This is a genomic window from Ligilactobacillus pabuli, from assembly GCF_022836475.1.
Taxonomy (GTDB): Bacteria; Bacillota; Bacilli; order Lactobacillales; family Lactobacillaceae; genus Ligilactobacillus; species Ligilactobacillus pabuli.
Map to the genome: position 1 here is coordinate 1 of NZ_BQXH01000004.1, position 115,343 is coordinate 115,343.

Annotated in this window: 108 protein-coding genes and 1 other annotated feature (1 of these 109 running past the window's edge); of the genes, 9 read left to right on the forward strand and 99 right to left on the reverse strand. The window is 41.7% G+C overall.

All coding sequences use genetic code 11. The features are described from left to right. Positions 1-113 precede the first annotated feature (113 nt). The 37 genes from LPAF129_RS02785 to LPAF129_RS02965 all read right to left on the reverse strand — a co-directional run bounded on the left by LPAF129_RS02785 (position 114) and on the right by LPAF129_RS02965 (position 41,202). On the reverse strand, positions 114-965 hold the full coding sequence (locus LPAF129_RS02785) for an alpha/beta hydrolase (RefSeq protein WP_244054639.1): 852 nt from the start codon (positions 963-965) through the stop codon (positions 114-116). A gap of 110 nt (positions 966-1,075) precedes the next feature. Beyond that, positions 1,076-1,627, reverse strand: coding sequence for a GNAT family N-acetyltransferase (locus tag LPAF129_RS02790; protein WP_244054640.1), 552 nt, complete (start codon positions 1,625-1,627; stop codon positions 1,076-1,078). A 66-nt stretch (positions 1,628-1,693) separates the two neighbouring features. Next, positions 1,694-2,203: a nucleoside 2-deoxyribosyltransferase gene (locus LPAF129_RS02795; protein ID WP_244054641.1), complete on the reverse strand. Its 510-nt coding sequence runs from the start codon at positions 2,201-2,203 to the stop codon at positions 1,694-1,696. 178 nt (positions 2,204-2,381) lie between these two features. Then, positions 2,382-3,503, reverse strand: coding sequence for a molecular chaperone DnaJ (gene dnaJ / locus LPAF129_RS02800; protein WP_244054642.1), 1,122 nt, complete (start codon positions 3,501-3,503; stop codon positions 2,382-2,384). Between the two features lie 110 nt (positions 3,504-3,613). Further along, entirely contained in the window at positions 3,614-5,470 is a 1,857-nt protein-coding gene (gene dnaK, locus LPAF129_RS02805; RefSeq protein ID WP_244054643.1) for a molecular chaperone DnaK, read from the reverse strand. Between the two features lie 51 nt (positions 5,471-5,521). Continuing rightward, positions 5,522-6,130, reverse strand: a complete 609-nt coding sequence (gene grpE, locus LPAF129_RS02810; protein WP_244054765.1) for a nucleotide exchange factor GrpE — start codon at positions 6,128-6,130, stop codon at positions 5,522-5,524. Then, complete coding sequence (gene hrcA, locus LPAF129_RS02815) at positions 6,123-7,154, reverse strand: heat-inducible transcriptional repressor HrcA (RefSeq protein WP_244054644.1); 1,032 nt, start codon at positions 7,152-7,154, stop codon at positions 6,123-6,125. Before hrcA ends, grpE begins: the two co-directional genes overlap by 8 nt. 126 nt (positions 7,155-7,280) lie before the next feature. Beyond that, the gene (gene ribF / locus LPAF129_RS02820) at positions 7,281-8,222 is read right to left on the reverse strand and encodes a riboflavin biosynthesis protein RibF (RefSeq protein WP_244054645.1); all 942 of its coding nucleotides are present in this window, start codon (positions 8,220-8,222) and stop codon (positions 7,281-7,283) included. A 14-nt stretch (positions 8,223-8,236) separates the two neighbouring features. Beyond that, complete coding sequence (gene truB / locus LPAF129_RS02825; RefSeq protein ID WP_244054646.1) at positions 8,237-9,157, reverse strand: tRNA pseudouridine(55) synthase TruB; 921 nt, start codon at positions 9,155-9,157, stop codon at positions 8,237-8,239. A 175-nt stretch (positions 9,158-9,332) separates the two neighbouring features. After that, a complete protein-coding gene (rbfA, locus tag LPAF129_RS02830; protein WP_244054647.1) occupies positions 9,333-9,689 on the reverse strand; it encodes a 30S ribosome-binding factor RbfA in 357 nt (118 codons plus the stop codon). Between the two features lie 39 nt (positions 9,690-9,728). Then, a complete protein-coding gene (gene infB / locus LPAF129_RS02835) occupies positions 9,729-12,125 on the reverse strand; it encodes a translation initiation factor IF-2 (protein ID WP_244054648.1) in 2,397 nt (798 codons plus the stop codon). Between the two features lie 76 nt (positions 12,126-12,201). Further along, a complete protein-coding gene (locus tag LPAF129_RS02840) occupies positions 12,202-12,507 on the reverse strand; it encodes a YlxQ-related RNA-binding protein (RefSeq protein ID WP_244054649.1) in 306 nt (101 codons plus the stop codon). After that, the gene (gene rnpM, locus LPAF129_RS02845; protein WP_244054650.1) at positions 12,497-12,793 is read right to left on the reverse strand and encodes an RNase P modulator RnpM; all 297 of its coding nucleotides are present in this window, start codon (positions 12,791-12,793) and stop codon (positions 12,497-12,499) included. The genes LPAF129_RS02840 and rnpM overlap by 11 nt, the downstream gene beginning before the upstream one ends. 17 nt (positions 12,794-12,810) lie before the next feature. Next, complete coding sequence (gene nusA / locus LPAF129_RS02850; protein ID WP_244054651.1) at positions 12,811-14,004, reverse strand: transcription termination factor NusA; 1,194 nt, start codon at positions 14,002-14,004, stop codon at positions 12,811-12,813. Positions 14,005-14,034: 30 nt separating this feature from the next. Then, on the reverse strand, positions 14,035-14,514 hold the full coding sequence (gene rimP, locus LPAF129_RS02855) for a ribosome maturation factor RimP (RefSeq protein WP_244054652.1): 480 nt from the start codon (positions 14,512-14,514) through the stop codon (positions 14,035-14,037). Between the two features lie 185 nt (positions 14,515-14,699). Then, positions 14,700-19,031: a PolC-type DNA polymerase III gene (locus LPAF129_RS02860; protein WP_373875030.1), complete on the reverse strand. Its 4,332-nt coding sequence runs from the start codon at positions 19,029-19,031 to the stop codon at positions 14,700-14,702. 124 nt (positions 19,032-19,155) lie between these two features. After that, positions 19,156-20,862 carry a proline--tRNA ligase gene (locus LPAF129_RS02865; RefSeq protein WP_244054654.1) on the reverse strand — a complete coding sequence of 569 codons (1,707 nt, stop codon included), beginning with the start codon at positions 20,860-20,862 and terminating at the stop codon, positions 19,156-19,158. Positions 20,863-20,898: 36 nt separating this feature from the next. Continuing rightward, complete coding sequence (rseP, locus tag LPAF129_RS02870; protein ID WP_244054655.1) at positions 20,899-22,170, reverse strand: RIP metalloprotease RseP; 1,272 nt, start codon at positions 22,168-22,170, stop codon at positions 20,899-20,901. Between the two features lie 35 nt (positions 22,171-22,205). Then, a complete protein-coding gene (locus LPAF129_RS02875) occupies positions 22,206-22,997 on the reverse strand; it encodes a phosphatidate cytidylyltransferase (protein WP_244054656.1) in 792 nt (263 codons plus the stop codon). After that, positions 22,994-23,803, reverse strand: coding sequence for an undecaprenyl pyrophosphate synthase (gene uppS / locus LPAF129_RS02880; RefSeq protein ID WP_373875028.1), 810 nt, complete (start codon positions 23,801-23,803; stop codon positions 22,994-22,996). Before uppS ends, LPAF129_RS02875 begins: the two co-directional genes overlap by 4 nt. A gap of 127 nt (positions 23,804-23,930) precedes the next feature. After that, positions 23,931-24,494 carry a ribosome recycling factor gene (gene frr, locus LPAF129_RS02885; RefSeq protein WP_244054657.1) on the reverse strand — a complete coding sequence of 188 codons (564 nt, stop codon included), beginning with the start codon at positions 24,492-24,494 and terminating at the stop codon, positions 23,931-23,933. Positions 24,495-24,497: 3 nt separating this feature from the next. Next, positions 24,498-25,217, reverse strand: a complete 720-nt coding sequence (pyrH, locus tag LPAF129_RS02890) for a UMP kinase (RefSeq protein WP_244054658.1) — start codon at positions 25,215-25,217, stop codon at positions 24,498-24,500. Positions 25,218-25,392: 175 nt separating this feature from the next. Continuing rightward, positions 25,393-25,749, reverse strand: a complete 357-nt coding sequence (rplS, locus tag LPAF129_RS02895) for a 50S ribosomal protein L19 (protein WP_244054659.1) — start codon at positions 25,747-25,749, stop codon at positions 25,393-25,395. Between the two features lie 119 nt (positions 25,750-25,868). Beyond that, on the reverse strand, positions 25,869-26,603 hold the full coding sequence (gene trmD, locus LPAF129_RS02900; RefSeq protein ID WP_244054660.1) for a tRNA (guanosine(37)-N1)-methyltransferase TrmD: 735 nt from the start codon (positions 26,601-26,603) through the stop codon (positions 25,869-25,871). Further along, positions 26,600-27,115 (reverse strand): ribosome maturation factor RimM, encoded by a 516-nt coding sequence (rimM, locus tag LPAF129_RS02905; RefSeq protein ID WP_244054661.1) that lies wholly within the window; start codon positions 27,113-27,115, stop codon positions 26,600-26,602. Before rimM ends, trmD begins: the two co-directional genes overlap by 4 nt. Positions 27,116-27,187: 72 nt before the next feature. Then, a complete protein-coding gene (locus LPAF129_RS02910; RefSeq protein ID WP_244054662.1) occupies positions 27,188-27,439 on the reverse strand; it encodes a KH domain-containing protein in 252 nt (83 codons plus the stop codon). Positions 27,440-27,449: 10 nt separating this feature from the next. Further along, the gene (gene rpsP / locus LPAF129_RS02915) at positions 27,450-27,725 is read right to left on the reverse strand and encodes a 30S ribosomal protein S16 (RefSeq protein WP_244054663.1); all 276 of its coding nucleotides are present in this window, start codon (positions 27,723-27,725) and stop codon (positions 27,450-27,452) included. Between the two features lie 132 nt (positions 27,726-27,857). Beyond that, positions 27,858-29,291 carry a signal recognition particle protein gene (gene ffh / locus LPAF129_RS02920; protein WP_244054664.1) on the reverse strand — a complete coding sequence of 478 codons (1,434 nt, stop codon included), beginning with the start codon at positions 29,289-29,291 and terminating at the stop codon, positions 27,858-27,860. A 21-nt stretch (positions 29,292-29,312) separates the two neighbouring features. After that, positions 29,313-29,651: a putative DNA-binding protein gene (locus tag LPAF129_RS02925; RefSeq protein WP_244054665.1), complete on the reverse strand. Its 339-nt coding sequence runs from the start codon at positions 29,649-29,651 to the stop codon at positions 29,313-29,315. A 9-nt stretch (positions 29,652-29,660) separates the two neighbouring features. Further along, on the reverse strand, positions 29,661-31,010 hold the full coding sequence (gene ftsY / locus LPAF129_RS02930; protein ID WP_244054666.1) for a signal recognition particle-docking protein FtsY: 1,350 nt from the start codon (positions 31,008-31,010) through the stop codon (positions 29,661-29,663). A 36-nt stretch (positions 31,011-31,046) separates the two neighbouring features. Continuing rightward, a complete protein-coding gene (smc, locus tag LPAF129_RS02935) occupies positions 31,047-34,592 on the reverse strand; it encodes a chromosome segregation protein SMC (protein WP_244054667.1) in 3,546 nt (1,181 codons plus the stop codon). 18 nt (positions 34,593-34,610) lie between these two features. Beyond that, on the reverse strand, positions 34,611-35,303 hold the full coding sequence (rnc, locus tag LPAF129_RS02940) for a ribonuclease III (protein WP_244054668.1): 693 nt from the start codon (positions 35,301-35,303) through the stop codon (positions 34,611-34,613). Positions 35,304-35,481: 178 nt separating this feature from the next. Continuing rightward, on the reverse strand, positions 35,482-35,727 hold the full coding sequence (gene acpP, locus LPAF129_RS02945) for an acyl carrier protein (RefSeq protein WP_244054669.1): 246 nt from the start codon (positions 35,725-35,727) through the stop codon (positions 35,482-35,484). A 106-nt stretch (positions 35,728-35,833) separates the two neighbouring features. Beyond that, the gene (gene plsX / locus LPAF129_RS02950; RefSeq protein ID WP_244054767.1) at positions 35,834-36,886 is read right to left on the reverse strand and encodes a phosphate acyltransferase PlsX; all 1,053 of its coding nucleotides are present in this window, start codon (positions 36,884-36,886) and stop codon (positions 35,834-35,836) included. Between the two features lie 78 nt (positions 36,887-36,964). Then, on the reverse strand, positions 36,965-39,007 hold the full coding sequence (gene recG, locus LPAF129_RS02955) for an ATP-dependent DNA helicase RecG (protein WP_244054670.1): 2,043 nt from the start codon (positions 39,005-39,007) through the stop codon (positions 36,965-36,967). An 89-nt stretch (positions 39,008-39,096) separates the two neighbouring features. Then, positions 39,097-40,815, reverse strand: a complete 1,719-nt coding sequence (gene fakA, locus LPAF129_RS02960; RefSeq protein ID WP_244054671.1) for a DAK2 domain-containing protein — start codon at positions 40,813-40,815, stop codon at positions 39,097-39,099. 24 nt (positions 40,816-40,839) lie between these two features. Then, positions 40,840-41,202, reverse strand: a complete 363-nt coding sequence (locus tag LPAF129_RS02965) for an Asp23/Gls24 family envelope stress response protein (RefSeq protein WP_244054672.1) — start codon at positions 41,200-41,202, stop codon at positions 40,840-40,842. Positions 41,203-41,479: 277 nt separating this feature from the next. On the opposite strand from LPAF129_RS02965, the gene rpmB reads away from it, so the two are divergent. Continuing rightward, positions 41,480-41,665 (forward strand): 50S ribosomal protein L28, encoded by a 186-nt coding sequence (gene rpmB / locus LPAF129_RS02970; protein WP_244054673.1) that lies wholly within the window; start codon positions 41,480-41,482, stop codon positions 41,663-41,665. 108 nt (positions 41,666-41,773) lie between these two features. On the opposite strand, the gene LPAF129_RS02975 is transcribed toward rpmB, so the two are convergent. The 11 genes from LPAF129_RS02975 to gmk all read right to left on the reverse strand — a co-directional run bounded on the left by LPAF129_RS02975 (position 41,774) and on the right by gmk (position 53,776). Further along, the gene (locus tag LPAF129_RS02975) at positions 41,774-42,430 is read right to left on the reverse strand and encodes a thiamine diphosphokinase (RefSeq protein ID WP_244054674.1); all 657 of its coding nucleotides are present in this window, start codon (positions 42,428-42,430) and stop codon (positions 41,774-41,776) included. Continuing rightward, positions 42,427-43,086 (reverse strand): ribulose-phosphate 3-epimerase, encoded by a 660-nt coding sequence (rpe, locus tag LPAF129_RS02980; RefSeq protein WP_244054675.1) that lies wholly within the window; start codon positions 43,084-43,086, stop codon positions 42,427-42,429. The genes LPAF129_RS02975 and rpe overlap by 4 nt, the downstream gene beginning before the upstream one ends. Before the next feature lie 71 nt (positions 43,087-43,157). Further along, complete coding sequence (gene rsgA / locus LPAF129_RS02985) at positions 43,158-44,042, reverse strand: ribosome small subunit-dependent GTPase A (protein ID WP_244054676.1); 885 nt, start codon at positions 44,040-44,042, stop codon at positions 43,158-43,160. Positions 44,043-44,099: 57 nt separating this feature from the next. After that, positions 44,100-46,097 (reverse strand): Stk1 family PASTA domain-containing Ser/Thr kinase, encoded by a 1,998-nt coding sequence (gene pknB, locus LPAF129_RS02990; RefSeq protein WP_244054677.1) that lies wholly within the window; start codon positions 46,095-46,097, stop codon positions 44,100-44,102. Beyond that, complete coding sequence (locus LPAF129_RS02995) at positions 46,097-46,840, reverse strand: Stp1/IreP family PP2C-type Ser/Thr phosphatase (protein ID WP_244054678.1); 744 nt, start codon at positions 46,838-46,840, stop codon at positions 46,097-46,099. The genes pknB and LPAF129_RS02995 overlap by 1 nt, the downstream gene beginning before the upstream one ends. Positions 46,841-46,851: 11 nt before the next feature. Next, the gene (gene rsmB, locus LPAF129_RS03000) at positions 46,852-48,198 is read right to left on the reverse strand and encodes a 16S rRNA (cytosine(967)-C(5))-methyltransferase RsmB (protein ID WP_244054679.1); all 1,347 of its coding nucleotides are present in this window, start codon (positions 48,196-48,198) and stop codon (positions 46,852-46,854) included. Continuing rightward, complete coding sequence (gene fmt / locus LPAF129_RS03005) at positions 48,188-49,147, reverse strand: methionyl-tRNA formyltransferase (RefSeq protein WP_244054680.1); 960 nt, start codon at positions 49,145-49,147, stop codon at positions 48,188-48,190. Before fmt ends, rsmB begins: the two co-directional genes overlap by 11 nt. A 37-nt stretch (positions 49,148-49,184) precedes the next feature. Beyond that, on the reverse strand, positions 49,185-51,599 hold the full coding sequence (priA, locus tag LPAF129_RS03010; protein ID WP_244054768.1) for a primosomal protein N': 2,415 nt from the start codon (positions 51,597-51,599) through the stop codon (positions 49,185-49,187). A 21-nt stretch (positions 51,600-51,620) separates the two neighbouring features. Beyond that, the gene (gene coaBC / locus LPAF129_RS03015) at positions 51,621-52,811 is read right to left on the reverse strand and encodes a bifunctional phosphopantothenoylcysteine decarboxylase/phosphopantothenate--cysteine ligase CoaBC (RefSeq protein ID WP_244054681.1); all 1,191 of its coding nucleotides are present in this window, start codon (positions 52,809-52,811) and stop codon (positions 51,621-51,623) included. Positions 52,812-52,952: 141 nt separating this feature from the next. Continuing rightward, the gene (rpoZ, locus tag LPAF129_RS03020; protein ID WP_244054682.1) at positions 52,953-53,159 is read right to left on the reverse strand and encodes a DNA-directed RNA polymerase subunit omega; all 207 of its coding nucleotides are present in this window, start codon (positions 53,157-53,159) and stop codon (positions 52,953-52,955) included. Then, a complete protein-coding gene (gene gmk, locus LPAF129_RS03025; RefSeq protein ID WP_244054683.1) occupies positions 53,156-53,776 on the reverse strand; it encodes a guanylate kinase in 621 nt (206 codons plus the stop codon). The genes rpoZ and gmk overlap by 4 nt, the downstream gene beginning before the upstream one ends. 297 nt (positions 53,777-54,073) lie before the next feature. On the opposite strand from gmk, the gene LPAF129_RS03030 reads away from it, so the two are divergent. Then, entirely contained in the window at positions 54,074-54,484 is a 411-nt protein-coding gene (locus LPAF129_RS03030; RefSeq protein WP_244054684.1) for a hypothetical protein, read from the forward strand. A gap of 93 nt (positions 54,485-54,577) precedes the next feature. Here the strand turns inward: LPAF129_RS03030 and glnA are convergent, their stop codons facing one another. The 9 genes from glnA to rpmG form a co-directional block, all read right to left on the reverse strand. Continuing rightward, positions 54,578-55,921 carry a type I glutamate--ammonia ligase gene (gene glnA, locus LPAF129_RS03035; protein WP_244054685.1) on the reverse strand — a complete coding sequence of 448 codons (1,344 nt, stop codon included), beginning with the start codon at positions 55,919-55,921 and terminating at the stop codon, positions 54,578-54,580. A gap of 24 nt (positions 55,922-55,945) precedes the next feature. Continuing rightward, positions 55,946-56,338, reverse strand: a complete 393-nt coding sequence (locus tag LPAF129_RS03040; protein ID WP_244054686.1) for a MerR family transcriptional regulator — start codon at positions 56,336-56,338, stop codon at positions 55,946-55,948. A gap of 171 nt (positions 56,339-56,509) precedes the next feature. Beyond that, entirely contained in the window at positions 56,510-57,436 is a 927-nt protein-coding gene (gene miaA / locus LPAF129_RS03045) for a tRNA (adenosine(37)-N6)-dimethylallyltransferase MiaA (RefSeq protein WP_244054687.1), read from the reverse strand. A gap of 84 nt (positions 57,437-57,520) precedes the next feature. Continuing rightward, the gene (locus tag LPAF129_RS03050) at positions 57,521-57,940 is read right to left on the reverse strand and encodes a rhodanese-like domain-containing protein (protein WP_244054688.1); all 420 of its coding nucleotides are present in this window, start codon (positions 57,938-57,940) and stop codon (positions 57,521-57,523) included. 38 nt (positions 57,941-57,978) lie between these two features. Then, the gene (locus LPAF129_RS03055; RefSeq protein ID WP_244054689.1) at positions 57,979-58,938 is read right to left on the reverse strand and encodes an ROK family glucokinase; all 960 of its coding nucleotides are present in this window, start codon (positions 58,936-58,938) and stop codon (positions 57,979-57,981) included. Positions 58,939-58,954: 16 nt separating this feature from the next. Beyond that, positions 58,955-59,173, reverse strand: coding sequence for a YqgQ family protein (locus tag LPAF129_RS03060; RefSeq protein WP_244054690.1), 219 nt, complete (start codon positions 59,171-59,173; stop codon positions 58,955-58,957). Positions 59,174-59,205: 32 nt separating this feature from the next. Beyond that, positions 59,206-59,850 (reverse strand): rhomboid family intramembrane serine protease, encoded by a 645-nt coding sequence (locus tag LPAF129_RS03065; protein ID WP_244054691.1) that lies wholly within the window; start codon positions 59,848-59,850, stop codon positions 59,206-59,208. Further along, positions 59,843-60,430, reverse strand: coding sequence for a 5-formyltetrahydrofolate cyclo-ligase (locus tag LPAF129_RS03070; protein ID WP_244054692.1), 588 nt, complete (start codon positions 60,428-60,430; stop codon positions 59,843-59,845). The genes LPAF129_RS03065 and LPAF129_RS03070 overlap by 8 nt, the downstream gene beginning before the upstream one ends. A gap of 51 nt (positions 60,431-60,481) precedes the next feature. Continuing rightward, positions 60,482-60,631: a 50S ribosomal protein L33 gene (rpmG, locus tag LPAF129_RS03075; RefSeq protein ID WP_010496280.1), complete on the reverse strand. Its 150-nt coding sequence runs from the start codon at positions 60,629-60,631 to the stop codon at positions 60,482-60,484. Positions 60,632-60,987: 356 nt separating this feature from the next. Here rpmG and LPAF129_RS03080 point away from each other — a divergent pair, with 356 nt between their 5' ends. Both LPAF129_RS03080 and LPAF129_RS03085 read left to right on the forward strand, forming a co-directional pair. Further along, the gene (locus LPAF129_RS03080; RefSeq protein ID WP_244054693.1) at positions 60,988-61,233 is read left to right on the forward strand and encodes a hypothetical protein; all 246 of its coding nucleotides are present in this window, start codon (positions 60,988-60,990) and stop codon (positions 61,231-61,233) included. Between the two features lie 247 nt (positions 61,234-61,480). Further along, on the forward strand, positions 61,481-64,132 hold the full coding sequence (locus LPAF129_RS03085; RefSeq protein WP_244054694.1) for a YfhO family protein: 2,652 nt from the start codon (positions 61,481-61,483) through the stop codon (positions 64,130-64,132). Between the two features lie 62 nt (positions 64,133-64,194). On the opposite strand, the gene addA is transcribed toward LPAF129_RS03085, so the two are convergent. The 7 genes from addA to rnz form a co-directional block, all read right to left on the reverse strand. Beyond that, a complete protein-coding gene (gene addA / locus LPAF129_RS03090) occupies positions 64,195-68,316 on the reverse strand; it encodes a helicase-exonuclease AddAB subunit AddA (RefSeq protein WP_244054695.1) in 4,122 nt (1,373 codons plus the stop codon). Then, complete coding sequence (locus LPAF129_RS03095; RefSeq protein ID WP_244054696.1) at positions 68,313-72,059, reverse strand: PD-(D/E)XK nuclease family protein; 3,747 nt, start codon at positions 72,057-72,059, stop codon at positions 68,313-68,315. The genes addA and LPAF129_RS03095 overlap by 4 nt, the downstream gene beginning before the upstream one ends. An 86-nt stretch (positions 72,060-72,145) precedes the next feature. Next, complete coding sequence (locus tag LPAF129_RS03100; RefSeq protein WP_244054697.1) at positions 72,146-72,664, reverse strand: adenine phosphoribosyltransferase; 519 nt, start codon at positions 72,662-72,664, stop codon at positions 72,146-72,148. Between the two features lie 29 nt (positions 72,665-72,693). Further along, on the reverse strand, positions 72,694-75,099 hold the full coding sequence (gene recJ / locus LPAF129_RS03105) for a single-stranded-DNA-specific exonuclease RecJ (protein ID WP_244054698.1): 2,406 nt from the start codon (positions 75,097-75,099) through the stop codon (positions 72,694-72,696). A 4-nt stretch (positions 75,100-75,103) separates the two neighbouring features. Further along, the gene (locus LPAF129_RS03110; RefSeq protein ID WP_244054699.1) at positions 75,104-75,448 is read right to left on the reverse strand and encodes a LapA family protein; all 345 of its coding nucleotides are present in this window, start codon (positions 75,446-75,448) and stop codon (positions 75,104-75,106) included. A 15-nt stretch (positions 75,449-75,463) separates the two neighbouring features. Further along, positions 75,464-76,273 carry an SDR family NAD(P)-dependent oxidoreductase gene (locus tag LPAF129_RS03115; protein WP_244054700.1) on the reverse strand — a complete coding sequence of 270 codons (810 nt, stop codon included), beginning with the start codon at positions 76,271-76,273 and terminating at the stop codon, positions 75,464-75,466. A gap of 12 nt (positions 76,274-76,285) precedes the next feature. After that, the gene (gene rnz / locus LPAF129_RS03120; RefSeq protein ID WP_244054701.1) at positions 76,286-77,224 is read right to left on the reverse strand and encodes a ribonuclease Z; all 939 of its coding nucleotides are present in this window, start codon (positions 77,222-77,224) and stop codon (positions 76,286-76,288) included. Positions 77,225-77,598: 374 nt separating this feature from the next. Here rnz and LPAF129_RS03125 point away from each other — a divergent pair, with 374 nt between their 5' ends. After that, on the forward strand, positions 77,599-77,874 hold the full coding sequence (locus tag LPAF129_RS03125; protein WP_244054702.1) for a hypothetical protein: 276 nt from the start codon (positions 77,599-77,601) through the stop codon (positions 77,872-77,874). 62 nt (positions 77,875-77,936) lie between these two features. Here the strand turns inward: LPAF129_RS03125 and LPAF129_RS03130 are convergent, their stop codons facing one another. The 4 genes from LPAF129_RS03130 to LPAF129_RS03145 form a co-directional block, all read right to left on the reverse strand. Further along, positions 77,937-79,826: an acyltransferase family protein gene (locus LPAF129_RS03130; protein ID WP_244054703.1), complete on the reverse strand. Its 1,890-nt coding sequence runs from the start codon at positions 79,824-79,826 to the stop codon at positions 77,937-77,939. Between the two features lie 93 nt (positions 79,827-79,919). After that, positions 79,920-81,218 (reverse strand): GTPase ObgE, encoded by a 1,299-nt coding sequence (gene obgE / locus LPAF129_RS03135; RefSeq protein ID WP_244054704.1) that lies wholly within the window; start codon positions 81,216-81,218, stop codon positions 79,920-79,922. A gap of 127 nt (positions 81,219-81,345) precedes the next feature. Next, on the reverse strand, positions 81,346-83,115 hold the full coding sequence (uvrC, locus tag LPAF129_RS03140) for an excinuclease ABC subunit UvrC (RefSeq protein WP_244054705.1): 1,770 nt from the start codon (positions 83,113-83,115) through the stop codon (positions 81,346-81,348). A gap of 289 nt (positions 83,116-83,404) precedes the next feature. Continuing rightward, a complete protein-coding gene (locus LPAF129_RS03145) occupies positions 83,405-84,139 on the reverse strand; it encodes an amino acid ABC transporter ATP-binding protein (RefSeq protein ID WP_244054706.1) in 735 nt (244 codons plus the stop codon). A gap of 227 nt (positions 84,140-84,366) precedes the next feature. Between LPAF129_RS03145 and LPAF129_RS03150 the strand changes: the two genes are divergently transcribed. Further along, positions 84,367-84,555: an SPJ_0845 family protein gene (locus tag LPAF129_RS03150; protein WP_244054707.1), complete on the forward strand. Its 189-nt coding sequence runs from the start codon at positions 84,367-84,369 to the stop codon at positions 84,553-84,555. A gap of 31 nt (positions 84,556-84,586) precedes the next feature. On the opposite strand, the gene LPAF129_RS03155 is transcribed toward LPAF129_RS03150, so the two are convergent. The 30 genes from LPAF129_RS03155 to LPAF129_RS03300 all read right to left on the reverse strand — a co-directional run bounded on the left by LPAF129_RS03155 (position 84,587) and on the right by LPAF129_RS03300 (position 112,926). Further along, positions 84,587-84,886 carry a nucleoside triphosphate pyrophosphohydrolase family protein gene (locus LPAF129_RS03155; protein ID WP_244054708.1) on the reverse strand — a complete coding sequence of 100 codons (300 nt, stop codon included), beginning with the start codon at positions 84,884-84,886 and terminating at the stop codon, positions 84,587-84,589. Positions 84,887-84,944: 58 nt separating this feature from the next. Then, the gene (yihA, locus tag LPAF129_RS03160) at positions 84,945-85,532 is read right to left on the reverse strand and encodes a ribosome biogenesis GTP-binding protein YihA/YsxC (protein ID WP_244054709.1); all 588 of its coding nucleotides are present in this window, start codon (positions 85,530-85,532) and stop codon (positions 84,945-84,947) included. 252 nt (positions 85,533-85,784) lie between these two features. Further along, the gene (gene rpmF, locus LPAF129_RS03165; protein WP_244054710.1) at positions 85,785-85,961 is read right to left on the reverse strand and encodes a 50S ribosomal protein L32; all 177 of its coding nucleotides are present in this window, start codon (positions 85,959-85,961) and stop codon (positions 85,785-85,787) included. 77 nt (positions 85,962-86,038) lie between these two features. After that, positions 86,039-86,590: a DUF177 domain-containing protein gene (locus LPAF129_RS03170; RefSeq protein ID WP_244054711.1), complete on the reverse strand. Its 552-nt coding sequence runs from the start codon at positions 86,588-86,590 to the stop codon at positions 86,039-86,041. Positions 86,591-86,665: 75 nt separating this feature from the next. Continuing rightward, positions 86,666-87,835 carry a nucleotidyltransferase gene (locus LPAF129_RS03175; protein ID WP_244054712.1) on the reverse strand — a complete coding sequence of 390 codons (1,170 nt, stop codon included), beginning with the start codon at positions 87,833-87,835 and terminating at the stop codon, positions 86,666-86,668. Between the two features lie 18 nt (positions 87,836-87,853). Beyond that, a complete protein-coding gene (locus LPAF129_RS03180; protein WP_244054713.1) occupies positions 87,854-88,606 on the reverse strand; it encodes a class I SAM-dependent DNA methyltransferase in 753 nt (250 codons plus the stop codon). Continuing rightward, complete coding sequence (rsfS, locus tag LPAF129_RS03185) at positions 88,588-88,947, reverse strand: ribosome silencing factor (protein ID WP_244054714.1); 360 nt, start codon at positions 88,945-88,947, stop codon at positions 88,588-88,590. Before rsfS ends, LPAF129_RS03180 begins: the two co-directional genes overlap by 19 nt. Before the next feature lie 46 nt (positions 88,948-88,993). Beyond that, positions 88,994-89,590: a bis(5'-nucleosyl)-tetraphosphatase (symmetrical) YqeK gene (yqeK, locus tag LPAF129_RS03190; RefSeq protein WP_244054715.1), complete on the reverse strand. Its 597-nt coding sequence runs from the start codon at positions 89,588-89,590 to the stop codon at positions 88,994-88,996. Next, on the reverse strand, positions 89,583-90,233 hold the full coding sequence (locus LPAF129_RS03195; RefSeq protein WP_373875029.1) for a nicotinate-nucleotide adenylyltransferase: 651 nt from the start codon (positions 90,231-90,233) through the stop codon (positions 89,583-89,585). The genes yqeK and LPAF129_RS03195 overlap by 8 nt, the downstream gene beginning before the upstream one ends. Positions 90,234-90,235: 2 nt before the next feature. After that, entirely contained in the window at positions 90,236-90,547 is a 312-nt protein-coding gene (gene yhbY, locus LPAF129_RS03200; RefSeq protein ID WP_244054716.1) for a ribosome assembly RNA-binding protein YhbY, read from the reverse strand. A gap of 40 nt (positions 90,548-90,587) precedes the next feature. Further along, positions 90,588-91,712 carry a ribosome biogenesis GTPase YqeH gene (yqeH, locus tag LPAF129_RS03205; protein WP_244054717.1) on the reverse strand — a complete coding sequence of 375 codons (1,125 nt, stop codon included), beginning with the start codon at positions 91,710-91,712 and terminating at the stop codon, positions 90,588-90,590. Beyond that, positions 91,705-92,238 carry a YqeG family HAD IIIA-type phosphatase gene (locus LPAF129_RS03210; protein ID WP_244054718.1) on the reverse strand — a complete coding sequence of 178 codons (534 nt, stop codon included), beginning with the start codon at positions 92,236-92,238 and terminating at the stop codon, positions 91,705-91,707. Before LPAF129_RS03210 ends, yqeH begins: the two co-directional genes overlap by 8 nt. A 179-nt stretch (positions 92,239-92,417) precedes the next feature. After that, positions 92,418-92,777 (reverse strand): 50S ribosomal protein L20, encoded by a 360-nt coding sequence (gene rplT, locus LPAF129_RS03215; RefSeq protein WP_244054719.1) that lies wholly within the window; start codon positions 92,775-92,777, stop codon positions 92,418-92,420. 121 nt (positions 92,778-92,898) lie between these two features. Next, positions 92,899-93,099 (reverse strand): 50S ribosomal protein L35, encoded by a 201-nt coding sequence (gene rpmI / locus LPAF129_RS03220; protein WP_010496348.1) that lies wholly within the window; start codon positions 93,097-93,099, stop codon positions 92,899-92,901. A gap of 27 nt (positions 93,100-93,126) precedes the next feature. Continuing rightward, positions 93,127-93,627: a translation initiation factor IF-3 gene (gene infC, locus LPAF129_RS03225; RefSeq protein WP_244054770.1), complete on the reverse strand. Its 501-nt coding sequence runs from the start codon at positions 93,625-93,627 to the stop codon at positions 93,127-93,129. Positions 93,628-93,673: 46 nt separating this feature from the next. After that, positions 93,674-93,799, reverse strand: a sequence feature (ribosomal protein L20 leader region). A gap of 39 nt (positions 93,800-93,838) precedes the next feature. Beyond that, entirely contained in the window at positions 93,839-95,785 is a 1,947-nt protein-coding gene (thrS, locus tag LPAF129_RS03230) for a threonine--tRNA ligase (protein WP_244054720.1), read from the reverse strand. A 296-nt stretch (positions 95,786-96,081) separates the two neighbouring features. Continuing rightward, complete coding sequence (dnaI, locus tag LPAF129_RS03235; protein WP_244054721.1) at positions 96,082-97,011, reverse strand: primosomal protein DnaI; 930 nt, start codon at positions 97,009-97,011, stop codon at positions 96,082-96,084. A gap of 38 nt (positions 97,012-97,049) precedes the next feature. Continuing rightward, complete coding sequence (locus LPAF129_RS03240; RefSeq protein ID WP_244054722.1) at positions 97,050-98,468, reverse strand: DnaD domain protein; 1,419 nt, start codon at positions 98,466-98,468, stop codon at positions 97,050-97,052. 19 nt (positions 98,469-98,487) lie between these two features. Then, positions 98,488-98,988, reverse strand: a complete 501-nt coding sequence (gene nrdR / locus LPAF129_RS03245) for a transcriptional regulator NrdR (protein ID WP_244054723.1) — start codon at positions 98,986-98,988, stop codon at positions 98,488-98,490. A gap of 179 nt (positions 98,989-99,167) precedes the next feature. After that, a complete protein-coding gene (gene mutM, locus LPAF129_RS03250) occupies positions 99,168-100,004 on the reverse strand; it encodes a DNA-formamidopyrimidine glycosylase (RefSeq protein WP_244054724.1) in 837 nt (278 codons plus the stop codon). A 107-nt stretch (positions 100,005-100,111) separates the two neighbouring features. Beyond that, entirely contained in the window at positions 100,112-102,778 is a 2,667-nt protein-coding gene (gene polA / locus LPAF129_RS03255; RefSeq protein ID WP_244054725.1) for a DNA polymerase I, read from the reverse strand. Between the two features lie 160 nt (positions 102,779-102,938). Further along, positions 102,939-103,643, reverse strand: coding sequence for a Bax inhibitor-1/YccA family protein (locus tag LPAF129_RS03260; RefSeq protein WP_244054726.1), 705 nt, complete (start codon positions 103,641-103,643; stop codon positions 102,939-102,941). Between the two features lie 258 nt (positions 103,644-103,901). Next, positions 103,902-105,233, reverse strand: a complete 1,332-nt coding sequence (gene murC, locus LPAF129_RS03265) for a UDP-N-acetylmuramate--L-alanine ligase (RefSeq protein ID WP_244054727.1) — start codon at positions 105,231-105,233, stop codon at positions 103,902-103,904. Between the two features lie 84 nt (positions 105,234-105,317). Further along, positions 105,318-107,990 carry a DNA translocase FtsK gene (locus tag LPAF129_RS03270; RefSeq protein ID WP_244054728.1) on the reverse strand — a complete coding sequence of 891 codons (2,673 nt, stop codon included), beginning with the start codon at positions 107,988-107,990 and terminating at the stop codon, positions 105,318-105,320. Between the two features lie 78 nt (positions 107,991-108,068). Next, the gene (gene ytpR, locus LPAF129_RS03275; RefSeq protein WP_244054729.1) at positions 108,069-108,713 is read right to left on the reverse strand and encodes a YtpR family tRNA-binding protein; all 645 of its coding nucleotides are present in this window, start codon (positions 108,711-108,713) and stop codon (positions 108,069-108,071) included. 32 nt (positions 108,714-108,745) lie between these two features. Beyond that, positions 108,746-109,066: a thioredoxin family protein gene (locus tag LPAF129_RS03280; protein ID WP_244054730.1), complete on the reverse strand. Its 321-nt coding sequence runs from the start codon at positions 109,064-109,066 to the stop codon at positions 108,746-108,748. Between the two features lie 166 nt (positions 109,067-109,232). After that, on the reverse strand, positions 109,233-109,877 hold the full coding sequence (trmB, locus tag LPAF129_RS03285) for a tRNA (guanosine(46)-N7)-methyltransferase TrmB (RefSeq protein WP_244054731.1): 645 nt from the start codon (positions 109,875-109,877) through the stop codon (positions 109,233-109,235). 198 nt (positions 109,878-110,075) lie between these two features. Beyond that, positions 110,076-110,876: a phosphotransferase family protein gene (locus LPAF129_RS03290; protein WP_244054732.1), complete on the reverse strand. Its 801-nt coding sequence runs from the start codon at positions 110,874-110,876 to the stop codon at positions 110,076-110,078. A 93-nt stretch (positions 110,877-110,969) separates the two neighbouring features. Beyond that, positions 110,970-112,190 (reverse strand): ABC transporter permease, encoded by a 1,221-nt coding sequence (locus LPAF129_RS03295; RefSeq protein WP_244054733.1) that lies wholly within the window; start codon positions 112,188-112,190, stop codon positions 110,970-110,972. Between the two features lie 10 nt (positions 112,191-112,200). After that, positions 112,201-112,926 (reverse strand): ABC transporter ATP-binding protein, encoded by a 726-nt coding sequence (locus LPAF129_RS03300; protein ID WP_244054734.1) that lies wholly within the window; start codon positions 112,924-112,926, stop codon positions 112,201-112,203. A 211-nt stretch (positions 112,927-113,137) separates the two neighbouring features. Here LPAF129_RS03300 and LPAF129_RS03305 point away from each other — a divergent pair, with 211 nt between their 5' ends. The 3 genes from LPAF129_RS03305 (at position 113,138) to LPAF129_RS03315 (ending at position 114,896) form a co-directional block, all read left to right on the forward strand. Continuing rightward, positions 113,138-113,566: an HIT family protein gene (locus LPAF129_RS03305; RefSeq protein WP_244054735.1), complete on the forward strand. Its 429-nt coding sequence runs from the start codon at positions 113,138-113,140 to the stop codon at positions 113,564-113,566. Between the two features lie 4 nt (positions 113,567-113,570). Beyond that, positions 113,571-113,858 carry a hypothetical protein gene (locus LPAF129_RS03310; RefSeq protein WP_244054736.1) on the forward strand — a complete coding sequence of 96 codons (288 nt, stop codon included), beginning with the start codon at positions 113,571-113,573 and terminating at the stop codon, positions 113,856-113,858. A 135-nt stretch (positions 113,859-113,993) separates the two neighbouring features. Then, entirely contained in the window at positions 113,994-114,896 is a 903-nt protein-coding gene (locus LPAF129_RS03315) for a peptidylprolyl isomerase (protein WP_244054737.1), read from the forward strand. 198 nt (positions 114,897-115,094) lie between these two features. Here LPAF129_RS03315 and LPAF129_RS03320 read toward each other — a convergent pair whose 3' ends face one another. Further along, positions 115,095-115,343 carry the 3' portion of a 3'-5' exoribonuclease YhaM family protein gene (locus LPAF129_RS03320; protein ID WP_244054738.1) on the reverse strand. Its footprint extends 714 nt past the window's final position, so 249 of the gene's 963 nt are visible here — the last part of the coding sequence; the start codon falls outside the window, past its right edge — the gene reads right to left on this strand; the stop codon is at positions 115,095-115,097.

Sequence of the window (115,343 nt, forward strand, 5' to 3'; positions counted from 1 at the left end):
CCAGCCCCAACCACACAAAACCGGCACTTTAAACTAGCTACTAGAGTATAAAAAAGAACCCTACCTTTAAGATAGAGTTCCAAGGACCATCAACACTATTTGACAAAGTCCCATTATTTCAATTGTTTGTTAATAAAATCAGTAATCATTTGACTAACTTCTGGCTGCAAATAAGCTTCATCCATGTGGGCTGCTCCTTCTAATTCGATTAAATCAGCAGGATGTCCATTTTTAACCAACATTTCGTACAATTTTTCAGAATCAGCAAGTGGTACAACCTCATCTTTAGTCCCATGTAAAATCATGAAAGGCACTTGATTTTTTTCAACAAAACTCAAAGGATCAGCGGCTTGGTCCAATTCAGGTGCTTCTTCTGGTTCAGCACCTAACAAGTTTCGATAAACGAAGTCAAAATCGTCTGAAGCACTATTTTGCTTAGCCGATAATGGATCAACTACTCCATACCAGGGAACAGCTACCGCAACATCACTGTTTTGTTCTAAGTAGGCACCAGTTTCATACTGGGACATGCCATTAGTCAAAGCTGTCATACTTGCTAAATGTCCGCCAGCTGATTCTCCCATCACGATCACTTTGTCTGGGTCAATTTGATAGGTAGCTGCATGAGCTTTCAGGTAACGAATTGCTGCTTTTGCATCTTCTAGTTGCGCAGGCCAATTGGCTAGATTACTGTGACGATATTCAACACTAGCCACAACAAATCCTGCCCGAGCAAAATCAACTAGGTTTGGTAAATGAACGTTGTGGTCAACATCCATCCAGCCACCACCGGCAAACCAAACGATCACTGGCATCTTTTCAGCCTGTCCTTCAAAATGTCGAATGACCGTTAATTTAAGATCCCGAGTTGCATGTCCTAACCAGCCTGGAACCTGAGCATAAGTTACATTAGTGTCTTGCCATAAGCCGCTACGTTCCATATTAACCTGAATAGTCTTTTTCACTATGATCAACCTCTAATTAAATGTATTTGTTGTTGCAAAACAACAAATCTATTATAGCAAAAGTTTTACTAACTTTTAATTAGATTTTTTTAAAATCGGTTAATTTAATTTTAGTCAACCACGTGTGAGTTCACGACCTTGGCATATTCTGGTCCACAATAGTGATTGATCAACGACAAATATTCAGCACTAGTCAATGATTGACCCGTAGCTACCAAAAAGTCGTAATGAACATCATATTCAGCAATTTTAAAACCGGCCGACTGAAAACCATTTTTTTGATAGAAAGAAAAACGCTTTTTCCGTGCTTCGTAGTCTGCATATTTGTCAGAAACTTCTTCAATCAACAAGCACACCCGGTTATTGGCATACTTTTCTTTGACTAAGGCCAAAGTTGCACTTCCATAGCCTTCGCCTCGTAATTCTGGTGCGATCGCTAAAAAGCCAACATAAGTGAGGTCTTTTTCTGTCATACAATAAACTAAGCCGACCCACTTTTGGTCGTCATAAATACTCCAGAATTCATTACTAGCTTCATTAAAATGGCTGAACAATAATTCCTTAGGGTATAACTCATCAACTGGAAATGCTTGTTGGTATAAAGCATACACCTTTTCAAAATCAGCAGTAGTTGGGTCTGACAAACTTAATCTTAAATTCATAATAAACTTTCATCCTCCTAAATAAAAAACATAATGCCAATTGACATTATGCCTCAAACATTCACGCTAAAATACTTGCCCAGTATAAGTGCCTAAAGTCACATGACGGAAATCAAATTCAGCCAATTCAGAAATTTTAATGACTCGTGTTACACCGTGAGCCATCATTAAGTTCAATGGTTTTTCATCATCATCTGGAATAACCAAGACAACTGGCTTATTCATCGTGGCTAAAACACCACATTCATAAGCAATACCATCATCAATATAACTTGGATTAAAGAGCATGATCCCGAGATCAGAGCCTTTAATTCCGGCAATATCTGCCCGGAAAGTTTGAACTTGCCATTCAACATCCCCCATTACTTCTGGGTGTTCATTGACGTTCAAATCCTTGTATTGAAAATCTAACGGATAGTGGGAAAATTTCCGGCTGATCGTCGGATTTTTTTGAATCGCAGCTAAACCAGCTTGACGAAGCCGGTCTTGTTCCTCATTAAACCACGCGCACCCAATATAGGCTTTAACGGGTGCAACATCTGGGTCAGTTATGACGCTATTTTCTTGAATAGTCATTTCTAATCTCCTCACTAACTTAATTTTTAAGTGCTACCTTAATTTTAGGAAAAATACTGGCAAAAAGCAATCACCATTCTACTCACTTTAGAACTTTTCTTCTTTGTCTACTAGTAGACACTAAAACTACGCCCTCAAAACCCTAGATTGGACTGAGATGACGTAGTTTTATAATGAATTACTTTTTAAAGCGGTCGAAAAACGAACCGTCGCCGGTTGGTTTTTCACCTGAAGCTGCTGCAAAAGCATGCAACGCTTCTTTTTGTTTCTTATTCAACTTCGTTGGTGTCACAACCTTCACAGTAACACGTTCATCACCGTTTCCTTTACCATGCAAACGCGGTGCACCCTTCCCACGTAAGCGGAAGGTCGTATTAGTTTGTGTTCCGGCAGGGATCGTTAAGCTGACCTTACCGTGGACAGTTTTAACCTCAACTTCATCACCAAGTGAAGCTTGAACAAAAGAAATGTTCTGATCCAAATAAATATCGGCACCATCACGCTGATAGATCTTGCTTGGTTCAACAGTAAAGATAATATACAAATCACCGTAAGGTCCACCGTTCTTACCAGCTTCACCTTGGCCTTGCAGGCGCATCTGATTACCTTCTTCAACACCAGCAGGCACATTAACTTCAACGGCATGTTTTTGTCTCAAATGACCAACACCATGACAAGTCTCACACTTATCCGTGATTTCTTTACCAGTTCCATGACAAACATCACATTCTTGTTGAGTCATCACGCGGCCCAATGGTGTTTGACGTTGGACCGATACATATCCGCGGCCGCCACATTTGGAACATGTTTTTGGTGATGTACCAGGCTTGGCACCTGAACCATTACAAGTTGCACATTGTGCTTCACGCGTATAATCGATCGTCGTCTTTTTCCCAAAAATTGCTTCTTCGAAGGTCAAGTGCATCTCATATTGTAAATCACGACCCTGACGTGGAGCGTTGGGATTTTGTTGTGCACGATTGCCGCCAAAAAATGAACCAAAAATATCTTCAAAACCGCCAAAGTCTCCAAAACCGCCTTGACCGCCAAAGCCTTGGCCACCGCCAAAGCCGCCATCTTGGCCCATGGAACCATATTGGTCATATTGGGCTTTCTTTTGTTCGTCGCCTAAAATATCATAGGCTTCATTAACTTCTTTAAACTTTTCTTCTGCACCCTCATCATGGTTTAAATCAGGGTGATACTTCTTAGATAATTTCCGGTATGCTTTTTTGATTTCATCAGCAGAAGCATCCTTGGAAACTCCAAGAACTTCATATGGATCTCTTTGCTCAGCCATATTCGTCCTCCAAATTAATTCTTCTTACATTATCAAAGCTTATCACATCTAACGCTAAATAAAAAGCCAAAGTCCACAGCGGACTTCGACTTTTTAAAGGCAGTTGCTAATTAGTTCTTGTCGTCCGGATCGACTTCTTTGAAATCACCATTAACAGTTCCGTCGTCAGCAGCTCCGCCGTTATCATTTGCAGCACCATCAGCTCCACCTTGAGCTTGTTGAGCTTCTTGTGCTTGTTGATATAGTTTAACAGACATATCTTGAACTAACTTGGTTAAGTCGTCCTTCTTAGTCTTCATATCATCAATATTGTTGGCTTCTTGAGCCTTCTTCAAATCATCACGCGCATCTTTGATCTTTTGAATTTCGTCTTCGCCAACAACCTTGTTGTCTTTAACTTCATCCAAAGTCTTATCTGTTTGGAAGATCAGTTGATCGACTTCGTTCTTCAAATCAACTTCATCTTTACGCTTCTTATCGTTTTCTTCGTTTTCTTTAGCTTCGTTGACCATGCGATCAATTTCTTCATCTGACAAACCGGATGAACTCTTGATAGTGATCTTTTGTTCCTTGTTAGTACCCATATCCTTAGCAGAAACATTTACGATACCGTTTTTGTCAATATCAAATGTAACTTGGATCTGAGGGATACCACGTGGAGCAGCTGGAATGTCTGTCAATTGGAAACGACCTAAAGTCTTGTTGTCGGCAGCCATTGGACGTTCACCTTGTAAAACATGGATATCAACGGCTGGTTGGTTATCAGCAGCAGTTGAGAATGTTTGTGACTTAGATGTTGGGATCGTTGTATTCCGATCGATCAACTTCGTGAAGACACCGCCCATTGTTTCGATCCCCAATGAAAGTGGTGTAACATCAAGTAAAACAACATCTTTAACATCACCAGTGATCACACCGGCTTGGATAGCAGCACCCAAAGCAACGGCTTCGTCAGGGTTAACTGATTCATTTGGCTTATGGTTAGTTTCTTTTTGAACTAATTCCTTAACTGCAGGGATCCGTGTTGAACCACCAACCAAGATCACTTCGTCGATTTCGCTGTTAGACAAACCAGCATCTCTCAAAGCATTTTGAACTGGGATCCGTGTTCTTTCAACTAAATCACTAGTTAATTCGTTGAACTTAGCACGTGTCAAAGTTGTTTCCAAATGCAAAGGACCAGCAGCACCGGCAGTAATAAATGGCAATGAAATTTGAGCTGAAGAAATTCCTGAAAGGTCCTTCTTAGCTTTTTCAGCAGCGTCTTTCAAACGTTGCATAGCCATCTTGTCTTTAGATAGATCAATGCCATTAGCTTGCTTAAAGTCAGCAACTAACCAATCAATGATTTTGTTATCAAAGTCATCCCCACCAAGGTGTGTATCACCATTTGTAGAAAGAACTTGGAACACACCATCGCCTAATTCAAGGATCGAAACATCAAATGTCCCACCACCAAGGTCATAAACCATGATTTTTTCATCTTTGTCAGTGTTGTCCAAGCCATAAGCTAAAGCTGCAGCTGTTGGTTCGTTGACAATTCGTTCAACTTTCAAACCAGCGATCTTACCAGCATCTTTAGTTGCTTGACGTTGTGAATCATTAAAGTAAGCAGGGACAGTAATAACTGCTTGAGAAACAGTTTCGCCCAAGTATGATTCAGCATATTCTTTAATGTATTGTAAAATCATTGCTGAAATTTCTTGTGGTGTATAATCCTTGCCGTTAACTGAAACTTTGTAGTTTACTTCGCCCATGTGGCTCTTAATAGAAGCAATTGTATCAGGGTTTGTAATTGCCTGACGCTTAGCAACTTCACCGACCTGTGTTTCGCCATCTTTAAATGAAACAACAGATGGTGTAGTCCGGTTACCTTCAGGGTTTGTAATAATTTTTGCATCTTTACCTTCAAGGACAGCAACTGCAGAGTTGGTGGTCCCTAAATCAATACCAATAACTTTTGACATACAATTCTACCTCTCTTAAAATATTAATTTAATAAATTTTATTTAACAATTTTATTGTGCGACGACTACCATTGCTGGTCGCAAAACGCGATCTTTTAACATGTAGCCTTCTTGATAAACTTGAACAACTGTATCGGACTCTTGTCCTTTTTCCACTGGAACTGTTTTAACAGCTTGGTGGAATTTAGGATCAAATTTTTGGTTCAAGGCATCCATTTGAACGACATCATTGCTTGATAATGCATTTTGAATATCGTTGGCCACCATTTCAACGCCCTTTTTCAACTGTTTGGAGTTTTCATCATCAACTTCAATTTGTAAAGCACGTTGCAAATTATCTACTGCCGGCAAAATTGCCTTGGCAATCGATTGACCTTGATACTTTAACAAGCGTTCTTGCTCTTTTTTATACCGAGTCTGCATATTTGCAATTTCGGCTTGAGCTCGTAAATACTTATCTTCAGTTTCATCCAGCTTTTTTTCAAGTTCAGTTAATTGAGCTTGTTCTGCTTGTTCTGTTTGTTCTTCAGATTCAGTTGTCTCAACTGATTGTACATCTGCTTGTTCTGCCTTTTCAGCAGTGTCATTGATTTCTTCTGACTTTTGTTCCTCTGTTAAGTTTTTTTCGTCAGCCAAATCAACACCCCTTTTCCTAATCATTAAAGTCACGATAGTAATTACTTAACCGTTGCGATAATTCTAACCGCAAGGCATCAACTAAACCTAAGACCTTTGAATATTGCATATTGGTTGGACCTAAAATCGCAATTAAGCCCTCGCCAGCGTTACCATCCTGATACTTCGCAGAAATCAAGCTATAATCTGTTAATAGATTATCTGGCAACTCATCACCAATCATCACGGCAATATCATTGGTATTGGCTAATAATTGGCCTAAGCCTGGCCCATGATCAACCAAACTATAAATTGATTTGACCTGCTCAATATTATCGCTAGTCAGCTGGTTGAGTAAGTTTTTCTTACCATCAACAAAGACCTGTTGATGAACGGCTTTGCCCAAAACGTTATCAAAAACGTCCAGCATACTCAACGAACCACGTAAATAGCCCATTAGTTTCGGCGCAATGGCCTGCAATTTGGAACTAACTTCTTCAATTGGCAGACCAACAACTTCCTGGTTGATCAAACGAACAACGGCTTCCAGCTGATCACCGTGCATTCCAGCGGGCACATTGTAAATTTGACTTTCTACCGTACCATCATTCGTCACCATGATCAACATGACCTGAGAACTTCCTAATGGTACCAAACGGAAACCTTCGAGCTTTACTCCAGTCGAACCTGGCGTTAAAGAAATTGCTGTGTAATCAGTCATCTCTGATAACAGCCGTGCTGACATGGCGATAATCTCATCGACCTTGGAAAAGTTACTAGCCAAAGCGTGCCTGATCGCTTGCACTGCACCTTGGTCAGCTTTAGTAGGCTTAACCAGATTGTCAATGTAATAACGATAACCACTTAGTGATGGGACCCTACCAGAACTTGAATGTTCCTTCATAATGAAGCCAGCCCGCTCTAAGACTGCCATCTCGTTTCTGATCGTCGCTGTACTGACGTGAACAGGTAACTGTTCTTGCAATTTTTTTGAACCGATTGGTTGGCCAACATTGGCGTAGTCCTGAATAATTGTCTCCAAAATCAGCAATTGTCTTTGTGTTAGCACTACAATCACCTCTTTTTTAGCACTTAGCATGTTTGAGTGCTAAGTCAATTATTAATATACACGACATTTTATTAAACGTCAAGGAAAGTCAATGTTTTTTAGCAGAATTTCCGCTAAAACGAGCAATTAATCTTTTTGTAAGCAACGGCGTGAGTCAATTTCATCTTGCTTCATCTGTTCAACCAGCTCTTTTGCCCCACTAAATTTAACTGAGGGACGTAAGAATTTGACCCACAAAACACGCACTGTTTGATCATAAAAATCCTGATGAACGTCAAACAAGTTAATCTCAACTGTCAAATTACGATTAGGGCCAAAGGTTTCATTGTGACTAACAGATGCCATTCCACCATACCACTGGCCAGCAATTTCTACTTTAACCGCATAAACACCGATTGCAGGTAGTTTCTGTTGGTCATCACTTTGGACATTGATCGTTGGAAAGCCAATTTCACGTCCACGTGCTTCACCATGGACCACTACTCCAGAAATTTCAAACTGATAACCCAAAAGTTGGTTTACTTTTTCCATTTGTCCTTGATCTAGGGCGTGCTTAATTTGGGTAGAACCCACTTTTTCTGCACAGTCCTGCAGTTGCGAAACTTCATGCACCTCAAAGCGACCTGCGGCATAATCAACTAAAGTCTGCATATTAGCGATTTCTGCTTTGCCATAGGTAAAATCAAAACCGGCCACAGCAGCTACAGCGTTTAAGCCGACAATATACTTATCGACAAATTCTTGTGGCCCCATTGGTACTAAGTTTTCGTTAAATTCTACCACGTAAACTAGGTCAACATCATTTTCAGCAAAAAGTTCTAACTTCCGATCTAATAAAGTTAAATACCGCACTTCTTTTGGATCTAAACCTTGGTAGGCAATTTTTGGATAACGGTCAAAAGTCATGACTGCCAATGGTAGATGTTTTTCTTGAGCAACAGTTTTAGCTGTTTGAATTACTTTTTGATGTCCGCGGTGGACACCGTCAAAAAATCCCAACGCTAACACTACTGGTTCATCTGCAATCAAATTTTGATCGTATGGTTCAGCTAAATTAATTACTTGCATTTTCATTTTTCCTTTCAAACTAAATCAATCATTTGTTCAGGTTGGAATCTTTGTTTAGACTCCTTGTAATAGTAGACACACCGAGCACGATCTTCATAGAACAGGACCAATTTTTTCTCAGGCAGTTTTTCCAGATCAACCCCTAAACGAGCGGGAGCTAAAAAGCCGCCATTTTGCACAATTTTCCATTGTTCCTCGTTTAAATCATAGTGCGCATACTTGTGTAATGCATGACTAACTGGTTTCAAGGCCTGTTGCAATTCTGATTCATCCATCGCCGCTAAAGTCTTAAGATCCACCGCGTCATTCAAAGTAAAACCGCCGCTTTCTAACCGAGTTAACTCTGACATCACCGACGGAACCCCCAATTTTTTACCCAAGTCGACAGCTAAGGTCCGAACATAAGTCCCTTTTTGGCAACCAACTTCAAAATAAATCTTTTGTCTTCCAGTTTCAGGGTCAAAAACAGTCGGCTTAGTTTGTTTAAAGTAGTCAACCGTAATTTGACGTTCAGGTCGTTTAACTGGTTCATTGTGCCGAGCATAATCATATAACCGCCGGCCGTTAACCTTGATTGCAGAATACATTGGTGGGATCTGAATCATGGTCCCGGTTAATTCCTGCATTTTTTCATCAATTTGGCTAGCAGGAATTGCCGCTTGCAACTCAGTTTGTTCAACAATTTCTCCTTCCAAATCTTCAGTTTCGGTGGCAAACCCTAATGTGATCTCTCCTTGATAAACTTTACCAGATTCCATCATATAATTTACAACCTTAGTTGCTCTGCCAATACAAATTGGTAAGACACCATCCACGTTGGGATCTAAAGTCCCAGAATGGCCTACTTTACCTGTTTTAAAAATTTTACGACACTTAAAAACTGCATCGTTACTAGTCATACCTCGTTCTTTGTATAAAGGTAATATTCCGTCCATCAAGTTGTACTCACCTTATCTTTAAATTCATTTTTTAAGTCGCACACGACCGATTCCAATAACTTAAAAAAAGTCGCCACAAAACATTGTTTTGCAGCGACCTTCACTAAATTCAAATGATTTCAGCTACCCTTTTGCTTGACACATCAGGGCTGCTGTCATCAGATTCAGCTTATTATCGTTCTTCTTGGTTTAACTGACGCAGCAATTCATCAATATGTTCACCATATCTCTCTGACTTATCCTGAACAAACTCAATTTCAGGAGTTACGTAGATACTTAACCGGTGGCCAAGTTCTCCCCTGATCAAGCCAGTTGCTTTTTTCAGTCCCTGGGCAGTTTTTTTCTGTTCAGAAGCTAAGTCAGATAAAATACTGTAATAAATAGTTGCTTGCTGTAAATCACCAGTTACATCTACTCCGGTGATCGTCACACCAGAAACACGCGGGTCGCGGACACGCTTTTGCAAGATATCATTAACTTCTCGTTGAATTTCTTGCGCTAACCGGCCCACTCGTATTTGTTGTGCCATAATTATCCTCCTTCAGCAATTTTTCTGAAGTTGTTTGTCTTATTTAGCTGGTACTTCTTGCATAATGAATGCTTCGATCTGGTCGCCAACTTTAATATCGTTGTATTTTTCAACCATCAAACCACATTCAAAGCCAGATTTAACTTCTTTAACATCATCTTTAAAGCGTTTCAAACTAGCTAACTTGCCTTCGTAGATCACGATACCATCACGAATGACACGGACGCCGCTTTCACGCTGAATGAAACCATCTGTGACAAATCCACCACCAATAGTTCCCAGCTTGGAAACTTTGTAAGTTTCACGAATGTCAACTTGACCAATGATTTTTTCTTCGTATTCAGGTTCAAGCAGACCCTTCATAGCTGTTTCGATTTCGTCAATTGCCTTGTAAATGACGTTATGCAAACGAATATCAACCTTGTCTGATTCTGCCTGAGCACGAGCACGTGGTGTAGGACGAACGTTAAACCCAACGATGATCGCATTTGAAGCTTCGGCTAAGGTCACATCACTTTCATTGATCGCACCAACGGCTTGATGAATGATATCGACCCGGACGCCTTCAACATCGATTTTCTTAAAACTTTGTGCCAAAGCTTCAACTGAGCCTTGCACATCGGCCTTAATGATCACACTAACTTCTTTGAGTTCTCCTTCTTTCAAAGTATCAAACAAGTTATCCAGAGTCACATGATGGGTCTTTTGACGATCACGTAAAACAGCTTGTTCAGCCCGTTTTTCACCGGCTGCTCGAGCAGTCTTTTCATCATCAAAGCCAACGAAACGATCCCCTGAATCAGGCACATCGCTCAAACCAGTAATTTCAACTGGAGTTGCAGGTGTAGCTTTCTTAATTCGCTTGCCGCGAGCATCTGTCATTGTCCGCACACGACCAAAGGTATTCCCAACAACAATTGGGTCACCAGTATGCAATGTTCCTTGTTGAACTAGCAAGGAAGCAACTGGTCCTTTACCCTTATCCAAACGAGCTTCGATTACAGAACCTGCCCCATGTTGTTCTGGGTTAGCTTTTAATTCTAACATATCTGATTCAAGTAAGATCATGTCCAAAAGTTCGTCGATGTTCTTACCAAACTTAGCGGAAATTTCGACAAAGATCGTATCGCCGCCCCAGCTTTCAGGAATTAATTCATATTCTGCCAACTGTTCTAAGACATGGTTCGGGTTGGCACCTGGTTTATCGATTTTGTTAACGGCCACAATAATTGGAACTTCAGCGGCTTTCGCATGGTTGATAGCTTCAATCGTCTGAGGCATAACCCCATCATCAGCGGCAACGACTAAAACTGTAATATCAGTAATATCCGCACCACGAGCCCGCATGTTTGTGAAGGCCGCATGTCCTGGAGTATCCAGGAATGTGATGATCTTATCCTCATGATGCAATTGGTAAGCACCAATATGCTGAGTGATCCCACCGGCTTCGCCTTCAGTAATATGTGAATTACGGAGACGGTCCAATAAGGTTGTCTTACCATGGTCAACGTGTCCCATGATCGTTACAACTGGTGGTCTAGCTGCTAAATGTTCTTGATTATGTTGCTCTTCTTCAAACACCTTATCAATATCAGAAACATCCACTTCAATTTTTTCTTCAGCGTTGATCCCGTAATCTGCAGCCAAAATTTCAATCGTATCTTGATCCAAGGATTGGTTTTGGTTGACCATAACTCCCATCATAAAGAGTTTCTTGATGATTTCAGCTGGTTCGCGGTGAATCTTCTTGGCGATTTCAGCCACATTCATGCCCACGGTATAAACCAGTGTTTCTGGCAACGGCTTGTTCTTCCGTTGAGAAACTGGATTATGCTTAATTTGCACGTTCCGGTTGTTTCTACGACCGTTATTACGACGATTCTTCCGCTTAAAGTTACTGTTGCGGTTATTATTGTTGCCAAAACGATTGTTATTGTTAGAACGTGGACCATTATTATTAGAACGAGAACTATTGTTGTTATTTGAACGAGTTCCGTTATTAGAGCGTGAACCACGGTTGTCATTACTCTGATGGTTATTATTTTGTGGTCGACTATTATTATTTACTGGTCGGCTATTTCCATTACTGTTAGTCCTAGGTTTAGCAGAATTACGGTTCTGTGACCCTGAGACCGGCTTTTTACCTTGGTTATTATTAGTGCGAGTTTTAGCGTTATTTTGAGCACTCGCTGCTTTATTTTGACCATTTTGTGGTTTTTGACCATTTTGTGGTCGGTTATTTTGCTTATGATTTGCTTGAGAAGCAGCAGGCTTATTTTTAGACTGGTAAAAATTACGAATTTGGCGTTCTTCATTCTCACCTAAAACTGACATATGATTTCCAACATCAAAGCCCTTATCTTCAGCAACTTTAATAATATCCTTACTGTTTACTTTCAATTCTTTAGCTAGTTCATAAATTCTTGTTTTGCTCATCCCATCAACCTCCGATTAGATTCTGCGGAGTAACTGCTTGACTGAAACGAATCAAACAGTTCCCCGTTCGATCCGCCTAAGTCGACAGTAACTCAAGCATTTTGCGGCCGAAGCCCTTATCTGTCACGGCGATCACACTTCTTTTCTGCCCGATCGCACTGCTTAACTCAAGTTCTGTAAAATCCAGAGTTAAACTGACATCATAACTACGACATTTATCAGTAAATCTTTTACGAGTATTAGCTGCACTATCACTGGCAACAAAGACGATGACAGCTTTATGTGCTCGTACTTGTTTTAAAACTGTTTCAGTTCCCGTAACAACTTTTCTAGCTCTTTGAGCGAGCCCCAACAGATTTAAAATTTTTTGTTTATTTTCCATTGCCAAATAATTCCATTCGAGCAACTTGATGATCAACGTAGGCAATCAAATCTTCATAAAATGAAGGATCGATTTTAATACCAAACGATTTCTCAAATGTTTTGTTCTCACGTGCTTGCTTTGCAACAGCGACGTCTAGCCGGATATAAGCCCCACGGCCCTGCTTTTTACCAGTTGGGTCAATGCTGACTTCGTTTTCCTTGTTTTTAACGACACGAACTAGTTCCTTTTTAGGAAACATTTCTCCGGAGACAATATCTTTACGCATTGGGATCTTTTTTACCATGGTAGACCACCTCCTAATTAATTAGCAGCTTCTGGGTCAATATCTTCTGTAGCATTTTCAGTTGATGCCGCAGTTTCATCGGCTTGTTCATCTGTCATAAACTGTTCTTCATCAGTACTAAGTTGTTCTGGTGATTCTTCAGGATCAACTGTCGTTTCCGTTTCATTAGCCAAAGCTTGCATGTCAGATTCTGACTTGATATCGATCTTAAAGCCAGTCAATCTAGCCGCCAAACGAACATTTTGGCCGCGTTTACCAATTGCCAAAGATAATTGGTCATCTGGCACGATCACCGTGCAGACATGTTCGTTAGTCGGGTCAAAACGAACTTCGATCACGTCAGCAGGATTCAAGGCATTCGCAATAAAGTTGGCGGGATCTTCTTCCCATTGAACAATATCCATGTTTTCGCCCTTTAATTCATTCACAATCGTTTGGATCCGTTCACCACGAGGTCCAACACACGTCCCAACTGGGTCAACGTTTTCATTGTTTGAACGAACTGCAACTTTAGCCCGGTCACCAGCTTCACGTGCAATTGACACGATTTCAACTGTACCATCGTAAATTTCAGGAATTTCCTGTTCAAATAAGCGTTTTAACAAATCTGCATGGGAACGACTAACAAAAACTTGTGGTCCCTTAGAAGAGTTTTCAACTTTATAAATATAAACCTTAATGCGGTCATGTGACTTATATTCTTCGCCTTCGATTTGATCTTGACGAGAGAGTAAAGCTTCAACCTTACCTAAGTTTACGTAAATATAGCGGTTGTCCCGCCGTTCAACTTCACCAGTTACGATTTCATTTTCGTATTGAACATATTGATTATAAATAATGTTATGTTCTTCTTCACGAACACGTTGCATAATAACCTGCTTAGCAGTCTGTGCAGCGATCCGACCAAAATCTTTTGGTGTCACTTCGAAACGAATCGTATCGCCAACTTCATAGGCACGGTTCAATTCTAAAGCATCTTTTAAGCTAACTTCCAAGCGGGAGTCAAAGACTTCATGGACAACTTCCTTGACGGCATACACATGAATGTTACCCCGGGTTTGGTCAAATTCAACTTCAACGTTTTGAGCTTGACCATAATTCCTTTTATAAGCAGAAACTAAGGCACTTTCCAATGCATCAATGACAATTTCTTTTTTAACGCCCTTTTCTGTTTCCAGAGAATCTAAGGCTTCAAGTAATTCCTTACTCATGTTATTTTACTCCTTATTTAACAGTTTTATCTAAAATTCAATTGCTAAGCGCGCTTTAGCGATCTTAGCTCGAGGAATAACGACTTGTTTTTGACGAGTTTTATCTCGGTACTCCAACGTTAGTTCAGTCGCTGTTAAGTTCACGAGATGTCCTTCATATTCCTTACTGCCGGCAATTTTTTCATAAAGTTTAACGAAAATGTTTGCCTGGTTAGCTGCAGCTTTTTCAAAGTCACTTTCTTTTTTGAGTGGCCGTTCTGCACCAGGAGAAGAAACCTCCAGGTAATAAGCCTGTTGAATTGGATCTGGATCACATGCATCCAATTTTTCACTAAGCTCATCACTGACCAATGCACATTCATCTATTGTAATGCCGCCTTCTTTATCAATGAAGAGTCTTAAGTACCAACTCTGACCTTCCTTTACAAATTCCATATCAACTAATTCAAACTGATGATTTTCTAAGATAGGTGTTACTAGCTCCGTTACCGTTTCAACAACACTGCTCACGCCGTATCCTCCTTCTTAATAAACATTTACGTTAAATTGATTTGATCCTCTCCAATAAAAAGAGTGAGCATTTCTGCCCACTCTTTACGAGTTATCAAGTTACTGTTTTTATCTTAGCATGTTCAGTTAAAAAAAGCAAGCTGAGCACTATGCGGACAACATTTCACCGACTTTTTGTTCACTGATCAGAACAAATTCTCAAATAAACTCAATTGATTTTCATCAGGCAAATCATCCAAAACATGATTTTCTGTCATATATTCAATCAATGTATTTGAAACTTTACCACGTTTGGATAAATCCTCTTTAGATAAGAATTCTTGTTCCTCACGGGCAGCAACAATTTGTTTAGCAGCATTCAAACCTAAACCAGGAATAGCTGAAAATGGTGCTAATAAAGTATCACCATTGATCAACAGCCAGTCTGATGCATCTGAATGTTTGAGGTCGACCATTTTAAAGCGATAGCCTCGTTCCAACATTTCATTGGCTAACTCCAAGACTGTTAATAAGTTCTTTTCTTTAGTTGAAGCATCATTACCTTTGGCATTAATTTCTGCCATTGCGGCCTTAACCGATTCCTTGCCATGAACCATTGAAACCAGATCAAAGTCATCAGCTCGCACTGAGAAGTAAGCTGCGTAATAAACTAGTGGGAAATATACCTTAAAGTATGCGATCCGTAACGCCATCAACACGTACGCTGCCGCATGGGCTTTCGGGAACATATACTTAATTTTTAAACAAGCTCCGATATACCATTCAGGCACTTCTGAATCACGCATCTTGGCCTGCCATTCATCTGGGATCCCGCGGCCTTTCCGCACATGTTCCATGATTTTAAACGCCAAATCGGATTCAACCCCCATATGGATCAAGTCCATCATGATATCATCACGACAACCAATGACTTCCGGCATCGTAACTGTCTTATTTTTAATTAATTCTTCTGCATTTCCTAACCAAACGTCTGTCCCATGAGATAGACCAGAAATTTTTAACAATTCCGCAAAAGTCTTGGGATGAGTTTGGTCTAACATCCCCCGGACAAATCGGGTCCCAAATTCAGGAATCCCTAAAGTCCCTGTTTTTGATTGGATCTGTTCTTCAGTCACACCCAAAATGTCTGTGCCAGAAAAGAGCGCCATCACACCTGGATCATCTGTCGGAATGGTCTTTGGTTCAATGCCAGATAAATCTTGCAGCATTCTGATCATGGTTGGATCATCATGTCCCAAAATATCTAGCTTCAAAATATTATCATGAATCGAATGGAAATCAAAGTGAGTCGTTTTCCAGGCAGCACTAGTATCATCTGCCGGATACTGAATCGGAGTAAAGTCGTAAATATCCATATAGTCAGGGACAACCAAGATTCCGGCCGGATGTTGGCCAGTGGTTCGTTTCACCCCTGTTGCTCCCTTGGCTAAACGGTCAATTTCAGCTCCCCGAATCGTTTGTTCCGTGTCTCGTTCATAGGCCTTAACATAACCATAGGCAGTTTTATCTGCCACGGTCCCGATCGTCCCAGCCCGATACACATTTTTTTCGCCAAACAAAACTTTGGTGTAGTTATGGGCGATAGACTGATAGTCACCAGAAAAGTTCAAATCAATATCGGGAACCTTATTTCCTTTAAACCCAAGGAAAGTTTCAAATGGGATATCTTGACCATCCTTAACTAAGGTCGTCCCACATTCTGGACAGTCTTTATCAGGTAGATCAAAACCGGAACCATATTCACCTTGAGTAAAGAACTCATTCCACTGACAATTAGGACAGCGGTAATGCGGTGGTAAAGGATTAACTTCAGTGATCCCTGACATGGTTGCCACTAAACTAGAACCAACTGATCCACGTGAACCAACCAAGTAACCATCCTTGTTAGACTTATAAACAAGTTTTTGAGAAATCAAATAAATCACCGAAAATCCGTTACCAATAATTGATTTTAATTCTTTGTCCAGCCGTTCTTGCACCACAGCGGGTAACTCTTTTCCGTACAACTCGTGGGCTTTATTCATCGTCAGGTTCTGAATATCATCTTCGGCGCCAGGCATTTTAGGGGTATACAGCTTATCTTTCACTGGTGAGATTTCGTCACACATCTCAACAATTTTGGCCGGACCATCGACTACGACCTCTTTAGCTGTTTCTTCACCTAAAAACGAGAACTCTTCCAACATTTCGTTCGTCGTTCTAAAATGTGCATCAGGTAACTGACGCAAACGATTTAGCGGGTTGGCCCCGCCCTGTGAATGAACTAAAATTTTACGATAAATAGCGTCTTCTTTATTCAGATAGTGAACATCCCCCGTTGAAACGACTGGAATTTTTAACTCATGTCCTAACTGAATCATATTTTTAATAATTTCTTCCAGATTTTGATTGTCTTTGATCAGCTCTTGTTCCATTAAAGGTGCATATAATGGCTTCGGCTGGATCTCCAAATAATCATAGCCTCGGGCTTTTTGTTTTGCTGTTTCATAACCCTTTTGCATCATTGCGGTGAAAACTTCTCCGCTCGCACAGGCTGAACCAACTAGCAAGCCCTCATGGTACTGATTTAAAATTGAGCGTGGGATCCGTGGTACCCGATAAAAGTACTCAGTCATCCCGGCAGAAACTGCTTTAAATAAGTTTTTTAAACCATCCTGGGTTTGCGCTAAAATGACCGCGTGGAAAGGATGCTCATGCTTGTAAGCATCGTTTCCGCCGACGTGTTCATTCAACTGATCATGATATTCAACACCCCATTTTTCGACGGCATCTTTCAGCATAGCAAAATAAATAAAGCCAGTGGCTTCCGCATCATAAATGGCTCGATGGTGATGTTCCAAGTTGACATTCAGTTTTTTAGCCAACGTATTCAACTGGAATCTCTTCATTTCGGGATAAAGGACCCGTGCAAATGGAAGAGTATCGACCCACGGTTCAGAAATTAACGGTAAGTTGTGGCGCGCATAGCCCGTATTCATAAAGTCCACATCAAAAGTAGCGTTATGACCAACAATAATTGTACCCTGACAAAATTCTTGGAACATTTTGAAGACTTCTGCTTCAGACTTCGAGCCGCGAACCATGTCATCGGTAATACTGGTTAAGTTGATCGTGGTTTGTGACAAAGGATGTCCCGGATCAATAAACTGTTCAAAGGTGTCGATCACATTACCATCTTTCATCTTAACAGCCGCCAGTTCGATCACCTTATCATAACGCGCCGATAAACCAGTTGTTTCCGTATCAAATATCACGTATTCGGCATCTTTCAATAACCGGTGCTGCTCGTTATAAGCGATTGGAGTCCCATCATCAACAATGTTAGCCTCCACGCCATATAAAATTTTCACACCATTCTTTTCACCAGCGCTATGGGCTTCAGGAAAGGCCTGCAGTGTCCCGTGGTCGGTCACCGCAATTGCTTTTTGACCCCACTTAGCTGCTTGTTTAACATAATCAGAAATACTGTTAGTTGCATCCATCGCACTCATATTGGTATGCAAATGTAATTCTGCCCGTTTCTGGTCCTCAGGTGCCGTATCTTTCCTGCTAGGATGAGAAACTGAATTCAAGTCATACGCATTCACCACTAGTTCGTGCATATAATTATCTTCTTGGACACTCCCGCGGACCTTGACCCAACTGCCTTCTTCTAAGGCTGCAAACATTGCTTCATCAGTTTCATCTCGCGAAAACTTCTTAACAACAAATGAAGAACTGTAATCCGTGATCTTCAAGATCAGCAATTGTCTTTGTGAACGTAAGACCCGGACTTCTTTATCAAAAACATAACCCTGGATCACAACTGAACGTTCTTCTTCAGTAATATCTGCCATTTGTCGCGGCTCGATATCGCTAGAGATCTTCTTACCTAATTGAACTGGTCCATCAATTTGAGGTAATTCTTTCTTAGATTTCCGTGCTTCTTTTTGTTGGTTTTGCTTTTGGATCGCTTGAATGGCTTTTTGCGCTAATTCAGCATCACTTTTGGCTTTTTTCGCCTTATATTCCGCAATTTTCTCTTGTGAAGCCGATTCATCGATCAGTGTTGTAATGTTTTGAGCTGGAAAACCAACTTGACGATAAGTATCTTCGATTGGTCCTAAAGCTTGATTAACCAGAAAATTCTTAATAATTTCATTTTCTGCCAGTAACATGACCCGGTCATCTTGCAAATACGGCACTTTCCCTTGACACAGACTTTGTGTCAAATTCGATTTTAACCCACTATTAGCAACGACCCACTGCCAATAATCTCCTAATTTTTGATTAGTCACTTCTGGTGCAGTTGTTGTTATCGTGACCGATGTCTGTGCAATCCCTTGAAAAGCAGACTGCAGTTGCTGTTGAAATTGAACAAATACTGGAAATGGTAAGATATCTACCAAACCAATCGTGAAGTCCCAGCGTTTTGAAAGCTGGTGAACTTCAACTCGGCGAATTAAACCATTCTCAAAATAATGCGCGTCTGCGGGCTGAGGTTGAAAATTGATTTGTTGTAAAAGTTTCGTAAACATTTCTTTTTTATTTAATCCCAAGTTAAATCACCTCTCTGCCATAATAATGCTTTTATCATTTGAAATAAAGACAGCCGAAACATCAACTACGTTTCGGCTGGTCAATTCTACTTACTAATTATCGTTAGTCTTCTTTGAGTAAAATTCCTAGGGAGTTCAATAATTCTCCTGTTTGAACTTCAAGAGTTTCACCAGTCTTGCGTAACTTGATTTCAACAATGCCATCAGCAGCCTTCTTACCGACTGTGATCCGTACTGGTAAGCCAATCAAGTCAGCATCGGCAAATTTCACACCGGCACGTTCTTTACGGTCATCTAACAAGACTTTGTAGCCAGCTTCTTCTAACATGCTTGTCACTTCATCAGCCAATTCAGCTTGTTCAGCTTTCTTACTGTTAACTGGTACAACATGCACATCAAATGGTGCCAAAGAACGAGGCCAAATAATGCCGTTGTCATCACTATGCTGTTCAACAATAGCTGACAGTAAGCGGGAAACACCAATTCCATAACAACCCATTTTAACTGGAACTTGGCGGCCATTTTCATCTAAAACAGTCGCATTCATATCCTTAGAATAGCGTTCGCCCAGTTTGAAAATATGACCAATTTCGATCCCACGTTGGAATTTCAATACGCCTTCGCCATCAGGGGAAATATCGCCTTCTTGCACCAACCGCAAGTCAGCATATTCACCCACCGTAAAGTCACGGTCGATGTTAGCATTCAAATAATGGAAACCATCTTCATTAGCGCCAACACCAACGTTAGTCATGCCTTCAACATCAAGGTCAGCAATCACATTCAAACCATCTTTTAAACCGATTGGTCCAAGTGAACCAAAGTGTGCCCCAAAGAGCGTTGTTGCTTCATCTGGAGTAGCTGGTCGCAATTCCAATGCACTAAAATGATTCTTAAGCTTGGTTTCATTAACTTGATCATTGCCGCGCATTAAAACAACCACTGGTTCATCATCAAGCATGTATAGCATGGTCTTGACTTCAGAGTCAGCGTCAATTCCTAACAACTCTGCAACTGCATCGATAGTTTTTGCCCCAGGGGTAGAAACCTTTTGCAGCTCTTGTGGTGTTTCATGGGACTTTTTAGCCACACGCAAATTCTTGGCCATTTCCAAGTTAGCAGCGTAGTCGCTTGCATCAGAATATACAACGGTATCTTCACCGATGGGTGCCATCGCCATAAATTCCTTGGAATCTTTACCGCCCATTTGACCAGAGTCAGCTAAAATTCCCCGGAAAATCAACCCAGTTCTTTCAAAAATTCGGGTATAAGCTTGGTTCATGTCCTGGAATGTTTGGCTTAAACTTTCATCATCAGTATGGAAAGAATAAGCATCCTTCATCAGAAATTCGCGTCCCCGTAACAAACCAAACCGTGGTCTTCTTTCATCACGATATTTCATTTGAATTTGATAGAGAGTTAAAGGTAATTTTTTATATGACTTAACTGTATCACGAATAATCGAGGTAAATGTTTCTTCATGAGTTGGTCCTAAGATCAATTCACGTTCGTGCCGATCATTTAACTTATACAAATCTGGACCATAGGCCTCATAACGACCAGTTTCTTTCCATAACTCTGCTGGCAACACAGCGGGAACCAACATTTCCACGGCACCGATCTTTGCCATTTCTTCACGAATAATTTTTTCAATATTTTGAATCACCATGTTCGCTAATGGTAAATAAGCATACATCCCAGCAGTGATCTGCTTAATGTAGCCAGCCCGCAGCATTAACTGATGACTTTTCGCCTCAGCATCGCTCGGGACCTCTTTTAAAGTTGGAATCAACAATTGTGATTGTTTCATGTCCTGTGTTTCTCCTCTCAATTCTCAAACAAATTCTTAGAAAAAATATCGCTGAATATCATTCCAAGTAACTAATATCATTAATAACATCATAAAACCAAAGCCAATTAAAGTGATCAGTGTTTCCTTATTAGGATCTAATGGCTTGCCCCGCACTGCTTCAATCAAATTCAATAACAGTTTTCCACCATCTAACGCAGGAATTGGAATTAAGTTTACAATTCCCAAGTTGATCGATAAGAAGGCCAACAAATTGATCACGCTAATTACTCCATATTGTGTAGCCTGCTGAGTAAAGGAATACATCGCTACCGGTCCGCCTAAATCATTTAAGCTAAAGCCATGGAACATGTTAACTAACGCCCCCCACACTGCCGCCATGACAGTCCAGGTTTGGGTAAAGCCATAACTAATTTTAGCTTTTAATGAATGATCGACTTTTTGCGCAGCCTGAATTCCGATCACACCTACTTGACCTTGCTTAGCCTTTTGAACCTTAGGAGTCAGTCTCATTTTTTTGACTTGGCCATTACGCTTGATCGTTAACTCTGTTTTTCTTCCTGGTCGTTGACTAATGGCCTGGGAAAGTTCATCCCACGAAGGAGTTTTTTGCCCAGCCACTGCCACAATTTGATCACCTTTATGCAGACCTGCCTGTTGAGCGACAGAATCTTTTTGAACTGCTCCAACAGAATTGACTGTCGTCACCGAACCGCCTTGCAAGAATGCAATCAGCATAAACGCTACAATGGCCAATAAAAAGTTATTAATGGGACCCGCTAAGTTCGTCAGGATTCGCCGCAACAAGGTTGCTGACTGATACTGTACCTTCCGTGGGGCAATTTGAACTTCAGTTCCATCTGCTTCAATAATCATAGCGTCAGGTTTGACCTTAAAATGGCGCAATTGATCTTCATCGCCATTTTCATAACCGCTCAAGGTCAAATCATCGATCAGATCCCAGTCAGTCACTTCTACTGGTAACCCGTTTAGTAAGCTGACTTTGTGACTAGTATTGATCTTAGTCACGACTTGATCCTCATCTAAAATTAAATTAACTGGCATTCCTTTTTGTAAGGAATCCTCATCATCTTCTAAACCAGCCATCCGGACATAGCCGCCCAGAGGTAAAATTCTAATCGTATAAGTGGTACCATTTTTATGTGTTACAAATAGTTTTGGTCCCATTCCGATCGAAAATTCACGAACTAAGATCCCTGATTTTTTTGCAACAATAAAGTGCCCAAATTCATGGGAAGTTACAATGATACCAAAAACAATGATAAATGCGACGATCGTAATAAGCATCAGCTGCCATCCTTCCCATCTAAATTACTTGTGATCTACAATAAACCACAAAAATGCATTAACGGTAAAACAAACAAAATTGAGTCAAATCTGTCTAAAATTCCGCCATGTCCGGGCAAAATTTTACCAGAATCTTTTACGTCAAAGAAACGCTTGTAAGCCGACTCTGCTAAGTCACCAAATTGTCCTGCAATTGAAAGAACCAGTACTAATACTAACATTAATAAGAAGTTGTAAGTAAAGTGTGTTTGCAAGAAGAAGACGTACGTTCCAACGATGATCACTGCGGCAAGAGTGCCTCCAATCGAGCCTTCCCATGTCTTATTTGGGCTGATACTAGGCGCTAACTTGTGACGTCCTAATTTACGTCCGATCATATAAGCACCGCTATCGGTAACCCACACGATGAATAGCGCGAAAAAGACCATCCAAATACTAGACATTCTAGCAGTTATCATGTAATGGAAGCCCATTCCGATATAAATTGAGCCCATCGTTAATGCTCCAGCATCATTAAAAGAAAAACGATTTCTTGAAAAGACACTGTTTAACATCATCAATAAAATTAACGCATAAGCTAAATCAAATGGAACGACTCTAGCAGGTAAGAAGCTCAGCCAAGCATCTGGTACCAAAAAAACGGCTGTCAGTAAGTATGAAATAATGGCTTCAAATGAAACCAGCAGCTTCTTTTTCATCATTAAAAGTTCTGAAGTTCCAACCAACCCCATTGCAACTACTAAAATATTAAATGGCGTTTTACCCACAAGAATCAGCGGAATAAAAATTACCAAAGCCACTACGGCTGTTATTACTCGTTGTTTCATTTATTCTTGTTTTCTCCTTCTTTTACCTGAATGCCGCCAAAACGCCGGTCGCGTTGCTGGAAGGCTAAAATATCATCAACTAAGTTCTGTGGTTGATAATCTGGCCAATAGACATCTGTAAAGACCAATTCGCTGTATGCAATTTGCCACAATAAGAAGTTAGAAAGCCGTTGTTCACCACTAGTTCTGATCAATAAATCGGGGTCACCGTTCGGCTGTAAAGAATCGGTCATTAAATAACTGCTAAAAAGTTGTTCATCGATTTGAGCTGGATCAACCTTGCCAGTCGCCACATCCTGTGCGATTGTTTGAACAGCTCCAACAATTTCAGTGCGTGAACCATAATTTAAAGCAAAGTTTAACACCATGCCCTGACAATCTTTAGTTTGTTCGATTGCATTATTGACAGCTGTTTGTGTCTTTTGCGGTAATTTGCTAGTATCACCGATCACATTCACACGTACATCATGCTTGATCAATTCCGGCACAAAACGATTAAAAAATGTCACCGGGAGATCCATTAAATAATTTACCTCTCCAGCTGGTCGTTTCCAATTTTCAGTTGAAAAAGCATAAAGCGTTAAGACCTTAACTCCCAAATCACTGGCAGCTTTAGTGATCGTCTCAACGACTTCCATCCCCTGTTTATGGCCAGCAACTCGTGGCAAATGGCGTTTTTGCGCCCATCTTCCATTACCATCCATAATAATGGCGATATGTTTTGGCATCAGTTCTGGTTGTAACTGGTCTGAACCAAACTGATTTTTGGTATTGTTTTTTAATTTCTTACTAAACAAAGAGTACACCTCCTGAGTATCACCAAATATTGTATCAAAAAAAAGACAAAAAAAGCAAAAACTTCCGAGAAAATTAGACAAATACTAATTATTCCAAAAATTTCTGCCTCTCTTTTATTCAAAATTCTGTGAAAGACTAGCCTTCAAGAATTTCTTTTTCTTTTTCATCAGCCAATGTATCCACGTTTTTGATGGATTCATCAGTGACTTTTTGTGCTTGCTCTTCTAAATTGTGTAATTCATCTTCGTTAATGTCACCGTCTTTTTCAGACTTCTTTAACTGGTCCATCATGTCGCGACGAACGTTTCTGACAGCGATCTTACCTTCTTCAGCCTTAGCACGAACCTGCTTGGCTAATTCTTTCCGGCGTTCTTCTGTCAACTGTGGAATAACCAAGCGAATCGCTGTTCCATCGTTGGCTGGTGAAATTCCTAAGTCAGACATCAAAATCGCACGTTCAACTTCCTTTAAAGCTGTCTTATCATAAGGAGTGACCATTAAAACCCGTGCTTCTGGTACTGAGATCTGAGCCAACTGGTTTAATGGTGTTTCAACGCCATAATATTCAACGTTGATCCGGCTTAATAAACTAGCGTTAGCCCGGCCAGCACGAATATGACCTAATTCACGCTGTAAGGCATCTTCAGATTTAGACATTTTTTCTTGTGATGCTTTAATAATTGGGTTACTAATTTTCATAAGTTATTTTCCCTCCACTGTAGTTCCGATATTTTCGCCTAAAACGACTTTTTTAATGTTGCCATGTTCATTCATATTGAACACAACCAAAGGAATATCATTATCCATCGACAATGAAGAAGCAGTTGTATCCATCACATTTAAACCTTGGTTGATAATGTCTAAGTGTGTTAATGATGAATATTTCTTAGCACTTGGGTCAGATTTTGGATCTGCTGAGTAGATTCCGTCCACCCCGTTTTTAGCCATCAAAATTACGTCTGCGTTAATTTCAGATGCACGTAATGCTGCGGTAGTATCAGTTGAAAAGTATGGTGAGCCAGTTCCGCCAGCAAAGATTACCACCCGATGTTTTTCCAAGTGGCGCATTGCTTTGCGACGGATGTACGGTTCTGCGATCTGACGCATTTCAATTGAGGTTTGAACCCGTGTTGGGACGTCTAATTGCTCCAAGTTGTCTTGCAATGCCAGAGCATTCATAATTGTGCCCAGCATCCCAATATAATCAGCCTGCGCACGTTCCATGCCCATTTGTGCACCAGCTTCACCACGCCACATGTTTCCACCGCCAACAACAATGGCAATTTCAACTCCAAGATCATACACGTCTTTTAGTTCTTCTGCTACTTTACGAATTTCGGGAGGATTGATCCCACGGCCTTCCTTTCCGGCCAGTGCTTCACCGCTAAGTTTAATAATGACACGTTTATACTTAATTGACATGTTGCTCCTCCTAATTTTCTCCATCATTTATGAATTCACATTTAGTAATATTTTAGCATAATTCACCATTTCATTACAACATCATGTGTTAGCTTCACTCACACTCGTAGTACAAAACTTGGGTGTGAATTTGCCCACAAAAAAAGTCCTTGAACCAGCAAGGACTTTTAGATTACTATTTACGACGGCGTTCTGGAATACGAGCTGCCTTACCTTGCAATGCACGCAAGTAGTACAACTTAGCACGGCGAACACGACCGTAACGAATAACTTCAATTTTAGCGACACGTGGTGAATGAACTGGGAAAGTACGTTCTACACCAACACCACTACTGATCTTACGAACAGTGTATGTTGCTGAGATACCTTCGCCGCGGCGTTTGATAACAACACCTTCGAACATCTGAATACGTTCACGCTTACCTTCGACGATCCGTGCATGTACACGAACTGTATCTCCGGCGCGAAATTCTGGAATATCATCACGCAGTTGTGACTGTGTGAGTTTTTCAATTAATGGATTAACTGACATCTTTTTTCTTCCCTTCACCGATATTCATGTCCAGTTGCAGCGGAATATCGTTAATGTGGCTTAATAGCCAATCACTAGTGTAGCATACCGCTGTGCTGGTGTAAATATCTTTTTGTTGATTAATCTTTCTTTTGTTTAAACTGACGTAACCAAACTTGTTCTTCTTTCGATAAAGTCTTGTCAGCTAATAGATCTGGTCGTCGTTGGCAAGTCTTTAAAAATGCCTGTCGATGACGCCACTCTGCAATTTTTTGATGATTACCTGAAAGTAACACATCTGGGACAGTTAAGCCCTGAAAGTCTGCTGGTCTTGTATATTGTGGGTACTCTAACAACCCGCTGGAAAAAGAATCTCCTGGTGCAGAGGCACTATTACCTAAAACATCTGGCAACAATCTGACAGTAGCATCCATCATGACCATCGCACCTAATTCCCCACCAGTCAAAACAAAATCACCCACGGAAAATTCATCCGTGACTCGTTGCTTGATTCGTTCATCGTAGCCTTCATAATGACCGCAGATAAAAGTTAGTTGTGATTCCTGGGCGAGTTCTTCAGCAGCTTGTTGGTCAAACTTACGGCCAGCTGGATCAAGTAAGATGACCCGACCTAAATCACCGCGCTGTTCCTTAACATGGTCTAGTGCAGCGAAAATCGGTTGAGCCTGCAACAGCATCCCAGCCCCGCCACCATAGGGGTAATCATCAACATGATTTTGTCGGTCAGTGGTAAAATCACGAAAATTAGTGACTTTAATATCCAGCAGTTCTTTTTCAACAGCCTTGCCGATCATTGACGACGAAACTACCCCAGTAAACATTTCTGGAAATAAACTCAAAATATCAATTTTCATTGCTCATCTAGTCCTTCTAGCCAATCAACGATCACACGCTGCTTATCCAAATCAACTTTTTGAATTACATCTTTAATGGCTGGCAACAAGACTTCTTTACCATTTGGCCGACGAACGACCCAGACATCATTGGCACCCGTTTCCATCACTTCTGAAATTTTTCCCAGTAACTCGTCTTCTAACGAATAAACCTCTAACCCAATGATCTGCCGATAATAGTAATCACCATCTTCTAAGGGTGTCTGCTGCTGTTCTGTGACTTGCAGCTGGCTGCCCTTATACTGTTCAGCTTCATTGATATTAGTAATTTCTTCAAAAGTCAACAGGTCAAATTGTTTATGCTGACGGTGACTTTTAACCGTTAATTTAACCGGCTTTTGGCTACCTTGCTTAACATATAAAATTTCACCTGGTGCAAAACGTTCCGCTGCAAAATCAGTGGTCGCAAGCACCTTGACCTCACCACGGATCCCATGAGTATTTACAATTTCTCCCACGTTAAAATAAGTCATAAACACCCTCCTAAAAAATAAAGCCCCCGTTCTAAACATCTCTGTTCGAACAAGAGGCTCACTACTATTTGATTATGATTGGTCCACGATATTCAACCGCACTCTAGCGGAATCATTGAGGTGAACACTATAAACGATCGTTCGAATAGCTTGTGCAACCCGGCCATGTTTACCGATCACTCGACCAACATCTCCCGGTGCGACAGAAAGATTAAAGTTCAAAAAATGTGCATCCCGTTGAGTTGCAATTGAAACAACTTCTGGGTTTGCGACAAGAGGTTTAACAATCGAAATAATTAATTGCTTCACATCTGTTTCATTCATTTAACTTACCCTATTTCTTAGCTAACTTACTTTCGTGGAACTTCTTCATGATACCTTCCTTTGAAAGGATGTTACGTACTGTATCTGAAGGTTGTGCCCCGTTACCTAACCATTCCATGACGCGGTCTTCTTTCAAGACAACTTCTTCAGGTTTAGTCAAGGGATTATATGTGCCAACCGTTTCGATTTGGCGGCCATCACGTGGTGAACGTGAATCAGCAACAACGATACGGTAGAATGGGCGCTTCTTTGAACCCATCCGCTTCATACGAATTTTAACTGCCATGCTCTAACACCTCCTATATATTTTCTCAACGCTTATAAATATAACAGTTATTTCCTTGCCTGTAAAGGGAAATTTCTTGACAGACGAATTTTTTTTACAATAAACTATTAAATTCAGCGGTAAAAGCTGGAATTAGCGACGTTTCCGCAGCTTTTTCAACTTCTTCATTTTTTTCTTTTTATTCTGACGAGCCATCTTGTTCATTGACATTTTGGCCATCTTACCTTGCATCCCATTACCAAGCAAGCCTTCCATGCCAGAAAAGTTCCCGTTCGAAACTTTAGCCATCATATCACGCATTTGCTTAAACTGCTTGATCATTCGGTTAACTTCTGTGACTGGTCGACCAGAGCCAGCAGCGATCCGTCGACGACGGCTAGGCTTCAAAATATCCGGATCTTCCCGTTCTTGCGGTGTCATCGAATAAACGATGGCTTTGGTATGTTCCATATCTTTAGGATCAACCTTCACATTCTTGAGGGCTGGATTATTAGCCATCCCAGGGATCATCTTCATCAGATCTTCCATTGGCCCCATTTTTTGAACCTGTGCGAGTTGTTCCAAAAAGTCATTGAAATCAAAAGAATTGGCCTTCATCTTGTCTTGTAAGTCTTGAGCCTTTTCTTCGTCATAATCTTTTTGGGCTTTCTCGATCAGGGTCATCATGTCACCCATACCTAAGATCCGTGAAGCCATCCGGTCAGGATAAAAGACGTCTAAGTCGTTCATCTTTTCGCCTTGACCGACAAACTTAATTGGTTTACCAGTCACTGCACGAATCGATAAGGCGGCCCCGCCACGAGTATCGCCATCTAGCTTAGTTAACACGATCCCGGTAATGTCGAGTTGGGAATTAAAACCGTCAGCAACTTCAGTCGCATTTTGACCAGTCATTGAATCAACCGTCAGCAAGATCTCATCAGGTGTCGCTAATTTTTGAATGTCCGCTAATTCTTGCATCAGCTTTTCATCAATTTGTAAACGACCGGCCGTATCAATAAAGACATAGTCGTTTTTATTTTCAGCAGCTACCTTCAGACCTTCTTCAACGATCTTGACTGGTGAAACATCGGTCCCCATATCAAACACCGGCAGTCCGTTCTCGGTCCCAAGTGTTTTTAACTGGTCGATCGCAGCTGGACGATAAACATCGGCTGCAATCATTAATGGCCGTGCATGCTGTTCATTCTTTAATTTTAACGCTAACTTGCTGGCTGTCGTAGTTTTACCAGCCCCTTGCAAACCAACCATCATGATCACAGTTGGAATTTTTGGTGACTTGTTCAACGGAACAGCTTCTTGTCCCATCACTTTGACTAACTCTTCATTCACAATTTTAACGATCTGTTGCGCTGGTGTTAAACTCTCTAACACCTCAGCACCCACTGCTCGTTCCCGAATCGTTTTGACGAATTCTTTCACGACGCTAAAGTTAACGTCGGCTTCCAGCAAGGCTAAGCGGATCTCACGCATGACCTCTTTGACGTCTGATTCGCTAATTTTACCTTTGCGGCGTAACTTACCGATTGCATTTTGTAATCTTTCAGTTAATCCTTCAAATGCCATTTTATTTCCTCACTTCCATCACTAGTCTTCTGTTTCTTCAAGATCAGTAATTAATTTTACTAAGGTTTGATCATCTTGATAATGGTCCAAAGCATACGTCATCAAGGAATCTATTTTTTGATTTCTCTCTAAAAAATCACGGTATAAGTGGAGCTTATCTTCATAATTTTCTAAAGTTTGTTCAGTTCTCTTGATATTATCATAAACGGCTTGACGTGAAACCGCAAAATTTTCTGCAATTTCCCCCAATGAATAATCGTCCTGATAATAAAATCCAATATATTGCATTTGTTTACTGGTCAGTAAACCTTCATAAAAATCAAATAACGCATTGATGCGGTTCGTTTTTGCAAGTTCCATTTTCTTCACCTATTTTGCTGGCTGAGCGACTAAGTCTTTGAACAAACCATAGACAAATTTTTCAGCGTCAAATTCACGCAGATCATCCATTTGTTCACCTAAACCGACTAGTTTAACTGGTAAATGTAATTCATTTCTGATCGCCAGAACAATTCCACCACGAGCGGTCCCATCTAGCTTAGTCAACACGATCCCAGTCACTTCAGTCACATCTTTAAACTGTTTAGCTTGCGTTAAAGCATTTTGCCCGGTTGTTGCATCCAAGGCTAATAAGACCTCTTGTGGACTATCCGGCAGTTCTCTTTGGATCACACGCTTAATTTTAGCCAGCTCATTCATTAAGTTGACCTTATTTTGCAAACGGCCAGCTGTATCCACTAGTAAAATATCATAATCTTCAGCTTGTGCCTTTTTAACGGCGTCAAAAACTACGGCCGCAGGGTCACTTTGTGCTTGTTTTTTAACAATATCAACGTGGTCACGAACCGCCCATTCGTTGAGCTGCTCAATGGCTCCCGCTCTAAACGTATCACAAGCTGCCAGTAAAACTTTCTGACCTTCTTGTTCGTATTTATGAGCTAATTTACCAATGGTAGTCGTTTTACCAACACCGTTAACACCCACAAACAAGAAGACTGAGGGACCATTTTCCGCAAAATGCAGGGAGTTATCTTCATCTTGGCCTTCTACTTCATAAAGGTCTACTAATTTTTCAACAATAGCGTCTGAAACATCAGCCTTCGACTTAGCATTACGTAACTTAACTTCTTCTTGTAATTCATTACTAATGCGAACCGCTGTTTCAAAACCGACGTCAGATTCGATCAAGGTTTCTTCCAAATCTTCAAAGAAGTCTTCATCAACATGACGGAAGTTCGCCAATAAAGCATTGATTTTCGCTCCAAATCCTTGGCGTGATTTTTTCAAACCTTTATCATAACGCTCTTCTTCAGAAGTTTCTTCCTCAGTTTCTTCTTCGACTTCTTCTGCTGCCTCTGTTTCTTCTGTGTTCTCTATTTCTACGTCACTTTCCGTTTCAGCTTCGTCTGCTTGGACTTCTGTTTCTTGCTTGGCTTGTTGCTGCTCAGACTGCGCCTGAAAAATAGACTTAACTAGCTGTGCTTGCTCTCCTTGCTCAGTTTCAGTTGATTCCTCCACTTGACTGTCAGCAGCAGTTTCAGGTGCCTCAGCTTCAGCTGATTTTCCAGCCTCTTCTGGAGCAGCTTCATCAGTTTGCACTGGATCGTCAGTATCTTCAGCTACTTTCTCTTCTTTTTCAGCTTCTTGTTGCTGATTTTTTTCATCTTCTGTCTGATCAGGACCAGAAAAAGCACGTTTTAATTTATCAAAAAGTCCCATGTTATTTTTCCTCCTGGCTATTTATGATTTCGTTACTTACAATACATCCTCCAGTGAGACGGAAACCATCCGCGAAACACCAGAATCTTGCATCGTCACTCCATACAACACATCAGCTTGAAGCATTGTTCCTTTACGGTGAGTGATCAAGATAAATTGAGTCTTTTGATCAAGCCGCCGCAGGTACTGAGAGTAGCGAACGACATTTGCATCATCTAAAGCAGCTTCAGCTTCATCCAACACTGCAAATGGAACCGGACTAACTCGTAAAATGGCAAATAACAAAGCAATCGCTGTCAAGGTCCGTTCACCACCTGAAAGCAGGCTTAATTGTTGAGCCTTTTTACCCGGCGGCTGGGCCGTGATCTCAATTCCAGTTTCTAACAAATCACTAGGATCAGTCAAGGTCAGATAAGCATTCCCACCTTCAAAAATTTGCGGGAAGACTTGTGCAAACGAAGCCGATACTTGGTCAAACATCGTTTTAAAGCGAAGTTTGACCTCATTATCCATCTCTGCCATGCTTTTTTCAAGCTGGTCTTTAGCTGTTAATAGATCATCTTGCTGCTGAGCCAAGAAGTTATAGCGTTGGTTGATCCGCTCAAACTCATCAATAGCTCCAAGGTTAACGGCACCCAAATCATCTAAGCCCATCTTTAACAGCTTAATTTGATGCGCAACATGTTGTGGGTCTGTTTCAATTTTTTGCTGAGCTGCAGCTTCATAGGTTAATCCATATTGCTCAGAAAGGTCACTTAAATTACGGTCTAATAAGGTATTCATTCGACTTAATGCAACTTCTTTTTGTTGTTGCTCATTCCGAGCAACTTCTTGTAATTCTGTCAAACGTTGTAACTGACTGTTTTCTTGTCGCAGCTTTTCTTTTAAGGTTGTCTTAGTTTGCGTTAATTTAGTTTGTGCTTCATCAGTTGTTTTTATCTCTTGTTTGACAGCGGCTAATCGAACTTGTAAGTCCTGATCACTAGTATGATGTAACCGATTTTTCTCAGTTAACTCAGTTATAGTCGTTTGCTGCTTGTCAATTAGGCTGGTTAACTGTTCTTGTTGATTTTCAGTTTCCTTCAACTGGACTTGCAAAACATCCAGGCGTTCAGTTTCCAGCGCAGCCTGTTGTTGTAAAGCAGTAGTTTGTGTTTCAAATTTCTTTTGTGACACAGAAGCAGCAGTGGTTGCTTCCTGCTTTTCTGCCAACTTCTTTTGCAATTGCTGGCTCAGTTGGTCAGACTGCTTTAACTCAGCTTCAACTTCTTGAATTTGCTGAACTAAATGCTGGCTTGCCAAAATCTTTTGTTGGTCAGCTTGAGTCTGCTCTTCCACCACAGCTTGTTGATGTTTGATCACATAAGCAATTTCAGCCGCTTCTTGCCCAGCTTTTTCAGTTTTTTCCTTGCTTGCAAAGAGCGCAGCGTTTAATTGCTGGCCTGCTTCTTGCAATTCTTTTTTCTGCTGTGCCGCTTGCTGGCCAGACAATTCTACTGCAGCAAGCTGCTCTTTCATCTTTGCAATATCGGCTTGCAAGTGTTCGTGCTGTTGTTTTTGTTCCAACAACCCCAGATGTTTTTGCTTGCTAGTCCCACCAGACATCGAACCGCCAGTATTGATCACTTCACCTTTTAACGTGACGATCCGTGCGACGTGCTCGCCAACCTTAGCAGCTTGAACAGCAACATCCAAGTCAGACACAATGATCGTAGTTCCTAAGAGATAATTTAAAACTCTCTGATCATCTGCTTGCATTTGGACCAAGTCGCTCGCAAGGCCTAAAACTCCCGGCACTTGAGTCAGCTTTTGTACTAAATGTTTTGCCAAATGACGCGGTTTAACAGTTGTCCGTGGCAAAAAAGTCGCCCGTCCCAAACGTTGCCGATTCAAGTATTCGATCCCAGCTTTAGCTGCTTGTTCATTTACCGTGACAATGTTTTGCAACTGGCCGCCTAACACCGTTTCAACTGCCTGACTATATTTAGGAGAAAGTTCTAAAAGTTCAGCCACCGAACCCACGATTCCTTTAACCTGATCTTTAGCTTGTAAGATATTTTTAGCACCCTGATAGTAGCCGCCATAGTTTGCAGCCACGCGATTCAAGGTTTCCAACTGGGTTTCTGCTTTATGGATAATATCACTAGCTGAATACCACTGCTGCTTTTTTTCTTGATAAGCCTGTTCGCTAGCAGCTAACTGGTCAGCATTGCTTTTAACTTGCTCTTTTAACTGGGTCAACTTTTTTTGTTCTGCCGTTAACCGCGTTGTAATTGCGGTTTGTTGCTGTAATGACTGCTCTAAAGCCGCTTTTTGGGCCTGCAATTGTTCATCTTGCTTTTGATCAGTTTGTGCACTATTTTGCTGGCTTTGTTTAAGATACTCAATTTTACTAGAAAGTGCTGACCGTTGTTGCACTTGCAGTAAAATTTGTTGGCGGATCTCTTCGATTTCAGCTGCTAGTTGAGCTGGATCGCTATTTTGACTATTCGCTAATTTAGCTAGTTGTTGCTGCACCTGATCCAGCTGGTTTTGTTTAGCAGTAATTTGTTGTTTTAATTGTTTAAAATGAGCTGAACTTTCATGCAGATCATTTTCATTATCCGCGAGTTGTTGCTGCAAGTCCGCTAACTTCTCAGCTTGAAATGTCCGTTCTTGTTGTGACATTTCTTTTTTCCCTGACATGCGTTCTTGCTGGCGCGTTAATTCCAACATTTTTTGCACAACTTCATTAAATTGTACCTCAGCCTGCTCGCTTTCTTGGCTAAGTTTAGCGGTGACCCGTTTTTGCTGTTGTTTACCAGCATCATACTTTGCCACAACCCGATTAGCCTGCTGCAATTCTTGATTTTCATGCTCAATTTCTTTTTTCAGGCGTTGAATTTCTAAGACCAATTCGCTTAAACGATAATGGTCATATTGTTCTTTTTGCGCTAAATAATCTTTGGCTAAACTCGCCTGTTGTTCTAATGGTTCTCGTTGTTGGTTTAATTCCGTAATAATGTCTGCAACACGTGCCAGGTGAGCCGTTGTTTGGTCTAATTCAGATTGAGCTTGCCGCTTTTCTTTTTTATACTTAGAAATTCCCGCAGCTTCTTCGATCAACGACCGCCGCTCTTCTGGTTTACTGTTAAAAACAGCTTCGACTTTCCCCTGCGAAATAATTGAAAATGAGTTACGTGAGATACCCGTGTCTAAAAACAAGTCAGTGATGTCACGCAAACGAACATTTTTATTGTTAATTAAAAATTCACTTTCACCGCTGCGATAAAGTCGACGACAAATTACAACTGTTTCTGGCAAACCCGCTAAAGTTTGATCGCTATTATCAAATTCAATGCTAACTTCCGCTCGATTCAAAGCTGCTCTTGATTCAGAACCGCCAAAAATAACATCTGCCATCTTATCTCCACGAAGACTTTTAGCCGACTGCTCGCCCAAAACCCACCGTAAAGCATCAATAATATTACTTTTTCCACTACCATTTGGACCAACGATTCCCGTTAATCCATCGGTAAATTCAATTTTCGTTTTATCAGCGAAGGATTTGAAGCCAGTCAGCGTTAACGCCTTTAGTTTCAATAAAAACTCCTCCTTACATTATTTAACTAATTTTTTTAAAGCCTGTGCTGCTGCCGCTTGTTCGCCAGCTTTCTTCGAGTAACCAGTACCTTCACCTAACTTTTCACCATTAGCATAAACAGCCATGCGGTACAAGCGTTCATTATCTGGACCCTCTTGAGCTAGCAACTGGTAATCAATATCACATTCACCGTCTTTTTGTAAAAACTCCTGCAGTTCGGTCTTATGGTCAAAGAAATGATCGAACCAACCTAAATCTATCTTAGGAAAGACGACTTGAGAAATGAAATCAACCACGACATCTTTACCTTGGTCCAAATACAAGGCCCCAATAAAAGCTTCAAAAATATCACAGAGCAGTGACGGACGCTTCCGTGCATCAGCCTTTTCTTCGCCCTTACCTAAACGAATATATTCATCAAAGTGACATTCTTTAGCAAACTTACTAAAGCTATCTTCACAGACCATCGCTGCTCTAAGCCGTGACAACTTTCCTTCGGGCATTGTGCTAAAACGTTTAAATAAATATTCTGAAACACACAATTGCATCACTGCATCACCTAAAAATTCAATCCGTTCATAAAATTTCAAGTGTTCCTTTGGATGTTCATTGACATAAGAAGCATGAGTAAAGGCTTCATCCAATAATTCCTGTCTCTTAAAATCAATCCCAAAATCTGTTTTTAAATGTTGTGCTAATCCAATTATCACGTTATTTTCTCCTTTTTATACTTGGCTGACCAACATCAATGCTAGTCAATCTGTGTTGACCTTATCCGATTTAGGAGAAAGATCTCAGTTTTTAAAATCTTTCTCCTAAGTCTGATAAACCCATAACTTACAAAAAAAACTGGCACATCCGGCCAGTTCTTCAAAAGCATTATCTAACTTAACCTTTTTGGTTTGCAGCGATAAATGAAACTGCTTGGCCAACTGTCGTTAGTTTTTCAGCATCATCATCAGAAATTTCAGCCCCAAAAGTATCTTCCAATTCTAAGACAAACTCAACAATATCAATTGAGTCAGCATCTAGATCATTTTGAAAGTTTAATTCGTTAGTTACTTTGTCTGCAGAATAATTAAAGCGATCTTCAATAATTGCTGCAATTTTTGTGAAAACTTCTTGTTCTGTCATTTTATTTACCTCATTCATAAGTCAGTATTATAATTTTAGCTTTTTCCGCTTAAATTGTCCAGTCACTCAGCGTAATCAACCGCGAAAATTCAAGTTAACAGCCTCTTTATTCTGCCGTTTCGTTAGCAGCTTCTTTTTTTGCTGCTTCTTGTGCCTGTTGAGCGGCAAAATATTTAGTAAAGTTTGGTAACATTTCGCCATCGATCATGCTTTTAATCTGCTTGATCGTATAGTAGACTGTTTGTCCATCGCTGGCACCATGAGCCTTAACAACTGGTGCCTTAACTCCTAGTAAAACAGCACCGCCATATTGCGACTGATCCATCTTACTCTTAAGCTGGCTTAAACTGGACTTCAGTAACAATGCGCCTAATTTACCAGAAACTCCCGAACTCATAATAGTATCTTTTAATAAGTGCATGATTGATGAAGCTGTTCCTTCAATGGCTTTTAAAACAGCATTGCCAGTAAAGCCATCCGCGATCACAACGTCACACACACCGTTTAACAAATCACGTGATTCAACGTTGCCGACAAAGTTGATCGATTTGTCGGCTGCAATTAGCTGATGAGCTTCTAACGTCAACTTGCTGCCCTTATGAGGTTCGGTCCCATTATTTAATAGCCCGATCCGCGGTTCTTTAATGCCGCGAATGCTAGTGGCGTAATATTTGCCCAATAAAGCATACTGATACAATTGTTCAGCCTTGCCATCAGCATTAGCGCCAGAGTCTAACAAGTTAAATGAGCCGTTTTCTGCACTAATAACTGGCAAAGTTGAAACTAAGCCGGGACGGGAAATTCCTTTGATCCGGCCAACCAGCAATAAGCCGGCTGCTAGTAAAGCGCCAGTATTCCCACAAGAAAACAGTGCATCAGCTTCGCCATTTTTTACGGCAGTTGCAGCCATGACCATCGATGAATTTTTCTTCCGACGAATAGCCCGAACTGGTTCATCATTCATTTCAATTTGTTCATCGGCTTGGACCAAAGTGATCCTCTCTGTATTGTGCAATAATGGATCAACTTGTGCACGATCTCCGAATAAAATAAACTCGACGTCTAAAAATTCATCCCGTGCTTTTTCAACACCTTCAACTATTGTTTGTGGAGCGTTATCGCCACCCATTGCATCTACTGCAATTTTCACATCGATCATCCTCTCAACTTTTGTTAACACTTAAATTATTAGTTTATCATATCAAAAATTTGCTTTTTTTACCCGGATCTTAGCCGATTAATCTAAGGCCGGCTGAGCTAAAACAGTTCGGCGTAAGTAATTCAACACTCCGCGATTAGCCGGCTGCTGATCAAAATCTGGCGCTTGTAACAATGTCTGGGCCTCTTGTTGTGCAATCTGTAAAATATTTAAATTTTCAACCGGATCGCCAACCTTAAAATCAGGCATCCCTGACTGTTTTGCTCCCAGCACTTCACCCGGTCCACGTAATTCCAGATCCTTTTGCGCAATTTCAAAGCCATCATTGGTTTGAACCATCGTTTCCATCCGCGCCTTACCATAGTCATTTTTAGGGTCTGCCACTAGCAAGCAATAAGACTGACTAGCTCCTCGACCAACCCGGCCGCGTAACTGATGTAGTTGTGCCAATCCAAAGCGATCCGCATCTAAAATCAAAATCACTGTCGCATTTGGAATATCGATCCCAACTTCCACCACGGTCGTAGCCACCAACACAGCATATTTACGTGCTTTAAAGTCTTGCATCACTTGGTCTTTTTCTTGGCTCTTAAGCTGACCATGTAACAAGCCGACCTGAAAGTCCGGCGCAAAGTGCGCAGCCATTTGGCGGTAAACTTCCTGTGCATTTTGCAGCTCAACCATTTCAGATTCATCGATCAAAGCTGAAACTACGAAGGCTTGGGCTCCTTCTTTGACCTGTTGGTCTAAAAAACTCAGAGCCTCATGCAGTTGTGCCTTAGGAAACCAACGTGTCCGGATCGGTTTCCGGTTTTTAGGCAGTTCGTCGATCACCGAAACATCCATCTCACCGTAAGTCGTGATCGCCAGCGTGCGCGGGATCGGTGTCGCCGTCATGGCTAAGACATCCGGATCATTGCCCTTCAACCGTAAAGCCTTACGCTGATCTACGCCAAAACGGTGCTGTTCGTCAATGACAACTAAGCCCAGCTGCTTAAAATGCACATCAGCTTGAATCAAGGCATGCGTCCCAACCACGATTTGGATCTCACCGGCTGCCAAATGACGTAATAACTCACGCTTTTGCGTAACTTTGCTGACCGATGAGCTCGTCAATAAAGCGACATTAACTCCAAACGGTGCAAAAAGCTCCGCTAATTTATCCGCGTGCTGTTCAGCCAAAATTTCAGTGGGTGCCATTAAAGCACATTGAAAACCAGCAGTGACAGCGGCATACATGGCAATGGCAGCCACCACGGTTTTACCAGAGCCGACATCTCCTTGCAGCAGCCGATTCATATGCACTGGCTGATGAAGATCGTGACAAATTTCATTGACAACTTTCTTTTGTGCCGTAGTTAATTCAAATGCCAACGCTGAGATGAATTTTTTTAACGCCTGATTATCATACGCTATTTTGGTCCCGCTGGTCTGCTGATTTTTCTTCTTCATAAACTGTAAACTCAGCTGATACCGGAAAAATTCTTCAAAAATCGCTGACCGTCGGGCTAGATCAGCCGCTTGTTTGCTGGCCGGAAAATGCATATCATGCACCATTTGTTCCCGACTTTCTAAGCGATACTTAGTCCGGATCGTTTCAGGCACAATGTCTGTTAGCAGTTCATGGTACTCATCGTATGCCTGAGTTACTAACTGCTTAATGGTATTCGGTCGAATTTCTTTTGACGAACGGTAAACACCAGCAAAATCATCACTGTCATTGGCAGTAAATAATTTCATCCCAGTGATTTGTTGCCGTTTGACATCATATTTGCCGTACACGCCCACTTCTTGCCCAATTTCTAACCGTCCCGCCAAATATGGCTGGTTAAAAAAAGTTACCATCAGCACTTCTTGTTCAACCATCATGCGAAAGTTAAAGCGACTTTTTTTCCGGCCAAAGCGTGACAACACAGGTTGTGAAGCAACGATGCCTTTAATCGTTGCCTTTTCTTGATCTGCTAATTCGTCTAAACTTTTAACACTCAAATCATCGTAGCGAAAGGGATAAGCGGTCAGCAAGTCTTCAATGTTATTGATGTCTAGTTTATTTAAAGCTGTGAGCCTTTTGGGACCCGCACCTTTTAAAACTGAAACAGGATCTGTCAGACTACGTTCCATTACCTATCGCCCCCACCAATTTAAACATTGTTATCATCATTAAACACTAAAAGCTGACCAGTCACAAAATGTTCCTAGTCAGCTAATTTTTATTCCACCGAGATCAAGTACGGATAGAGTGGTTGATCACCCTGGTGAATTTCAACCTCTAACTCATCATCTTCGGCTAAGACTGCTTCTTTAACTTGCTGAGCTTCAGTCTCATTACCATCTTCACCGACGATCAGTGTCACAATTTCACTGTCGTCTGCTAGCATTTCCGTCACAGTGTTGACTGTTGCCTGATACAGATCTTGGTCTGTGACCTTGATCGCACCATCAACAATGCCCATATAATCATTTTTCTTGATTTCTTGACCGTCAATCGCCGTATCACGAATAGCTTGAGTTACTTCACCTGAAGCCACTGTATCCAAGTCCTCTGTCATCATCTCAACGTTGTCAGCTAATTCCGCATTCGGATCAAAAGCCAGCATGGCTGTCATCCCTTGTGAAATTGACCTAGTCTTAATTACTCCGACTTCAACATCACTGACTTCTGCTGCCTGTTGTGCAGCCATAAAAATATTTTTATTATTTGGTAAAACTAAGACTTTTGGACGATCTGTCTTCTTGATTGCAGCAATGATATCCTCTGTACTTGGATTCATTGTTTGTCCGCCATCTAAGATCTCAGTCACGCCTAAACTCTTAAACATTTTGGCCAAACCGGCACCAGAACTGATTGAAATAATGCCATAATCACCAGTATCAACACTTGGTAATTCTTCTGGTGCAGCAACTGGTTGCGATTGTGTTTGTTGTTCAGCTTCTTCGTCTTTTTCCAAAATTGTTTCATGCTGTAAGCGCATGTTATCAACTTTAACTTTGACAAGTGAACCAAATTTTTGTCCGTAAGCCAAAACGCTGCCTGGATTTTCAGTATGGACGTGCACTTTAACGACTTCATCATCTGCGATCACCAGTAAGGAATCACCAATTTCAGCCAAATGTTCCCGGAACGTATCATAGTCGAATTTTGAATCTACTAAGCGGCCCGCACCTAACCGAACCATGATTTCCGTACAGTAGCCATAATGAATATCTGCGGTATTCAATTTACTCTGAACACTCTTATGATGCTCAGCATTGACCATTTCATCCATTTCTTGGACTGATGGCTGGTGTTTTTGGTCTTCTTCAATTCTCTTGTTGCCGCTTAAAGCGTCAAAGAAAGCTTCATAAACAAAAGTTAGGCCTTGACCGCCAGAGTCGACCACGCCGACTTCTTTTAGGACTGGCAACAGTTCAGGTGTCTGAGCCAAAGCTGTTTTAGCAGCTTCGTAAGCATCAGACATCACTTCAACACAGTCATCGGAGTTTTTAACTCGTTCACGAGCAGCCTCAGCAGCCTTTCTAGCAACTGTTAAGATCGTACCTTCAGTTGGTTTCATCACTGCTTTATAGGCAGTTTCAACCCCATTAGAAATCCCGTCAGCTAAATCTTGAGCTGACAGTGTCTGTTTTTTAGCAGTACTCTTGGAAAAACCACGGAAAACTTGAGATAAAATCACACCCGAGTTTCCACGGGCACCCATCAGCAAACCTTTAGCCAATGCTGATGAAAGTTCACCGATCTCACTTGAAGTCGATTCTTCCACATATTTTGCACCACTAGCAAAAGACAAGCTCATATTGGTCCCTGTGTCCCCATCTGGAACAGGGAAAACATTTAGGGAATTGATAAACTCGGCATTATTGTTCAAACGATTTGAAGCAGCCGCGATCATCTTCCGAAATTCTTGATCTGTAATTGTTACAACTTTCAAATTCTTACTTCCTCCTTGGCAGCATCAATCTTCGATAACTTTCACGCCTTGAACAAAGACGTTCACAGATTTAGCCTGTAGTCCGAGCATCGAATGTAGATTATATTTAACTTTATCCTGAACATTACGGCAGACCTCAGAGATCTTAGTCCCGTAACCAGCAATAATATAAACGTCGATCGCGATCCCGTCATCTTCTTGACGAACCACTACCCCACGTGAATAATTATCTCTTTTTAGTATTTCGTTTAAATTGTCGCGGATTTGATTTTTGCTAGCCATACCGACGATTCCAAAAATCTCTGTCGCAGCGCCTCCAACAACAGTTGCAATCACATCATTACTAATGTCAATATTGCCTAATTGGTTCTGAATTTTTACAGCCATGAAAACAGCCTCCTTGATATTAATAGACAATCATTTTTTATTTTACCATATGATTTTCTGAAAACCAAACTAAGCTGGCGGCTAACCTGAAATTTCAGCTCAGCTCCACCACCTAGTTTATTAATTTTAAGTTTTATTGGCCAAAATTACAACTAATTTAGCTGCCAAGTGATTTTACTTTACAGAAAATTCTTGCAATTGGGCTGGTATTATGATAATTTAGTTTAGTGAGTAAAGCGACTTAGTTCGCTGCACAGAGATTAAGGAGGATCAACGAATGGCAAAAGATTATATTACTGGCCGTAAGACTACTTTTGGCAAGAAGCGTTCTCATGCTTTGAACCAATCAAACCGTAGCTGGAAACCAAACTTGCAAAAAGTACGTATCATGGTTGATGGTAAGCCTAAGCGTGTTTACGTTTCAGCTCGTGCATTGAAATCCGGCAAAGTTGAACGCGTCTAAGACTTTAAATAGGGCCCTGTAAAGGTGTCCTTTTTTTATACCTTGAAAAATAAAAAAGTGGTCATCTAAGACATTCAAAGTTTTAGATGATCACTTTTTTTATTTAACTTAATCATGTGTTTGAATGGCACACACAACCCCGCTTTGAAAAGAAAAACTGGTTGTTTCACCCACAAATTCATTACTCGACAATGAAACAGGCTCTGAAAAATCAACCCCATCGAGCCGGTATTTTGCGTCATATAAATGCAAGTCAGTCACTTTATTTAAACAAGCAAAAGCTAAGTACCTGGTATTAGGCAACTTTTTCAGCAAATGTTGACCTGGCAAATAAAAGCCGACTTGATTCCAACGGTCCACAATTTCGATTTTTTCACAAACCGGTTTAAATTCTGGCGTCAACACGAAAAAAATGTTGCTTAACAGTTGATCTAACCGCGCACCCGTTGCACCATAAATCACAACTTTATCAAAAGTTAATTCTTGGAAAATATACCGTAAAGCCAACACCGTGTCTGTGACATCCTCTTTTTTAGGGCGAACCACACTTTTAACAGCGTGATCTCTAACTAACTGAATTTCAGCCGCCGTTGAAGAGTCGAAGTCGCCGACCGCTAAAATTGGCTTGACTCCTTGTTTGACAAGCCTAACTGCCCCATAATCGGCACCGACCCAGACTTCATCAGCCGTTGGGTGCTGCATTTTGTCTGTTAATCCAACTGGCCAATCTGCTTCTGGTCCCCCCACCAACAAATTTACGATCATAATTGTTTTTCACTAGCCTTTCGCAAGGCAGCGATACTTTGGGCAGGATCATCTGCACCAAAAATATAGGAACCAGCCACGATTACATTTGCACCGGCTTCAAGCGCTTGCTTTACTGTTTGGTCATTGAGTCCGCCATCAACTTCGATGTCGAAATGCCACTGGTTTTTCTTTCTAGCAGCTGCTAACTGCGCAACTTTAGGCATCGTTTCAGGTAAGAAACTTTGTCCGCCAAAACCTGGATCGACAGTCATCACTAAGACTTGATCGACCATTGGCAATACTTCGCTAATTGCGCTCACAGGTGTCCCAGGATTTAGCACGACCTCGGCTTTCATTCCAGCAGCCTTGATCAAAGATAAAACAGAATGCAAGTGGGCCGTTGCTTCAACGTGGACACCCATCATATCAGCTCCGGCTTTAGCAAAGTCGGCCACATATTTCTCTGGCTGCTCCACCATCATATGGCAATCAAAAACCAGTTTAGAATGTGGACGTAAGGCCTGAACAACATTTGCGCCAAAGGTTAAATTTGACACAAAATGACCGTCCATAATATCAATATGCAGGTACTCTGCCCCGGCTTGTTCAACTTTTTTAACTTCACTTGCCAAATTGGCAAAATCAGCGCTTAGGATCGATGGTGCAATTTTCATATGATCACCTCAATAAAAGATTTAACTTGACGATAATAGTTTAACCAACACCGTCAGTTATTGCTAACAAATTAATTGTATTTTGGTTTTCTTTTGGCCAAATCACTTTGGAATTGAACATAATTTTCATAACGACTGGCCAGAATTTCTCCTGCCTCGTATGCTTGCTTAACTGCACACTTGGGTTCCTTCAAATGCAGGCAACCGCGATATTTACAACCGTCCTGCAGTTCTACAAAATCAGGATACAATAGCGGCAGCTCCTCTTTTTTAACGTCTAAGACATCAAATGAAGAAAATCCAGGGGTATCAGCAATCAGGTTACCAGCAATTTTACGCAAAGTTACTTTTCTGGTAGTATGTTTCCCCCGACTTAGAGCCTTAGAAACTTCCGCCGTCTCCAATTGGAGTTCTGGCGCGATCGTGTTCAAGAAAGTGGACTTTCCCGCACCGGTTTGTCCCATCACTACGATCACAGAATTTTCAACCTGTCCTAAAAATTGGCTTTCTATTTCTGCAGACGATTCTCCCTCAAAAATAAAGCAGGGATAAAAGCGTTGGTAGTAGGCAACTAACCGCTCTAGCTCCTCTTTTTCAGGTGCTGTCAGTAAGTCTGCCTTAGAAAAATACAACATTGGCTGGATCTCATTTTGAGCCAATGCCGCTAACTGACGATCCAACAAATTCGTGGAAAGATCTGGTTGCCGACAAGCGGTGACCACAATTGCTCGGTCAATGTTAGCCATAGGCGGTCTGATCAAGCTATTTTTGCGCGCTAAAATTTTTAATAAATAACCTTCCTGTTGATTATCCGCCTTAAATTCAACCCAATCACCCACCAGCGGGGTCTCTTTTTTATTTCTAAAATTCCCCCGTGCTCGAGTCCGGTAGACCTCTTGATGCGCTAAAACATCAAAGTATCCACTCAGTGATTGAATGATTCGTCCTTTATCCAAACTTTCTCCTGCCTTTCTGACCTTGAATAACTCCGCTGTACGCTGTCCGTGCAGCTGTTAGTCTGCGGTGACGTCATCTTTTTGCATGATAACTTGTCCATCGCGGACCACCTTATAAGCGCCTTTCTTACCATCCTCTAGTTCAAAAGGCAGTCGCATTGTTTGATCTGCTGAAATTTCTAAACTTTGATAAACTTTATCAATTTGATGATTCTTATCACCGATATAAATTTCAATTTTATTGGTCTTTTTGCCATCATTTTGTTGGTATGGCACTTTGACAGTTAAATCAAACTGCTCACTTTCGCTGCTTTCAGATGATGAAGATGAAGACGACTCATCTTTATCATCTTCGCTGCTTTCCTTTTGGGCCCCATCGGATAACACAACATTGATCGTGTCGCCTTGATTCAGCACTGTTCCTTCTGGCGGATCTTGACGCATCACTAACCCTTCATCAAAGTCATCAGAAAACTCATGCGAAACATTTAAGACTAACCCTTTTTCATCCGCGTAATCTTGCACACTTTTCAAAGTATAGTTAGAAAAATCACGCATTTTGAAACTCTGTGTCCCTTTGGAAACCTGAAAAGTTACCGAAGTTTCATTTAAAACAATTTTTTTCTTGGCCGAAATACTCTGTGACTTAATTTCACCTTGCGGAATTTTATCAGAAAAAACTTTTTCTTGCTGAACAGTCACACCTTTTTTGATCAATTCTTTTTTAACTTCTTGATATTGACGTCCAGTATAATCACCAAATTTTTCTTTATGCGGTCCTTTAGAAACGACCACATCAATGCGCAAGCCTTCCTTCACATTCGTTTTAACTTTCGGCTTAGAACTAATAATTTGTCCATAATAATAAGTGTCGTTATATTCTTGACTGATCTTGCCTAATTTCAAATGAGCGTCTGTTAACCGTTCTCGTGCTTCGGAAGTTGTCATTCCTTGAAGCTGCGGCACGGTAGTATCCTGCGGGATCATCGCATACACAATGCCTGTTCCTATAAGTAGCACTGCCAAAAAGCTCAGGAGCAAGATCACCTTTTTCTTTCTCGACCATTTGCGTTTTTTCTTCGCAGTTTTTGGTGCAGGCGACTGCGGCTTCGCACTGTTTGCTGCTTTAACTGCGTCGGCCTGTGGTGTCGCAGCGACCGGGGTCTCCTTGGCCAGGATCTTCGTTTCATCCTCATTCTTAAATGATGGGACCCACGGTTTTTCCTCCGCTCGCCGGTACGACAAAGCTGTTTCTAAGTCCGTTGCCATTTCTTGCACCGAAGCATACCGGTCCCTGAGATCCTTAGCCGTCGCATGTAGTACCACATTTTCTAATGCTTGCGGTATTTCTGGGTGTTCTGCCCGGACTGAAGGCATTGCCTCTTGATAATGCTTCATAATGATTGCAACAGCATTTTCACCCCGGTACGGGACATGTCCAGTTAACATTTCAAATAAAATGATCCCGAGGGAATAAATATCCGTTTGCTTACTGACAATACTTCCCCGCGCCTGTTCTGGCGAAATATAATGAACGGAACCCATTACCGTATTAGTTTTAGTCATCGTTGAATGTGAAACGGCCAAAGCGATCCCAAAGTCGGTAATTTTAACGTTACCATCTTGATCGATCAAAATGTTTTGCGGTTTCAAATCGCGGTGAATAATGCCATGAGCATGCGCATCACCAACCGCAGTTAAAATCTGCTGCATAATTTCAAGGATCCGGGGCAAGCTAAACGGAAATTCCTGTTTGATATAATCTTTCAGGTCCATCCCCTTCACGTATTCCATGACCAAGTACTGTAACCCCTGTTCCTCACCAATATCATAAATCATGACGATATGCGGATCGGTCAGTTCAGTTAACGACATTGCCTCTCCTTGGAAGCGTCGCACAGCACGAGCATCGTCTTGCATGTCTAACCGCAATAGTTTAACTGCAACTGCGCGCTTTAAAATCAGGTCATAAGCTACATAAACGTTAGCCATCCCACCTTCACCTAAGGTATCGATGATCTTATAGCGCCCATTTAAAACATAACCTGACTCCATTAACTGACCCCCTCACCATCAAAAGAAAGCAAGAGTGCCGTAATATTATCACTCCCGCCGGCCTCGTTGGCAGCTGCGATCAGTGCCTGACATTTTTCTGCCAGCCCCAACTGTTTTTGCCCTAAAATTTGCGCAATACCATCGTCGGTCACCATATTAGTTAAACCGTCAGTACATAATAACAGCTCTCCAGGAACAATTTCAGTTAGAGTCTGATCCAATTTTGCTTCGGATGAAACTCCCAAAGTTCGGGTAATAATATTTTTTTGCGGGTGATTTCGTGCTTCTTCCTTGCTGATCTGACCGTTTTTAACCATTTCATTGACCAGCGAATGGTCCTCAGTTAATTGCAGCAGTTTTCCGTCACTGAACAAATAGCACCGACTATCACCAATATTGGCGATCAAAAAGCGCTTTTCAAAGACGATCACACAGACTAAAGTGGTCCCCATTCCCATTAATTCATTATTTTGGTTGGCCGACTCCAAGATCTGCTCATTTTCAGCTGAAGCCTGTTTTTGTAACCAGGTATAAGCCTCATTAGGCATCTTAAATTCTGTTTGTTCAAATTCATACCCAATGTTTGAGACTGCCATTTCAGAAGCAACCTCTCCGCCCTGGTGTCCGCCCAAACCATCGGCAACAATGGCCAAGGCAACTCCAGCCTGGTTTTTAAAGAAGCCGACAAAATCCTCGTTTTTACTTCTTGCTCTGCCAACGTCACTTAAATAAGAATATTTCACTTCTTAACACCTCATTTTTGCTTAACAAGCGTTGCAATGAAAAAGCCGTCTGAACCAAAATCATCAGGATAGATCGTCAAAGATTTAGTTTCCCGGTCATCTTTGATCCCAAACTTAGTCGTGGTTTTAACCTGAACAAAATCTGGTTCATCCGCTAAGAATTGGTCGATCACTGCTTGATTTTCGGTGTTTAAGATCGTGCATGTACTGTAAGTTAAACGACCGCCTGCTTTAACTAATGGTGCAGTTGCTTTCAAAATCGCTAACTGGATCTTAGCCAAATTTTCTGTGTCGCCTAAACTCTTTTCGTACTTGATCTCGGGTTTCCGCCGCAACAAGCCTAAACCAGAACAAGGTGCGTCCACTAGCACTTGATCAAATGACTCGTCAGCATACAATGTACTGCTCTTTCTAGCATCTAGTGCTTGTAAAGTAATTTTGTCACCCACACGCATGCGGTCAGCATTGGCCTGGATCAAGCGTAATTTATTCTGATGGATATCCAGTGCCTCAACATGACCACTGCCTGTCAAATATTCAGCAATTTGGGTCGTTTTTCCACCCGGAGCCGCACAAGCATCCAAGACTTGGTCATCTGGTTTTAACTCCATTGATTCGACACTCAAAATTGCACTTTCATCTTGAATTGTGATCTTACCGCTTTGATAAACTGGTGAGTGCGGAATAAAACTGCCGCTAACTCGCAAAGCATTGGGTGAGACCCGACTATCTTGGACATCAAAGTCTAATTCCTGCAGCAAGCTAATTACTTGGTGTGTATCACTGCGTAACTGATTAACTCGAACACTTTGGGCCGGGGTCTGTAACCCAGCCTCTAATAATGAACTTGCCTTGTCCATGCCTAATTCAGCGATCAAAGCTTCAACTAACCAGCGTGGTGTACTACTGTAAATACTTAAATGTTCAACAGGATCTTTGATGTCAGACACAGCTGGTAAGCCCTGACGACCGATTGCATGCAAGATTCCCGTCACAAACCGCCGCGTACCTTCATGTCCCATTTGTTTAGCAATTTCAATTGCTTCGTTAAAAATGGCATGTTCTGGAATCCGGTCCAAATATTGCATCTGATAAACTGAGATCCGTAATAATTGCCGAACCCATAAGTCTACTTTTTGTGGGTCCTTGATAAATGGTGCCAAGAAATAATCGAGGGTCAACTTATTTTGAATCGTCCCATAAACCAAATTAGTGTATAAATTAACGTCCTTTGCTGACAATTGATTGGCAGCCAAGGTTTGGTCAACAATTTTATTTGAGTATGAGTTTTCCTTTTCGATCCGATTTAAGTCGCGGACCGCTACATAACGTGCACTATTTTTAAGATTATTTGTCATTAGAGATCAAAACCTGCCCTTTTTCTAAGCCTTGGTTGTTTCCATTTATAAAGTTAGTAATTGTTGACCGCTTTTTACCTGCGGGTTGTAATTCATTGATTTGATAGACTGTTCCATTCGCAGCTGCAACCTTCAGTTGGTGTTTCGTTAAATCAACGATCGTCCCGGCAGCTTGAGTTGTTTTTTCATCCAAAGGATCAATGTTCCACAGCTTCGTCCGCTGTCCTGCAAAATTAGCAAAGAAAGCCCCTGGTTCTGGTCTGAGTGCACGGATCTTCCAATCGAGCTCTTGAGCAGTCATGCTCAGCAAGAGTTCTTCTTCTTCTGGCTTAATGGTTGGCGAAAAAACAACCTGGCTTTCGTCTTGTTCCTCTGCCTCTAATTGACCCGCAATTAAAGCTGGTAATTTTTCTAACAGCAAGTCGCGGCCAAGATAGCTCAGCTTTTCAAACAAGCTTCCTGTATCATCACTAGCAGTAATTGGCAGTTCAACTTGACCTAACATCGCGCCAGCATCCATTTTCTTCACCATATAAATCAGAGTGACACCCGTCTTAGCATCACCATTCATAACTGAATATTGCACAGGTGCTCCACCACGATATTTGGGTAATAATGAACCATGCACATTGACCGCAGCAATTTGGGCACTAGCTAATAACTTAGTTGGTAAAAATTGCCCGTAAGCAGCAGTCACTAATAGGTCTGGAGCCATTTCGATCACTTGCTGCATTTCTGGACTTCCACTGAGCTTTTCCGGCTGTAAAACTGGAATGTCGTGTGCTAGTGCCGTTTGTTTAACTGGTGAAGCCGTTAACCGTCTCTTTCTTCCCACTGGGCGGTCTGGCTGAGTCACAACAGCTTTAATTTGATATTCTTTTGCAGCTAATAGTCCTTCTAAAACAGGTACTGCAAATTGTGGGGTCCCCATAAAAACGATTGAAGTCATTCACTCACATCCTTAATTTTAATCACGTCTTCTGATTTTAAACAAAATCAACCGGATCACGGTCAATTTTAACTTTCAAATTACGCGCAGCATCTTTTTGGCTGCTTAATAATAACTCTTCTAAAAATTGCTCTAATTTAGGTTCTTTTTTATATTTGATCACTAATTGGTAATAAAACTGATTGTTGATCCGCATAATCGGTTTAGGTGTTGGTCCTAAAATCACTGCCTGTGGGGATAAAACCTTTTGCAGCTGGCCATTAATGCCAAAGATTTTTTTAGCCACAGCCGCTTCACTGCCGCCGCTCACGACAATTTGTGTCGTAAAGAAATACGGCGGATATCCCCCACGATGACGCATGTTCATTTCGATCCCGAAAAATTTCTCATAATTTTGATTTTTCGCTAACTGGATCGCATAATGTTCTGGATTAAAGGTCTGAATCAACACCTCACCTGTTTTTTCGGCACGGCCGGCTCGACCACTGACCTGGGTCAACAATTGGAACGTTCGTTCAGCAGACCGAAAGTTAGGTAAGCTTAACGAAGTATCCGCATTCAAGACACCAACGAGGGTCACGTCTGGAAAATCTAATCCCTTAGCGATCATCTGTGTCCCTAATAAAATATTGGCTTCTTTACTGCCGAACTGTTGCAAAATTTTAGCATGTGCACCTTTTCTTCTAGTCGTATCAACGTCCATCCGCAAAATTTTGGCGGTTGGCAATAACTCTTGAAGTTCTTTTTCCACCTTTTCGGTCCCAGTTCCATAGTAACGGATCTTTTTGCTTTGACAACTAGGACAGGTCCGTGGAATTGCTTCCTCATGGCCACAATAATGACACTTCATTGAACGAGAATCCATGTGCAATGTTAATGAAATATCACAGTTCGGACATTTCAGCACGAAACCACATTCACGACACATCAGAAATGACGAATAACCTCGCCGGTTTAACATTAATACAACCTGTTCGTTTTGAGCTAACCGTTGTTCGATCGCACTCAGCAAAGGTGCCGAAATATCCAACGCCGGGGCAGTTTTTAGAGCTTGACGCATATCGACCAAATTCACTTCTGGTAGTGGCTGACCATTAATTCTTTCATCCAGCCGCAGCCATTCATAGACACCTTTTTGTGCCCGGGCCCGTGACTCCAATGATGGCGTAGCACTACCCAAAACCACCGGACAATTGTGCCATTCTCCGCGTTTGATTGCAACGTCTCGTGCATTATATTCTGGCATATCTTCTTGTTTATAGGAAGTTTCATGTTCTTCATCCATAATAATGATGCCAATGTCTTCTAAAGGTGCAAAAACTGCGGAACGAGCTCCAACCACCACTTGGGCTTCATGTCGTTCGATCCTGCGCCATTCATCGTATTTTTCTCCTTCAGATAAGCCGCTATGCAAAACTGCAACCCTCGAACCAAAACGTCCCTTGACCCGCCGCACCATTTGCGGGGTGAGCGAAATTTCTGGGACAAGCATTAAAGCAGTTTGGCCCTTTTCTAAAGCAGTAGCAATCGTCTGTAAGTAAACTTCAGTTTTTCCGCTGCCTGTGACACCCTGTAACAAAAAGACACTTTTTTGATGGTCTGTGATTGCTTGGTTGATCCGCTCAACAGCAGTTAATTGCGCTGGTTTTAATTGTTTCGGCTGCGATTGTTCGATCACTGCTTCCCGGTATGGGTCGCGATATTTTTCGACCTTAGTTTTAACGAGCCAGCCCTTCTTTTCTGCACTAGTAAACTGAGCCGCAGATAAGTCGCTGTCTTGCATGGCCTTTTTTAAAGTGACCTGTTCTAAACCTAAGGTCGTTAAATAATCCAGCATCTGAAAAGATTTAGCAGCATTAGCTCTGAGTGTTTCTCGCGCACTAGCCAGCTGGTCAGAACTCAAGCACCCTTGAATTGCGGTCACTTTTTTTGCTTTGGCCCGATCACGAACTTGATAGAGAACTTCTGCTTGATTAGCACGCTTTAATTTAGATAGTTCCTTAAAGGCGCTAGCAGTCAAAGTTTTGGTATCAAACGGAATCTCGTTTTTGTCACCAAATAACTTTTGAACGGCCGGAGAAATCTCCGTGGATGTCAATTTAATTGTTTTACTATAACTGGCCCGCATGGCTGCTGGCAACATGACTTGTAAACACGAAATTTTAAAAGAAAACGTCCACTGCGCTAACCAATTCGCTAACTGCAATAACTCAGTGTTTAAAACTGGTGTGAGATCCAAAACTTCCTCAATATCTTTTAAGGCAAAAGAAACGTCCGGCTCTTTTTCACTAATATTAATGGCAAAGCCTAGGACTTTCCGATTACCAAATGGCACGATCACGCGCATTCCGGGAAATACTTGGTTGATCAACTCGGTCGGTATCGAATACGTATACGGTTGATTAGTCTGCATCGCAGGCACATCCACAATTACCTCGGCAAATTGTTTAATCACATCTTTCCCCTCTTTACATTACGCTAATTTAAGTAACTCATCTAAAATTTCCTGGGCAATTTGAGCCTTGCTGGTTTTTTCAATTAGTTTTGGTTCTTCTTGCGGTCTTAACAACCGGACTTCATTATCTGCTGCATTAAAGCCAATATCACTCCGAGAAACATCATTTAAGACTAACATGTCCAAATTCTTTTCTGCGAGTTTTTTCGCTCCGTTGGCTAGCAAATTTTGCGTTTCAGCGGCAAAACCGACTAACCGTTGGTGGGTTTTCTTCTGGCCAAGTGCAGCCAAAATGTCTGGGTTAGCGACTAGTTCTAATTCAACCACATCTCGCCCATGCTTCTTAATTTTTTGATCAGCTACTTCCTTAACATGGTAATCAGCCACCGCAGCTGCCATGATCACAAAATCGTTCGCGTCAAAATTTTCTTCCAGCTGTTCCTGCAATTCTCTGGCAGAACGAATTGGGATCATTTTCAAATTAGTTGGTTGTGCTAGTGCAGTTGGTCCACTGATCAACGTCACTTCAGCTCCACGGTCAGCAGCAGCTTGCGCAACCGCATACCCCATTTTCCCACTGGAACGGTTACTTAAGAATCTAACCGGATCAATTGCTTCCACCGTTGGCCCTGCAGAAACTAAAATCTTCTTACCGGCTAAATCTTGCTGGTGAGTTAATTTGGCAGTGACCCACGCATAAATTTCTGCAGGCTCAGGCATCCGCCCTTGGCCACTGTAACCTTCAGCTAAAAAGCCGGTCACTGGTGGTAAAATTTCACTACCATCAGCTCGCAAACAGGCTACATTCCGCTTCGTAGCAGCTTGCTGCCACATTTTTTCATTCATGGCTGGAACCACGTATTTCGGAGCAGCAGTTGCTAATAAGGCAGTCGAAACAAAATCGTCTGCAATCCCGTTAGCCATTTTACCAATCATATTAGCTGTGGCTGGAACAACTACTGCAGCATCAGTCCAGTCCGCCAACGCAATATGCGGGACAAAGTCAGCTGGAGTCTTGCTATTAAAGTCGGTATACACTTCATGCTGACTCAGCACTGCAAAAGTTTGCGGAGTAACAAACTCTTGGGCACTGGCAGTCATCGCGACTTTAACTTCGTAACCTCCCTTAATAAAAGAGCGCACTAATTGTGCTGCTTTATAAACTGCAATGCCGCCGGTAATATACATAGCGATGTGTTTTTTACTCACAATATTCTTTCCCTTCACTGACTGATATTTCACCTTTCATTGTACCAATTTTAGCGGTATTAAAAAAGTGTTCATCACATCTTTAGACTAGCAAACCCAGCTTAAGTCTAAAAAGCAATGAACACCAACCGTACATTTTAATTATTCTGCACTTTTATCTGCAATCTTTAAGTCGCCTGCTTCAACTTCTTCAAGCGCACGGCCAACATTTTTGTCGGAAGTATATTCGCTCAATAAAGGCATTGCACCTTCGTCAAGTTCGTGAGCGCGCTTAGCAGCTAACATTACTAAAGAATAACGTGAATCAACTTGTTCTAATAATTTATCTACTGAAGGATATAAAATCATTTTAATGCATCTCCTAATTGTTTTTTATAATCTGGCAAGAAACGCTTAACACGCCAGCGTTCAGCACGAATAATGGTCTTAATTTTTTCTGCCGCAACGGGGACTTCATCATTCACAACTGCATAATCATAGTTTTGCATCATTTCAATTTCACCAACTGCTTGATGCATCCGCTTATTAATTGTTTCTAAATCGTCGGTCCCGCGATGAATGATCCTTTGTCTTAATTCCATCAAATCAGGAGGAGTTAAGAAAATAAAGAGACCATCAGGCACCTTTTCCCGAACCTGCATGGCACCTTTAACTTCAATCTCTAAAAAGACATCTTTCCCATCATCGAGCATCTCATTTACATATTTTAAAGGTGTACCATAATAATTGTCAACATATTGTGCATATTCTAGCATTCCGTCATTTGCAATTTCTTGTTCAAATTCATCTTTCGAGACGAAATAATAATCCTGCCCATTGACCTCTCCTGGTCGCATTTTTCTGGTAGTCATCGAAATTGAGTAATCGAAATTATTTCCCGGTTGCGAAAAAATCTCTTTTCTAACAGTTCCCTTACCTACACCAGATGGACCCGAAAGTACGATCAACATTCCTCTTTTAGCCATGCACTAAAACTCCTCAATTAAAAATTATTTAACTACTATCATGCGCTTTTTTGCCCTACTTTTCAAGGTTGACTTGCAATAAACTAACTTTTAATCAAATTAAAAATATTTTTTGGCTAACAAAGTCGTGATTTACTGCAGTTCTTAGCTGCTTTTACCAAAAGTTTCTGCACAAATTAAAAAATTGAACTTGCGTTCGGGAACGATTGTTCTATAATAGAACTTGTAGCTAAACAAACAAATGTTCAAGCTATTGAACATCATCGTTATTTTTTCTTAATTCGAGGAGGCAGCCTAATGAGCCGTATTTTTTCTACTAATTTCTTGACGACAATTACTTTTTACTTCCGTTACTTTATGCAACTTTGGAACGATTTTTTCGATCCGCGTCAGGTTTTAGAACAACCAACTATTACGCAGATGCCAGCTTTTCAAATTGAAGCCTTTACTAACCAAGTTGTGGATCAACGTTTACTAGTAACTGTCCAAATTCAAGTTGGCCAAAATATCGAAACGCTCACTGGACAGCTCTTTTCTGCCCAACGGCAAAAGAACGCCTATTTCATGACAATTCCACAAAACAAAAAATTAACCCGCATTATTTTTAAAAAACAAATTATTGCCATTGCTTTGAATAATTCGAATGGCACCTTAACGCGAGTTTCGCCCGCAGTTAAAACACCACTAACTCTCAGGAAAACATCCTAACAAAAAAAACAACGTTCACTCGCTAGGAGGACGTTGTTTTTTTGTAAGCTGAGGTGAAAAACTGAACCTAACCCCTGCTTATTTATTCTTAATTTAATACTGTTCTAAATATTGTTTTCTTTCCCATTGTGAAACATCTTGTCGGTAAGCATCCCATTCGATCCGTTTCCCTTCCAAGAAGCTAGCTGCCAAATGTTCACCCATTGATGCTAAAATCACATCATCTTCCTTTAAAGCTTTTAAAGCATTATGCAAGGTTGATGGTAAATCAACGATTTCATTTTGCAGCCGTTCTTCTTCTGACATCACATAGATGTTGCGGTCAACTGGCTTAGGAGCTTCAATTTTATTTCTTAGTCCATCTAAGCCGGCTTCTAAGATTGCAGCGATTGCTAAGTATGGATTAGCGGTTGGATCAACACTCCGTAATTCTAATCGAGTTGAAACGCCACGAGCAATCGGCACCCGAACGAGTGGTGAGCGGTTATGGCCAGACCAAGCAACATAAACTGGTGCTTCATAGCCAGGAACTAATCGCTTATAAGAGTTAACAATTGGATTCGTAATTGCAGTAAAGTTCCGAGCATGTTTGAGCAAACCGCCTAAGAAGAACATTGCATTTTCCGAAAGTCCAGATTCAGTTTTTTCATCATAAAAGACATTCTCGTTGTTAGCAAATAATGACATATTGACATGCATCCCGGAACCGTTAATGCTTGATAATGGTTTTGGCATGAATGTGGCATGTAAACCATGCTTACGCGCCACCGTCCTAACGACCAGTTTGAACAACTGGATGTTATCAGCGGCATGCAAAGCATCCGCATATTTAAAGTCAACTTCATGCTGACCAGGAGCAACTTCATGGTGAGAAGCTTCTACGTCAAAACCAAGACGTTCTAATTCTAAGACGATTTCACGTCGGCAGTTTTCACCCAAATCAACAGGTGCTAAGTCAAAATAACTACCTTGGTCATTCAGTTTCAAACTTGGTTCACCGGTGGTTGGATCAAGTTTGAATAAAAAGAATTCAGGTTCAGTCCCGATATTAAAGTCGGTAAAGCCCAATTCCTTCATTTCATCTAACACACGGATCAAATTATTACGTGGGTCGCCCATAAATGGTGTCCGGTCTGCATTATAAACTTCACAAACTACCCCAGCGATTTTTCCATGTTCACTTCCCCAAGGGAAAATTGTCCAAGTTGACAAATCTGGATAAAGCCACATATCACTTTCTTCGATTCGAACAAAGCCGTCGATGGAAGAACCATCGAACATTAACTTATTATCCAACAGTTTTTCTAACTGGCTCACTGGTACTTCCACGTTCTTAATAGTGCCGTATAAGTCAGTAAACATTAGCCGTAAAAATTGTACATTTTCATCTTTAACGATTCTTCGAACATCATCTTTGCTATAAGCTGGTTTTGTCATTTACTTGCTCCTTTACTGATTAACTCACAATTCTTGATTACGGACAGACAATCTGGTCGTGCCATCAGACAACCCCCCAACAGCTTTAAACTCTTCCCGCAAAATCCGACGAACATCAGCATCGGTTAATGGCTGTTGCTGACGCTTGTTTTTTGCGGACTCTTCTTTTTGCTGTTGCTGTTCATAGAGCTGCCGAATTCCGGCCATGTTGATTCCTTCACCTAAATAGTCCTTAATTTCCAGCAACTGATCAATATCGTTTAACGAATACATCCGTCGGTTGCCTTCATTCCGTTCTGGAATCACTAATCCTTGTTGCTCATAGTATCTGATTTGTCGTGCAGATAAATCAGTCAGTTTCATGACCGTTCCGATCGGTAAAACTGAAAGTGAGCGTCGTAACTCTTTTTCTTTCATCACGATCCCCCTCAAAACTACGTACTAATATTAGCAAGTAGTCCAAAACTTGTCAATAGCTAATGTTACATTTTCTAACATCATTCAAAAAATGTTGTTAGAGTAATGCTTTTAACCCATTAAAACTACATTTTTTGGACTAATAAAAAAGTATACCAACTTTAAAATTACCTACTTAACCAACCAGGAAGCAATCAATTGTTTGATTTGTTCTTGTTGATCAGGGTCACTAACGATGTCAAACCAATTGACCTCCATCCGGTTTCTAAACCACGTTAACTGTCGTTTGGCATAATGACGTGAATTAATTTTAATTCGTTCCACGCAATCAGCTAACGGTGCAGTTCCTGCAAAATAAGGATACAACTCTTTATAGCCAATTCCTTTTCCGGCAGCTAGTTTTGTCCCACCTGCTTGATATAGTTGACGTGCTTCATCCACCAAGCCAGCTTTAACCATCAGATCAACTCGTTGGTTGATTCGTTGATAAAGGACTTGACGTTCTGTATTTAAACCAATGATCAGCGGATCATAATCTCCTGAAGCAGAATCAGCTTGTGCAGAAAATAATTGACCGCTGACCTGGCAAACCTCCAACGCACGAACTACTCGCCGTACATTGTTCACCGGAATTTTTTGCGCTGCTTGCGGATCAAGTTGAGCCAAACGATCCCACAATGCTTGTTTACCCTCTTTAGCCGCAAATGCTTCTAAATCAGCTCTAACTTGCTCATCAGTAAATTGAGCCGTCGCACCTAATCCAAAATTATCCAACAGTGCTTGGACATACAGTCCAGTTCCACCGACGATTAAAGGTAATTTCTGTTGTGCACCAATTTCAGCCAACTTAGTTTGACTCATTGAAACAAAATCCGCCACTGTAAATTGTTGATCTGGACGTAAAATATCAATTAAGTAGTGCGGAATTCCATCCATTTCAGTGGGTGTGACTTTGGCCGTACCAATATCTAGGCCCTGATAGACTTGCATGGAATCGCCGGAAATCACCTCACCATTAAATTCATGTGCTAACTTGATCGATAGCGCAGTTTTACCCACCGCTGTTGGTCCAACGATCACTAAAACCTTTTGTGCCATCTGTTCCACTCCTTTTACCATTAATCTCTACAAAAAAAGAAATGAGTTTCAAACGACCGAACTCATTTCTTTCGTTAAATTTGCTTAGGCTTTTTTGGTGCCTTTAGTCTTGCCATCCCATTTGTCCAAGCCAGACTTTAAGATATAGATATCTGTATACCCATTTTTGTGCAGCTTAGAAGCCATCCGAGGTGCGACTGTTTTAGTATCATCATACAAATAAATCGGCATGTCCTTACGTAAACTGTCCTTATACAATTTGAACTGTGAAAAAGGCATGTTGCGGGCACCTAAAATATGTTTCTTTTTAAAATCATTGGCTTCACGTACGTCAATGATCTGTGCCTTATGCATTCCTTCTTTAAAATCATCGTTCTTTAAAATAGTGGCATATTTTTTACCCATAAAGTATGTGTAAAATTGTCCACCAAATAACCAGACCAAAATTAAGACCAATACAACATCGATCCAAAACATTACTCCTAAATCTCCTAAAACAAACACAGTCAATTCTCCTCTCACTCAGTTACCAACATAATTTTTTATTTAAATTGTAAAGCTAGTGATGCAGCTCCATATAGGCCAGCATCATTCCCCAATTCAGCCAACTTCAAGTGGGTTGAAGTTCTGACAGTTGGGAACGCAAATTTGTTAAAGTTCTCTTCAACTTTGCTTAATAAGATCTCACCCGCAGCAGAAACACCGCCGCCAATGACGATAAACTCTGGGTTAGTGATCGCAGCTAAATTAGCACAAGCATAACCTAGGTAGTAGCAAACTTCGTCAACGACCTTCAATGCCAAGACATCATCTTTTTTAGCCAGGTCAAAGACATCTTTGGAACTAATTTCTTCGCCGTTATCCAAAGCTGTTTTCAACTGGGATTCACCAGCAAATTCTTCTGCCAAATCACGTGCGATCCGTACTACTCCAGTCGCTGAAGTATAAGTTTCTAGACAGCCATGACCGCCACAGGTACAAAGATAGCCATTTGGCTGCACATTAATATGGCCGATTTCCCCCGCAGCACCTTGACCATGCAACAATTCACCATTGGAAATGACACCACCGCCAACTCCTGTCCCGAGGGTCACAAAGACCACTTCGTCTGAGTTGTTACCAGCGCCCTTCCACCGTTCACCTAGAGCGGCGACATTGGCATCATTGTCTACGGCAAATTTGATTCCTGTCCCAGCTTGAATTTCGTCCTTAATATTTTGAACGGTCTTCCAATTTAAGTTGTATGCCCCAACTACTGTTCCGGCTTCAAGATCAACAGTCCCGGGAGTTCCCATCCCGATCCCGATAAACTGACTTTGATCCATCTTGTATAATGCAAGATGGTGATTGATCGACGCAATAATATCTGGAACGATATGCGAACCTTCATCCATGATATTAGTTTCTACGCTCCATTTTTGCTGAATTTCACCACTAGAAGTTAAGATCCCAAACTTAATAGTTGTGCCACCCAAATCGATTCCAATCAACTTTTTTTCCATCAGCTTGTTCCTCCTGCTACTTATTATTTTTTTCTTGCTCGCGGCGCTCTTCAATTCGATGTTCGCGATCTAAAACTAATTTAGCTTTGGCAAAACTAGCCTGATCGATCACGCCTGATTCATGTAAATGGTCAATTTCTAATGCCATTAGTTCAATATCCCACAAGCGTTTGCCCACATAAACAAAAACACCAAATTTTTTTAGCAACTGCTGCACATCATAGAGAGTCTTCAAAAGAATCACCTTCCTTATTATAGCCGAAATTATCAGTGTTGAAAACCAACTACGGTCAGTAATCCAAAGATAATTAATAATGCACAGCCTGCCAGTACTTTTTTATTGACTGGCACTCTGCCAATATTAGGAACACCAATGACGTACGCTGCCAAGAAACCAGCCAATAAACCGCCAATGTGTCCAGCTATATCAATTCCTCTCAGCCCTAGTCCCAGGTTCAAAATTACTAATAACAAGAATTGTTTCGCAGTTGCTCTAATATACGGATTATCCCGAAAAGACTCACCTAACATTAAAAAAGCACCAAATAAACCAAAAATCGATGTAGAGGCGCCTGCCGAAATTCCCGGACTAAAAGCAAAACTAGCGATATTACCACCTAGTCCGCTTAATAGATATAAAGTCACGAAGCGCCATTTGCCAAATAAAGTTTCGATCTGCAGACCAATAAAGTATAAAGTCACCATATTTAAGACCAAATGTTCCAAGCCAATATGGATAAACATCGGATTAAATAAGCGCCACCACTGGCCTTGTGCAATCAAAAAATTAACTTTGGCCCCAAAAGCAAGTAAAACGCCAGTATTTTGGCTGCCTCCCGCAACCGTCATTAACAAATAGACACTAATATTAATGATCAACAAGATATAGGTTGCCGTAGGTCGCTTACGCATCTGACTCACCGCCTTCAACCGAGATCCAACCCGTAGTTGTCACGATATTTGGAATTTGTTGATCTGTTTTTTCCGTTTCCCAGGAAAGCTCAGAATAAAATCGCGCTGGTTCAGCGCAACTCAAGACTGCTCCAGTATATTGGTTTAAGAAACGGTCATAAAAGCCACCGCCAAAACCCAGCCGAGCCCCACTAGCACTAAAAGCCAAACCAGGTACAATTAATAGATCAATCTGGTCCGCTGAAATGCTCGGTGCCGCTTCAGTCGGCTCAAATACGCCAAACTTGGAACGTTTCACTGGCGTAGCCGGATCAAACATCCGAAAATCCAGTTGGCGTCCTGGTAAAGAGCGTGGAATTACAACTGTCTTCTTGCAAGCAAGTGCGGCGGCAATTAATGGCTTAGTGTCAAACTCAACTGCTTCGCTAAAAGTTAGTCCAATTGTATGTGCCTGCCGATATAAAGCTGAGTCCAAAACTTGCTGAGTAATAGCTAACTCTGCGGCAGTTTTGGTCCAGTGCTGTGTTGAAGCAGATATTTTTTTTAGCTGTTTTTGGCGCATTTCTTGCTTAGAAAGCATCAAAAAACCCCTTTTTTGTATGAAAAAAAACAACAGGAACTATTCCTGTTGTTATTTTGTTTCGCGATGTAATGTAACTTTGTGATCACGTGGGCAATATTTCTTAAGCTCTAAGCGATCTGGATTATTACGTTTGTTTTTGCTTGACAAGTATGTCCGTTCATGACATTCTGTGCATTCTAAAGTAATGTGTACACGCATTTTGTTTGACCCTCCAAACTAACTGATCGTATTCAAAAGACAGTTGCCTGCCTTTAACGTTAATATAATACCATTTTTTATTTATGATTGCCAGTATTTTTTTATTTTTTGTTAAGTACTTTTCCTTGACAGCTAAGTTACTAGCTAAAAATGCTGACCTACCTGAGAAAAAGCCAGTATTTCACGATAGTTATTGCACAATAAACTGAACTTAAGGTTTTCTTAATAATCTTTTGATTGACCATCATTTTAGTCATCGAGCTTTATCCATGCTAATTTATCTAACTTAAAGTTTGTGAAACCCTTTACATTTTAAATCAATGTTGTAGAATATAGTCATAATTTTAAGAAAGAAAGTGACTGTATTGAGTAAGTTAAATTATCAAGCAGATTTTGGAGATTTTGATGTCTATGTCGATGAAGATCGGGCCTATGCCTTAAAGAAGTATCATCCCGAAGTTGCCGCAGTTAGTGAAGAATATACCTTGACTGGGCAAGACATGAAGACTCTCTTATTTGAATGTCAAAAAATTAATGATACAACTGATTCTGCTGAAAAAGAAGACCATCGCTCCTTTATCGAACGTGAAATTCTAGTTTAGCAATTTGTAACCGGTTGCGCAATCGGTTACTAAAACTACCCTTAAAATCCCAAAATTTTATCGTTATCCTGAGTCTGCCATCCTGATGGCAGACTCTTTTATGTCCCGGAAGTTCGTTTGCCTAAGATTACCTTTAAGCCTAATACTAGCTAATGAAATTCAAAATCAACTATGGTATTCTGGATTAGTTACCGTTGATCTGCTTGACCGACTTTAAACGGATTATTTTAGATTAGAAGGTTTTTTAATGAAGATTAAACTAAAAACATACTTAAAACAGCACGCTGCCCTCTCCCTCAGCTTCTGGCTGCCAGTTTTGCTGATGCTTGGCTATTTTGTTTACCGCAAAATGTATCCTTTTGGGGGCGAAACTTTATTAACCGTTGATCTAGGTCAACAGTATGTTGATTTTTTTGCTTTCTTGCGCCAAACCCTACTCCATGACCCGACCAACTTCTTTTATACCTTTAATAAAGCAATTGGCGGTGAAATGCTAGGGGAATTTTCTTACTATCTTTTAAGTCCCTTTAACTTAATCTTTCTTTTCTTCCCTGGCAAATCGATCACTGCTGGAGTTATGTTAGTCACCTTATTAAAGTACGGCCTAGCTGGTTATACTTTTGCTCGCCTGTTACACCAACAGCGTATACTGTCTGACAAAGTTTTACCGCTCTTTGCGACCAGCTATTCTTTAATGGGCTGGATGATCGCCAATCAGCTCAATTTACTTTGGTTAGATGCAGTGGTTTTTTTACCTTTGATCATTAATGGCTTATTAAACCTACTCAAAAAGAAACACGGCTTAGCCTATTCTTTTTGGCTCGCATTGATCATGATCTCTAACTATTATATGGGTTACATGATCGCTATCTTTTTAATCCTGTTCTTTATTTGGCATGAAACTGACCAGTTTGCCTCATTTAAACAGTTTGGTAAAAACGTCTGGTTATTCATCAGCCGGTCGTTGCTGGCTGCCGGGTTAGCTTGCCTCGTTTTGTTACCAACACTAACCAGCTTACAAACTAGCAAAGGCGAATACACTACAACCATGATCCACGCTAAAATTGAATATCCGCCTTTACAAATGGTTACAAAATTACTGTTAGGGGCGTTCAATTTTAAACAAATGCCGTCTGGTTTGCCCAATATTTTTGTTGGTTCACTAGCTTTATGCGGCTTTTTACTGTACTTCTTTAACGGTCAAATCAAACGCCGGAGTCGAATCAGTGCCGGCATAGTCACTGCTTTCTTGCTCCTATCATTGTGCTTTGAACCCTTAGACTTATTCTGGCATGGGATGCAATTTCCAGTCTGGTATCCCTACCGGTTTTCCTTTGTTGTTTGTTTCTGGTTGATTTACCTAGCCGCCCTAAACTACCGGCACGGTTTTAGTACAACTGCTCTCAAAGTTGTCCTCCTAACCGCCGTTGAAGGTGGAATTATTTATTATTCCTGGAAGCACATGCAGAAATTGACCTTTATTTCCAAGGAAACGTTGACTTGCTCAGTCCTTTTCACGGCTGCAACTTTGGTCTTATTGTTGATCGATCCTGGGACTAACAAAACCAGTCAAAAACAAAAATTAGCCTTGTTGTTCCTGCTTGTACCTGCAGAGATGTTAACCAACGCAGCTTTATCATTAAATAATATTTCTTATTTAAGTCAAAAAGAATATAGTCACCCAACAGCGGCACTAGCACAAGACAGCCAGGCTGTCCATCAGATCGACCCTGGCTTTTATCGGACTGGTCAAACTTATTCACGGACTAAAAATGACGGCTTGGCGCACAATTTAAACACCGGTTCCTACTTTAGTTCTGCACTAGAAAAAACAATTCCCGATTTTTATGGGCAAATTGGTAATCCTGATGGTGATAATTACGTCACCTATTCCAACGGGACTTTGATCACCGACTCTTTACTAGGTATGAAGTATTTTATGTCTCCTAAAGATAGTAGTGAGATCTTACAGCCTAAATTACAAAACCAGGCCTTAACACCGTTAACGATCAAACCAGAATTGACAAGTGACCCGTTGAGGAAAGATTTACCCTTAACGCGCATTTACCAAAACCCTTGGGCAACCACAGTCGGTTACAGTGCTAACTCGCTTTTAAAAAATAGTAAATTTGGCTTTAATGATCCGGTCGGCTACCAAACAACCTGGTTAAACGATGCGACTGGCACCTGGTCGACAACTAAATATTTTCATGCGCAAAATTTTAATGAAGTGGTCTTTCAAAATACCAATCGAACCGTGAACCTAACTGGGGCGATGTTAAAAAAGAAGAAGTCCAAAGCGATGGCACAAGTGATTTTCAAATTCACACCAAAAACGAACGACCCCTACTACCTGACTTTTGGTCCAGGCATGGAAGAAGCTAAGGTAGAAACGTTCACTGGCAGTCATCCTCTATATCACTATGGGACCTTTAGACATACCGTGATTTTAAATGTCGCCGACCATTCTAAAGATAACGAGGTCACCTTGACCGCCAGATTTAAGAAGAATTCCCTCTTTTTAGATAATTTCGTTTTGTATCGCTTAGACCGGAAATTAGCGACTCAAAAGCTGCACCAGTTGCAGCAACATTCCTGGCAAGTCAAAAAAGTTAATAATCGTCATCTAACAGGTAAGATCAATGTCAATGGACCAAACCAGATCTTTGCCACGACCATTCCATATTCCAAAGGATGGAAAGTTAAAATCGACGGAGAAACAGTTCCAACCTTCAAACTGCAAAACACTTTTGTGGGTGCCGATATTACCAATGGGACTCACACCGTGACCATGAAGTTTACTCCGCCCGGTTTCTATGTGGGACTTATTATCTCCATCTTTTCACTTACTACGCTTGTACTGTTAGAGGCTAAATTCCGGCAGCACCGCCATCATTAATCAATAAAAGCTTCAGACATCAAATCAGACGTCTGGAGCTTTTATTTTGCGGGTCTCAGCTGTTAGAGAGCAACAACCTGACTAGTATCGACTAAGTAAATATACTTCTCAATTTCCGTCCCTGGTCCTAAGATGCTTTCCAGTGCCAAAGCATAGAGATTTAACTGTCCCCGGTACTTTTCTGCTACCTGGGCGGCACCCCCGGCGGGAACATGGTCAGTTTTATAATCAAATAAGACTGTCGTTTGCTCGTCAGTTGTAAAATATCCATCGATGATCCCGTGAATCAGGACTGGATATTCTGTTTGGCTCGTCGTTGATCCAAATAGTTTACCTGCTGGATATAGCATAGCGACTGGTGCTTCCCGGTGTAACTGGTGTCGATTGTGGAGAATTTTTTGTCCAAGTTCTGACTCATACAGCCCCACGACCCCAGCGACATTGATTTTGTCTGCCAATGACTGACTCAATAGCTCTTGGGCGCACAAATCATCGATCACACTTTGAACAACAGCTAAGGTCACTGGCGCATCTAACGGCAATTTTTGGAAGACCAGATGCGTCGCAGTCCCAATTTGTGCGGGAGTCACATTCTCTTCTTCCAACATAAACAACGGACGCTCAAAACCATGCTGCAAGTAGGTTGCCTGCTGCACTTCTTTCTTAGCTCGTTGAGCCTGGTCTAACTGATCAATGTCCATTTGCCCCATTAAATCATTATCAGGGTCTTCAAACAAACGCTTGATATCCGTCACAGACTGATAGGCCGTTGTCAGTGTTAACTGCGTATTTGGATACTTAAATTCCAACAACTGCGCATATTTCGGAGGTAATTGACCGCCTTGTGCTTGCCGTTCCAACCACTCTGCCGCCTTTTTAGTTTCTTGTTCTTGGGTCGGCTTAATTTCATATTCGACTCGTGCCTGGTCCCAAAACTCAATTTTAAACTGAGCTGCGCTATTTTTAATAGCAGCCGGTGCACTTGCTTGAAGTGTCTCGATCGTTTCCACTAAATCTGACGCATCATTATCTTCATCATCAGCTAAAAATTCTAGTCCTTCTTGAGTGAATGGACTATTCTTTTCATCCAAACAATAGCGATGAATATTGGCCGCAGTAAATTCCTGAGACCGAAGCAAGGATGCTCCGACCCAATCTAAATAGTTAGCGCCCGTTTTTTTCCGCTGAGCATCACTCAAGGTCGTCCGGTCCGCATCTACTAACTTGACCCAATTTTCCAGTGCTGTCGCGGCGTCTTTACTTTCACCCACTAAATAAATCTTTTGTTCCGCCCGAGTCAAAGCAACATATAATTTCCGCATTTCTTCGGCAATGGCCTTTTGCTGGGCTTTTTCTTTGATCGCCGTTTTGACCGGAGTTGGCGTCTTCACTTGGATCTGCCGTCCATCTTCCGTCACTGTCTGGACATAATCGATCCCCATCCCTAGCTGGGCATCTAAGACGTATGCATTAGACAAAGAACGTAGATTAAATCGTTTATGCGTATTGATCAAGAAAACAACCGGATATTCTAAGCCTTTACTCTTATGGATCGTCATAAAGGACACGGCATTATTGCCATCTTGCACGTTCATTTCAGCCAAATCATGGTCTTCTTCCTGCATTTTTTTGATGAAACGGACAAACTGAAAAATTCCCTTATAGCTCATTTGTTCATAGTCGGCTGCCCGTTCATACAGAGCGTGTAAGTTTGCTTGCCGTTGTTTCCCACCAGGCATTCCACCAGCATAATCGAGAAAACCGGTTCGTGAATAAATCGACCAAATTAAAGTTGGTAAATCATTCCGCCGACCACGGACCCGGAAACTCGTTAAATCATTCAAGAAATGTTCCACTTTTTCAAATAAGCTTTGTTCATCGGCAGTAACTTCTTGGTCTTTTTCCTTCTTCTGGTTAATTTGGTAATGATAATCAGTCAAAGTTGCGTAAAAGTCACCGTGTTTGAGGTTGATTCGCAATTGTGCCAGTTGATTTTCATCAAACTGATACAACGGTGAGCGTAAAACAGCCACCAATGGAATATCTTGGTGCGGGTTATCGATCACTTGCAATAAGCCCATCATGATTTGAATTTCGATCGTCTTAAAGTAATTATTCGTATTATCGACATTGACCGGGATCTCGAGGTTTTTAAACTCCTCTGCAATCAATAAACTATCCCCATGAGTCGAGGCTAAAATTGCAATATCTTTGTAGTCTAAGTCCCGCATCTGACCTAAATCGCGGTCAAAGATCTGTTTGTGCTCTTCTTTGAGCTGTTTGATCTTATGAGCCACTAAATAGATCTGTCCTTGTTCTTTACTATCAATTTCAAAACTTAGCTCATTTTCAGTTTCATCGGTGTCTTCTTTTTCCTTAGATTCATATACCAAGACATCGGTTGATAAATGGGCAGTTTCTGCAGGATAACTTAAATTACCAGCCTTTAAACTGGCATTTTCATCATAAGAGATCTCCCCGATTTTTTCATCCATGACCTGACTAAAAATCAAGTTCGTTAAATCAGCCACGTTTTCGACTGACCGGAAGTTTTCTGCCAAAATAATTTTTTCGCCCGGTTGGTCCGCTGGCAATTCACCAGTTTCAGCTTCCGCAAAATCATGATATTTACGGTTAAACAATGCCGGGTCAGCCTGCCGGAAACGATAAATTGACTGTTTAACGTCACCCACCATAAACATATTACCCTGTTCAGGATTCTTGATGGTCGTTAATAAAGCCTCTTGAACGCCATTGGTATCCTGGTATTCATCGACCATGATCTCACTATAACGTTCTTGTAAAATTCCTCTGATCTGTTGACTTTCAGGAGTCTCTGAAGCCACGATCTGTAAAGCATAGTGTTCCAAATCATTAAAGTCTAACAAGTGCCGTTTAGCTTTTTCTTGGTGGTATTCCTCACGAAAAGCCACCACGATCTCGCCAAATTTCACCAGCAGCTTTTCAGAATCATTCATCAGTGCTACTAACTGCTCATTCGTTAGTGCGAAGTTTTCCGGAATAAAGTGCTCTAATTGCTTTTTAGCTGCTTCCTGATAGGCTTTCATTTGGTCATTTAAAGCTCGGGCATGATCAGTGTTTAAATCCCCCGGACTTTTTTGACTTCTAGGCTTAGCCAAGGCTGGCCGCCCAGCAAGTTTGAAACCTCCCACCATTTCTTTAATGGCCGAATAGTTATCGCCGTGCAAAATGAGTGCACGTAAGTCCTGCAGGGTTTGTAATTCAGTCTTTTGTATCTGAGCCTTTTCAGCATAGTTTGCCAAATGGTCCTTTTTCTTCTTGGCATAGCCAGTGAGGTCTTCGGAGACTTCATTTTCCCAGTACTCCTCGATTTCTGGCCGCAACTGCTCGGAATACAGTTCATTTCTGCGCTCTAAGTTAGTGACGATCTCGTCTAATTGAACGGTAAGCATTTCTTTCAGCGAACTTTGCCAAATCACGCTAGTCGTAAAATCTTGTCCTGGTTCAACCGCATAAGAGCGGCTCAGCTGTAAGAGCCAAGTTGTTGGATCACTGGTAGCACTAGCAAATTCGTCCGCTCGTAAGACCAACTCAGAAAAATTAGCATCATCACGATCTTTCGCAAAAATTTGTAAGAGTTTTTCAAATAATTGCGCGTCAGCACGCTGCTGATCAGTCAATGAATTATCAGTTTGATAAGAATCCTCTAGTTGCTGATAATAACGTTCCCGCACAGTATCCCAGGCGTCATCCCGCAACAAAGTCCGTTCGGTATCGTCGGAAACTAGCCGAAAATCGGGTTCGATGTCACAAGTATAATAATATTTCTGGATCAAATGCAGACAAAAGGCGTGAATCGTACTAATATCTGCTACATTGACCGCCAATAATTGTTGTCGCAGCCAACTCATTTCTGATTGACTCTCCGGTTGATTTTCTTCAACCAGCTGAGCTAATTTTTGTTGCAGCTGCTTAGCCAACCGGTCACGCATTTCTTTAGCAGCGGCTTCGGTAAAGGTCACGATCAACATCGACGAGAGGTCAACATGCTGCTCTACGACCTGCTTTAAAACTCGTTCAATTAAAACCTTAGTTTTACCTGAGCCTGCGGAGGCAGCAACTAAGACGTCATGTCCGCGATGGTTGATGGCTTTATACTGCCCCGGAGTCGGTTCAAAGCCGCTTTTCTTTTCAGTACTCACTTGTCAACGCTCCCTTCATTGAGCAGTTCATTGATTTTCTTCCAAATCTCAGCTTCAGTCAGTTTTGGAATTTGCCGGTAATTATTTTCCGCTAACAACGGATCAAACATCATGATTTCTTGGTAATCTGAATAATCCAAGCCGGTACTCATGTCAAGTCGATATGGTGCCAGATCGATCAGTCCAGAGAAGATCCCAGCGCGGGCTTCTTGCATTTTCAAATCATTGTAAGCCAACAGCTGGTTAATTTGATCTAAAGTCAATAAGAGACTCTTAGTTGAAGCTGCTTTAAGTTCATGCTTACTTTTCTGATACTTGATCGGATAATTACGGGAACTAGCTTTTTCACCATTTTGAACACCTGCTTCAACATCCGCATCCAAGGCTAACAAAAAGCCGTTTTCTTCCGCTGAGCTATCCTGACCTTTTCTAAAGATTCCCTTATACATAAAACTCTTATCAAATTTTTCTTCCAAATCTTGCCCATTTTTCAGCACTGGGTCAAACAAGTGCAAATAAGACGCACTGCCTAACTCTGGTTGCACATTAGCCGTCTTTAATTGTCCAGCCAAGGCCGGATAGTTCAATAATTTGGCCAACTCACCGCTATCCGCAGCCTGTTGCAAGGCCCGCAAGTAAGTTAACAACTGCAAGGACAAGCCGTTGAAGGTTCGTAACAAGAAATGGTCCATCTTACTTTCCGGATTCCCTGATTTATAGTCGACCACATTATAATATGGTTGACCATCGGCAGCTGCGACTATATCGATTCGGTCGATCCGGCCTCTGACCCGCATTTGATGTTGATCCTGCGGGTCACTAAAAGTTAACGCCGGCAAACCAGCCTGGTCGCCAAACATCGTTTCCGTTTTGACCGTAAAAATTTGGCGGTCTTGGCGTTGTCGAGCCACCGCGTGTGCTACTTGACTCGCTGTCCGATTTAATTGTCTACGGGTGTAGCGATAACGTGCGGTACTTGAAAAAATTTGACTGCCGACTTCTTCGTTAACTTGCTGAATCGTTTGTGCCATCAGCTGATCAAACTCACTACTGGTCAAGTTTGCCAAAGTTTGCCCCGCTTGCAGCACATTTTGAAAGAAATATTCTAAGATCGAATGGAAATATTGGCCAGTATCAGCAGGCTGCAATACAAATTCATCCCGTGGCCGCAACTTCAACCCGTACTGTAAGAAGTACTGGTAAGGATCTGCAAAAAATGTTTCTAACTTAGAAATTGAAGTGTTGATCTGCGTTCCATACAAAGCTGCCACGATTTCAGGAGCTAAGTATTTATGTCCATCTTCAGCCGGCTTGGCATTCGGTAAAATTTCGTTAGCGAAGCCTAGGCTCTGTAACAATCTTTGGGTCTCATCATGATAGTTAACACGCAAATATTGGTATAATCCGCGCCAAACTGCATGTAAGTCTGCCCCAGCACGGAAAGCATCTCGACTAACTGTGATCAATTCTCCCAAGGACGTTTGCTTGGTCCCAATTAAATCGTCGATTTGTTCCGCATCTGGCTCTAGCTGTTCCAAGAGACGGTTAGTTTTTAGGTCAAACGCCTTTTGGATCCGTTCAATGTATGGAGAAAGCTGTAATGCTTGTCCATCGTTGTCACTTAAAGGATAACTGAAAAAGATCCGTTTTTTAACGGACATAAAGGCTAAATAAGCCGCAAAAGGTTCCTCTGCCATTTGAACGGCGGAAGTGTCGCTTAAATACTTCGCAGTTTGCTCTGCGCCAGTTAGATCCGTTAACTCTTGCCGGTCGTGATCTGACAATAAGGCATGATTTTCAAAACTACGCGGTAAAACTGTGTCATTCAGGCCGATAAAGAATAATACTTGACGATTGGCCATTTGAACAACGCCGCTTTCAGAGAAAATCACTTGATCTAATGTTGACGGGACCTGGCTATACTGCGCATTTTCAAACCCGCTGGATAAAATTTGGATGAATTCATCTAAATTCAACGCTTCTGCTCCCAAAGCCGTCACGTACTCATCTAGTAAAGAACATAATGTATTCCAAACCTCTTCATGCCGGGAGACATTACTAATTGAACCCAGCAAACGGGTCGGATCAGATTCAAGATCAAGATCTTTCGCCGCACTCGCCTGCCAGCCCTGAAGTGTTTGCGGGACGCCGATCTTTTCCAAAAAGTTGATCAACTCTACCGCAAATTCTCGTCCATTTTTGACTTGACCAATTTTAGTAAAAAAGGTCTTTAACTGTCGGTAAACTTCTCGTCTAAGCTGATTGACCAAGCGATTATTGGGTAAATTTCGTTGACGCTGCTCGTGTTCTTCCTTAGATTCGTTAGGTTGTATCCCACAAGTTTGCACGATCCAGTCTTCTTTGTTTTTCCATGCAAATTCCGAGTAATAGCCATTTTGTAGGATACAATTTTCCATCAGATCCAGCGTATTTCTAAATGTTCCTAGTGACCAGTGAGCTTCTTTTAGCTCCGGTACATAAATTTCAGTCTTCAGTAACCGCATCATTGACCGGTAGGAATAATTTTCTTGTTTCACACTAAATAATGCCAAAACAAATTCCACTAATGGATGATTCAACATGGTCTTGTTTAAATCGGTAAAGACTGGGATCTCATATTCACTGAAGATATTTTCCAATAAATTTTGATATTTATCCTGCTGTGGTGCTAGGATCAAAAAATCATGGTAATGATAGCGACCAGAAAAAACCAGCTGTCTAATTTTGGCTGCCACATACCGGACTTCACGAACCCGGTCACTAACCTCAGTCAACAATAAACTACTCTTAGACTTTAACTGATAGGTTTTTGGGGGACCGAAGGACTGTGAATTTTGCCAAAACTGTTCCAGGCTCAACATGTCTGGTGTCACTCGTGATGTCTGTGCTCTTTGGTCATTTAGCAGATGCACATGGTTAGCACGGGCCATCTGGCTAAATTCATAGTAGATCTTGCCAGTTTGATAAAATAATTCACTAGTCTCCGGTTTAGCATCCAGATACGGGTGATCCAACACCAAACTCATTCTAACTTCAGCTGCTTTTTGCATTAAGACCGTAATAACTTCTTTTTCTTTAGCATTGAAATTCATAAAACCGTCCAACATAAAATAGGACTGACTTAAATTCGACTTTTCTAAGTAAGTGATCAACTCATCTAAGCTGTCAGCCGTATCCAGGTATTGCCCAGCAGTATATTTTTCAAATTCTCGGTACACCAAGACTAAATCATGTAAACGTGCACTTAGATCAGCCTGCTCACCGGTCGCTGCTTCCTGGAGATTTTGTGCATATTGCTCCAAATCATCGGGCATAAATCCGCCTAGTTTCAATTCAATGATCTGTTCCGCTAGCTTCTTACTAAAACCCGGACTATTTCTTTCACGGTTAAAAACATGCAAGTCCTGTTCATCAAGCTCATGCAAAATATGGGTCACGATCATCGCTAAGCCCGTCGCTGTTAATTTTGTTTTGGATAAAGACGGTTGCTCCTTTAAGAAGTACCACATTAAACGACTAAACGAAAAAGTTTGGACGTTAGCAGCAGCAAACATTTTTTCTGGCTGCCCTGTTTGCTGTCGCAAATAATCTAGTACTGTAACTTCCGATTCAAACTTAATATGGTCAGGTACAATATAAAAAATTTCTACGTTTGGCTGTTCTTGTTGCCAAGCTCGTAGTTGCTCCAAAACGATTGCTTGCCGGTCTGCACCTGCCGGTCCATAAATAAATCCCAAACTCACTGCTATTACCCCCCTTAATTTTTCCAAGCCTTTTAACAAAAAAGGACCCGGATGTCCTAAAGACAAACGAATCCTGTAAGCTTTCATTAATACTTCATTAAGCTTAAAATATCATAATCCTTGATTTTTTCGCGACCATTTAAGTCAGCTAATTCGATCAAGAATGCACAACCAACAACTTCGCCGCCTAATTGTTCAACTAAGTCAATCGTTGCACCAATTGTTCCGCCGGTTGCTAGTAAGTCATCAACGACCAAGACTTTTTGGCCAGGCAAAACCGCATCTTCATGCATATAAAGAGAGGAAGTACCATATTCAAGTGAATAAGATGCTTCAACTGTTTTACGGGGAAGTTTTCCCTTCTTACGAGCAGGTGCAAAACCTACTCCCAAATCATAGGCAACCGGACATCCAACGATAAAGCCCCGGGCTTCAGGTCCAACGATCATTTGTACACCTTTGTCTTTAGCAAATTGCACGATCTGATCAGTTGCTTGATGGTATGCTTCACCGTCGGCCATCAAAGGTGAAATATCACGGAAAACTACACCTTCAGTTGGATAATCTGGAATGCTTGCAATATAGTTATTTAAGTCTAAAGCCATTAAACCTTCTCCTTTAATATGCGCTGACTTTAAACTGGTTTGATTTGCTCATTTACCCATTTAATTAAGTCAGTGCTCTTACTATGCAGCAGAATTTCTTGCGTTCTGATCTGCAGTCTACGGGAGTGATAACTGGATGTCTCCTTCAAGTTAACCTGTTTAGTTCCGGGGACGCCTGTAACCAATCCATTCTCTATTTTAACAAATCCTACCTCAAAAAACACCTGTAACATGAAAATCATTAGTTCTTTTGGTAATTTGAGGCGCGTGGCCATCTGAGTTCCCACTTGTCGTAAGTTTAACTTCGGATGAGCCAAGACAAAACGGTATAAATTACCGAACTGTTGCCGACTTGGTAAACCAATTTCAAATAAATCATTTTTTTGATATAACAACAAGTGCAGTCGCTGAACTGTCAGATTCTGCAACACCTTTTGCAAGTCCCGCAAGTCTGCTGGACAATCCACTACATATAAATCAGCTGCTTGGAACTGGCCGGCTTGCTGCGGCAATAAAACAACTGGTGTATTAGCGGGCAAATATCGCTGAACTTGTTGCTTAATTTTTTCTGAGAAAAATGCATATGTTCCCTTTTGCTGCAACATCTTCACCGTTAATTTCTTGCTGCGCTGGTCGAAAATTTCCACCGTAACCGGCACACTAGTTGTTACTGGCGGTTCTTTAATTTGTGACTCTCCCAGCGGCTCTTGAGACGCGGCCGCAGTGACTGGTGCTTCTAGCTTAAGGTCAGAAATCTTAATTTGTAATGAAACTTGATTTTGCCATTCATTTTTGTCCACATAACCAACGAACTCCACTTTAGTTGGCGCCTGCATGATCTGGCCCAGCTTATCTGCATCAATGCCAAAATAAACCGCAGAAAGTTGCTGGTTCGTCGTAGTTTTTAGGGTCAACCGCAAATGGTTATTTTCTTTTCCCATCGGCTTAGCATCTTGAATTTGGTAGCCGGTAAAGTTAAATAATGGCTGTGAGTTATCTTGTCCAAATGGTGCAAGTACCTCAATTTGTTCCAAGTCCGCTAAGGCAAATGTTGCCAGATCAACCGTTCCAGCTAACTGCAATTCTGGTTGCTTGGCATCAGCCAAATGCTGCTGTTGTGCTGCTTGATCCAAAACTTGCTGTACAGCTTCCTGTTTTGCGATCATGATCGTTAGACCGCATGCCATTTGGTGACCGCCAAAAGCAACTAACTGGTCTCTGTGACCGTCTAAGGCTGCAAATAAATCAAAGGCAGCGACTGAACGACCAGAACCTTTGGCTTGGCCCGTTTCAGAGTCAGCATTCAACACTAAGGTTGGTTTCCCAGTTGCTTCAACCACCCGACTAGCTACGATTCCTAGCACACCTTCATGCCAGCCTTGACCGACCAACAAGTTAACCGGATGCTGGTTTGCTTGTTCCTGCACCTGTGCCAATGCCTCAGTCGTGATCTGATTGACAAGTTCTTGCCGTTTAGAATTTAACTCTTGGACGTGCACGGCAATTTCAGCGGCACGTTGATCATCAAAGGTCGTTAGCAATTCTACCCCTGGAGCCCCATTTTCCATCCGACCTAAGGCATTCAACCGTGGTGCTAATGCAAAACCAATTGTCTCAGCCGAAATTTTTTGCTGATCAACATGTGCTTGTTGATATAACGCCAATAAACCGACTCTTTCCGTGTTTTGTAATACCTTGAGACCAAAGCTGACCAACACGCGATTTTCGCCAGTTAGTGAAACAATATCTGCGACTGTGCCGATTGCAGCGAGATCCAGCATTTCTTGCGGGACCTCTTCTAACAAAGCACTAGCGGTCTTAAAAGCCACCCCGGCACCAGAAAGTTCAGCAAACGGATACTGACCTTCTGGGTGACGAGGATGCACGATTGCATATGCATGCGGTAATTCGGCTGGCATCTCATGATGATCTGTGATCACTACATCGACACCATGCTGCTGAGCATAATTCACTGCTTCATTGCCAGAAACCCCGTTATCCACGGTTACGATCAATCCAGTGCCTTCACTGATCAACCGCTGGTAAACTTTCAAGTTTGGACCATAACCATCGGTAAAGCGATCCGGAATATAGTAACGGACATCGGCTCCTAATTGCAGCAATGCCTCATACATGATCGAAGTACTAGTTAAACCGTCAGCATCATAGTCACCGTAAACTACAATTTTTTCTTCAGACGTGATCGCCTTTTTAATACGCTCGCATGCTTTTTGCATATCATGCAATAAGAATGGATCATTTAGCTGTGATAGATTCGGTTTTAAAAACTGGGTAATTTTTTCTGCCGTCTCATATCCACGTCTGATTAAAATTTCCACCACTAATTTAGGGGCTTGAGTCGCTTGGACTAGCTCCTCGACTTTAGTTTCATCAATTTTTTGGGCAACTTTCCACTGATTTTGAGCTGAAAACACAGAATCACTCCTCGCTTTGTTTAGCAGGCTCATCTTGTTGGTCTGCGACTGGTTCACTAACTGCTTTTGTAGCTGGTTGTGTTTCAGCCGAGCGCCTCATTGCTTGGTTAGCGGCGAGTTGCTTTTGTAGATCTTTGATTTCTTTTTTCTGGCGTAAACTAGTTGTCGTTGAGATCATGACTGCGATCAAAGCTCCGATCAGCAGTGCAATTACTAAAATAACGACTAATGGCATCGTCACCTTGGTGAAACCAAAGTTAACGGTTACGGCTTGCGAATTCATCCATGAAAAAATGACGACTACTAATAACAAGATGATTGCACCGATCATTGTCCATTGTTTTTTCATGAGGATCCCCCTTTTCTATTTTTTATTAAATAAATTAGTCAACAAAAAATCTCCTAAACGTGGAAAAACTTGTAACGCATGGTGTGCGGCTGCCATACTGCGCGGTCGGTTCAATTCACGTTTGCTGGAACCGATCGTCGCAACAATTTGTGCGGCTAAAACTTCTGGATCAAGCACAAAATGGCTAATGTTATCTAGGTAATGGCCGGTTCGATCCGCATAATCAAAGAAATGTGTCTGAATTGGTCCCGGATTAACCGTTAAAACCGAGATTCCCAAGGGTTTTAACTCTAATCGCAAAGCATTCGAATAAGCCAAAACCGCTGCCTTGCTAGCAGCGTAAACAGCTGTTTTTGGTGTTTGGATCTTGGCAGCGATCGAAGCCGTATTGATAATGGCACCGCGTTTGCGAGCGGCCATCTTTAAGGCGGTATATTTTGTCATATACATTAAGCCCAAAACATTGACTCGAAACATTTTTTCTGCCACATCCATTGGAAAATCAAGTGCCTGTTCCATCAAACCAAAGCCTGCATTATTCACTAAGACATCAATGGGACCCACCGAATTTTCGACTTGATTGACAACTTGTTCGATTTGGGCAGGATCAGAGACATCTAGCTCATAAGCCAAAGAGAGCCTTCCTGACAGCTTGCGACAAACCTCGGAGACTTTATCCAGCTTATCCTTGCGACGCGCACAAACGACGACGATTGCCTTTTTCAAGGCAGCCTGATAAGCAATCTGTTCTCCTAGACCAGAAGAAGCTCCTGTCACCACCACGATGCGATTTCGTAAACTTTTTAGTTCTTGATAACCATGCATATCGTTTCACCCCTATTTTTCTTGGAAAGGAACATTGATCACATCAAAATCTTTGACAACTTTCGTATTTTTGAAAACTTCTTGAGCGTCATGTTGCAGCGTTTTGACCATCGACCCCACATAACGAGCCGAAATATGGGTTAACAAGAGGTGCTTGACCCCCACTTTTTTCGCCACCTGTGCGGCTTGAACACAAGTCGAATGATAATAAGCATGTGCCAATTTAGCGTCACCTTTGCCATAAGTACTTTCATGCACTAAGACGTCAGCATTGGCAGCCAGTTCTGCGATGTTTGGTGTTGAACGGGTATCGCCTAAGATCGTGACGATCCGGCCCTTCTTAGCTGGTCCAATAAAGTCAGCACCATTGATTTGGCGACCATCGCTTAAAGTCACTACTTCTCCGGCTTTTAAACGACCATAAATTGGTCCAGAAGGAATTTGTAATTCTTTGAGCTTTTCAACTTGTAATTCACCCGGATAATCGCTTTCTTCGATCCGATAACCTACACAGTTGATCCGGTGTTCCAAGTGTTTAAAACTAACCTTAAACTTCGGACTGCTAAAGATCAGTCCTTCTTCGCCCAGCTCCACAAATTTTAACTTGTAGGCTAATTTAGTATGAGAAACACGCAAACTTGTTTTGACGAAATCGGCGATCCCTGCTGGCCCGTAAATGGTCAACGGTGTCGGATCTTCGCCATTTTGAAAAGAACGACTACTTAAAAATCCTGGTAAACCAAAAATATGATCCCCATGCAAGTGAGTAATAAAAATCTTCGTAACTTTTCGTGGCCGGATCGAAGTCCGTAAGATCTGGTGCTGTGTAGCTTCCCCACAATCAAAGAGCCAGACTTCATTAATTTCTGGCAGTAACTTTAGTGCCGTTGCAGTAACATTGCGAAACTTACCTGGTGAACCTGCACCAGTTCCTAAAAATTCTATTTCCATCTTTTAAATATCCTATCTAACTTAATTTTTATCTAACCTTAGCCAAGGTTAGGCAGACTTTTTAATCGTGAACAAAAAACCGCTGAATTATAGTTAACTGAATTAACTAACCGGTGTCCATTTTATCATTTTATCGTGATTTGACAAAATAAAATTCTAGTTGCACTTTTGCATCCTGGCTTGAAAAGCCCAAGATTCAACCCCTGGCAGCTAAATTTTTATTGCAGTAATTTTTATCCGCCTTCACTATAAGATACGCAAAATATCTTAATTTGAGTTTCAAAAAACCACTTTTTCTTAAAATTTTTCACGTCATTCAAAAAAAGAGACAGCATCTGCTATAATTAACTTAAATTAGAAGGGAGCGAAAACAAATGCATGTAGCTGATTTTCAAGCTTGTACCTTTAATTTAGAGTCTAATTTATCACTCTTTTTAGAGGACAACCAGCAATTACTTCCGCTCTCTTTTTTACACTTATCAGACAGTGCTGTTTCTTTATCAGTCGGAGAGCAGCCCTTGACTTTAGCAGAATTAGACTATGGCTTACAGTTTTGTCAGCCCGCTTTACTGCTGACGATCGAACACGACGGAAAAACTAAGCCAGTCTTTGGCTTTCGCCGCGTTGATCAACAACTTTACCTGCATTAACAAGAAAAAGTGCACGCCGCCCACAATAGGCTCTCCTACTGTTGGTGACGTGCACTATTTAATTACGATTTGTTTAACATACTTTTGGCAACAAAGTTTCCGTAATATGGCAAACCATCCGGGTTAGGATGAACATTGTCTGAGTAGAACCATTCTGGGTGTTTTTGACTGTATGAATGCCAGTCGATCACCGTTAAGTTATGGTACTTTTTCTCAGCCTTGGCCAAATCTTGGTTAACTTGGTCTTGCCACCGCTGGGTCGGGACCTCTGTGTTGACCCAATAAACCTTGCGTTGCGGTCCTAAGACCTGCATGATCTGTTTCAAATCATCCGGTGTAAAGGGTCCGTTAGTTCCCAAACTAAGCAAAACTGTATCGGACATTTTACCATTCTGTGCTAAAGAAGTTAAAATTGGCAAAGCATCACGAACCTGTCGTCCAACTTTAGCATCGACATACATCTGGGGGAAAATCCCCTGCATTGTTGCTGAAGCATCAGCTAAAACAGAATCACCGATTGCCGTGACAGGCATCTTTTTTGCCTGGGCAACTTGGCTTTTTGTTAACTCACCCTCAGCTGTTTCAGTGGTTTTTTCCGTTGACTTAGCCGGCTTGTTGTCCGGCGCTTTTTTAGCGACTGTTTTTTTCTTTTGCGGTTCTGCATTCTGCTTTTTAGCCTGCTTGTTGTTCTGTGAGATCACTTTTTGCAAATCTTGTGAGTCTCGTTGAGAAACACTGGCACGCGGTTTGTCTAGCGCCCCCCAGCCGGCAATTAAGACCACGACTGTTGCCAGACCGAGCCACACACGTTTTGGACCAGCAGCTGAGCCTTTCGTAAAGACTTCCTTTAAGACTGTAAAAGTCTGTTTGTAATCAAAATGCTGCATTGGCCGCTCTAAGAAGCGATAGGACAAATCACTGACTAATAAGATCAGGGCAATTTCAATTACGGCATGCAGCCACGGGTGATTTGCCACGTTGGCGATCTTTTGTTCATAAAAAATCATGATCGGATACTGGTACAAATAGATCCCATAGCTCCGTTTACCTAACCAAGTAAAGAACTTGTTGGTCATTAAACGGTTCATATCTGCCCCTGGATGGACAATTGTCGCAACTAAGAGTGCCGATAGAATGGAGAAGAAAAACATCCCGCCCAAATAAACAAGGTCACTTTCCCCATCCATCTTGAAAAACATCCACACGATCAGTAACAACGAGACCAGTCCAGTCCCATCTAAAAAGAGCCGCGGTCCCTGTTGCAAATTCGCCTTTAGTTTCGTACTTGGCCACAAAAAGGCTAAAGCCGCACCTAAGACGATTGAAAACATTCGCGTATCAGTGCCATAATAGATCCGCGATGGATCTTGGCCTGGTTTGAATAAGATGATCATCAGCAAAGCTGAAACAAAAGCTGCAACCAACAAAATATCAAAATTTGTTTGTCGTGAGCGGATCAGCTTTAACATGATCAAGATCACGAGTGGCCAAATCAGGTAAAATTGTCCTTCGATCGATAACGACCATAAGTGAGTAAATGGTGATTGATTCCCAAACTTATCAAAATAGGACTCATGATTTGACACCTGAAACCAGTTATAAACATAAAAAATGTTGCTAACAATAACTCCCCGTAACTTATCAATAGATTCGCGGGCAAACAAAGTTACAAAAGCCGACGTGGTGAGTACCATCGTCATCAATGCCGGGTATAAGCGTTTCATTCGCCTGACATAAAAAGCCTTAATATCGATTTGTTGATTTTGCTCATACTCTTGAATCAGCAGGTCGGTGATCAAATAGCCTGAAACAACAAAGAAGATCGGGACCCCTAAAAAGCCGCCAGTCATTCTATATGGAAAAAGGTGATATAAAATGACACCAATTACCGCTAACGTTCTTACTCCATCAAAACCTGAAATATATCTGCTTTTCTTTAATCTTTTTCCCATCAAAATCCCGTCCGTCTAAATCCTGTGCACCTCTAGCTGAAAACTCATTTTACAGCTAACCCTAACTTTCACCAAAGAAGCAACTACTTTGTCTTATTCGACAAATTCAAAACTAAATTTCCCAATTTGAACGATATCGCCGCTCTTGGCACCATGGGCCCGTAATGCTTCATCAACACCCATTGAGCGCATCTGACGTGCAAAGCGCATGACACTTTCATCATGTTCTAAGTTGGTCATTTGGAATAAGCGTTCCAATTTACCACCGCTTAAGATCCAGTAGCCTTCGCCGCCGTCTTCCAAGTTAAATGGTTTTTCTTCTTCTTCGTAAGTGTAAACCACATTTTCGTCTGCTGGCTGTTCCTCAGTAATAAACTGTGGTGTCTTAGCTAACAAGTCTGCTGTTAGATGAACTAAGTCTTGCAAATTACTATGTGTCACTGCAGAAACTGGGACTACTTCTGGCACGGCAGCTAAAGTTGTATCAGCTTTGAGCTTTTCTTTAAAGGCTGCCAAGTTTTCTTCTGCATCAGGCATATCCATCTTGCTGGCTGCCACAATTTGCGGCCGTTTCAATAAGGCTGGATCATACTTCGCTAACTCGGCGTTGATCTTTTCAAAGTCCGTGTATGGATCTCGCCCTTCTAAGCCTGACATGTCAACCACGTGGACAATAACACGGGTCCGTTCAACGTGACGAAGGAATTGGATCCCCAAGCCCACACCGTTTGAAGCACCTTCGATCAAGCCTGGCAAATCGGCCATGACAAAGTCGCGACCGTCGTCTAATTGCACCATTCCTAGATTAGGTACTAAAGTTGTAAAATGATATTCCGCAATTTTAGGCTTAGCACTAGTTAAGACCGATAATAAAGTTGATTTTCCGACTGAAGGGAAACCAACCAGTCCAACATCAGCTAAGACTTTTAACTCTAACTGTAAGTTTCGTTCGACACCGGGTTCGCCATTTTCGGCGATTTCAGGTGCAGGGTTCTTAGGTGACGCAAACTTAATATTACCGCGTCCTCCCCGACCACCTGCAGCTACTACTAATTCTTGTCCATTTTCAACGAGGTCTCCTAAAACTTCTCCTGTGTCTAAATCATGGACAGTCGTGCCTTCTGGGACTGAGACATACAAGTTATCGGCTTTTCTACCATACATCCCCTTGATCATCCCATTTTGGCCTTTTTTAGCTTTGAAGATCCGGTGATAACGGAAATCCATTAACGTCCGTAAACCTTCATCAACTTTCAAAATAATACTGCCGCCGTGACCGCCATCGCCACCAGCGGGTCCACCATTCGGGATAAATTTTTCGCGACGGAATGCAACCATTCCATCGCCGCCTTTTCCGGCTTTAACTGTAATTTTAACTTGATCAACAAACATTGTTTTTAATCACCTTTCTCAGGTATCTAGAATTATTTTTTTAGATGGTACGTGTTATTTGCATTTAATCTTCGCCAACTATAGCAGTTTTTGTTTTTAAAAGCAAAAAGTCTTCGGACTAAATCCGCTATTTTAAGCTTAATTTAATCGTTTCTGCGACTTTATGTGAAATCCCCAGTTCTTCTAACTCAGCAACTGAAGCTTCACTAATTTTTTTCAATGACTTAAAGTTCTTCAGCAACTTGACCCGGGTCTTGGGGCCAACTCCCTGAATCGTTTCTAAACGCGACGATAAAGAATTTTTCGAATGGACCTGGCGGTGGAATGTGATCGCAAAACGGTGAACTTCATCTTGGATCCGTTGCAGCAAATAAAAGCCCTCGCTCTTAGGATCTAGCCCAATTTTTTCATCATTTTCCGTCATTAGATCTGCCGTTTTATGGTGTTCATTTTTAACCATCCCAGCCACGGGGATCTGCAGGCCTAATTGATTGACCAACGTCTCTTTAGCCGCATTGATCTGCACGACCCCGCCATCCATTAAAATTAAATCAGGCAGCGGTGCATGCTCTTTTAATAAACGGCTGTAACGACGGTAGATCACTTCTTGCGTACTTGCATACTCATCAGCGTTCGTCACGGTTTTAAGCTTGTATTTCCGATACTCTGTCTTATCAGGACGACCGTCTAAGAAACTCACCATCGCGGAAACTGGGTCTTGCCCCTGAATATGCGAATGGTCAAAGGATTCGATCCGGTGTCCGTGAGGCAGCCCGAGGACATCAGTGATCTCGTTCATTGCCCCTACTGTCTTACGGTCATCAAGCTCTAACAGCCGGAACTTTTCTTCCAACACTAAGCGTGAATTTTTTTGCGCCATTTCAAGCAAGTCTCTCTTTTGCCCCCGCTGTGGGGTCCGGACCGGCACGCCTAAAATTTGTGCCAAGATCTCATGCTCCATTCCTTGCGGGACTAAAATTTCTTTCGGTAAGATCCGATTTTTTTGGTTATAAAATTGCAAAATGAAAGATGCTAACTCGTTTTCCGGGGTATCAATACAAGGAAACAGGCGCTTTTCCCGTTTCATCAGGCGTGCTTGCCGGATAAAGAAGACTTGGATCGATAACCAGCCCTTGTCCATGTAAAAAGCAAACAAATCTCTGGGTGTATTATCATTAGAAATAATCTTTTGCCGTTCGACCGTCACCTCGACATAATGGATCTGGTCTCTCAACTCTGCGGCACGTTCAAATTCCATTTTTTCTGCAGCCTTGTTCATCTGTTGCGTTAACTTGCGTTTGATCCCAGCCACATTGCCATGCAAAAACGATTTAATTTTTTTGATCTGGGCGTCATACTCACTTTGAGGCACTTCTTTAAAGCACGCTCCCAAGCACTGTCCCATATGATAGTACAGGCACGGTCGTTTCTGGTAACCATTACAGCGTCGTAACGGGTACACCTTTTGTAAGAGCTGCATCGTTTCGGTCGCAGCATAAACGTTCGGATATGGTCCAAAGTATGACCCGCCATCGTTTTTGACCTGACTGGCGATTTTTAAGGTTGGGTCTTTTTCATGTGTAATTTTAATATAGGGATAACCTGTGCCCCGCTTCAACTTGATGTTGTAATAGGGTTTATGCTTTTGAATCAGGGTAATTTCCAATAAAAAAGCTTCCTTGTCAGTTGAGGTCACGATCGTTTCAAAATCGCGGATCTCGGAAACCAACTTGGCAGTTTTTCCCTCGTGAGCACTTTTAAAATATGAACGAACTCGATTCTTTAAATTCTTAGCTTTACCAACATAAATGATCTTGCTGTTGATATCTTTCATCAGATAACAACCTGGCAGATCCGGCAACAATTTCAATTTATTTTCTACGTGTTGAGTTGCCATCTAAACGATCCTTTCTTTATGTCATTACTCTAATTATAACGCGTTCTAGCGCCAATTCATAACAATTCAGCCGTTAGAACAAATAAATTTTTCAAAATATAATCTAGCTTTAATTGCACGAACGAAAACGAGCGGCAAAAACTACGCTGCTCTGAAGCACCGCTAATTTTTACCACTCGTTTGTTTTGATCTTTTCGTGAAATTTTCGGCTTAGCTTCTGATACCAAAAACGCATCAAAGGTCAGCTTCCGATAATGCTTGGCTCTTAAACGCCTCTCTTTGCCCTGCTTTAGAGAACTTTAGATAAAAATTCTTGTCCCCGCTTAGTTTCTGGATGTTCAAAAACAGCTTCAGGAGTCCCGGATTCCTGAATATAACCATCGGCCATCAGCCAGATCCGGTCGGCAACTTCCCGGGCAAAGCCCATTTCGTGGGTGACAACAACCATCGTCATCCCTGATTGAGCTAAGTCTTTCATTACTTCCAAGACTTCCCCGACCATTTCAGGGTCAAGGGCTGAGGTCGGTTCGTCAAATAACATTACTTCGGGATCCATCGCTAAGGCCCGGACGATGGCGACCCGTTGTGCCTGCCCGCCAGACAAGCTAGCTGGATACTGATCTGCTTTTTCTAACAAACCTACCCGCTCCAATAATTCACGGCCCTTTTTTTCTGCTTCTTCCTGACTAATGCCCTTCACCTTAATGGGTGCAGCTGTAATATTGCCCAGGACAGTCATATTCGGGAATAAATTAAAGTTCTGAAAAACCATCCCCATCTTTTGACGCAGCTGGTTCAATTGTTTTTCAGAGATCTCAGTCAAATTCTTTCCTTCAAAAATAATTTTACCCGCTGAAGGATGCTCTAAGACGTTCAGACACCGTAGAAAAGTACTCTTGCCGGCTCCCGATGGTCCAATCACACAAACAACTTCACCTTGGTTGACTACTTCATTAATATCTTTTAAAACTTCACTTTTTCCAAAAGTCTTTTTTAAATTTTGAATTTGCACTAACTCTGTCATGGGCGTTTCTCCTTCATTTTCAAGTCTGAACTTGGTCTTGCTTGAATGTTAATACAAATATTATGACATATTTCGTTTATTTATGCAATAAGAAGAAATAAAATTCATTTTACGGGTCCTTTATGCGTTAACTAGGAGCTCTCACCGAGTTTTATACAGTATTGTTGATAAACGTTATCCAAAACCAGTTAATGATTTGAAAAAACTGTCAGAAACTGCTATGCTTAATGGCGAAATTAAAAGTACCTAGTCACTTGAAGGAAGTGAAGCTCATGAGTTTAAAAATCAACCGTCAATCAGATCTTGACGAACTATTTAGTAAATTTGCCGTTGTCCCTGGAACAGAACCTAAAAAGACCACTGAACCCCAGGACAAACAAACAGAGAAAAAAACTGAAAAACCTGCAAAAAAATGACTCTTCCCGCCGGAAAAGTCATTTTTTTAGTTTATTTTGCTGGTGAAAAACCATGCGGATAGCGTTTATTTAGGGTTTCGATGTTATCCTTAGCAACTTCATCAAAAGGAATGTCAGCCCACTGTGCAATTTGCGAAAGATACCATAAGACATCGCCCATTTCATGAATCATTTGTTGCTGGTCAAGTTTTTTACCCTTAAAAGTATAATCCTTGATCAAATCGATCAGCTGACCGCTCTCGCCTGCTAGACCTAGTGCACAATTGGTTAAGACTTGCTCATTACCGTAAAGCGTGCGGTTGGCCTTATCTTGGTATTCATTAAACTCCATCAAATTCCCCATCCTTTATGCATCAAAATTAAACTTCAATTGCAGCATTGCTTGAACACTATGACTTGCTCTTTTTTTCGATCCAATTCCAAACTTGATCTTTACCAGTTTTATCTAAAGCTGAAAACAACACCAACTCATCGTCTGCTTGGAGTTGTAAAGTCTTTTTGATGACACTAAAAGACTGATTTCGTTTGCTCTTTTTAACCTTATCGATTTTCGTTCCCACTACTAAAACTGGTAAATGATAAAAGTGTAAGAGCTCAATCATTTGCACGTCAAGTTTTGTCGGTGCATGTCTAGCATCCACCAACGAAACAACGCCACGTAATTGTTCACGGCTAGATAAGTAAGTTTCGATCATACGCCCCCACTTATCACGTTCTTTTTGGGAAACCTTAGCGTAGCCATAACCGGGAACGTCGACGAAAAATAATTGTGACTCAATATCATAAAAATTTAAGGTCTGCGTCTTCCCTGGCTGGCTTGATGTCCGTGCGTAACTTTTACGGTTAATTAAGCCATTGATCAGTGATGACTTACCCACGTTGGAACGTCCGACAAAAGCGATTTCTGGATACCCCTGAGATGGGTATTGGCTGGGACTGACTGCACTAATAGTCAGATCAACATTATGAACCTGCATAAAATATATGCCTCTCTTTCTAAATTACCTTTAATTCTATCATACTCGTCTGGCTGCGCCAGTGCCAAAGATAAACTCTTTGCGAAATTTAACCCAGACACTGCCTCTTTGCTGCTTTTTTCATCGCGTTTTTCGCTGACAGCTTGAGCCGCTAAAATAAAAAAACACCCAGGATCGAATCTGATCCTCGGATGCTTTAGTAAATCACTTCGAGGGCCATGGTCCCTCCACGCGATTAATTGTTAATTTAAATTACTTAACGTTGACAACTTCTTTGTCACCGTAGTAACCACAACTTGAACATACATGGTGAGCTTGTCTTAATTCACCACAATTTGGACATGCTGTCATGCCAGGAACTTGCAGCTTGTAATTAGTACGACGAAGTCTCTTCTTAGTCTTGGAAGTTTTTCTCTTTGGTACTGCCATTTTTACAAGCACCTCCTTCTTTTGAATTTAAAATATTCAACAAAAAGCATTGTAACCTTTCACCACTACTTTTGCAACTACTCTTCCGGGTCGTCAAAAAAATGGGCTAGTTTCTCCAAGCGTGGATCAACTTTAGGTTTAGCTTCTTCTTGTTGTTTGCTTAACTGCTCTTCGGATAAAACTTGCCAGTTTTGCCCTGCAATCGCAGAGTTATCAGCATCTTTTTCCGCAGCGGTTAAAACCTGCATGGGAATCTGTAACAAAATGTTATCAGTTATGACTTTTTCCAAATCAAGAACATCATCATCGAGCACGATCACCAAGTCTTTTGCTGAAAAATCAGTAAAATCGGTGCGAGTCGACTCAACGTAATTTTCACTAATTAGGAAGGAAAGCTGAACTTCGGCAGGTTCTAATGAACGAGTCGAAGGTAAAGTGAGAGTTGCCTCAACTTGCAGCTGGCTATATGCTCCCAAGCGGTCAGCCCCGATCAGGCCAGTGACCTGAACCGGTTGGACTGCTTGCAAATCAGGGCGCCTGACCCGCAAGTCTTTCTCTAAGTTTAGTGTTTCATTGATCTGGAGTGGTTCATCACCAAGCTGTTGCAGTTGTTTATACGACCACTTCATGCTATTTTCCTCCAATGCAACACGTTTGATTATACCGTGCTTGAATTTCTTTGTCAATGTATTTTCCTTGACACCCTAATTAAAATACAGTGGTGCCCGCTTTAGATCCTGTTCGGAACCGTTAAACAGCTGGTAAATTTTGCCTGCGCGGTAATCAACTGCGAGCTGTTTTTTCTTATCATCCTGTGAAACGCGCGAATAGATAGGAAACGGACAAGTTTTCTTAACCATGGCTAATTGTTCTCGTCCCTGCCGGTCAAAGCCTAAGAGGCGCACGTACGGCGCTTGATTGTAGTCTTTGACTTCGGCCCCAGAAATATTGAGCAAGACCGCCACGGCTAAACGCGCCAAATGAGTATAGGTAAAACGCTTGGTCTTTACTTTTTTGACCCATTGTTCAAACGTTAAGTCACCTGGCAAGCGCTGCGTTTGTTCTTGCAACCGATACTCGATCCCCTCTGTCATCCCATAAATTTGGTGTAAGTGAGGGATTTGACTGCTTAAAAGACGGTAGCGTAGGAGTGGAAAGAAATCATCCCACGACACAAAACGCTCCGTTAACAAGTCAGTTAACGAGTCTGCGGGCAAATAAGGGGCCAAGAGTTCTTTTTTTGCTGGTGTCGCCTGCTGGTCATCCGCAAAATTTTTGCGAATGGCCGAGGCACTGGCAATTTGGGCGCCTTGGTGCAGCGTTTCATCATGGTAGCTGGTTTCTACCCGTTGAATCGGAACCAATTCCAAGGGTTCTCCCAAACGATAGTTAGCCTTGGCATAGGCTAAGCCTAACAGATCATTCGGCTGATCAACTGGATGGCCGATTTCACGCGTGATCGCCGCCTGAAAAGAACGGGCATACGATTCATCGTACTTGTGAAACTGGCCGTGGACATGATGAACTTGGCGAGCCATCGCCTGAAAGTCATATTCCTGGTGTTCTGCGCCAAAAACCAGGCGGGTGGCTCCAAGTGCCGCCAATAAGGAAACCGCCCCATCAGCAAATCGTTCGGCCGGCTGTACGCAGGCCAAAACTGGCAATTCAATGACCAAGTCGGCCCCATTTGAAATGGCTTGGCGGGTCCGGGTCCATTTGTCTAAACAAGCAGGCTCGCCCCGTTGCAAAAAGTTGCCGCTCATGGCGACCACGATCGTCTCACCTGGATACATCTCTTTGATCTGCTGCAGCTGATATAAGTGACCATTATGAAACGGATTATATTCAGCAACGACCCCAACTACACCTGCCATACACCTGATCCCTCATTTTTATTTACGACAACTAAAAAACCAGCGTGTCGTTTGTTCTGTCAGCGGACTATCCGCTAGGCCGGCAGTTAAGTCGACCTGCGTAAAGCCTGCTTTTTTTAGTAATTCAAGATAAACTTTGGCAGGATAAGTGCGCTCATAATGGTGCTCACTTAACCGTTCAAAGCCTGTTCCTGCCTGATTTTTAACAAAAAATGTTAATTCATGCTCAATGCCATGCTCCACGTCTGTCGGATAGGAATGCCACAAAAAAGCCTGGTCTTCATTTTGATAGTTATACATATAATCTGGAAAGACCTGGTCAATTTGGTAGGTACTATGCACGTCGAATAAAAACTGTCCGCCTGTCGGCAAATGTTGCGCGACCTGCTGAAAAACAGTTCCAACTTCTGTTTGGTCAGCCAAATAACACAGCGAATCCAAACTGCTAAAGATCGTTTGATATTCACCTAATTCTGACAGATCCATCATATCTCCCTGATACAGTGGGATAAAAACATCAGCCTCGCCAAAACGTGCACTTGCCAAACTCAACATTTCTTCCGAAAGGTCCAGTCCTTCCAGCTGATAACCTGCCTGTTTCAGCAGCAAAGTCAGCGCTCCCGAACCGCAGCCTAGATCTAAGACTTTCGCGTTAGCGTCTACTGCAACCTGTTGCTGAAAATACTTGATCCAATCTTCATAAACAATTGGGTCCATCAACTGGTCATATAACTGCGCAAAAGTGGTGTAGATCATTGAGCAGCGATCCATTCAGTGACGTCAACTGTTGGTGCATCAGACCACAATTTCTCCAGGTTGTAAAATTCGCGTGTTTCTTTTTGGAAGACGTGTACGATCACATCGCCTAAATCCATTAAGATCCAGTTTGAATTGTTCTTGCCTTCAACTGCACGGACATCAAAACCAGCTGCTTCAACTTGTTCTTCAATGTTGTCAGCAATCGCTTTGACCTGACGTTGTGAACCTGCTTCCATGATCACAAAATAATCAGCCAACAAACTAACTTGTTGTACATCTAAGGCCACAATATTTTCAGCCCGTTTGCTATCAGCAGCTTTGACAACTGCTTCTAATAATTCTTTATTATCCATTCTTGGTCTCCTTTAACGTGTCCATTCTTACTGTCACTACTCAACATTAATTTCCAGCGACCCAAGCATTATAGGTCAAAATGGCAGTCGGATAAATTGTCCGGTTGGAACTTAGCAAATACTCTAAGGTATGCTTCGTTTCAAACGTTACTGCTGCTTTTAGATCAGCATAAGCTAAGCTGCGCGCAATTTGCGCATCGGGAAAATCACGGCCGTCTTCCACAAAATCAGCCACATAGATGATCTGATCTAATTTAGTCATTTCTGGTGCGCCAACAGTGTGACGCACAATGGCATTTAAAATTTCTTGATCAGTGATCTGAAGTTCATCGTGCACGATTTGTGCGCCGACTACCCCATGCCAAATGAAATTACCCCAGTTTAGCAAATCAGGGTCTAAGTTGGCCCGTTTGATGACTGCTTTGAACTCTTCTGCACTGCGTTCTTTGGCATAATCATGACATAAAGCAGCAATGCTGGCCTTTTCAACGGACACATCATTGAGCTGGGCCAGTTTCACGGCAGCCTGTTCAACCCGAACGACATGTTCAAAGCGGTGCTGACTTAAACTCTTTTTGACTGCCGCCAATAAATCTTGCCGACTGCCAGCATAAAAACCTGCTGAATATTCAATTTCAGTCACGGTATAACCCTTCTTCCTTCAAATACTCTGCAACAGCGTCAGGTACCAAATATCTGATCGAGCACCCTTGCTTGATTTTATTTCTGATCAAAGTTGAGCTAATATCAATCGTCGGAACATCGACCCACAAGATTGGATACTTACTATTCATCTTGGCTCCAGTCCGTTTCACACCGACAAATTTCACCATTTTAACTAACTCATCAATTCGATTCCATTTCGGCAGATACTCAACCATATCGCCGCCAATAATAAAGTAATAGTCAACGTCTGGATGTCTGGCTTTGAGCTCCTTGATCGTATCATAGGTGTAACTAACTCCGCCACGGTCGACTTCTAAGGTATCTAAGGTAAATTTTTCATTTCCTGCGATTGCCATTCGGACCATCTTAACTCGGTCTTTAGCTGCAATGGCTTCTTTTTTATCGACATGCGGCGGTAAGTTATCTGGTAAAAAAACTACCTGATCTAAACCCAGTTGACTAGCAACTTGGTCTGCCACGATCAAATGTCCGTTATGCACTGGATTAAAAGTGCCGCCCATCAGGCCAACTCGTTTTTTGGGAGCACCAAACATCAACTCTGACATCACTTGAATCTTAGGAACATCAACAGTACTTGTTTGCAACCTACTGCCCTCCAACACTAAATAGCTTCGACTTCCGTTGAAAGTCTACGATTATCTTTGTCGGAAGCCTTTTTGTATAAGACAAGAATATGGCCGATTTTTTGTACGACCTGAATTGAACTATTTTTTTCAATAAATTCAACCACTTCGTCTTCTTCAACCATTGAATTTTGTAAAATAGATACTTTCAATAATTCTCGTTTTTCAATGGCTGCTTGCACGTTTTCAAGCCAATTCTCACTTAAACCATCTTTACCAATTTGGATCAATGGTCGCATACTATGAGCTTGACTACGCAAAAAGCGTTTTTGTTTACCACGTAATTTCATTTTTTCACTCCTTACTAAATAATATTCATAATTTTGCCGTTTAAACCATGGCTTTTCTTAATAAAACACCGACTCCAGCAGGCGCGTACCCAGCAACAACTGCACCGCTAGGAACTGTGACCCAACCCAAGCCTTCAAAAACCAAGTCGCTTTTTTCTTTCACTTTAAATTCAAAGCGAGCTAACTGCGGGAAGTTGCCCAATTCATCGGCTGTTGGCGGCTGTAATAAACCACCCTGATGCTTAACAAAGAAGTCATCAGCTTTTTCTAGCTTAGTCCGGTGGATCTGCAGGTTGTTTTCCATATAAACTACCACACCATTCCGCTCTTTTGGACCAGCAATCAGATCCAAGCGTGCTAAACCGCCGAAAAATAAGGTCTGTCCGCCAGCTAATTGATAAACTTTAGGCCGAATTTCTTTTTGCGGAGTGGCAATGCGTAATTCCTTGGCTGACAAATAATGTGCCATTTGGTCTTTATGAATGATCCCGGGGGTATCAACTAAAACACTGCCATCATCCAGCGGAATTTCAATTTTATCCAAAGTCGTTCCTGGGAAGCGGGAAGTGGTGATCAAATCTTGCATCCCGGTACTTTGTTTGATAATTTGGTTGATCAAAGTTGATTTACCGACATTAGTGACCCCAACGACGTAGACATCGCGCCCTTTGCGGTACTTTTCAATGGCAGCCAATAATTTATCGAGCGAGTGACCACGAGTTGCACTAGTCAGCAAAACATCGACCGGATGAATCCCTTCCGCATTTGCTCGTTGACGGACCCAATCTTTGAGCTTTGGCCGCTTTAATGAGCGGGGTAATAAGTCTTCCTTATTACCGACCATCAAAACTGGGTTATCCCCTACGAAACGGTGGATCCCAGGAATTAATGAACCATTAAAGTCAAAGACGTCGATCACATTCACGATCAATGCGTCAGCACTGCCGATTTGGTTCAGTAATGCCAAGAAATCATCGTCGGTTAAAGAAACGTCACTGACTTCATTGTAATGACGTAATCTAAAACAACGTTGACAATATAGTTCATCATTTTCTAGACCTTTTTTAATGGCTGAAGCCGGAGTATATCCCAGCTTCTCTGGGTCATCAGATTGGATCTTTGCCCCACAGCCAATACAATATAATTCTTCGTTATTTTCAGTCATTCAATGAATGCCCCCATGTTCGTTTTAAATAGCCCTTTTTTAACAGTCGTTTTGTCAAACGTTTTTCCATCGCCCGGTTAATTTGCGTGTTCCAAGCGTCAGTTTCGATCAATGGCTTGACCAAAATACTCTTGATGTGCGCATTATTAGCCGCTGCAACATCAGTTAAGAGCTGGTCACCGACCAAGACAATTTCTGAAGATTTAACCCGGTACTGCTTTTTAGCAATATTAATTCCACGGGTCAATGGTTTCAACGCCCGGGAAATAAACGGTAATTTTAAATCGGTCAAAGCTCGAGCGACCCGCTTAGAACTGTTGTTAGACACTACCACCACAGGAATTCCAGCTGCACTCATGGTTTTGAGCCATTCTCGCAACTGAGGTGTCCCATTGGGGTTGTTCCAGGCAATTAAAGTATTATCCATGTCGGTCAAAATCACCCGAATGTTGTGTGCCCGAACGTCTGCAGGGGTTAAATTATAGATTGATTCCAACATCCATGTTGGTCTAAAATGTGCAAGCATATCCTAACTCCTCTATTTTCGTTAATATCTCTTATTATAGATGATTTTCATGAATTTTAGCAAAAATTAGACTGCTTGAATTTTCAGTAGCCAATTTTAGGAGCTGATTTTGTTCGTCTAATATGCAAAAAAGCTGAAGCAAAACAAAGTTTTGTCTCAGCTCATGATATCTAAATAGATTATTTTGCTAAAGCTTTTTTAGCTTCTTCAACGATTGCTGTAAAGCTTGCAGCATCGTTAATGGCCAAGTCAGCAAGCATCTTACGGTTTACATCGATTTCAGCAAGCTTCAAGCCATGCATTAATTTGCTATAGCTAATGTCATTTGAACGAGCTGCTGCATTGATGCGGGCAATCCATAACTTACGGAAGTTTGATTTGTTCTTCCGACGATCACGAAAGGCATATTGTTGGCCCTTCATAACTTGTTGCTTAGCTACCTTAAATTGGATATGTTTTGATCCACGGTAACCTTTAGCTAATTTTAACATTCTCTTACGACGCTGACGCGTAACTGTGCCGCCTTTAACACGTGACATGTAAATTCCTCCTTAATAATCATCCAAGTCATACTTGGATCAGCCCTCTACTTTTGAGGGACTCAAAAACTTTTCAGGTTGTACTTAATTAAGTACAGATTTAATCGATCGTTACAAATGATTATTTCATTTGTGAAAGCATTTGCTTGATCCGGCTCATATCTGTTGAGTCTACCATGCCTGCTTTAGCTAATTGACGGCGTTGTTTCTTGGTCTTGCCGTGGAAACGGTGTGATGTGTAAGCATGTGATCGTTTCAAACCACCATTGGCAGTTTTCTTAAAGCGCTTTGCAGATGCGCGATGTGTTTTTTGTTTTGGCATAATGCATTTTCCTCCTAAGTTATTAGCCTATTTTTCGGCTAATGGTGCAAGCATTAAGAACATGCTGCGACCATCCATTTTTGGTTTTGATTCAACGGAAGCAACATCTTGTGTCTCCGTTGCAAAATTATTCAAGACTTCCCGGCCAATATCTTTATGTGTGATCGCACGTCCTCTAAAGCGAATCGATACCTTGACCTTATCGCCCTTACTCAAGAACTTACGCGCATTTTTGACCTTGGTGTTAAAGTCGTTCGTGTCGATCGTTGGACTTAAACGAACTTCTTTAACGTTAATGACTCTTTGCTTTTTGCGAGCTTCACGTTGTTTCTTTTGTAATTCAAAACGGTACTTACCATAATCCATGATTTTGGCAACTGGTGGCTTAGCCTTCGGTGCAACTAAGACCAAGTCTAAACTGTTTTGCTCAGCTAATGCTAAAGCATCTTTCTTAGACTTAACTCCAAGCTGTGTTCCATCATGACCGATCAAACGAACTTCGCGTGCGCGGATACCATCATTTACAATCTTGTCTACTGCTATGATATTTCACCTCCAAAAATATTCAGAAGAGTAAGCAGAAAAAAAGTGGGTGTTTTTTCAACACCCACCAGGCCCCACGTTACAGTGAGGCTATTACGTAATTCTGCCCGAGGACTCAAATCCCCTAGGCGAGAAGCGGGTGCTTCTGCTTTTTTCTCAACTACAATAGTCTACCAACTATTTGCAGCTTTGTCAATTAGTTTTTTCGGCTATATGTTTCAATATCATGATTTAGCAGTGTGACAAAGTCATCAAAGGCCATTGTTTCAGTTTCTTTTTCACCATATTTTCTAACAGTGACGGTGTTATCAGCAACTTCTTGATCACCAATTACCAATGAGTAAGGGATCTTGTTGACTTGAGCCTGACGGATCTTGTAACCCATCTTTTCATTTCTGTCATCAATTTCTACCCGGATCTGGTGAGCCATCAAACGGCTTTGCAAGTCTTTAGCGTGAGCCAAGTGTAAGTCATTCTTAACTGGAATGATGTCAACTTGTTTTGGAGAAAGCCATGTTGGGAAAGCACCCTTGTACATTTCAGTTAAGTAGGCTGTAAAGCGTTCCATTGTTGAGATCACACCACGGTGGATCATCACTGGACGGTGGTCTTCACCATCGGTACCAATGTACTTCAAGTCAAAACGTTCTGGCAACAAGAAGTCCAATTGAATGGTTGATAATGTTTCTTCGCCGCCAAGAGCTGTCTTCGTCTGAACATCAAGTTTTGGACCGTAGAATGCGGCTTCGCCCTCTGCTTCAAAGTAATCCAAGCCCATGTCATCCATAGCTGACTTCAACATCTTTTGCGACTTGTTCCACATTTCATCATCGTCAAAGTACTTTTCCTTGTTAGCAGGATCACGGTAGCTCAAACGGAAACGATAATCATGAATATCAAAGTCATTGTAAACATCGATCATCAAGTCCAAGATCTTCTTGAATTCATCTTCAATTTGATCTGGAGAAACGAAAGTATGACCATCATTTAAAGTCATTTCACGAACACGTGACAAACCTGTCAACGCCCCGGATTTTTCATAACGGTGCATCATTCCTAATTCTGCGATACGCAAAGGAAGTTCACGGTATGAACGTTTGTGATGGTTATAGACTTGGATATGTGAAGGACAGTTCATTGGACGTAATTCCAAGAATTCACCGTCGCCCATATCCATTGGTGGGAACATATCTTCACGGTAGTGGTCCCAGTGACCTGATTGTTTGTATAAGTCAACGTTAGCCAAAACTGGAGTATAAACATGTTCGTAGCCAGCAGCTAATTCCTTGTCAATGATGTAACGTTCCAAAGTCCGACGAATCGTGGCACCATTTGGCATCCAGTATGGCAAACCTGCACCGACCTTAGGATCAACAAAGAAGATGTCCAACTGATTCCCGATCACACGGTGGTCACGTTCGTGGGCTTCTTGTCTTCTAGCCAATTCTGCATCTAATTCTTTTTGCTTGTAGAAAGCTGTCCCATAGATCCGTTGTAACATTGGATTGCTTGAAGCACCCTTCCAGTAAGCACCAGCAACAGACAAGAGTTTAAAGATCTTCACTTTTCCTGTTGCAGCCAAAACTGGTGCATAAGCCAAGGAAGTAAAGTCGCCATGCTGGTAAACAGCTACCTGCCCGTCAACTGTTAGTTCTTCAACTAATTCTTTTTGATAAGGATCGTTACCAGCCAATTTCAAAGCATCAGCTTGGCTTAGACTAGCAAATTCAATTGGTTCGTTAGCTAAGATCACCTGTTGCATAGCGGCTGAAACATCATCAAAGTCTGTCACAGCTAATTGTGCTTGACCAGGCTTTTCTGTGTCTAAGTAGAAGCCGTGTTCATCAGCATGAGCTTCCCCAAAGTTCATTTCAGGATATTTGTCTGCCAAAACTTCATTCAAAATGAAGGCGGCTGTTTGCCACAAGACATTGAGTCCTTCTTCTGAATCTTTAGTAATAATTTCGATCGCACCATCAGCAACTAATGCTTGGCGTAAATCAACAGCTTGGTCGTTAAACTTCCCAGCAACAGCTTTTTTACCTAAGCTGATACTAATGGAGTTTGCAATTTCTTGAACAGAGATACCACTATCGAATTGTTTGACAGTGCCATCTGGAAATGTAAGGTTGATCTGTGACATAAAAGTTCCTCCTATATTTTTGGTAAAAAAAATCCCCATCGCTAAACAAGCGACAGGGACGTTTTTTACGTGGTTCCACCCAAATTCGAAACTAAACCATTGGGGGTTCAATTTCCTCTTCAAAGTTGTTAACGGTAACGAACCGGCCTAACTTTGCATTAGGCTTTTCATGAAAGTGGTAAACCATTATCTTGAGAAGTTTTCAGTCACGACTTCTCTCCCTGAAAATTAGGTTCATGTCTTTCACATAATTTAATTCTATTAAAACACTAAACTTCATCGATAGCAAGAGCCAACTAAATTTTTTTATTCCGGCGGTTTCTGCCTAAAACATGGTAGTCGTCTGCCAAGAAACGAATTCGTTCCATAATACGTTGCGCCTTTAATGGTTCAGCTTCTCCTCGACTATTGATAGTTAAATATTCCGCTTCTAATTGTTCCAACGACAAGTTTGAACTAAAAAATGTGGGCAATTCTTCTTGCATCCGGTATTGTAAGATCACGCCTAAAACATCATCCCTAAACCAGCTGCTCATCTGATCTGCTCCAATGTCATCTAACATTAAAATCTGTGCTTTTTTAATGGAGTCGATCATTTGACCGGTCGAGTTATTACCAATTGAGCTTTTCATTTTCACCGCAAATGATGGAAAGTGAACTAAAGTCGTGCTAAACCCTTTTTCCGCCAAGGAATTGGCCAGCGCACCTAACAGGTAGGTTTTCCCCACTCCAAAGTTGCCTTCCAAATATATTCCCTTATGAAAAACATGGGGATCAGTCTGAAACTCTTGGTAAAAACGCAGAGCCGCATCTAAAATCTCTTCCCGTCCTTCTGGGTCGTAATCTTCTAGTTTTGCGTCACGGATCGACTTCGGTAAACTAATGATCCGAACCCGCTGTTGCACTTCTTTTTGCTTTTGATGAGCTACAAATTCCTTGGTTGGCGTATAGGTCACCTCAATATGGTGGTTACTTAATGTCAAATAAGGATAATATCCCGGCATAAAAGTCTTTTCCCCGGTCGCTAACTTGCGTTTGAAGTTAACAAACTCATACAGCTTGCTGGCACTGCGAATAATATCTTCTTTCGTCAATTCAGTGCGGTGCTTTTGTAAAAATGCAACAACATCTGGGTCTTGTTCCGCTGCAGCAATTAATTTTTGATACCGGTCACCCCACCTATTATCTTTAAGTTGTGCTGAAAGTATCTCGCTTAAACTTTCCATCTTCTCACCCCATTGTTAGTGCTGTTAAACTAGTCACTTTATTTTGAATTCTTGTGATCATCACTTTTAATTTCCGCCAAACGACGCTTGATTTCCGCCTGTAAAGCAGCTTTTTTATCCAATTCTTCTTTGGTTGCGACCGGCTGTTGATAATCTTTTTGTGCCCAGTCCGGCAACTGCTCTTTTTGAACCACTGGACGTTGACGCCGGTAGTTGGTTTTTTTCGCTTGATTTTCTCGCTTGGCTTTGCCATTTTGCACCGACTGCCGCGCTTCAGCCATCGCTTCTTCTGCGGTTTTGACACCATCTTTAGCCCATCTAGCCGCTGTATCTTCAAAATACTCTTGCTTCATCGTTGCATAACCGCGGTCACCAAGATAGAAATGAATTAAAACGTTGATCACTTCATTCGGCAAAACTTGTTTCGACACCAAATTCATCACCATATACCGCTCAGCGTTGGTCATGTAGGAGTTATTTTGCTCCTTAATTTCCTGCAAAAATTCTAACGGCAACATGGCTCGACAAGCCGCAAGCAAGGCCTCGTCTTGTCCCGAACCCCCACCAGGCGCTGAATTAGCTGGCTGCTGGTCTGGTTTAGCCGAGGCTGGTTGTGACTGCGTTTGCGGTTTTTGCTGCTGATTTAAGTAGTCAAACGACTCATGTGCCAACTTTTTAAAGTATTTTGCGTTTAAATGGTTGGTATTGATATCAATGGCTTCTTCTAACAAGTGCACCAGTTGTAACTCATCCAACCCATATAACAAATGGATCGTATTGATTGCATCAAGATTCTTGAAAGCCTCGTCTTCTGGCACAAAGGATTTTTGTAATAATTGCCGGAAAAATTTGAGGTCAAGGTCAGTCTCGTTTTGTTTGATTAACTGCTCTGGCTCTTTGGTTGGACTAGTCTGTTTCTTAGTAGACGCATGCTGTAATAACGTGCCCTGTTGAACCTGAAAAACTTCCAAGAAAGTCTTGGTAACTTCTAATTTTGGGTCCAACTCAAACTGTGGCGGACAGTATTTTTCCTGAACCTTCCGGTAGGCTCCCTGTCCGATCGTTTCCAACAAAATCGTACTTAACAGGTCATCGTTAAAAAAAGCATCGCCGACCAAGGGACTTTGCAGCGCATAAATTGCCAAATTACCCAGGCGATCCGTTTTTTCAAAGGTCCGTAATAGTCCTAAAGCCTCTAGCTTTTCCCGGGACTCTATCAAATCACGCATCCCAAGCGATAACCCCGATAAAAGTTCTTTATTCATCGAACGTTTGACCAAATTTGGGCGCGGCTTACCATACCGACTCAGCAACATATACAAACCATAGGCTTTTGCGCCCATGATCGGTAGGTATAGGTCTACTAAGCCAGAAATTTGTTCACCACTCAAAGCTGCGGCTTGAACTACTACAAAACCATCCTTCGGGGAAATGTTTCTTAAATTATCAGTTGTCATCTTTTCCCCTCTCGCTTACTTATTTTTTAGTCTTAGTTGTTTGTGACCCGGAGTCTTCTTCGTCTTTACTGCGACCCATTAGTTCGTTTAATTCATTGACAAATGAACCCATATCCTTAAACTCCCGGTAGACACTGGCAAAACGAATATATGCCACATCATCCACGTTAACTAATTCATCCATCACATATTTACCGATCAACTGTGTGGAGACTTCGGTCCCGCCTAAAGCGCGCACCTTACTTTCGATATTATCAACAATGCTCGTGATCTTATCCATGCCGACCGGTCGTTTTTCGGCTGAACGCATGATGCCGCGCAAGATCTTCTCGCGGTCAAACTCTTCTCTAGTTCCATTCTTTTTGATCACTAACAGCGGCGTGGCTTCAACCCGTTCAAAGGTCGTAAACCGGTAGCCGCAATTTTCACATTCTCGGCGCCGTCGAATAGCGTGACCGTTGTCGGCTGGCCGACTGTCAACAACACGCGAACTGTTATGATGACACTGTGGACACATCATAAATTCCACCTCAATTACAATTAAATTCCAAAATTTTAATTACGTTTTTTTAGTCCATCATTCACAATGATTTTACCATAAATACTAGCGCAAAAAAACTTTTCCGTAACGCCAGCCTAGGCTTACCACCATTTGCACCATGCTACTAACAGCTCAATTTGATAAACGGTCTCTCAAGCTTATTCTGCAGTCACTGGTTTTTGACAGTTTGGACAAAAATGTGTCCCCCGCTGACCGACGACAATTTTTTCAATTGGCGTTTGGCACCTGCTGCAAGGTTCACCTTTGTGCCCATAGACTTGTAATTCATTTTGGAACGAACCAATGGCATCATTCACTGCTGCGAAGGTAAAGACCGTTGTTCCGTGGGCTTCAATGGCCCGGTTTAATTCCTTGATGATATTATCATGGAGTTCTTGAGCCTGTTCCATCGTGATCTGGTTACACTTAGTTTCTGGGTGGATCTTAGTCATCCACAAGGTCTCATCGACATAAATATTTCCTAAACCAGCTACGATCGTCTGGTCTAGTAATGCAGTCTTGATCACCTTTTTCTTTTGCTGCAAAGTTTGATAAAATTCTTTGGCGTCAAAAGTTTCAGGAGTTGGTTCTGGTCCCAGTTTCTTCAAAGAAGGCAGTTGATCTTCTGTCCCTGTCTTTACCAATTGCATCCGGCCAAATTTACGAACATCGTTGTAACGTAACTGCCGACCATCGTCTAGGTCAAAAACCACGTGCGTGTGCTTATCTAAGTCTTCGGTCTGACTTTTAACTGAATACTTGCCTTCCATCCGCAAATGAGACACCATGGTTAACCCCTCAGATAAACGGAATAACAAGTATTTGCCGCGCCGGTCGATTTTTAAAAAGCGGCGGCCGGTCATCGCCGTTTGAAATTCTGTTGGATCACCCTGAATAATTTTCGGATAGATCAACTGAACCCCCGTAATTTTTTTATCAATGATCAGTGCGCTTAAACCGCGCCGAACTGTTTCAACTTCTGGTAATTCTGGCATCTTTTTCCCCCACTTACTTTAACTTCATCTTTTGTGATTTAAAAGCCGTAAAAGCAAGGTAACTATCTTGCTTTTACGGTTCAAGTTACTACAAATTAATTTCTAACTTATTTAGCGTTAAACCATGTTTTACCATGGGCGCATTCCACTTTTAACGGTACTGCTAACTCTACCGCTGAATCCATGACTTGGTTGACTAATTTTTGGAAATCAGCCATTTCTTCATTGGGAACTTCAAAGATCAGTTCATCATGGACTTGTAACAGCATCCGACTTTGCATCTGCTTTTCAGTTAATTGACGATCCATGTTGATCATCGCCACTTTAATAATGTCGGCGGCACTGCCTTGAATTGGACTATTCATGGCTGTTCGTTCAGCAAAGGACCGTAAATTAAAGTTCTTATGGTTAATATCTGGCAAATAACGGCGCCGGTGGAAAATCGTTTCAACAAAGCCTTGTTCCCGTGCATGTTGGACAATCTCATCCATATATTTTTTAACACCAGGGAATTTTTCAAAATAGGTCTCGATAAACTGTTTAGCTTGTTTACGAGTGATCCCAATATTTTGTGACAGCCCATAATCACTAATGCCATAGACGATCCCAAAGTTAACAGCCTTAGCTTGCCGTCTAATATTCGGTGTCACTTCGTCTTCACTGTCTAAGCCAAAGATCTGCATGGCGGTATTAGCATGAATGTCGCGGTCCTCTCGAAAGGCAGCTTGCATGTGTTCGTCACCAGAAATATGGGCTAAGACTCGCAATTCGATCTGCGAATAATCCGCAGAAAAGATTTGCCAGCCTGGATGACTCGGCACAAAGGCTTGGCGGATTTTACGTCCTTCTTCTAAACGGACCGGAATATTTTGCAGGTTAGGATCCACCGAAGACAAGCGACCAGTCGCTGTTAGGGTCTGGGTATAACGAGTATGCACTTTTTGATCTGTATCAAAGACCACTTTCAGTAGGCCTTCAATATAGGTCGACTGCAACTTCGCGAGTTGACGGTAAGCCAAAATATTGTCGATAATTGGTGACATGCCGCGCAGCTTTTCTAAGACACTCACAGCCGTTGAATACCCCGTCTTAGTCTTTTTAATGACCGGCAATTCTAATTTTTCAAACAGAATGTGGCCTAATTGTTTGGGTGAATTAATGTTAAATTCTTCGCCAGCTTCGTTAAAGATCTCCTGTTCAATTTGCGCTAAGCGTTCTTTAAATTCACTTTTCATTTGTTCCAAACGGTCAGTATCAACGGTGATCCCAGCAATTTCCATTTTAGCTAAGACCTGGGCCAATGGTAATTCCATCTTCCAGTACAGGTCTTCTTGTTCGTTGTCAGCTAATTCCTGAAACAGTTCCGTTTTTAAAGCAGCGATGGCCGCAACTTTATGGGTCAAATGTGCAAAAAGTTGGTCATCGTCAGTTGGGATCGCTCTTTTAGCACCTTTACCATAAAACTGTTCATCACTTTTAACTTGGCGGTAGCCGTGAACAACAGCCAATTCGCCCAAATCATCACTATTTTCAGTATTATTCAATAAATATGATACTAGTAATAAATCAAAGTCAATGCCTGTCAATGTGATCCCCAGCCGATTTAAGCCAGCAATCGTTCGCTTACTGTCAAAAACATCAACCTTGATCTCTGGCTGAGTCAAGAACTCAACTAATGGCTTAGACTGTAATAATTCCACGTCTCGACTGGCAAAATACTCGCCGTTAATTTCAAAGACAAATCCAACAAAAGGTGCTTTGTGGTAATTTTTACCGTCCATTTCTAAATAAAAAGTCACCGTTTGATTGGCAGGAACAGGAACGTCAGCTAAGTTTTCACTAGTCAAGGCAGTTACGTCGAGAGCGGTGAAATCCTGTTGTGCAGTAGGATCTTCACCAGTCAATTCCTGCAAGAAAGAATTTAAATCTAATTCTTCATAAAAAGTCCGCAGTTTTTCAGTGTCAGCCTCTTGGCGTTTGGTATCGTCTAGGCCAATTGTCAACGGTGCATCGGTCTTAATTGTCGCTAAATCTTTACACAAAAATGCCGTTTCTCGGTCTTCAATCAAATGCTCTTTCATCTTAGACTTTTTCATTTCGTCGATGTGTTCGTACACGCCTTCAACACTATCATACTGCTTTAATAACTTAATGGCCGTCTTTTCACCCACTTTGGTGACACCAGGATAGTTATCAGAGTTATCCCCAGCTAGCCCCTTCATATCAATAATTTGCTTGGGAACCAAACCATATTTTTCTTGGACATGGGCTGGAGTATATTCTTCGATCTCGCTAAAGCCTTTTTGAGTGATCGCCACAGTCGTCTGTTCAGTCGCTAACTGCGTTAAATCCCGGTCACCGGTCACGACCACCACTTGGTAGCCGGCTTTTTCGCCTTGCCGAGATAAAGTCCCAATAATGTCATCTGCTTCATAGTCTGTTAGTTCATAATTTTGAATGCCATACGCAACTAAGAGTTGTTTGATGTATGGAAACTGTTCGCTTAATTCGCCAGGAGTCTTCGAACGCCCGCCCTTATAATCAGTAAATTTTTTAGTTCTGAAAGTAGTTTTACCAGCATCAAATGCTACTAAAACATTGGCAGGAGAATATTTTTTCAGAATGTTATCCAGGATCTTTTTGAAAACATAAACTGCATTGGTATGCAAACCAGCATGATTAGTAAAACTGCTGACGTTTTGTAACGCAAAAAATGCCCGGAAGGCCACACTGTTCCCATCAACTAATAAAAGTGTTTTTTCTTGTTTAGTCATCATTTTCTCCTTAAAATTAGTATTCAATCTATTTTATCAGACTTACCTAGCATTGTACATTATCATTGATATAACAACGTTTTTAAATTCAAATTACTTGGTCAAACCGCTCAAAAAAAGAGCTCGGTTTAACCCGAACTCTTGTAGTAAAGCTTAGTCATTAATCTCGGCTATTTCCACCTGAGAAAATTGTCAATAATTGTAAGAACAAGTTAATGAAGTCGAGGTACAACTGTAAGGCACCTGCAACTGCTAAACCAGTCGTGTTCATCTGGTCACCAAACTGTAGATACATCATTTTAAATTTCTGTGAGTCCCAGGCAGTCAAAATTGTGAAGATCACAACTCCAACAAAGGAGAACACGTAGGAGATCATCGGACTTTGTAAAAAGATGTTGATCACTGAGACAACCACCAAGGCAATCAAAGCTGCCATTGCTTGGTTCCCAATTTTTGAGAGGTCCTTTTTAGTAGTAGCACCAAAAATCGCTAAGACAATAAAGTCAGCAGAGGCAGCCACAAACGCCATCGTAACGTGCGAAATATCATAAACCATTAAGATCGTGCTTAAAAATAGTCCTTCAATTCCCGCAAATGAAAACAGCATGACTGTACTAAAGGTTGCCGAACGGCCTGGCTTAAAAGAAGCTCCAAAAACCATTAACAGTTGAACAGCAAATAACATAAAGAAAGCATATTTGTGCATCACCAAAAAGTTAATGACTTGCGCTTGAAAAACTGTCGCACATAGATAAGCAATCAGTGCGGAAAAGGCAACTGCCCCCGCCATATATCCATACATTTTAGCGAAGAAACCATTGACTCCGCCCTGTCCAGCTGCATAAGATTGATTAGAATTATTCATCAGATCGTCCTTTCATATTTAGTTAGACATTAAGAAATCGCTTAATTGTCCTTAATGATGCTATCATAACATAGGAATAAGTCGTAAGCAATTTTGATGCCCCATAGAGTTAAATTGTTCGTCTTTTGCTAAAAAACGAGCAACAAAAACCGCCTTGCCTGCCAGCAAAATCGATGTTTGTTCCTCGCTTTAGTTGAACTTCGCAAATAACAGGCTTCGATCAGGCTTGCTTTAATTGCTTTTGCTTTGTTCTAAATTTTAATTTTTACGTAATTTAACTTCGCTTAATAGTCGTTCATAAGCAATTTCGTATTTTTGAATGTCTCCGGCACCCATAAAGACTACCACATCATCATGGAAATCTAAGAGTGGTGACATATTATCGACACTCAAAATTTCGCCGCCCTTAGTAATTTTTTCACCTAAGTCAGCAGCGGAAACACTCCCGTTAGTTTCACGGATCGAACTAAAGATCTCCGTCAAATAGACTTGATCAGCTAAGTTTAAGCTTTCAGCAAATTCATCCATCAACGCGATCGTCCGACTAAAGGTATGTGGTTGGAAAACCGCAATAATCTTCTTGTCAGGATATTGTTGCCGCGCAGCATCGATCGTTGCCTTAATTTCATGAGGATGATGAGCGTAATCGTCAATAATGATCATATCTTCTACTTTTTTCTCAGTAAAACGACGCTTGACCCCAGCAAAAGTTAACAGGTGTTTTTGAACTTCTACTTGGTCCATCTTTTCAATGTAGGCCACGGCAATGACTGCTAAACTATTTAAAATATTATGTTCGCCAAAGAGGTGGATCTCGTAAGTTCCCAGTGACTTTTCACGGAAAAAGACTTCAAAAGTTGAACCGCTCGTTGAACGTTTAATATTTTTAGCCTGAAAATCATTGCCATCTTCAGTCCCGTAGTAATAAACTGGTAAATCAGATTTTATCTTACGTAAGTTAGCGTCCCCACCCCAAGCAAAGATTGCCTTGTTAGTTTGGTCAGCTAAAGTTTGGAAAGCAGCACAAACATCATCCAAGCCAGTAAAGTAATCAGGATGATCAAAATCAATATTGGTCATGATCGTATAATCTGGGTGATAAGCCACGAAATGTCTGCGGTATTCATCTGCTTCAAAAACAAAGAAGCGCGCATTCGGTGTGCCTTTACCCGTACCGTCACCAATTAGGTAACTTGTTGGTGCAACACTGCTCAAAACATGTGACAATAAGCCGGTGGTTGAAGTTTTACCATGCGCACCTGCCACAGCGATCCCCGTCGTTTCAGTCACAAGCATTTCAACTACTTCAGGGTATGTCAAAACTGTTAAGCCCATTTTTTTGGCTTGAGCAATTTCAACTTGATCGTCATCAAATGCGTTACCGGCGACGATCGTCATACCAGCTTTAATATTTTCACTAGCAAAAGGCAAGATCTTGATGCCTTCGTTTTCAAGTCCTCGTTGGGTAAACGTGTATTTTTCAATATCTGAACCAAGTACTTGGCAGCCCTTATCATGTAAGATCAAGGCTAAAGCACTCATTCCAGTTCCTTTAATACCCACGAAAAAATAGGTAGTATCCAGATTCATTACAAACATCCTCTTTTCTATTTTCCACTCACATTAGTCTACCATATCTACAGCACGGTAGCCGGAATTTCTGTGCTAAGCAGCTTAATTTCCCCGCAATTTGGCCAAACCTTCAGGAGTTAAGAAAACATCCCGTGGTTTTGAGCCTTTAGCGCCAGAAATATAGCGTTTATTTTCCAAATCATCAATAATGCTTGCGGCCCGATTATAACCGACGGAAAAGACGCGTTGCAATTTCGAAGTCGAAACGGCCTGCTCATCCACGATATAATCCAGTACCTCAGGCATTAGTTCATCTTCATTTTCTGATTGTAAAGCTTCTTTTTTCAAACCGTCCGGGTCAAAGGCAAAATGTGGTTTACCCTGGGTCCTGACAAAATCAGTGATACGATCAACTTCTTCATCGATAAAGGTCCCTTGCAAACGAATAGTCTGACTAGCACCATTTCCCAGGTATAACATATCGCCCTTCCCTAGCAGGCGTTCGGCTCCAGCAGAATCCAAAATGGTGCGTGAGTCAACTTGACTGGCAACCATAAAGGCCACTCGAGTCGGAATATTATTTTTGATCGTCCCTGTTACAACGTCAACACTTGGACGCTGGGTCGCAATTAACAAATGGATCCCAGCAGCCCGTGCTTTAGCGGTGATCCGGGCAATATAATCTTGGACCTCTGAAGCAGCGACCATCATCAGGTCGGCTAATTCATCGATCACGATTACAATATATGGCATCTTCAAGCCATACTCGCCTGAAGCGGCCACTTTTTCATTAAAGCTGTCAATATTTCGGGCCCCACTCGCGGCCAAACGTTCATACCGCTCATCCATTTCCTTGACGACCCACTTCAACGCTTCAGCGGCTGACTTCGGATCAGAGATCACTGGTGCCAATAGGTGCGGGATCTTTTGGTAAGGTGCCATTTCAACGGCCTTGGGATCGATCAATAGCAGTTTAACTTCTGATGGCTTAGCCTTGTACAACAAGGAGACCAGCAAACTGTTGATAAAGACTGACTTCCCAGAGCCAGTTGCCCCGGCAATCAAGCCATGCGGCATCTTCTTTAAATTAGTGACTTGTGGTTTACCAAATAGATCGACCCCTAAAGCAACTGTCAGCGGTGAACGCGCCGTCTGGAAGCTTTGCGACTGCAAGACTTCGCGTAACATGACTGGACGCGACTTTTGGTTCGGAATTTCGATCCCAATACTGCTCTTACCCGGAATTGGAGCTTCAATTCGAATATCCTTGGCAGCTAAGGCCAGCTTCAAGTCATCGGTCAAATTAGTGACCTTGTTAACCTTGACCCCACGTCCCAGCGTAATTTCAAACTGAGTGACAGTTGGTCCAATGGTCCAATCCTTAACTGTTCCATCAACGTGGAAAGCCTGTAAGGTCTCATTTAAGACATCAGCTTCCTGTAAGACCCATTCATCCATCTGCGGATCATCCACAATAACTGGTTCAGGCAGTAAGGACAAATCAGGGAACTGATAATTAGCTTCCTCATCAACTGAGTTTGGCTGACTAGTATCTTTTTGTTCCTTAAACAAAGCTAAGTCACGTTGCGAATTCTGTTCAAAGTCTAAAATATCTGTCAAAGAACGGTTTAAAGCCCGTTCTTTCTGTTTTGGCCGCGGCGTTACACCTTGGTCGGCCGTGATAACTGGTTGTTTATCCTCAGCGTCAGATTCAATTTCAGTTTCGGCAACAGGCTCGTCTGCTAGCATTGGCGCTGGCTGAACCTGATGATCAGTCTCAGTCACATCCATCAGCTGACGCGGCCCTTCTTGTTCCGTCAAATCAGTCGACTGGCGGTGAGCTAACTCAGTGCTGGATTCAACCGCGCTGGTTTCCTTAGCAGCAGAAGCAGACTGTTCTGTTCCCTGCTCTGCAACATCAGTCGTAACTGAATCTACCGGTGTAAACAGCATTTGGCTGTCAGTAGTTGGCTCGTCAGCTGAAGCTTGCTCACTCTGAGCTGCCTCAGCAGGTGCTTTTACCGCACTAGGTGCTGCTTGAGTCATGTCAGTTGGTGTCAGGTCTGCCGGCGCGTCACTAGTCAACTGTACCGTTGCTGTTGCATCTATCGCCTGGTTAGGTGTTTCTGTCAGTTGAACTTCAGCGACAGACGCTGCACCCTGAGCAGTTTCTTGTTGGTCGTCACTCGCAACTGGCGGCAAGAAGATTTCCGTTGGCAAGTCCACGACTGGCTGCTCCAGGTCAGGCTCAGGTTCAGCTGGAGCTTCCTCAATAGGTCCTGTCACAGTTGTGTCAGTTTCAGTGGTTACTGCACCACTTGTTTCCGGCTCACTAACTACTGTTTCTGGTTCAACAGACGTTGCCAAAATAGGCTGCTCATCAACTGCTTCATCCAAAGGCTCATTTGCCACTGGAAGTGTCAAATCAAATTCTTCATAGTCTTCTTCTGGCTGGTCCCAACTAACCAAAAAGTCAGTTGAAGACTTCTTGTGCAACTCTTGATACAACCGTTCATATGACAAAGTCGTCGCCGTGTCCGGCTGCGACTGGGTCAAATTCCAAATTGACGGCGGAATATGTGACGGATGAAACGGACGCGAAGTCCCCGCCCCGCCAATTAATGGTGCTGCAGAACTACTAGTAACCCTTTGACGGGGCTGAGCGGCATGATGAACACTAGTCTGCTTGATTTTATTTACTTTTTTCTGTACGGGTCGTTTAGGCTTTGGTACCGGATGTAAACGGTAAAAAGCCGGCCCATCATAATGTTTCATAAGACTATCATCCAATCAATGAAAAAATCGGGCAGTTTGACAATGACGATCATCGTTTACCACCCGGCTATTTAATTACTATTCTGCAGCAAACATTGTTGCAGCTTTCTGAAAATCAAATGGTTCTCCCGTTTGATAATCAGCAGCTGGCAATTCAAGGATGCCCCGCTTTTGTGGTGCATTTGGCAAGGCCAACTCACGTGCTGAGCAGACCATCCCAAAGCTTTCTTGTCCGCGCAATTTGCCAGGCCAAATAATTGCACCGCTTGGCATCATGGCACCAACTTTAGCAATCACGACGGTTTGGTCGGCCGCAATATTGGGTGCACCACAAACGATTTTTAGTTCTTCGCCCTTATCAACTTCCACTTTGAGCACGTGCAAATGGTCAGAATCTGGATGTTCACTGATTTCTGCCACATGACCGACAACAAAGTATGGCTGGTCATCGACAACTAGTTCAGCTGGAAAACCAGCAGCACTTAATTGTTCATTGAGCACTTCAACCTGAGCTGCGGTTAAATCAATTTTACCAGCCGGTTGTAATTCACCCAAATAACTGGCAGCTTTAAAGAAGTTATACCCGATAGTTTCCCCTGACTTTTCGTCATAGATCCGTACGATATCATTTTTCTTTTCGTGTAATTCACTAGCGCTATCTTGTCGTAAAGTCACCAACAAAACATCGCCTGCTTGTGCAAAATTATAGTTTGCGATCAACATAATTGAACTTTTATCTCCCTTACTTCTTGAAATTATTTAGCAGCAGTTAAGAAATCTTCAACTTCTTTTTGAGTTTTCCGGTCTTTGTTAACAAAGCGGCTGACTTCTTTACCACCACGATAAACAATAAAACTTGGGATCCCCATGACCATCATTTCCTGGCACAGGTCAATATTTTCGTCACGATCAACTTGAATAAAGGTCAAGTCAGCAAAGTTGGCTTCGATTTCTGGCATTGCAGGTTTAATAAAACGGCAATCTGGGCACCAGTCAGCGGTAAAGAATAAAACATAATCGCCCTGTGCTAATTTTTCTTCAAGTTCTGCTAAATTCATTTTAGGTAACATTTCCATGGTAAAGTCCTCCTCATTCGGTCGTTTTCTAACGAATTTTGGTTGTTCATTCTCGTTTCACGACCTGATATCTTAGCAGGTTTTCTGCTAAATTTGCGTAATAATTTAATTATAGTATATTTCTGGTCTCTTGCATATTCTAATGTTTCTGACCACAAATCGTTTTTTACTTAGCAAAATGCGCTGTCACTTTATAAATTGGTTGGCCCTTTTTACTAAACTTTTCTTCGTACTCAGTCATAACGTTGTCAACAGCTTCTTCTGAGTCGTGCAGGTCCAGCCAAACCTGGTCAAAGACCATCCCGTAGTTATTCATTGAAGCCAATGAGTACTCAAATAAACCGCGGTTATCAGTCTTAAATTCTAAGTGACCAGTTTCAGCAATCACTGTTTGATACTGTTTTAAAAATGTCTTGTAAGTCAAACGGCGTTTAGCATGGCGCTTTTTCGGCCATGGATCTGAAAAGTTTAAGAAGATCCCAGCAACTTCGCCGGGCGCAAACATTTCGGTCAAATCGCCGCCATCGCCGCATACCAGCTGCAAATTGGGTAATTGAGCTTCTAATTGTTTTTTCAGCGCGATCCCAGTCGCTGTCGACTGCACTTCGATCCCGATATAATTATGTTCTGGGTCACGACGCGCCATTTCCGTAATAAAGCGGCCCTTCCCCATCCCGATCTCAATCAGTAATGGTTGGTCCTGGCTAAAACGTTCTTGCCACTTACCACGATATTGTTGGGGTTCTGTCACCACGTACTGTGGATTTGCTTCAATGAGCGGTAATGCCCATGGTTTGTTTTTTAATCTCATTTTTTCCTCCAAATGCTCCTCCAGCTGCGACTCACAACTGGGAATGGGTCTAGATTTTGCCAGACCTAATTTATCTGTCTCATTATACCGCAAAAAAATCCCTCGGGGTATGGCCCTAAGGGATTTTAACGCGAAAACATTGCTTAACGAGCACATTTTTTAAATTGTACCCGCACAATCTTGATAAAATGCCAAAATCTAAAAATAAAGTTTTTCAAAAAATTCGAATGTCTGTTGTATTTTAATTATGTCTTGGTTCATTTCATGGAAACGACCACGCTGATAGTTATACTTGACGTCCAAAAGGAGATTCATCAATGCATACCATTGAATACGAAACTCCATTGCCTCTGGTAATTGTTTTCCAAAATAGCTTTCTAGCCATTGCTTCCAATCTGCGCGTGGGACATAGCGGCACATTAACATACTAAGATCCTTAGCTGGGTCAGCAAACATCACTGATTCCCAGTCAACCAAATAAAGTTGGCCCGAATCCGACAACAAAAAGTTCTGCCGGTTCAAATCACCATGTGACACTTCATAGTCCTTCACCGCATACGTCGGTAAGTGGCTTTCCAAAAACTTCGCACACCGTGCTAACAGCGGGTGCGACATTAGTTCGGTGGAAATACCACGATAATAAAGGGTCAAAAAATCTTCTGGTTGATAATGTAGTCCGCCCACTTTTGCCAGCATCTTTTTCAGAAGATCAGAGCTGTGCACCCGTCGTAACAAATCTAAAACGAGCTCAGAACTCATCTCGCTGCGTTCTAAGCAACGCCCATTCATCCACTGCTGTGCAGTCAATGTATCGCCAGTATGCATCCGTTTGGACCAAATTAGCTTCGGAGTGATCTCTTCTAGTGAAAGTGCCGCAATAAATGGTGAAGGGTTCCGTTTCAAAAAGACTTTCTCTTTTTGCTTGATCCCTATATATGCTGTCCCAGTCTCGCTGCCGATTGGGAGCACTTGCCAGCCATTCTCCAAGTCGAGATCCATCTTGGCAACGCTCCTTTTTCAGTTCGAGATTATCAATTCTGTAACTCACAGAATTAATTACTACATCAAGTCTACAAACTCACTTCGATGCTGTCAAGAGATTTTCTTGAGTCGGCCTTTACTGTATATTCTTGCAAGAAATCCACTTTCAAGCAGCAACAAAGCCCCTGCTGCCATGACTTTCAGCGGGTCATGGAGCTGAATTGCCAGGGGAATGACGAACAACAGTGCGCTTAACAAAAGCAGAGAAAACAAGACTTTAGCAAATGCTAAAAACTTTTTTTGACTGTCGATCGGATAAGTGTGCATAAATACCACTTCATCATACACCACAAACAGCGGCAATAATTGAAAGCCTAACATGTACAAAAAGAGTGCTGCAATGATCAGCGCTAACCAGAAATTAGGAATAAAAAACAGTATTAGCATCCCTAAAGCGGTAAGTCTCAAGTACAAGCTGCTATACTGTCCGCTGCGAATAAAAGCCCGCCAGTACATGTAGGTAAAAATACCGGCTGGTTTTTGGGAAGCTTTTGGCAAAAAGCGGTCCAAATAGCGCCGACGTTTAGGCTTAGGTGTGACTGACTTGACATCGGTAAACAAATTAAAGAACCGAAACAGCCGTGTGGTTCTGCTTTGTTCATGGTCTAAGGCAAAACGCCAGTCAAACAAGCGGCCCTTCATCGAAACTTTGTCATGCTGATTTTGCCAAATCACAGCCGCCACTGCCAGGATCACTGCCAAATAAGCGGGCAAATAAACTCCCAGCGCCAGTATCACAGCCGGCATCAGCCAGACTACCAAGCCGCGGTAGCCAGCTTGACGGTATGCTGGAACAAATAAGCTCACCGCCTGGTGATTGCTAAGGACCAAGACTAACAACAATTGGACAACTAACAAGCAGCCAACGTTGACTACGCTTAACTTCGCCGCGAACAATAAAAATGGTGTCAGCAACAGGTAAATCACCGCTTGAACGATAAACATCACCGTTTGACTGTGAGTTAAAGACTTTTTAATATAGGCCGGCATCGCCGCTTCTTGCGGTAATAAGAAGACCCGGTCCGGTTCTTTGAGCAAAGTTGCCAAATGGTTCAAGTGTAAACTCAGCAACAAAATTAGCAATGCTGTTGGTTTAGCCCACCACAAATTTTGATCACCTTGTAAAGATTTCAAAAAATTAGAATAGGTTAGCCCGAATGCTCCAAACAAAAACAGTAAGGCAATTACAAAATGATCATTAAAAACATACCGCAAGTACTTTAGCAGCATCTTTTGATAAGTTGCTCTTCTATTTTTCCAAATCTCATCCATAATTACCGCCTCACTTTTCAGTCATATCTAAGTAGATCTTAGATAAGGACGCATCAGACTGTCCACTTTGTTCTTGTAAGTCAGCTAACGTGCCTGCGGCCAGTAATTGTCCGTCATCGATCATCACAAAACTATCACAAACCTCTTCTGCCGTGCTTAACACGTGCGTCGACATTAAAATTGCGGTCCCCGCCTGTTTTTCTTCGTCTAATAACATTAACAGATCGTGGGTCGCTAATGGATCTAAGCCCAGAAACGGTTCGTCAACTAGTAATAGCTCGACTTTTGGTAATAAAGCACAAACGATCATGACCTTTTGCTTCATTCCCTTTGAAAAGTTAATGGGAAACCAGTCGAGTTTATTATCTAGGCGGAAAATTTTTAAATAGCGGTTTGCCTTTTGCCAAGCCTCTTTAGGATCCAACTGATAAGCCATCATTGTTAGTTCCAAATGTTCTTTTAAAGTTAACTCTTCATATAAGACCGGAATTTCTGGAATATAAGCAATTTTATTTTTATAGGCTGCAGCATCTTCTTGTAAGGAAAGCCCGTTTAATTCGATCGTGCCTTTCATTGGTCGTAACAAACCGATTACGTGGTTGATCGTAGTGGACTTCCCTGCCCCATTTAACCCAATTAAACCAACTAGGGAATGACTAGGAACTTCAAAAGAAATATCTTTTAAGACTGGGATCGATGAATAACCGCCGACTAAGTGTTCAACTTTTAAGGTCATCTTTTACTTCCTCTCGTTTCAATATCTGGTACATCTCTGTTAAGGCGTACAAACTGAGGTACACAACTGCACACTGCTTGTTTAACAGGCAAGTAACCATTCTAGAAAATTATAACATTTGTTGTTCAAAGCTCCAACGGCTGAAAATTTGGTCCTATCTAGTGTATACTATTATTAACAACAATTTTTGAAGAAAGAAGGTTCCACTAATATGGACGATTGTATTTTTTGCAAAATTATTGCAGGAGAAATTCCTAGCACCCAAGTTTATCACGATGAGGTAGTTACAGCCTTTTTAGACCTGACTCAAACTACCCCAGGACACACCCTAGTTGTTCCAAACAAGCACGTCAAAGATATCTTTGCCTATGACGCTGACCTTGCCAGTGCCGTCTTTGCTCGTTTGCCAAAAATTGCCCGGGCGATCCGCGATTCTAACCCCGACATCAAGGGCATGAATATTTTAAATAATAATGGTGAAGTTGCCTATCAGTCAGTCTTCCATTCACATATCCACTTAGTACCACGCTACACTACAGACGACGACTTCGGACTGAAATTTAACGACAACTCTGCTAAATACCAACCAGCAGACTTACAAAAAATCGCCGACCAAATTGCCGGTCAGATCAAGGAGTAACCCAATGAAAAAAAGTCAAATTTTCACAATTCTCGGCGGCAGCGCCCTACTTGGTGCTTTAATGTACCGTCGGCAAAAAAAACAACAAGCACCTGTCTTTGAATCAGCTCCAAAGCAAAATTTAGCCACAGCCGTTAAAAAGACGACCGTTTCCGCTAAAAACCTAGCAACTGAATTACAAAGCAGCATGGGGACTATCGATGAGATCACAACTGAGATCAATGACTTTATGGTCGAAATTGACCCCAAGGTTCAGAAACTCACCAAGAGTCTAGCCAAGTTCCAAAAATAATACTGACCTCCAACTAATTAAATTAGTTTAAATTTAATCCAGTTGATACTAACAAAAGGCAAATTATGTTATAGTAGGAGACGTTGCCTTTGTATTATTAGGCGTAAATTTTAAAGAAACGGATGTGTTCACGGAATGAAAAAATGGTTAACTGGTTTAGCCGCGATCATGATGAGCTTTAGTTTGGCAGCATGTTCGAAAACTATCGCAACTACTTCAGGCGGTAAGATCACTGAAGGCGAATATTTTGACAGCATGAAGAAAACCGATGCTGGTAAGCAACAATTACAACAAATGATCTTAAACAAGGTCTTGGAAGGTAATTACGGTAAGAAGGTTTCCGACAAGAAAGTCAACAAGCAGTTTAACGCTGCTAAGAAACAATACGGTAAATCTTTCGACGCTGTCTTACAGCAAAGCAACTTCACCAAAGCATCATATAAAGAACAACTCCGTTCTTCCATGTTGTTACAAGAAGCTGTCAAAGCTAACACTAAGATCGACAAAAAAGCTTTAAACAAGCAGTGGAAAGCTTATGAACCAAAAGTTACTGTTGCACATATCTTACTAAAAGATGATGCTAACGGTAAAAAGCAAGCACAAACTGTCATTGATAGTTTGAAAAAAGACGGCAGTTACAAGAACTTCAAGGCTTTAGCTAAGAAGTACTCAACTGACGAACAGACTAAGAACAATGGTGGTAAGTTGCCAGCCTTTGACAACACAGATACTAGCTTAGTTGGCTCATTCAAAAACGCTGCCTTCAAAGTTGCCCAAGGTAAATTCACCACAGAACCTGTTAAGACTGACTATGGCTACCATGTGATCTATTCCGTTAAGAACCCTGGTAAAGGCAAAATGTCTGACCACAAGGCTGAATTAAAGGAACAAATCTTGAACAGCAAGATGCAAGACCAAGCCTATATGCAAAAAATCATTTCTAAAGAATTGAAGAATGGTAAAGTCAATATCAAAGATAACGACTTAAAAGATATCTTGGCTGATTACATCGACACTGATGCCAGTGCTAAAAAATAAGTTAGTCAAAAAGAACTCTATCTCACCGGTAGGGTTCTTTTTTTGGCTGTAAATAGCTGATCTGTTCTCATTTAAGAGACTTTTAGGCTGACTTTGGCGATTATTGCTGGTCTTCCCCTTTTACCTCCCATTGCAAGTTTAAAAAGTTACAAAAAGGCTAGCCGGGAAATTACCTCAGCTAGCCTTGTTTGTTTGAATTTATTGTTTGGTATTATTACCTTGTGGACGGTAGAAATTCCGGTTATCCATCCCAAAGATCCGTTCCGTGTATTCCCCTGGTTCGGTATGTCCCAGAGCTTTCCGCATCATTTGAATGGAAGCATCCAAATCATCTAAATGATGTAAGACTTCTGCTTCTAATAAATGTGGCCGGACTGGTGAACCATATTCCATCAAACCGTGGTGAGCCACGATCATGTGCCGCAATAAGACTGCATCTTCACTCAT

Coding starts and splice junctions, on each gene's coding strand:
- LPAF129_RS02965 (WP_244054672.1), bottom strand. CDS start 41,202: ATGGCTGTAAAAATTCAGAACCAATTAGGCAATATTGACATTAGTAAT.
- dnaJ (WP_244054642.1), bottom strand. CDS start 3,503: ATGGCTGAGCAAAGAGATCCATATGAAGTTCTTGGAGTTTCCAAGGAT.
- LPAF129_RS03175 (WP_244054712.1), bottom strand. CDS start 87,835: ATGGCAGGTGTAGTTGGGGTCGTTGCTGAATATAATCCGTTTCATAAT.
- fmt (WP_244054680.1), bottom strand. CDS start 49,147: ATGACTTCAATCGTTTTTATGGGGACCCCACAATTTGCAGTACCTGTT.
- LPAF129_RS03310 (WP_244054736.1), top strand. CDS start 113,571: ATGAAAAAAAGTCAAATTTTCACAATTCTCGGCGGCAGCGCCCTACTT.
- ffh (WP_244054664.1), bottom strand. CDS start 29,291: ATGGCATTTGAAGGATTAACTGAAAGATTACAAAATGCAATCGGTAAG.
- rnpM (WP_244054650.1), bottom strand. CDS start 12,793: ATGGTAAAAAAGATCCCAATGCGTAAAGATATTGTCTCCGGAGAAATG.
- dnaI (WP_244054721.1), bottom strand. CDS start 97,011: ATGGAAAGTTTAAGCGAGATACTTTCAGCACAACTTAAAGATAATAGG.
- thrS (WP_244054720.1), bottom strand. CDS start 95,785: ATGTCACAGATCAACCTTACATTTCCAGATGGCACTGTCAAACAATTC.
- LPAF129_RS02910 (WP_244054662.1), bottom strand. CDS start 27,439: ATGAATGAAACAGATGTGAAGCAATTAATTATTTCGATTGTTAAACCT.
- plsX (WP_244054767.1), bottom strand. CDS start 36,886: ATGATCGATGTGAAAATTGCAGTAGATGCAATGGGTGGCGATAACGCT.
- LPAF129_RS03260 (WP_244054726.1), bottom strand. CDS start 103,643: ATGAATAATTCTAATCAATCTTATGCAGCTGGACAGGGCGGAGTCAAT.
- uvrC (WP_244054705.1), bottom strand. CDS start 83,115: ATGGCAACTCAACACGTAGAAAATAAATTGAAATTGTTGCCGGATCTG.
- LPAF129_RS03030 (WP_244054684.1), top strand. CDS start 54,074: ATGAGCCGTATTTTTTCTACTAATTTCTTGACGACAATTACTTTTTAC.
- LPAF129_RS02860 (WP_373875030.1), bottom strand. CDS start 19,031: ATGTTTACGAAACTTTTACAACAAATCAATTTTCAACCTCAGCCCGCA.
- acpP (WP_244054669.1), bottom strand. CDS start 35,727: ATGACAGAACAAGAAGTTTTCACAAAAATTGCAGCAATTATTGAAGAT.
- trmB (WP_244054731.1), bottom strand. CDS start 109,877: ATGAGATTAAAAAACAAACCATGGGCATTACCGCTCATTGAAGCAAAT.
- LPAF129_RS03125 (WP_244054702.1), top strand. CDS start 77,599: ATGCATGTAGCTGATTTTCAAGCTTGTACCTTTAATTTAGAGTCTAAT.
- LPAF129_RS03170 (WP_244054711.1), bottom strand. CDS start 86,590: ATGAAGTGGTCGTATAAACAACTGCAACAGCTTGGTGATGAACCACTC.
- LPAF129_RS03040 (WP_244054686.1), bottom strand. CDS start 56,338: ATGAAAGAAAAAGAGTTACGACGCTCACTTTCAGTTTTACCGATCGGA.
- LPAF129_RS03270 (WP_244054728.1), bottom strand. CDS start 107,990: ATGAAACATTATGATGGGCCGGCTTTTTACCGTTTACATCCGGTACCA.
- rpmI (WP_010496348.1), bottom strand. CDS start 93,099: ATGCCAAAACAAAAAACACATCGCGCATCTGCAAAGCGCTTTAAGAAA.
- LPAF129_RS03055 (WP_244054689.1), bottom strand. CDS start 58,938: ATGGAAAAAAAGTTGATTGGAATCGATTTGGGTGGCACAACTATTAAG.
- rpe (WP_244054675.1), bottom strand. CDS start 43,086: ATGAAAATTGCACCATCGATCCTAAGCGCTGATTTTGCCAATTTGGCA.
- yihA (WP_244054709.1), bottom strand. CDS start 85,532: ATGCAGGTTCATAATGTTGATCTGACTATTAGTGCAGTCAGTCCCAGC.
- yqeH (WP_244054717.1), bottom strand. CDS start 91,712: ATGACTGAAAATAACGAAGAATTATATTGTATTGGCTGTGGGGCAAAG.
- LPAF129_RS02795 (WP_244054641.1), bottom strand. CDS start 2,203: ATGACTATTCAAGAAAATAGCGTCATAACTGACCCAGATGTTGCACCC.
- yhbY (WP_244054716.1), bottom strand. CDS start 90,547: ATGAAATTACGTGGTAAACAAAAACGCTTTTTGCGTAGTCAAGCTCAT.
- mutM (WP_244054724.1), bottom strand. CDS start 100,004: ATGCCAGAATTACCAGAAGTTGAAACAGTTCGGCGCGGTTTAAGCGCA.
- rpmF (WP_244054710.1), bottom strand. CDS start 85,961: ATGGCAGTACCAAAGAGAAAAACTTCCAAGACTAAGAAGAGACTTCGT.
- LPAF129_RS03065 (WP_244054691.1), bottom strand. CDS start 59,850: ATGCGTAAGCGACCTACGGCAACCTATATCTTGTTGATCATTAATATT.
- LPAF129_RS03305 (WP_244054735.1), top strand. CDS start 113,138: ATGGACGATTGTATTTTTTGCAAAATTATTGCAGGAGAAATTCCTAGC.
- LPAF129_RS02865 (WP_244054654.1), bottom strand. CDS start 20,862: ATGAAACAATCACAATTGTTGATTCCAACTTTAAAAGAGGTCCCGAGC.
- rplS (WP_244054659.1), bottom strand. CDS start 25,749: ATGTCAGTTAATCCATTAATTGAAAAACTCACACAGTCACAACTGCGT.
- rnz (WP_244054701.1), bottom strand. CDS start 77,224: ATGGAAATAGAATTTTTAGGAACTGGTGCAGGTTCACCAGGTAAGTTT.
- LPAF129_RS03315 (WP_244054737.1), top strand. CDS start 113,994: ATGAAAAAATGGTTAACTGGTTTAGCCGCGATCATGATGAGCTTTAGT.
- miaA (WP_244054687.1), bottom strand. CDS start 57,436: ATGGCACAAAAGGTTTTAGTGATCGTTGGACCAACAGCGGTGGGTAAA.
- rsmB (WP_244054679.1), bottom strand. CDS start 48,198: ATGACAAATAATCTTAAAAATAGTGCACGTTATGTAGCGGTCCGCGAC.
- rpmB (WP_244054673.1), top strand. CDS start 41,480: ATGGCAAAAGATTATATTACTGGCCGTAAGACTACTTTTGGCAAGAAG.
- LPAF129_RS03115 (WP_244054700.1), bottom strand. CDS start 76,273: ATGCATGGTTATCAAGAACTAAAAAGTTTACGAAATCGCATCGTGGTG.
- rpsP (WP_244054663.1), bottom strand. CDS start 27,725: ATGGCAGTTAAAATTCGTATGAAGCGGATGGGTTCAAAGAAGCGCCCA.
- pyrH (WP_244054658.1), bottom strand. CDS start 25,217: ATGTCAATTAAGTATAAACGTGTCATTATTAAACTTAGCGGTGAAGCA.
- LPAF129_RS03100 (WP_244054697.1), bottom strand. CDS start 72,664: ATGGCTTTAGACTTAAATAACTATATTGCAAGCATTCCAGATTATCCA.
- LPAF129_RS03070 (WP_244054692.1), bottom strand. CDS start 60,430: ATGCTTTCTAAGCAAGAAATGCGCCAAAAACAGCTAAAAAAAATATCT.
- LPAF129_RS03210 (WP_244054718.1), bottom strand. CDS start 92,238: ATGCTTGCACATTTTAGACCAACATGGATGTTGGAATCAATCTATAAT.
- trmD (WP_244054660.1), bottom strand. CDS start 26,603: ATGAAAATTGATATTTTGAGTTTATTTCCAGAAATGTTTACTGGGGTA.
- LPAF129_RS03180 (WP_244054713.1), bottom strand. CDS start 88,606: ATGGATCGCTGCTCAATGATCTACACCACTTTTGCGCAGTTATATGAC.
- nusA (WP_244054651.1), bottom strand. CDS start 14,004: ATGAGTAAGGAATTACTTGAAGCCTTAGATTCTCTGGAAACAGAAAAG.
- frr (WP_244054657.1), bottom strand. CDS start 24,494: ATGAAAATTAGTAACCCAATTATTAAAGCATCACAAGAAAAAATGTCT.
- rseP (WP_244054655.1), bottom strand. CDS start 22,170: ATGCTTATTACGATCGTCGCATTTATCATTGTTTTTGGTATCATTGTA.
- ribF (WP_244054645.1), bottom strand. CDS start 8,222: ATGCAAGTAATTAATTTAGCTGAACCATACGATCAAAATTTGATTGCA.
- LPAF129_RS03295 (WP_244054733.1), bottom strand. CDS start 112,190: ATGGATGAGATTTGGAAAAATAGAAGAGCAACTTATCAAAAGATGCTG.
- obgE (WP_244054704.1), bottom strand. CDS start 81,218: ATGTTTGTTGATCAAGTTAAAATTACAGTTAAAGCCGGAAAAGGCGGC.
- pknB (WP_244054677.1), bottom strand. CDS start 46,097: ATGGAGTCAGGTTATGTTTTAAATGGGCGCTATAAGATCATCGATACC.
- LPAF129_RS03290 (WP_244054732.1), bottom strand. CDS start 110,876: ATGGATCTCGACTTGGAGAATGGCTGGCAAGTGCTCCCAATCGGCAGC.
- ytpR (WP_244054729.1), bottom strand. CDS start 108,713: ATGTTGATCGCAAACTATAATTTTGCACAAGCAGGCGATGTTTTGTTG.
- rplT (WP_244054719.1), bottom strand. CDS start 92,777: ATGTCACGTGTTAAAGGCGGCACAGTTACGCGTCAGCGTCGTAAGAGA.
- recG (WP_244054670.1), bottom strand. CDS start 39,007: ATGGAACGTAGTCTGACAGATCCTGTTTCAGTTTTAAAAGGTGCGGGT.
- grpE (WP_244054765.1), bottom strand. CDS start 6,130: ATGATTAGGAAAAGGGGTGTTGATTTGGCTGACGAAAAAAACTTAACA.
- LPAF129_RS03145 (WP_244054706.1), bottom strand. CDS start 84,139: ATGACAGAGTTAGTGCAAATTCAAAATTTAAAAAAGACTTTTGGAAAA.
- LPAF129_RS03085 (WP_244054694.1), top strand. CDS start 61,481: ATGAAGATTAAACTAAAAACATACTTAAAACAGCACGCTGCCCTCTCC.
- LPAF129_RS03130 (WP_244054703.1), bottom strand. CDS start 79,826: ATGGGAAAAAGATTAAAGAAAAGCAGATATATTTCAGGTTTTGATGGA.
- ftsY (WP_244054666.1), bottom strand. CDS start 31,010: ATGGGACTTTTTGATAAATTAAAACGTGCTTTTTCTGGTCCTGATCAG.
- LPAF129_RS02840 (WP_244054649.1), bottom strand. CDS start 12,507: ATGGAAAATAAACAAAAAATTTTAAATCTGTTGGGGCTCGCTCAAAGA.
- infB (WP_244054648.1), bottom strand. CDS start 12,125: ATGAGCAAAACAAGAATTTATGAACTAGCTAAAGAATTGAAAGTAAAC.
- rpoZ (WP_244054682.1), bottom strand. CDS start 53,159: ATGATTTTATATCCTTCAGTAGATAAATTATTAGAACAAGTTGATTCA.
- LPAF129_RS03155 (WP_244054708.1), bottom strand. CDS start 84,886: ATGGAGTTTAATGAATACCAAGATAAGGCCAACCGCACGCTTTACGGT.
- LPAF129_RS02925 (WP_244054665.1), bottom strand. CDS start 29,651: ATGGAACTTGCAAAAACGAACCGCATCAATGCGTTATTTGATTTTTAT.
- LPAF129_RS03300 (WP_244054734.1), bottom strand. CDS start 112,926: ATGACCTTAAAAGTTGAACACTTAGTCGGCGGTTATTCATCGATCCCA.
- LPAF129_RS02975 (WP_244054674.1), bottom strand. CDS start 42,430: ATGATCGTAAATTTGTTGGTGGGGGGACCAGAAGCAGATTGGCCAGTT.
- glnA (WP_244054685.1), bottom strand. CDS start 55,921: ATGACAAAACCAGCTTATAGCAAAGATGATGTTCGAAGAATCGTTAAA.
- murC (WP_244054727.1), bottom strand. CDS start 105,233: ATGAATCTGGATACTACCTATTTTTTCGTGGGTATTAAAGGAACTGGA.
- nrdR (WP_244054723.1), bottom strand. CDS start 98,988: ATGATGTGTCCACAGTGTCATCATAACAGTTCGCGTGTTGTTGACAGT.
- LPAF129_RS02875 (WP_244054656.1), bottom strand. CDS start 22,997: ATGAAACAACGAGTAATAACAGCCGTAGTGGCTTTGGTAATTTTTATT.
- LPAF129_RS03280 (WP_244054730.1), bottom strand. CDS start 109,066: ATGGAAATGTTACCTAAAATGAATTTAGCAGAACTTGAAGAAAAATTA.
- LPAF129_RS02790 (WP_244054640.1), bottom strand. CDS start 1,627: ATGAATTTAAGATTAAGTTTGTCAGACCCAACTACTGCTGATTTTGAA.
- rimM (WP_244054661.1), bottom strand. CDS start 27,115: ATGACTTATTTTAACGTGGGAGAAATTGTAAATACTCATGGGATCCGT.
- LPAF129_RS03240 (WP_244054722.1), bottom strand. CDS start 98,468: ATGACAACTGATAATTTAAGAAACATTTCCCCGAAGGATGGTTTTGTA.
- LPAF129_RS03150 (WP_244054707.1), top strand. CDS start 84,367: ATGGCGAAATTAAAAGTACCTAGTCACTTGAAGGAAGTGAAGCTCATG.
- LPAF129_RS03110 (WP_244054699.1), bottom strand. CDS start 75,448: ATGAAAAAACAATGGACAATGATCGGTGCAATCATCTTGTTATTAGTA.
- rpmG (WP_010496280.1), bottom strand. CDS start 60,631: ATGCGTGTACACATTACTTTAGAATGCACAGAATGTCATGAACGGACA.
- polA (WP_244054725.1), bottom strand. CDS start 102,778: ATGACTAAACAAGAAAAAACACTTTTATTAGTTGATGGGAACAGTGTG.
- dnaK (WP_244054643.1), bottom strand. CDS start 5,470: ATGTCAAAAGTTATTGGTATTGATTTAGGGACCACCAACTCTGCAGTT.
- rsfS (WP_244054714.1), bottom strand. CDS start 88,947: ATGGATAATAAAGAATTATTAGAAGCAGTTGTCAAAGCTGCTGATAGC.
- rbfA (WP_244054647.1), bottom strand. CDS start 9,689: ATGGCACAACAAATACGAGTGGGCCGGTTAGCGCAAGAAATTCAACGA.
- truB (WP_244054646.1), bottom strand. CDS start 9,157: ATGGACGGAATATTACCTTTATACAAAGAACGAGGTATGACTAGTAAC.
- gmk (WP_244054683.1), bottom strand. CDS start 53,776: ATGGCTAAAAGAGGAATGTTGATCGTACTTTCGGGTCCATCTGGTGTA.